This is a genomic window from Paenibacillus xylanexedens (assembly GCF_007676705.1).
GTDB lineage: Bacteria > Bacillota > Bacilli > Paenibacillales > Paenibacillaceae > Paenibacillus > Paenibacillus xylanexedens_C.
Genome location: NZ_VEBF01000001.1, coordinates 748,469 through 863,811, shown reverse-complemented (window position 1 = coordinate 863,811; position 115,343 = coordinate 748,469). Strand labels below are relative to the sequence as shown.

At 46.2% G+C, this 115,343-nt stretch carries 112 protein-coding genes (2 of these 112 running past the window's edge); 100 read left to right on the top strand and 12 right to left on the bottom strand.

The window, feature by feature from the left end:
- Positions 1–438, top strand: the 3' end of a protein-coding gene (locus tag FS628_RS03775; protein WP_145319084.1) for a phosphotransferase. Its footprint begins 621 nt before the window's first position; 438 of the gene's 1,059 nt are visible here — the last part of the coding sequence; the start codon falls outside the window, past its left edge; its stop codon occupies positions 436–438.
- 114 nt (positions 439–552) lie between these two features.
- Here the strand turns inward: FS628_RS03775 and FS628_RS03770 are convergent, their stop codons facing one another.
- From FS628_RS03770 to FS628_RS03760, 3 genes are all read right to left on the bottom strand, one after another.
- Positions 553–1,230 carry a tetratricopeptide repeat protein gene (locus FS628_RS03770; protein ID WP_145319081.1) on the bottom strand — a complete coding sequence of 226 codons (678 nt, stop codon included), beginning with the start codon at positions 1,228–1,230 and terminating at the stop codon, positions 553–555.
- Between the two features lie 14 nt (positions 1,231–1,244).
- Positions 1,245–3,233, bottom strand: a complete 1,989-nt coding sequence (locus tag FS628_RS03765) for an elongation factor G (RefSeq protein WP_145319078.1) — start codon at positions 3,231–3,233, stop codon at positions 1,245–1,247.
- 142 nt (positions 3,234–3,375) lie between these two features.
- Positions 3,376–4,251 carry an AraC family transcriptional regulator gene (locus tag FS628_RS03760; protein WP_186327709.1) on the bottom strand — a complete coding sequence of 292 codons (876 nt, stop codon included), beginning with the start codon at positions 4,249–4,251 and terminating at the stop codon, positions 3,376–3,378.
- Between the two features lie 191 nt (positions 4,252–4,442).
- Between FS628_RS03760 and FS628_RS03755 the strand changes: the two genes are divergently transcribed.
- Together FS628_RS03755 and FS628_RS03750 are read left to right on the top strand one after the other, a co-directional pair.
- Positions 4,443–5,960 (top strand): tagaturonate reductase, encoded by a 1,518-nt coding sequence (locus FS628_RS03755; RefSeq protein ID WP_145319072.1) that lies wholly within the window; start codon positions 4,443–4,445, stop codon positions 5,958–5,960.
- On the top strand, positions 5,957–7,471 hold the full coding sequence (locus FS628_RS03750) for a UxaA family hydrolase (protein WP_186327708.1): 1,515 nt from the start codon (positions 5,957–5,959) through the stop codon (positions 7,469–7,471). The genes FS628_RS03755 and FS628_RS03750 overlap by 4 nt, the downstream gene beginning before the upstream one ends.
- 97 nt (positions 7,472–7,568) lie before the next feature.
- Here FS628_RS03750 and FS628_RS03745 read toward each other — a convergent pair whose 3' ends face one another.
- The 4 genes from FS628_RS03745 to FS628_RS03735 form a co-directional block, all read right to left on the bottom strand.
- Positions 7,569–8,255, bottom strand: coding sequence for an AlkZ-related protein (locus FS628_RS03745; protein ID WP_145319069.1), 687 nt, complete (start codon positions 8,253–8,255; stop codon positions 7,569–7,571).
- Between the two features lie 34 nt (positions 8,256–8,289).
- Positions 8,290–9,246: a helix-turn-helix transcriptional regulator gene (locus tag FS628_RS03740; RefSeq protein WP_145319066.1), complete on the bottom strand. Its 957-nt coding sequence runs from the start codon at positions 9,244–9,246 to the stop codon at positions 8,290–8,292.
- A complete protein-coding gene (locus FS628_RS31885; protein ID WP_222125175.1) occupies positions 9,243–9,392 on the bottom strand; it encodes a hypothetical protein in 150 nt (49 codons plus the stop codon). Before FS628_RS31885 ends, FS628_RS03740 begins: the two co-directional genes overlap by 4 nt.
- Positions 9,393–9,652: 260 nt before the next feature.
- Entirely contained in the window at positions 9,653–11,680 is a 2,028-nt protein-coding gene (locus FS628_RS03735) for a beta-galactosidase (protein ID WP_145319063.1), read from the bottom strand.
- A 128-nt stretch (positions 11,681–11,808) separates the two neighbouring features.
- Between FS628_RS03735 and FS628_RS03730 the strand changes: the two genes are divergently transcribed.
- The 16 genes from FS628_RS03730 to coaD all read left to right on the top strand — a co-directional run bounded on the left by FS628_RS03730 (position 11,809) and on the right by coaD (position 31,747).
- Positions 11,809–12,642, top strand: coding sequence for an AraC family transcriptional regulator (locus tag FS628_RS03730; RefSeq protein WP_145319060.1), 834 nt, complete (start codon positions 11,809–11,811; stop codon positions 12,640–12,642).
- 143 nt (positions 12,643–12,785) lie between these two features.
- Positions 12,786–13,574: an alpha/beta hydrolase gene (locus FS628_RS03725; protein ID WP_145319057.1), complete on the top strand. Its 789-nt coding sequence runs from the start codon at positions 12,786–12,788 to the stop codon at positions 13,572–13,574.
- Between the two features lie 84 nt (positions 13,575–13,658).
- Positions 13,659–14,321 (top strand): SGNH/GDSL hydrolase family protein, encoded by a 663-nt coding sequence (locus FS628_RS03720; protein ID WP_145319054.1) that lies wholly within the window; start codon positions 13,659–13,661, stop codon positions 14,319–14,321.
- Positions 14,322–14,336: 15 nt separating this feature from the next.
- Complete coding sequence (locus tag FS628_RS03715) at positions 14,337–15,218, top strand: SMP-30/gluconolactonase/LRE family protein (RefSeq protein ID WP_145319051.1); 882 nt, start codon at positions 14,337–14,339, stop codon at positions 15,216–15,218.
- 322 nt (positions 15,219–15,540) lie between these two features.
- On the top strand, positions 15,541–18,624 hold the full coding sequence (locus tag FS628_RS03710; protein WP_440131240.1) for a X2-like carbohydrate binding domain-containing protein: 3,084 nt from the start codon (positions 15,541–15,543) through the stop codon (positions 18,622–18,624).
- Between the two features lie 271 nt (positions 18,625–18,895).
- Complete coding sequence (locus FS628_RS03705; RefSeq protein ID WP_145319048.1) at positions 18,896–20,443, top strand: response regulator transcription factor; 1,548 nt, start codon at positions 18,896–18,898, stop codon at positions 20,441–20,443.
- Between the two features lie 18 nt (positions 20,444–20,461).
- Entirely contained in the window at positions 20,462–22,231 is a 1,770-nt protein-coding gene (locus FS628_RS03700; protein WP_145319045.1) for a cache domain-containing sensor histidine kinase, read from the top strand.
- 352 nt (positions 22,232–22,583) lie between these two features.
- Positions 22,584–23,867, top strand: a complete 1,284-nt coding sequence (locus FS628_RS03695) for an extracellular solute-binding protein (RefSeq protein WP_440131261.1) — start codon at positions 22,584–22,586, stop codon at positions 23,865–23,867.
- Positions 23,868–24,008: 141 nt separating this feature from the next.
- The gene (locus FS628_RS03690; RefSeq protein WP_145321360.1) at positions 24,009–24,899 is read left to right on the top strand and encodes a carbohydrate ABC transporter permease; all 891 of its coding nucleotides are present in this window, start codon (positions 24,009–24,011) and stop codon (positions 24,897–24,899) included.
- Positions 24,892–25,722 (top strand): carbohydrate ABC transporter permease, encoded by an 831-nt coding sequence (locus tag FS628_RS03685; RefSeq protein ID WP_145319038.1) that lies wholly within the window; start codon positions 24,892–24,894, stop codon positions 25,720–25,722. The genes FS628_RS03690 and FS628_RS03685 overlap by 8 nt, the downstream gene beginning before the upstream one ends.
- A gap of 145 nt (positions 25,723–25,867) precedes the next feature.
- Positions 25,868–28,915: a glycoside hydrolase family 2 TIM barrel-domain containing protein gene (locus tag FS628_RS03680; protein WP_145319035.1), complete on the top strand. Its 3,048-nt coding sequence runs from the start codon at positions 25,868–25,870 to the stop codon at positions 28,913–28,915.
- Between the two features lie 153 nt (positions 28,916–29,068).
- On the top strand, positions 29,069–29,374 hold the full coding sequence (locus tag FS628_RS03675) for a hypothetical protein (protein WP_145319032.1): 306 nt from the start codon (positions 29,069–29,071) through the stop codon (positions 29,372–29,374).
- Between the two features lie 108 nt (positions 29,375–29,482).
- Positions 29,483–29,764 carry a hypothetical protein gene (locus tag FS628_RS03670; RefSeq protein ID WP_145319029.1) on the top strand — a complete coding sequence of 94 codons (282 nt, stop codon included), beginning with the start codon at positions 29,483–29,485 and terminating at the stop codon, positions 29,762–29,764.
- A 130-nt stretch (positions 29,765–29,894) separates the two neighbouring features.
- A complete protein-coding gene (locus FS628_RS03665; protein WP_145319026.1) occupies positions 29,895–30,329 on the top strand; it encodes a hypothetical protein in 435 nt (144 codons plus the stop codon).
- Between the two features lie 301 nt (positions 30,330–30,630).
- Positions 30,631–31,239: a 16S rRNA (guanine(966)-N(2))-methyltransferase RsmD gene (gene rsmD, locus FS628_RS03655; protein ID WP_036609474.1), complete on the top strand. Its 609-nt coding sequence runs from the start codon at positions 30,631–30,633 to the stop codon at positions 31,237–31,239.
- A 1-nt stretch (position 31,240) separates the two neighbouring features.
- Positions 31,241–31,747, top strand: coding sequence for a pantetheine-phosphate adenylyltransferase (coaD, locus tag FS628_RS03650; protein ID WP_085981453.1), 507 nt, complete (start codon positions 31,241–31,243; stop codon positions 31,745–31,747).
- Here the strand turns inward: coaD and FS628_RS03645 are convergent.
- Complete coding sequence (locus tag FS628_RS03645; protein ID WP_145319023.1) at positions 31,725–33,059, bottom strand: nucleoside recognition domain-containing protein; 1,335 nt, start codon at positions 33,057–33,059, stop codon at positions 31,725–31,727. The genes coaD and FS628_RS03645 overlap by 23 nt on opposite strands.
- A gap of 46 nt (positions 33,060–33,105) precedes the next feature.
- On the opposite strand from FS628_RS03645, the gene FS628_RS31880 reads away from it, so the two are divergent.
- Both FS628_RS31880 and FS628_RS03640 read left to right on the top strand, forming a co-directional pair.
- Complete coding sequence (locus FS628_RS31880; RefSeq protein ID WP_222125174.1) at positions 33,106–33,249, top strand: hypothetical protein; 144 nt, start codon at positions 33,106–33,108, stop codon at positions 33,247–33,249.
- Between the two features lie 132 nt (positions 33,250–33,381).
- Positions 33,382–34,422, top strand: coding sequence for a SepM family pheromone-processing serine protease (locus FS628_RS03640; protein WP_145319020.1), 1,041 nt, complete (start codon positions 33,382–33,384; stop codon positions 34,420–34,422).
- Positions 34,423–34,615: 193 nt separating this feature from the next.
- On the opposite strand, the gene FS628_RS03635 is transcribed toward FS628_RS03640, so the two are convergent.
- Together FS628_RS03635 and hmpA are read right to left on the bottom strand one after the other, a co-directional pair.
- Positions 34,616–35,848, bottom strand: a complete 1,233-nt coding sequence (locus tag FS628_RS03635; RefSeq protein ID WP_145319017.1) for a nucleotidyltransferase — start codon at positions 35,846–35,848, stop codon at positions 34,616–34,618.
- 261 nt (positions 35,849–36,109) lie between these two features.
- Entirely contained in the window at positions 36,110–37,345 is a 1,236-nt protein-coding gene (hmpA, locus tag FS628_RS03630; protein WP_145319014.1) for an NO-inducible flavohemoprotein, read from the bottom strand.
- A 433-nt stretch (positions 37,346–37,778) separates the two neighbouring features.
- On the opposite strand from hmpA, the gene FS628_RS03625 reads away from it, so the two are divergent.
- From FS628_RS03625 to FS628_RS03525, 21 genes are all read left to right on the top strand, one after another.
- Positions 37,779–38,315: a YceD family protein gene (locus FS628_RS03625; protein WP_313958512.1), complete on the top strand. Its 537-nt coding sequence runs from the start codon at positions 37,779–37,781 to the stop codon at positions 38,313–38,315.
- Positions 38,316–38,383: 68 nt separating this feature from the next.
- Complete coding sequence (gene rpmF / locus FS628_RS03620; protein WP_017689233.1) at positions 38,384–38,557, top strand: 50S ribosomal protein L32; 174 nt, start codon at positions 38,384–38,386, stop codon at positions 38,555–38,557.
- 372 nt (positions 38,558–38,929) lie between these two features.
- Positions 38,930–39,478 (top strand): transcription factor FapR, encoded by a 549-nt coding sequence (gene fapR, locus FS628_RS03615; protein WP_062833760.1) that lies wholly within the window; start codon positions 38,930–38,932, stop codon positions 39,476–39,478.
- Positions 39,475–40,470, top strand: coding sequence for a phosphate acyltransferase PlsX (gene plsX, locus FS628_RS03610; protein WP_145319007.1), 996 nt, complete (start codon positions 39,475–39,477; stop codon positions 40,468–40,470). Before fapR ends, plsX begins: the two co-directional genes overlap by 4 nt.
- A gap of 8 nt (positions 40,471–40,478) precedes the next feature.
- Complete coding sequence (locus FS628_RS03605; protein WP_145319004.1) at positions 40,479–41,468, top strand: beta-ketoacyl-ACP synthase III; 990 nt, start codon at positions 40,479–40,481, stop codon at positions 41,466–41,468.
- A 25-nt stretch (positions 41,469–41,493) separates the two neighbouring features.
- Complete coding sequence (gene fabD, locus FS628_RS03600) at positions 41,494–42,426, top strand: ACP S-malonyltransferase (protein ID WP_145319001.1); 933 nt, start codon at positions 41,494–41,496, stop codon at positions 42,424–42,426.
- Positions 42,427–42,463: 37 nt separating this feature from the next.
- A complete protein-coding gene (fabG, locus tag FS628_RS03595) occupies positions 42,464–43,213 on the top strand; it encodes a 3-oxoacyl-[acyl-carrier-protein] reductase (protein WP_017689228.1) in 750 nt (249 codons plus the stop codon).
- A gap of 152 nt (positions 43,214–43,365) precedes the next feature.
- Positions 43,366–43,599, top strand: a complete 234-nt coding sequence (acpP, locus tag FS628_RS03590; RefSeq protein ID WP_024630176.1) for an acyl carrier protein — start codon at positions 43,366–43,368, stop codon at positions 43,597–43,599.
- Positions 43,600–43,779: 180 nt separating this feature from the next.
- The gene (fabF, locus tag FS628_RS03585; RefSeq protein WP_145318998.1) at positions 43,780–45,018 is read left to right on the top strand and encodes a beta-ketoacyl-ACP synthase II; all 1,239 of its coding nucleotides are present in this window, start codon (positions 43,780–43,782) and stop codon (positions 45,016–45,018) included.
- A 13-nt stretch (positions 45,019–45,031) separates the two neighbouring features.
- On the top strand, positions 45,032–45,730 hold the full coding sequence (rnc, locus tag FS628_RS03580; RefSeq protein ID WP_145318996.1) for a ribonuclease III: 699 nt from the start codon (positions 45,032–45,034) through the stop codon (positions 45,728–45,730).
- A gap of 378 nt (positions 45,731–46,108) precedes the next feature.
- A complete protein-coding gene (gene smc / locus FS628_RS03575; RefSeq protein ID WP_145318993.1) occupies positions 46,109–49,678 on the top strand; it encodes a chromosome segregation protein SMC in 3,570 nt (1,189 codons plus the stop codon).
- 106 nt (positions 49,679–49,784) lie between these two features.
- Positions 49,785–50,798: a signal recognition particle-docking protein FtsY gene (ftsY, locus tag FS628_RS03570; protein ID WP_145318990.1), complete on the top strand. Its 1,014-nt coding sequence runs from the start codon at positions 49,785–49,787 to the stop codon at positions 50,796–50,798.
- Between the two features lie 146 nt (positions 50,799–50,944).
- On the top strand, positions 50,945–51,592 hold the full coding sequence (gene trhA, locus FS628_RS03565; protein ID WP_017689222.1) for a PAQR family membrane homeostasis protein TrhA: 648 nt from the start codon (positions 50,945–50,947) through the stop codon (positions 51,590–51,592).
- A 262-nt stretch (positions 51,593–51,854) separates the two neighbouring features.
- The gene (gene ylxM, locus FS628_RS03560) at positions 51,855–52,205 is read left to right on the top strand and encodes a YlxM family DNA-binding protein (protein WP_145318987.1); all 351 of its coding nucleotides are present in this window, start codon (positions 51,855–51,857) and stop codon (positions 52,203–52,205) included.
- Positions 52,206–52,268: 63 nt separating this feature from the next.
- Entirely contained in the window at positions 52,269–53,645 is a 1,377-nt protein-coding gene (gene ffh, locus FS628_RS03555) for a signal recognition particle protein (protein ID WP_062833767.1), read from the top strand.
- A gap of 53 nt (positions 53,646–53,698) precedes the next feature.
- Positions 53,699–53,971, top strand: coding sequence for a 30S ribosomal protein S16 (rpsP, locus tag FS628_RS03550; RefSeq protein ID WP_017689219.1), 273 nt, complete (start codon positions 53,699–53,701; stop codon positions 53,969–53,971).
- 23 nt (positions 53,972–53,994) lie between these two features.
- Positions 53,995–54,225: a KH domain-containing protein gene (locus FS628_RS03545; protein WP_017689218.1), complete on the top strand. Its 231-nt coding sequence runs from the start codon at positions 53,995–53,997 to the stop codon at positions 54,223–54,225.
- A 302-nt stretch (positions 54,226–54,527) separates the two neighbouring features.
- Complete coding sequence (gene rimM / locus FS628_RS03540) at positions 54,528–55,040, top strand: ribosome maturation factor RimM (protein WP_076208924.1); 513 nt, start codon at positions 54,528–54,530, stop codon at positions 55,038–55,040.
- Between the two features lies 1 nt (position 55,041).
- Entirely contained in the window at positions 55,042–55,809 is a 768-nt protein-coding gene (gene trmD / locus FS628_RS03535; RefSeq protein WP_145318984.1) for a tRNA (guanosine(37)-N1)-methyltransferase TrmD, read from the top strand.
- A gap of 186 nt (positions 55,810–55,995) precedes the next feature.
- Entirely contained in the window at positions 55,996–56,370 is a 375-nt protein-coding gene (locus FS628_RS03530) for a VOC family protein (RefSeq protein ID WP_145318981.1), read from the top strand.
- A 156-nt stretch (positions 56,371–56,526) separates the two neighbouring features.
- The gene (locus tag FS628_RS03525) at positions 56,527–57,768 is read left to right on the top strand and encodes a hypothetical protein (RefSeq protein ID WP_145318978.1); all 1,242 of its coding nucleotides are present in this window, start codon (positions 56,527–56,529) and stop codon (positions 57,766–57,768) included.
- Here FS628_RS03525 and FS628_RS03520 read toward each other — a convergent pair.
- On the bottom strand, positions 57,765–58,733 hold the full coding sequence (locus FS628_RS03520; protein WP_145318975.1) for a polysaccharide deacetylase family protein: 969 nt from the start codon (positions 58,731–58,733) through the stop codon (positions 57,765–57,767). The two genes, FS628_RS03525 and FS628_RS03520, sit on opposite strands and share 4 nt — an antisense overlap.
- Positions 58,734–59,046: 313 nt before the next feature.
- Here FS628_RS03520 and rplS point away from each other — a divergent pair, with 313 nt between their 5' ends.
- The 10 genes from rplS (at position 59,047) to FS628_RS03470 (ending at position 67,793) form a co-directional block, all read left to right on the top strand.
- Positions 59,047–59,388, top strand: coding sequence for a 50S ribosomal protein L19 (gene rplS, locus FS628_RS03515; protein ID WP_024630190.1), 342 nt, complete (start codon positions 59,047–59,049; stop codon positions 59,386–59,388).
- Positions 59,389–59,749: 361 nt separating this feature from the next.
- Positions 59,750–60,370: a signal peptidase I gene (gene lepB, locus FS628_RS03510; RefSeq protein ID WP_145318972.1), complete on the top strand. Its 621-nt coding sequence runs from the start codon at positions 59,750–59,752 to the stop codon at positions 60,368–60,370.
- 30 nt (positions 60,371–60,400) lie between these two features.
- Positions 60,401–61,264, top strand: coding sequence for a ribosome biogenesis GTPase YlqF (gene ylqF / locus FS628_RS03505; RefSeq protein WP_062833774.1), 864 nt, complete (start codon positions 60,401–60,403; stop codon positions 61,262–61,264).
- Between the two features lie 460 nt (positions 61,265–61,724).
- Positions 61,725–62,426, top strand: coding sequence for a ribonuclease HII (locus FS628_RS03500; RefSeq protein WP_145318969.1), 702 nt, complete (start codon positions 61,725–61,727; stop codon positions 62,424–62,426).
- A gap of 30 nt (positions 62,427–62,456) precedes the next feature.
- A complete protein-coding gene (locus FS628_RS03495; RefSeq protein WP_145318967.1) occupies positions 62,457–64,514 on the top strand; it encodes a DNA ligase in 2,058 nt (685 codons plus the stop codon).
- Positions 64,511–64,822, top strand: a complete 312-nt coding sequence (locus FS628_RS03490) for an EscU/YscU/HrcU family type III secretion system export apparatus switch protein (protein WP_145318964.1) — start codon at positions 64,511–64,513, stop codon at positions 64,820–64,822. Before FS628_RS03495 ends, FS628_RS03490 begins: the two co-directional genes overlap by 4 nt.
- A complete protein-coding gene (locus tag FS628_RS03485; RefSeq protein WP_145318961.1) occupies positions 64,816–65,214 on the top strand; it encodes a YraN family protein in 399 nt (132 codons plus the stop codon). The genes FS628_RS03490 and FS628_RS03485 overlap by 7 nt, the downstream gene beginning before the upstream one ends.
- A 321-nt stretch (positions 65,215–65,535) precedes the next feature.
- Positions 65,536–65,697, top strand: coding sequence for a paeninodin family lasso peptide (locus FS628_RS31875; RefSeq protein ID WP_145318959.1), 162 nt, complete (start codon positions 65,536–65,538; stop codon positions 65,695–65,697).
- Positions 65,698–65,779: 82 nt separating this feature from the next.
- Positions 65,780–66,955 carry a carboxypeptidase-like regulatory domain-containing protein gene (locus FS628_RS03475; protein ID WP_222125173.1) on the top strand — a complete coding sequence of 392 codons (1,176 nt, stop codon included), beginning with the start codon at positions 65,780–65,782 and terminating at the stop codon, positions 66,953–66,955.
- 286 nt (positions 66,956–67,241) lie between these two features.
- Positions 67,242–67,793, top strand: coding sequence for a nitroreductase family protein (locus FS628_RS03470; RefSeq protein ID WP_145318953.1), 552 nt, complete (start codon positions 67,242–67,244; stop codon positions 67,791–67,793).
- 237 nt (positions 67,794–68,030) lie between these two features.
- Here FS628_RS03470 and FS628_RS03465 read toward each other — a convergent pair whose 3' ends face one another.
- Positions 68,031–69,644 carry a YifB family Mg chelatase-like AAA ATPase gene (locus FS628_RS03465; protein WP_145318950.1) on the bottom strand — a complete coding sequence of 538 codons (1,614 nt, stop codon included), beginning with the start codon at positions 69,642–69,644 and terminating at the stop codon, positions 68,031–68,033.
- A 480-nt stretch (positions 69,645–70,124) separates the two neighbouring features.
- Here FS628_RS03465 and FS628_RS03460 point away from each other — a divergent pair, with 480 nt between their 5' ends.
- The 48 genes from FS628_RS03460 to pyrH all read left to right on the top strand — a co-directional run.
- Entirely contained in the window at positions 70,125–70,580 is a 456-nt protein-coding gene (locus FS628_RS03460; RefSeq protein WP_145318947.1) for a MarR family winged helix-turn-helix transcriptional regulator, read from the top strand.
- A 244-nt stretch (positions 70,581–70,824) separates the two neighbouring features.
- The gene (gene sucC, locus FS628_RS03455) at positions 70,825–71,985 is read left to right on the top strand and encodes an ADP-forming succinate--CoA ligase subunit beta (RefSeq protein ID WP_062833782.1); all 1,161 of its coding nucleotides are present in this window, start codon (positions 70,825–70,827) and stop codon (positions 71,983–71,985) included.
- Positions 71,986–72,048: 63 nt separating this feature from the next.
- A complete protein-coding gene (gene sucD / locus FS628_RS03450) occupies positions 72,049–72,978 on the top strand; it encodes a succinate--CoA ligase subunit alpha (RefSeq protein ID WP_036609382.1) in 930 nt (309 codons plus the stop codon).
- A gap of 243 nt (positions 72,979–73,221) precedes the next feature.
- Positions 73,222–74,352, top strand: coding sequence for a DNA-processing protein DprA (gene dprA, locus FS628_RS03445; RefSeq protein WP_145318944.1), 1,131 nt, complete (start codon positions 73,222–73,224; stop codon positions 74,350–74,352).
- 116 nt (positions 74,353–74,468) lie between these two features.
- Positions 74,469–76,568 (top strand): type I DNA topoisomerase, encoded by a 2,100-nt coding sequence (topA, locus tag FS628_RS03440; protein WP_145318941.1) that lies wholly within the window; start codon positions 74,469–74,471, stop codon positions 76,566–76,568.
- 57 nt (positions 76,569–76,625) lie between these two features.
- Positions 76,626–77,963 (top strand): FADH(2)-oxidizing methylenetetrahydrofolate--tRNA-(uracil(54)-C(5))-methyltransferase TrmFO, encoded by a 1,338-nt coding sequence (gene trmFO, locus FS628_RS03435; protein ID WP_145318937.1) that lies wholly within the window; start codon positions 76,626–76,628, stop codon positions 77,961–77,963.
- A 26-nt stretch (positions 77,964–77,989) separates the two neighbouring features.
- Complete coding sequence (hslV, locus tag FS628_RS03430) at positions 77,990–78,532, top strand: ATP-dependent protease subunit HslV (protein ID WP_062833786.1); 543 nt, start codon at positions 77,990–77,992, stop codon at positions 78,530–78,532.
- 116 nt (positions 78,533–78,648) lie between these two features.
- Positions 78,649–80,049 carry an ATP-dependent protease ATPase subunit HslU gene (hslU, locus tag FS628_RS03425; RefSeq protein ID WP_062833787.1) on the top strand — a complete coding sequence of 467 codons (1,401 nt, stop codon included), beginning with the start codon at positions 78,649–78,651 and terminating at the stop codon, positions 80,047–80,049.
- Positions 80,050–81,035: 986 nt separating this feature from the next.
- Positions 81,036–81,443, top strand: a complete 408-nt coding sequence (flgB, locus tag FS628_RS03420; RefSeq protein ID WP_145318935.1) for a flagellar basal body rod protein FlgB — start codon at positions 81,036–81,038, stop codon at positions 81,441–81,443.
- Between the two features lie 5 nt (positions 81,444–81,448).
- Positions 81,449–81,898: a flagellar basal body rod protein FlgC gene (flgC, locus tag FS628_RS03415; protein ID WP_145318932.1), complete on the top strand. Its 450-nt coding sequence runs from the start codon at positions 81,449–81,451 to the stop codon at positions 81,896–81,898.
- 59 nt (positions 81,899–81,957) lie between these two features.
- Positions 81,958–82,269 (top strand): flagellar hook-basal body complex protein FliE, encoded by a 312-nt coding sequence (gene fliE, locus FS628_RS03410; RefSeq protein ID WP_145318929.1) that lies wholly within the window; start codon positions 81,958–81,960, stop codon positions 82,267–82,269.
- A 136-nt stretch (positions 82,270–82,405) separates the two neighbouring features.
- Positions 82,406–83,989, top strand: a complete 1,584-nt coding sequence (fliF, locus tag FS628_RS03405; RefSeq protein ID WP_145318925.1) for a flagellar basal-body MS-ring/collar protein FliF — start codon at positions 82,406–82,408, stop codon at positions 83,987–83,989.
- An 11-nt stretch (positions 83,990–84,000) separates the two neighbouring features.
- Positions 84,001–85,017 carry a flagellar motor switch protein FliG gene (gene fliG, locus FS628_RS03400; protein ID WP_047842476.1) on the top strand — a complete coding sequence of 339 codons (1,017 nt, stop codon included), beginning with the start codon at positions 84,001–84,003 and terminating at the stop codon, positions 85,015–85,017.
- Positions 85,010–85,873 (top strand): FliH/SctL family protein, encoded by an 864-nt coding sequence (locus FS628_RS03395; RefSeq protein ID WP_145318922.1) that lies wholly within the window; start codon positions 85,010–85,012, stop codon positions 85,871–85,873. The genes fliG and FS628_RS03395 overlap by 8 nt, the downstream gene beginning before the upstream one ends.
- Positions 85,860–87,179: a flagellar protein export ATPase FliI gene (gene fliI / locus FS628_RS03390; protein WP_036609365.1), complete on the top strand. Its 1,320-nt coding sequence runs from the start codon at positions 85,860–85,862 to the stop codon at positions 87,177–87,179. Before FS628_RS03395 ends, fliI begins: the two co-directional genes overlap by 14 nt.
- 11 nt (positions 87,180–87,190) lie before the next feature.
- Positions 87,191–87,643 carry a flagellar export protein FliJ gene (gene fliJ, locus FS628_RS03385; RefSeq protein ID WP_145318919.1) on the top strand — a complete coding sequence of 151 codons (453 nt, stop codon included), beginning with the start codon at positions 87,191–87,193 and terminating at the stop codon, positions 87,641–87,643.
- A 43-nt stretch (positions 87,644–87,686) separates the two neighbouring features.
- A complete protein-coding gene (locus FS628_RS03380; RefSeq protein ID WP_145318916.1) occupies positions 87,687–88,628 on the top strand; it encodes a MotE family protein in 942 nt (313 codons plus the stop codon).
- A 38-nt stretch (positions 88,629–88,666) separates the two neighbouring features.
- Complete coding sequence (locus FS628_RS03375; protein WP_145318913.1) at positions 88,667–90,055, top strand: flagellar hook-length control protein FliK; 1,389 nt, start codon at positions 88,667–88,669, stop codon at positions 90,053–90,055.
- A gap of 19 nt (positions 90,056–90,074) precedes the next feature.
- Complete coding sequence (locus FS628_RS03370) at positions 90,075–90,632, top strand: flagellar hook capping FlgD N-terminal domain-containing protein (RefSeq protein ID WP_145318910.1); 558 nt, start codon at positions 90,075–90,077, stop codon at positions 90,630–90,632.
- A 50-nt stretch (positions 90,633–90,682) separates the two neighbouring features.
- Positions 90,683–91,012, top strand: a complete 330-nt coding sequence (locus FS628_RS03365; protein ID WP_440131260.1) for a TIGR02530 family flagellar biosynthesis protein — start codon at positions 90,683–90,685, stop codon at positions 91,010–91,012.
- 81 nt (positions 91,013–91,093) lie between these two features.
- Positions 91,094–91,909, top strand: a complete 816-nt coding sequence (gene flgG / locus FS628_RS03360; protein WP_145318904.1) for a flagellar basal body rod protein FlgG — start codon at positions 91,094–91,096, stop codon at positions 91,907–91,909.
- A 66-nt stretch (positions 91,910–91,975) separates the two neighbouring features.
- Entirely contained in the window at positions 91,976–92,197 is a 222-nt protein-coding gene (locus FS628_RS03355; RefSeq protein ID WP_024630220.1) for a flagellar FlbD family protein, read from the top strand.
- On the top strand, positions 92,197–92,655 hold the full coding sequence (locus tag FS628_RS03350) for a flagellar basal body-associated FliL family protein (RefSeq protein ID WP_145318901.1): 459 nt from the start codon (positions 92,197–92,199) through the stop codon (positions 92,653–92,655). Before FS628_RS03355 ends, FS628_RS03350 begins: the two co-directional genes overlap by 1 nt.
- A 40-nt stretch (positions 92,656–92,695) precedes the next feature.
- Positions 92,696–93,694, top strand: a complete 999-nt coding sequence (fliM, locus tag FS628_RS03345) for a flagellar motor switch protein FliM (protein ID WP_145318898.1) — start codon at positions 92,696–92,698, stop codon at positions 93,692–93,694.
- Positions 93,684–94,946, top strand: coding sequence for a flagellar motor switch phosphatase FliY (fliY, locus tag FS628_RS03340; RefSeq protein WP_145318895.1), 1,263 nt, complete (start codon positions 93,684–93,686; stop codon positions 94,944–94,946). Before fliM ends, fliY begins: the two co-directional genes overlap by 11 nt.
- 28 nt (positions 94,947–94,974) lie before the next feature.
- Positions 94,975–95,340, top strand: coding sequence for a response regulator (locus FS628_RS03335; protein ID WP_017689175.1), 366 nt, complete (start codon positions 94,975–94,977; stop codon positions 95,338–95,340).
- An 11-nt stretch (positions 95,341–95,351) separates the two neighbouring features.
- The gene (locus FS628_RS03330; protein ID WP_186327763.1) at positions 95,352–95,888 is read left to right on the top strand and encodes a flagellar biosynthetic protein FliO; all 537 of its coding nucleotides are present in this window, start codon (positions 95,352–95,354) and stop codon (positions 95,886–95,888) included.
- The gene (fliP, locus tag FS628_RS03325; RefSeq protein WP_145318890.1) at positions 95,885–96,640 is read left to right on the top strand and encodes a flagellar type III secretion system pore protein FliP; all 756 of its coding nucleotides are present in this window, start codon (positions 95,885–95,887) and stop codon (positions 96,638–96,640) included. The genes FS628_RS03330 and fliP overlap by 4 nt, the downstream gene beginning before the upstream one ends.
- Positions 96,641–96,665: 25 nt before the next feature.
- Positions 96,666–96,935 carry a flagellar biosynthesis protein FliQ gene (gene fliQ / locus FS628_RS03320; protein ID WP_145318887.1) on the top strand — a complete coding sequence of 90 codons (270 nt, stop codon included), beginning with the start codon at positions 96,666–96,668 and terminating at the stop codon, positions 96,933–96,935.
- Between the two features lie 10 nt (positions 96,936–96,945).
- Positions 96,946–97,734: a flagellar biosynthetic protein FliR gene (fliR, locus tag FS628_RS03315; protein ID WP_145318884.1), complete on the top strand. Its 789-nt coding sequence runs from the start codon at positions 96,946–96,948 to the stop codon at positions 97,732–97,734.
- Between the two features lie 23 nt (positions 97,735–97,757).
- Positions 97,758–98,840: a flagellar biosynthesis protein FlhB gene (flhB, locus tag FS628_RS03310; protein ID WP_145318880.1), complete on the top strand. Its 1,083-nt coding sequence runs from the start codon at positions 97,758–97,760 to the stop codon at positions 98,838–98,840.
- 25 nt (positions 98,841–98,865) lie between these two features.
- Positions 98,866–100,899 carry a flagellar biosynthesis protein FlhA gene (gene flhA / locus FS628_RS03305; protein WP_145318877.1) on the top strand — a complete coding sequence of 678 codons (2,034 nt, stop codon included), beginning with the start codon at positions 98,866–98,868 and terminating at the stop codon, positions 100,897–100,899.
- Positions 100,896–102,248, top strand: a complete 1,353-nt coding sequence (gene flhF, locus FS628_RS03300; RefSeq protein WP_145318875.1) for a flagellar biosynthesis protein FlhF — start codon at positions 100,896–100,898, stop codon at positions 102,246–102,248. The genes flhA and flhF overlap by 4 nt, the downstream gene beginning before the upstream one ends.
- Positions 102,245–103,132 carry a MinD/ParA family protein gene (locus tag FS628_RS03295; protein ID WP_145318872.1) on the top strand — a complete coding sequence of 296 codons (888 nt, stop codon included), beginning with the start codon at positions 102,245–102,247 and terminating at the stop codon, positions 103,130–103,132. Before flhF ends, FS628_RS03295 begins: the two co-directional genes overlap by 4 nt.
- Positions 103,133–103,164: 32 nt before the next feature.
- A complete protein-coding gene (gene cheB / locus FS628_RS03290; protein WP_145318870.1) occupies positions 103,165–104,607 on the top strand; it encodes a chemotaxis-specific protein-glutamate methyltransferase CheB in 1,443 nt (480 codons plus the stop codon).
- A 32-nt stretch (positions 104,608–104,639) separates the two neighbouring features.
- Complete coding sequence (locus tag FS628_RS03285; protein ID WP_145318868.1) at positions 104,640–106,703, top strand: chemotaxis protein CheA; 2,064 nt, start codon at positions 104,640–104,642, stop codon at positions 106,701–106,703.
- A 41-nt stretch (positions 106,704–106,744) separates the two neighbouring features.
- Positions 106,745–107,206 (top strand): chemotaxis protein CheW, encoded by a 462-nt coding sequence (locus tag FS628_RS03280; protein ID WP_145318865.1) that lies wholly within the window; start codon positions 106,745–106,747, stop codon positions 107,204–107,206.
- A gap of 10 nt (positions 107,207–107,216) precedes the next feature.
- Entirely contained in the window at positions 107,217–107,837 is a 621-nt protein-coding gene (locus FS628_RS03275; RefSeq protein ID WP_139331862.1) for a chemotaxis protein CheC, read from the top strand.
- Positions 107,830–108,327, top strand: a complete 498-nt coding sequence (locus FS628_RS03270; RefSeq protein WP_145318862.1) for a chemotaxis protein CheD — start codon at positions 107,830–107,832, stop codon at positions 108,325–108,327. The genes FS628_RS03275 and FS628_RS03270 overlap by 8 nt, the downstream gene beginning before the upstream one ends.
- 4 nt (positions 108,328–108,331) lie before the next feature.
- On the top strand, positions 108,332–108,775 hold the full coding sequence (locus tag FS628_RS03265) for a hypothetical protein (RefSeq protein WP_145318860.1): 444 nt from the start codon (positions 108,332–108,334) through the stop codon (positions 108,773–108,775).
- Positions 108,776–108,790: 15 nt separating this feature from the next.
- Positions 108,791–109,579: a FliA/WhiG family RNA polymerase sigma factor gene (locus FS628_RS03260; RefSeq protein WP_145318858.1), complete on the top strand. Its 789-nt coding sequence runs from the start codon at positions 108,791–108,793 to the stop codon at positions 109,577–109,579.
- A gap of 61 nt (positions 109,580–109,640) precedes the next feature.
- Positions 109,641–111,050 carry a DUF342 domain-containing protein gene (locus tag FS628_RS03255; RefSeq protein WP_145318856.1) on the top strand — a complete coding sequence of 470 codons (1,410 nt, stop codon included), beginning with the start codon at positions 109,641–109,643 and terminating at the stop codon, positions 111,048–111,050.
- 52 nt (positions 111,051–111,102) lie between these two features.
- On the top strand, positions 111,103–111,417 hold the full coding sequence (locus tag FS628_RS03250; protein WP_145318855.1) for a hypothetical protein: 315 nt from the start codon (positions 111,103–111,105) through the stop codon (positions 111,415–111,417).
- Between the two features lie 64 nt (positions 111,418–111,481).
- On the top strand, positions 111,482–112,066 hold the full coding sequence (locus FS628_RS03245) for a hypothetical protein (RefSeq protein ID WP_145318853.1): 585 nt from the start codon (positions 111,482–111,484) through the stop codon (positions 112,064–112,066).
- A gap of 3 nt (positions 112,067–112,069) precedes the next feature.
- Positions 112,070–112,696 (top strand): endolytic transglycosylase MltG, encoded by a 627-nt coding sequence (locus FS628_RS03240; RefSeq protein WP_145318851.1) that lies wholly within the window; start codon positions 112,070–112,072, stop codon positions 112,694–112,696.
- 296 nt (positions 112,697–112,992) lie between these two features.
- Complete coding sequence (gene rpsB, locus FS628_RS03235; RefSeq protein WP_017689155.1) at positions 112,993–113,691, top strand: 30S ribosomal protein S2; 699 nt, start codon at positions 112,993–112,995, stop codon at positions 113,689–113,691.
- 115 nt (positions 113,692–113,806) lie between these two features.
- Positions 113,807–114,457, top strand: coding sequence for a translation elongation factor Ts (tsf, locus tag FS628_RS03230; protein WP_062833819.1), 651 nt, complete (start codon positions 113,807–113,809; stop codon positions 114,455–114,457).
- A gap of 231 nt (positions 114,458–114,688) precedes the next feature.
- Positions 114,689–115,343: the 5' portion of a UMP kinase gene (pyrH, locus tag FS628_RS03225; RefSeq protein WP_017689153.1), read on the top strand. It continues 74 nt past the right edge of the window; the window shows 655 of its 729 coding nt (coding positions 1–655); the start codon lies at positions 114,689–114,691; the stop codon falls past the right edge of the window.

Here is a 115,343-nt window from a genome sequence, read left to right as displayed (position 1 = left end):
CTGCGTGGAATGGAACAACTGCCGCATCAACTGGTTCATGGGGATGTGAATGCTTCAAATGTGTTGGCAGATCAGCAGGGTGAAATCTGTGCCATATTGGATTTTGAATTTGCCACATGGGATCTGCGGGTAATGGAATTGGCTGTTCCGATGTCTGATCTTCTGACTATGGACAAGAGTGAAGATTGGATGTGGCAGGCACAAGAGGGCTTGATTAAGGGATTTCGGGAACACGTCAGCCTGGAACCAGAAGAGCTGTTAGCGATACCGCGATTGATTCTGCTACGTAGTCTGGATGTGGTCATGCATTTCATCAGTCGCATGTTCGAGGGTACAGATGAGCCGGAAGTGGCTGTTGATCAGATTGTGAAGCTCAATCAGCGGATCGACTGGATGCGTCTTCATGAAGAACGACTGCGTGAGATATTGGTGTATTAAACGGTTTTCAATGAATAAAGTGCACTGAATTCTGCTCATACAAGGGCAGAATTCAGTGCACTTTTATTGGTTTGAAGAGTTATATATGAATATTACAGCGTATAGCGGATGACATTACAATCCACGCTTGCGGAACCAACTGCGGACAGCCCAGCGGCGCTCCTGGCGTTTCTTGTATTTGGGCAACGAGCGATAAACGTTTAAGGATTGCTCATAAGCCTGCTTAGCATCTGCATTGTTGCCAAGTGAACGATGTACCGAGCCGAGCAGATAATAAGCTTCACTGGATGAAGAATGAATCTCCTGAAACTGATGCACGTAATCCAGCGCTTTGTCCCGATGTGTTTCTTTGAAGGCTCCAGCAAGGGTTAGATATGGGCGTCCGTACTTGACTCTAGGGTTGATATCAAGGGCTTGCAAAATATGGCGTTCGCCTTTTTCGATATTCCCCAAATGCAGCTCAGTCGTCCCCAGTGCCTCCCAATACTCAGCCGATTGTTCGTATGGGCGTTCCAGTTCAAGCAATAAAGCATGTGCCTCACTGTAACGTTTGCGCTCAATCAGCAGGCGAGCCAGCTCCAGCTTGGATGACACTTCATTGGGGCTCATCGCAAGTTGTTGCCGAAGCCGGGAGATGTTACGCATACGCTTGAGGGGTTTCGTGAAGCTTGGGAATACGCCAACGTAACGACGATCCAGGAAATACAATATAACGAGTAAGATCAGAATGGCAATGAACGGATTACCTATAATCCGCCACAGAAGGCCAAAGATAAGAAATTTAATAAGCACAAGGTCAACTCCATTTATGATGTAATCGCGTTTCGTACACTTAAAATATACTTCGATTGATCCAGGGGATAAACCCCTCTCCGTTTGCGAGTATGAGTCACATCCGCAGGACCATCCTGGTATCCGGCAAACGAAGTCGTGAGTACCCCGCGGCCGCTTGTTTCGGAACGCAGCTTCACCGGATAATCCATTGAGGTGGCCAGAGGCATGAGCCCTTCAATAATACAACGTCCACCACCAATGACGGGAGCCTCGAAGGTTGCCCGCATATGTACCAGGTCGCTGAGGGCCTTGCCACCGTATTCCTCCGGGACCGTCAGCCTGAATTGAAGGAGGGGTTCCAACAACGTGGTACCTGTTCTCGCCAATCCATCCATAATTCCCATAGGTGTGGCTACGACAAAATCAAGCGGGTGGGTATGCCAGACATGATGTTCCCCTTCTACCAGCGTGATGCGCAGGTCGGTGACTTCCCAACCGAGCATGCCTTGAGACAAGGCTTCGGGTATCCGTCGTTCGACTTCGTTCTGATAACGTACCAGCAGGTGATCGGCTCTTACGGTCGAGGTATAGATCAGACCGCTTCCGCGAGGCAAAGGTTCGATCCTGAAACGGAGGATGGCCCAGCAGGGCTTTGGCATCGTATAGGCAATGTAACCTTCTCCCGCTACACGAGGGGTCTCCTTGTAGATGGCGGATGGTGGATCGAATACGACATCCAATCCGAAACGACTCAGTAACAAGCTGGATAAAATCTCAAGCTGAATGGTACCCATGACCTTGAGATGCAATTCGCGTTCCTCTGGCAACCATTGCAGGTCGAGCAAGGGATCTTCGTCCGTCAACTCCTGCAATGCTGCCACCAGATCGGGGTAACGTGCCGGGTCTTTCCCATGTACTTGCACCGTCAACAACGGCACAGCCATCTGTGGCAGAGGAGGTACACCCTCGGGACTTCCAATTATATCACCCACATGTGTGTCGCTCAGTCCGTAGAGTGCAGCAATCTCCCCTGCTTGAACGGAACCGGTATCCGACCATTTTCGTCCGTCCATGCGGCGAATCTGAGTCACTTTTTCTTCAAGCTCCCGCGTCGAATTATGAATGGTATCCCGATTGTGCAGGCTACCACCATACATGCGGACATAGGCTGTGCGTCCCATCGTGCGATCACGTTCAATTTTGAACACAACACCGGATACGGGGGAGTCCACAGGCTGTGCAGGTGGAGGCAGAAATGCAAGGACCGCATCCAGCAATGCCGTGACGCCGATTCCTTTGCCGGAAGCACCATAACAGACAGGGAACATCTCACCCTGATGCACATATCGCAGAAATGCTTCATTCAGATCCATTTGGGATAACGGAGTCTCCTGAATGTAGGCTTCCATGACCTCTTCGTCCAGCTCGGCAAGGATCTCGACCAGACCAGGAATGGATGGTGTGCAACCTGACAGAGAATCTGGATTCGGATTCCAGAGGGAGTCAATGCCAAGAAATGAATCTTCATGGATACGGCATGTTTGAATTTCGCATGCGAAAGGGGACAGGGTGGAACGAATCTGCTCCATTACAACTGAGGCAGACGCGCCAATCCGATCCATTTTATTAATATAGATGATGGTAGGGATGCGAAGTGAACGAAGGGCATGCCAGATGGCTTCGCTCTGGGACTGAATTCCCTCCACTGCTGAGAGAATCAGAATAGCGCCATCCATCACACGCAGCGTTCGCTCTACTTCGGAGCTGAAATCAATATGTCCAGGCGTATCAATAAGGTCAATGATGGTATTCTTCCAGATCAGAGAGGTCATCGCCGCCTGAACGGATATGCCACGTTCTTTCTCGATGTCGAGCGAGTCTGTGGCTGTTGTTCCATCATCCACACGTCCGGGACTGCGGACGACACCACTTTCGTATAACATATGCTCGGTTGTGGTGGTTTTCCCTGCATCTACATGGGCGAAGATGCCGATATTCCTGCGATTCAATTCGTTTAACATGGAATGTTAAGCTCCTCTGACAACGGAACGCAATGTTTCCGACAAGTAATAATACAGATTATCATACCACATCTGCCATATAGAAGAATATGTGGATATATATGATTAGGACCGGACACCGATGTTCCAGGCGATTTCTATTTTAACGGGAACTGTTCATGGTTCTGCGGTAGGCTGCAGGCGTAGTGCCGGTTAATTTTTTGAATTGACGATAAAAATGGGGCAGGCTGTCAAATCCGCAAGCATCCGCTACGGCGGCCATTGTCTCATCTCCTTGCACCAGATGCTCTTTCGCCATAATGACCCGTCGCGCTAATGCGTAATCCGTCAGAGTCATCCCTGTGTACCTTTTGAAGGCACGACTAAAATGGGCAGGGGATACCGCGGCATACTGGGCCAGTTCATGCAGAGAGAGTCCATTCCGAAGGTTGTCATCAATATGAGAGATCGTGGAAGAGAGCCATGATGGACCCGAAGCGGACTTCCCTGGACTCGCAGGTCCCGCGGCTTCCAGACGTTCCAGAAAAACGAGCAGCAGTTGCAGTCTTAATAGAGCCGCATGGGCACTCAGATGATGTCCAAGCTGAAATTCTTCCTGAATGTCATCAATAAGCGAGGCCACCTTGGTTTGCTCCTCTTCGTTCAGATGTCTCTTATACACCCGTTGTTTGCGACAACGTTCAAACAGGCTCAGTAAGGAAGAAGCAGCACCTCCGGCGGTCGATGCCAGTAATCCCGGACTGAAGAATATTGCGGAAGATGTGACCGGGTTGCCTGCATCAGGCAAGGCTCGGTGTACCGTGCTACCTGGAATGATAAACAGATCTCCTTCCTGCATATTCTCCAGACCCGTATCAATAAAAATGCTTCCCTGACCTCGATATACATAGATAATTTCATGCCAGTCGTGAAGGTGATCCGGCAATTCGCTCTGGGGGGATTTAGTGTCACTGTACACCAGGCGAAAGGGAATACCGGATTCTGCCTGGATAGTTGTACGAACAGGTGAACGCTCCATAGAGGCTCCTTTCCAAACCAACGTCTTCAACGAGATGTTATACCTAGTCATGAGAGAGTATATTTACCGCAATATAAGCAATTTAATTTCCTTTTATTGATGATACAATGAATTTAAAGCGTTTACAATATAAGGGTGCAAGCCTTCGGGCGGCATTCAGAGTGTACAAATAATCGATGAGGTGAGTGTCCATGTCGGCAAGCACGAAACGTCCCAGGTTGAAGCTGAATCTGCTCGGAAGCGATGGTCAGCGCAAGTGCAAGGAGATTATGGAGCGTCCTGTGAAAGTTTTGCAGATCGGAGAAGGTAATTTCTTGCGGGGGTTTGCAGACTGGATGCTTCATGAGAGTGCCAGACAAGGCAAATTCCATGGAAGTGTAGCTGTTACTCAACCACGACCAGGAGGCAAGGCCAAGCTGGAGCAGATTCGCGATCAGGATGGCTTATATACGATGATTACACGTGGACTGTCTCAAGGAAAGCCGGTTGAGCGGACAGAGTTGATCTCCATTTTCTCACAGTGTATCAATCCATACGAAGAATGGGAGGCTTTTCTGAATTTGGCGGAACTGCCTTCACTTGAGTTTGTCATCTCCAATACAACCGAATCAGGATTGAAATATACGTATGCAGACTATATCGAGGGTGAACCCGTTCAATCATTTCCGGGGAAATTAACGGTTTTCCTGCATCAGCGATACTTGAAATTTGATGGTGACCCATCCAGAGGTTTGATTCATCTGCCATGTGAGTTGCTCGAAGGCAATGGTGATGTACTGCGCAGTTGTGTCCTCCGTCACAGTGAAGATTATGGGTATTCGGATGGCTTCCGTTCATGGATTGAGAATCATAATGACTTTCTGAATAATCTGGTAGATCGAATTGTCACAGGTGCGCCAACCCAGGAGGAAGCCGATTCCCTGACGAATCGCTGGGGGTACGAAGATCAATTGATCAATACGGCAGAGCCATATCATTTCTGGGCCATTCAGGGCGATGAATCACTGGACAAAAAACTGCCACTCAAGCAGGCGGGCCTCAATGTACACTGGGTGAAAGATCTGAAGCCTTTTCAGGTACGCAAGGTTCGGATTCTGAATGGTGCACATACGCTGATGTCTTCTCTTGGTATTCTGCAAGGCAAGCAATATGTGAGAGAAACGATGGAAGATCCACATTTTGGCCCATGGATTAGAGATGCTGTGCACCAGGAGATCGTCCCTGCTCTTGATATGCCTGATCATCATCTGGAACAATATGCGGAAGAAGTATTTGAACGTTTTCTTAACCCGTATATTGATCACAAATTGCAGGATATTGCATTAAATACGATCGGAAAATTCAAAGTTCGTGTGCTGCCTACACTTCTGGCCTACGAGCAAAATCAGGGAAGCTGGCCTGAACGTTTAATCCAGGGATTTGCGGGATTAGTGTGTCTTTATCGTCCTGTAAATACGCTTGAAGGCTACAAGGGACAACGACTGAATGGGGAAGCCGTACTTTTGCGAGATGACCCGGATGTTCTAGCTGCTTTAGCTGCACATTGGGAGGGTTATGATTCACTTCATAGGAATCAGGAGCAACTGAGTAACCGAGTGGCGGCCGTGTTGTCGGATACCCTGATCTGGGGCGAAAATCTGGATGCAAGAGAAGGGCTGCGTGCAGCAGTTGTTCGTGAAATCAGTTTGTTGGAAGGTGAAGGGGAATGAACACAACAAGTACAATCAATGACTGGATTGCCATTCAACCACAGGATGATGTGATTATAGCGCTTCGGGATTATGCCAAAGGAGAACGTATTACATTACCGGACGGTGTTTCCTTTACACTGCTGGATGACGTGCCGAAGGGGCATAAGATTGCTGTGCATACCCTGGCGCCAGGTGATGATGTGATGAAGTATGGTTTCTCCATCGGTATTGCCAAGGAGCAGATCGAGCAGGGAAGCTGGATTCATAGCCACAACCTGAAGACCGGTCTGCACGGATTGCTTGAATATGAGTACCAACCGACAACTCAGGTTCAGACGGACATGCCTCCGGAACATCTGCGTTCATTCGATGGTTATTTGCGGCCTAACGGTGAGGCAGGTATTCGTAACGAGATCTGGATTGTGAATACGGTCGGATGTATCAATAAAGTGTGTGAAGCGTTGGCACGTATGGGACAGTCACAATTTGGAAGTCGGGTAGATGGTGTATATCACTTTCCGCATCCGTTCGGGTGTTCACAGCTTGGCGATGATCTGAAGTACACACAACAGTTACTGGCTTCCTTGGTGGAGCATCCGAATGCAGGAGGCGTGCTGGTCATCGGTCTGGGCTGTGAGAACAATCAGGTTGATGAATTCCGTGAATGTATTGCTCCGGAATACCGAGGCAAAGTACGGTTTCTCAAAGCACAGGAAACGGATGACGAGCTTGAGGAAGGGCTTCGACTGATGGAAGAACTTGTGGAGATCGCTGAACATGAACAACGTCAGCCGCTTCCGCTCAGCAAACTCAAAATTGGCTTGAAATGTGGAGGCTCTGACGGGTTATCCGGCATAACAGCTAATCCGCTGGTTGGTTCCGTTGCGGATATGCTGGTTGCTGCCGGTGGAACGGCCATTCTGACTGAAGTTCCTGAGATGTTTGGTGCAGAGACGATCTTAATGAACCGGGCTGCCAATGAGCAGGTATTTCAAGATTTGGTGGACTTGGTGAATGGCTTCAAGCAATATTTTGTGAACCATGGCCAGAACATTTATGAGAATCCTTCACCTGGGAACAAGGCTGGAGGCATCACGACGCTGGAAGAAAAGTCACTTGGATGTACGCAAAAGGGAGGACGTTCTTCGGTAGTCGACGTTCTGCGTTATGGCAAACGTGTGACTCAAACCGGTCTCAACATTGTGGAAGCACCCGGTAATGATCTGGTGTCTGTTACCGCACTATCTGCGGCCGGTGCACATATAGTACTCTTCACCACAGGACGTGGAACTCCATTTGGAGGCCCGGTGCCTACTGTTAAGATTGCGACCCAATCCGATCTGGCGAATCGCAAAAAACACTGGATTGACTTCAATGCTGGCCAGTTGTTGGAGGGGCGGACGATGGACGAGGTAAAAGTACAGATGTTCAGCCAGCTGATTGATATTGCTTCAGGACGGTCACATACACTCAGTGAGCAGCATGGATTCCGGGAGATTGCCATATTCAAGGATGGCGTGATTCTCTAAATCCAGTATGGATGGAAGTCGTTATCGTGTGGGAATCGTCATATCGTGGAACGCAGCCCATCCCGGTTGCATCTGTAACAACCGGGATGGGCTTTATTTAGATTCCAGGGATGCCAAGTGCTTTCGCGATGCTTGATAACGCGACTGGCGAAGCATGTTGCTGCAGTTGGGTAACCAGCAGTTCACGAGCTTCTGCGACGCTGCCTTCAAATGGCTCAATGCCATGACGTTTCATCCATTGACCAGCAGTCTCATATGCAGAGCTGTTCCAAGCGACTTTACCTTCTGCGAGACCTTCTTTTTCTTTGGTTCCACTAATCACAATGGCTGCGCAGCCCTGAAGGTCCAGAAGACCGCGGTCAAATGTCTTCTTGTCCTCTTTTGCTCCATAACCGGCCTGTGATCGCAAGGCGCGTCCATCGATGCCTTCCTGTTCTTCAATCAAAGAATATAGTTTGGATGCTTCTCGTGATAGTAGACCCGCTTCATACTGTTCCTCAATGCTTCTGGAGTCGGCAAGTAGTCGGTGTACCCAAGGGAAGTATTCGCGCGAGACGAGAAGCGCTTTCTTTTTAACGAACTTTCCATATGCAGCAATGCCCTCTTCAGCCAGGCTTGAACGCCATAACCAGGGATCCAATTCATCATCCTTGTGCCAATGTTCTTTGGGTGTTAATGATGACAGTGAAGGATATTCGGCAAATAGAGGGGCCAGTGGGAGCAATCCAAGAGAATGGATTCGCTGTACTGCTTCTTCGTACGTTACAACAGGTTCATATGTCATGATATAAGCAAGCTCCTTTTAGTGTGTAGTTAGGCTACGACTTGGTTGAAGCAAGGTATTTCTGGCTCACTTCCTCGGCGTGCAGACGAATCTCGTTGCGAAGTTTGAGGGGTTCGATCACTTCGGCTTCACGTCCCAATCGGTAAAAGAATCGTACGGCCCAGTCCCATTCCCCTGGTGGACAAAGGAATGATAATTCCCAGAGATCCGGGGCAATTTCAGTCATCTTTTCACCAATATGCTCGTCCTGTTCAGCTTCAATCATTCCTCGATAACTCAGTTGTGCCTTAACCAGGGTCGGCGGCTGTTCTGGAGATTGCGGCCTGCTCCGCTGTTGCTGTGCCTGTTCGTTCAACTCCTGTGCTTCCTGTGGCTCGATCGCCTTAACATCGATAATTCGGTCGACCCGGAACAGACGTGGTTCACCGTGTTCCACAGAATACGCTTCACAGTACCAGAAGCCGGAGGAAGCATAGACCCGTGTAGGACAGATATGTAGCCATCTCTCACGAGATGCGGAACGATACAGCACACTCAGCCATCCTTGTTCAGGTATGCAGGCTAGCAAGGGGTCGAGGTGATGCAGGATGTAATTGCGGCCTGGGATGTGATGATTCAGTTGTTTGAGCATGGGATCCATTCGGGCCATGATATCATCTGGAATGATAGCCTTAACTTTGTTCATTAGTGTCCAGCGTTTCTCGTGAAAAGGCGTATCTGCGTAGCAGCTCAGGCCCTCAAGAGCAAATATGAGCGTCGCAGCCTCTACCGGGTCCAACTGTAATGGGGGCAATACGTACCCCTCCATAAGTCTGAAGCCGCCCCCCGGCCCGGAAATGGCAATAATGGGTACATTCATCTCGGAGAGGGACTGGATATCCCGGAGAATGGTGCGACGGGAAACTTCAAATTTCTCGCCCAATGAGTGTGCCGTTTCGTGACCATGCTGTAATGCCATAACGATGGCGGCAAGCCGATTTGTTCTGTTCATGTCAGCCACTCCGTTTCGATCTTTGCGCCGCCGGAACGTGATGTCGAAGTTATATTACTATTGTAACAGCCTATAAGTGACATCATGAGTGTCACCAATATTTCAGCGGTATCCTTATTCTGCAATTGATCAGCTGCATGGTTCACACAAGCAAGTTCCGGCGGGCTTCGTTAAAATGTGTTTCTCGTCCAATTCGCTTTGCATACTGATATTTCCTTCTATCAAAAACACGACAGATCATGCCAAAAACCCGTATCCGATGTAGACAGATACGGGAAGTAGCAGCTTTTGGCTTGCAGAAGATGATAAAGGTCTGAAATCTATACCAATATCCTCAATGAAGACAATAACAAGTGTAAAAGAAAATAATATGTGACACTTTGTATCACGGTATATACCGAATAACTTATTTCATTTCGAGCAGTTGTACTCCGCGGGCTTCAATCTCAACACTTCCCGAAAGCTCGCGATCAGTGAGCAGATCATGTGCCTTAGCTGTACCCAGATCATAGGATTGCGTGGAAGCATTATGGTTCATGACGAACAGGTAGGGTTTGCCGTCTTTGGTTCGTGCACTTACTTCAACACCTTCCGGTGTCGCCAGCAGGGACTCTACATTCTTGGCTGCTGCAAGCTGTCCCAGCAAACCATCCAGGAAACGTTCATCCGGGTCGGATGCAACGTACCAGGCTTCACCTTGACCAAAGGTGTTACGTGTCACAACAGGCATGCCTTTATAGAAGTCGTCTCCATATTCTGCGATGACTTCGGCTCCTTCACTGTGCAGCAGGTCACACAGCATGCCGCAGCCATACTCTCCTTGAAGATCGCCGTAGGCTTCTTTGAGGACAATGCGGTTTTTTTGCTCAGGCAGCAGGGCATCAATCTCTTCCACCCAGATTCCGAGCAACTTACGGAGTTCTCCCGGATAACCACCGGTTGTCACGAGATCGTTCTCATTGACAATACCGCTGAAGAAGGTCGTCAGGAATGTTCCACCTGCTGCAACATACTTCTCCAGTTTGGCGGCAAATCCTGGTTTGACCATGTAGAGGACAGGGGCAAGAACGATGTCGTATTTGCTAATATCCGTATCCACACTGACGATATCCACCTGGATGTTACGGCGGAAGAACGCTGCATAGTATTTATGGATCTGATCCACATAGTTGAGGGCAACCGTAGGTCCGCTTGATTTTTCGATGGCCCACCAGTTATCCCAATCGAACACAATCGCTACTTTGGATTCAACAGTAGCACCCAGCGTAGTGTCGCCAAGGATCTGTAACTCCTTGCCCAGCTCAGCAACTTCGCGGAATACACGTGTATTCTCGTGACCGGCATGCTCAATAACTGCACCATGATACTTCTCACAGGCACCGATGGAGCGGCGGAGCTGGAAGAACATGATGGTATCTGCCCCGTGTGCAACAGACTGGTAACTCCATAGACGCATGACGCCAGGACGTTTCAATGAATTATACGGCTGCCAGTTCTGCTGACTTGGTGTCTGTTCCATAAGCATGAACGGTTGACCATCTTTCAGACCACGCATGAGATCATGAGCCATTGCCGTGAAGCTGACGGGTGTGGCGAGACCGGGATAGCTGTCCCAGGAGACAATATCCATGTATTTTGCCCATTTGAAATAGTCCAGTTGCTTGAAGAATCCCATCAGATTGGTTGTAACGACAGAGTCCGGAATATGTTTTTTGATTGCATCGTATTCCAGGCGGTAACAATCCAGCATGCTGTCGGAGTTGAATCGGGAGTAGTCCAGCGAGATTCCCTGGAATGTTGAATTATTGTTACCCCAGTGTTCGCTCAAGTTGCTTGGTAATACAATCTCATCCCAATCGTAGAAGGTATGTCCCCAGAAATTAGTGTTCCATGCTTTGTTGACCTGTTCCAAAGTCTGATAGCGCTCTTTCAGATATACGCGGAACGCTTTCTCACAGTTGTCACAGTAACAGTCACCGCCATATTCATTGGAGATGTGCCATACGAGAACTGCGGGGTGATCCTTGTATCGTTCGGCCAGTTTATCCGCAATTTTCTCGGAGTATTTACGATAGGTCGGGCTGTTGGGACAGGAATTATGCCGCCCACCGAATTTGCGTTTGCGTCCATCGGCATCCACACGAAGCACATCCGGATATTTCTTCGCCATCCAAGCCGGATGAGCAGCGGTGCTCGTTGCAAGGCATATATAGACGCCACTCTCATAAAGACGATTAATCAGCTGGTCGAGTTCCTCAAATTGATAAGTAACTTCATCAGGCTGAATCAGTGCCCATGAAAATACGTTGATTGTCGCGATATCAATGCCTGCCAATTGGAACATGCGCAGGTCTTCAAGGTGGGTTTCGTGATCCCACTGTTCCGGGTTATAATCGCCCCCGTAGAACATTTTGGGTAGTTTGCTGCTAATCAATGTGTTCACCTCTTGTATAAGAATAATCCTATATTATATGATACATATGACTTTTAAAATATAATAAAAGTAATGGCCTATATAAGAATATGGAAGTATATTATGGCTTGAATCCAAGGAGGTATATCGTGTTTATCTCACCCCGACATCAACGATATTTCATGACATCACGTGATCAACCCCTGCCCCTTTATATTGAGAGCCTTGGTTATAACGGCAATCAGGAGAAGGTGTCCAGACCTGTAGGGTACCCGTGTTACCACTGGCTTCAGACTGTGAAAGGAGCCGGGGAATTCAGGTTTGCCGGGTCTACGATTGTACTGGGGGAAGCATCCGGTATTTTGCTGCCACCTAATGAGCCACATGAATATGTGCGGTCCCAGGGGGAGTGGGAGACATTTTACATTACATTTGGGGGTTCGCAGTGTCCGGCAATCATGGAGTCACTTGGACTGGGTGAAGCGGCGTTCCATCAGTGGGAGCCGGGCAGCGCGCTCAACAACTACGGCCAGGAAGTACTGGATTCGTTCAGCAGTGATCAGGATTTGTCGGGACTCGAAGCATCAGCGGATATATACCGATTTCTGATTTTACTCAAAAAACATGGCATGACGGGCAATCGTTCTTCGATCTCACATGCCGTGGAGAGGCTCGCTCCGCTCATTGCATTCATGGAACAGCATTACGCGAATCCCGAGATTGGTCTCCAACATATGGCTGACCTCACGGGGATCTCATCCAGACATCTGAACACTTTATTTAAACAATCCTTTGGTATGACCGCTTATAGTTATTTCATTCTGCTGCGTATTCGCAAAGCCAAGGAAATCATGACCGCAGACCACAGACCTACGATCAGGGAAACAGCGGTCAGGGTAGGGTTTCGAGATGCAAGCCATTTTGTAGCAACCTTTCGCAGGATAGAGGGAGTCACGCCTGAACAATTTCGGAACTTGTACTAACCTGTACCCAATTGAACAAAAAGTGATGCCAGGAAGGTATTGATGCGGTAGGGTCATTGCCGTTATGATGGTATCGATTCCTGAGATTCGAAAACGATTAAACGGATCCGTGTATCCGTTATACTTAGAGAGGATGATTGAAGATGACAACAACGATACCCTTATGGGATCATGCTGCACCTTATGCAGCCCAAGGACATGAAGACGAGATGCCACATTTGATTCCATTTATTCAGCCTGGTTCCGAGAGCGCTGTCATTGTGTGCCCAGGGGGTGGTTATGGATTTTTGGCGGATCATGAAGGTGCTCCAATAGCCGAACTGTTGAATCGTGCGGGAATAAGCGCATTTGTCCTGAAATATCGCGTAGCACCTCATCAGCATCCTGCGCCAATAACAGATGGCCAGCGTGCCATACGTTATGTTCGTGCTCATGCCGAGCAGTATGGCATCAATCCTTCCAAGATTGCGGTACTTGGTTTCTCCGCAGGCGGACATCTTACGGCAACACTGGGAACGCTGTACGACGAGGGGCAGCCGGATCATGAGGATCTGATTGAACGCCAAAGTTCACGCCCGGACCGGGTTATTTTGTGTTATCCGGTCATTACGATGGAGTCTTATGGACATGCCGGTTCCCGTGAAAATTTGCTTGGATCAAATGCGTCTGCCGAGCAGATCAAGGCATTCAGTGCGGAACAACAGGTGAGAGCGGATGCTCCAGAAGCATTCATCTGGCATACCAGCGATGACCAGGCAGTACCTGTGGAGAATAGCTTGCGTTATGCACTTGCATTGGGCGAGCATGGGATTCCCTATGACTTGCACGTTTTTGAGAAAGGTTCACATGGTCTGGGATTGGCTGAGGATAACCACGCGATTCGGGTATGGTCGGATCTGTGTCTCACATGGCTCAAGAATCAAGGCTGGTAATTTTTCTGGCTGGTAGCAAGTGAACGGTCCTGACTAATCGAGTAATCCGTATATTAGCGCTTTGAAGCGAAGGAGAAAATAACGATGAAATTGCAAAAAAACGACAAGCTTTTGTTTATCGGAGATTCAATTACGGATTGTGGTCGGGAACATCCTGTAGGTGAAGGCAGCTCAGGTCTGGGCCATGGTTATGTTGCACAAGTCTATGCACTATTGCGGTCCATCTATCCGGAATTGATGTTGCGTATCCAAAATGTGGGTAATGGTGGAAATACGATCCGTGATCTGAAACAGCGCTGGGATCGTGATGTGCTGGACCTTAAACCGGATTGGCTGACGATCATGATCGGTATTAACGATGTATGGCGTCAGTTTGATAACCCGTTGTCAACAGACTCACATGTGTTTCTTGAAGAATATGAATCCACATTGCGTGAACTGGTAGCATCCGTTCGTCCAAACCTGAAGGGACTGGTATTGATGTCCCCTTATTATCTGGAGGCCAACCCGGAAGACCCTATGCGGGCAACGATGGATATATACGGAGAAGCAGTTCGCAGGGTAGCGAGTGAGTATGATGCAGTGTATGTGGATACACAGGCTGCATTTGCTCCATTTTGGGATCATTTCTATACGTCTGTGCTGACTTATGACCGTGTACATCCAGATGCAACAGGCCATATGGTACTGTCCAAAGCATTTCTGGATGCCATCGGGTTCGAATGGTCAGGCGGCGTCAAATCTTAAAAAGGACGTGATGGCATGAGCAACGTAACCGTAGCAGTACACATCCCGGCATTGCTGGGGGAAGGCCCGAGCTGGGATGCAGAGAACAATCGATTATTGTGGGTAGATATTGAAAGTTTTAAGGTGCATGTGTATGATCCGGCTACAGGGCAGGATCAAGCTTATGATGTCGGTGAACATGTCGGCGCTGTTGTTCCATATCGTGGTGACGAAGTTCTGGTTGCTTTACGCAGTGGATTCCATACATATCACCTGCTTACGGGTGAGCTGCATGCCATTGAGGACCCCGAACAAGATAAGGAAACCAATCGTTTTAATGACGGCAAATGTGATGCACGAGGTCGCTTCTGGGCAGGCACGATGAGCTTGAATAATGAGAGCAAAGCCGGATCTCTGTACTGTTTGGAGCAAGGGCAACCCGTTCGCACAATGGTACAAGGTGTATCCACATCCAACGGCTTGGGCTGGAGTCCGGATCGGCAGACCATGTATTACATTGATACCCCGACACGTTCCATTGACCGGTTTGATTTTGATCTCGCAGCAGGTACGATACAGAATCGGACAAGCGTTATTCACATACCGGAGGAATTCGGTTTTCCGGATGGGATGACAGTCGATGGTGAGGGCATGCTGTGGGTTGCCCATTGGGGTGGAGGAAGAGTCACTCGCTGGAACCCGGATACATCAGAACTGTTGCAACAGATCGAGGTGCCGGCAGATCAGGTCACATCCTGCTGTTTTGGTGGACCGGATCTCGAAGATTTGTACATTACAACAGCACGTACTGGCATTAAGGAAGAACGTCTGAAGGAGACACCGGAGGCTGGCTCGCTTTTTGTCATCAGACCTGGGGTTAAAGGCCAGGAGACTCACGCTTATGGTAGCCTGAAGTAACATATGAAAGTCGAAAGATGCTGTTCTGACAGCATCTTTTTTTGTTGTGTAAAAAAGATCAAACGCTGAAAATATTTTACAAAAATCGGAATTTCGACAGAGGGGTTTGAGGATTGCCAGCGAATGTTATTTATTGAAAGTATTATCCAGATAACCACGAAATAAGAACAATTATGTAAGCGCTTAAATATTGGCTGAAAGGAGGTGAGGCTTCTTGTATAAAGGGATGCATTGATTCGTCTGGCACGCCATCATCAGCACGATGAGACAGCGGGGATAGACCGAAATGCAGTATCGAAGTTGAAGAGGAGGATAAGTTGATATGAGAACGTTTATGGGGAAATTGAGAATAATGAGCCTAACGGTTGCCGTGGTAACGGCTTCGCTGGGAGGTCTTACTGGGACTACGGCAGCGGCACCGAGTGAAGCCTACGAGTGGAAAAACGTGGTGACTGGTGCAGGAGGCGGGTTTGTACCGGGTATTATTTTCAATGAGTCGGAAAAGGATCTGATCTATGCCCGTACGGATATCGGGGGAGCATATCGCTGGAATGCAGCTGACGAGAGCTGGATACCGTTAACGGATTTTGTCGGCTGGGATGACTGGAACAAAAACGGTGTGGACGCACTGGCTACGGACCCAGTTAATCCCGATCGGGTGTACATGGCAGTTGGGACGTATACGAATTCGTGGGACCAAAATAATGGCTCCATCTTGCGCTCTACGGACCGGGGAGATACATGGCAGACCACAACACTCCCGTTCAAAGTTGGCGGCAATATGCCAGGACGTTCAATGGGAGAGCGTCTGACTGTGGACCCGAATGATAACAGCATCCTGTATTTTGGTGCACGAAGCGGCCATGGACTCTGGAAAAGTACCGATTACGGTGTGACATGGAACGAAGTCACAAGCTTCCCGAATCCGGGGAACTATGTACAAGACCCTTCGAATGAATACACAAGTGACATCGTAGGTCTGGCATGGATTACGTTCGACAAAACAACAGGTTCTGCAGGGCAGGCAACCCAGACGATCTATGTGGGAGTTGCTGATAAAGCGCAAAGCGTATATCGCAGTACGAATGGTGGCTTGACCTGGTCAGCTGTCGCTGGTCAACCTACAGGTTATATTCCACATCATGGTGTGCTGGATGCCGATGGCAGTCTTTATATCACGTACAGCGATGGTGTAGGTCCGTACGATGGGGAAAAAGGCGATGTGTGGAAGCTGAACACCTCAACAGGTGTCTGGACTAACATCAGCCCGATTCCAAGCAGCAGCACGGATAATTATTTTGGATATGGCGGGTTGGCTGTCGATGCACAGAATCCAGGTACATTGATGGTTGCGACATTGAATTCCTGGTGGCCGGATGCTACTTTGTTCCGCAGCACCGATGGTGGAGCGACGTGGACACGCATATGGGAATTCGAAGGATATCCGAACCGGAAATTGCGGTATACACAGGATATTTCGGCAGCCCCATGGCTCACCTTTGGTATTACTCCTGCCCCACCCGAACTATCTCCAAAACTGGGTTGGATGATCGGTGACCTGGAGATTGATCCGTTTGATTCGGATCGCATGATGTATGGAACCGGTGCAACCATTTATGGAACGAAGAACCTGACGGACTGGGATGACGATAAAAAAATCAATATTTCAGTGATGGCGAAGGGTGTTGAGGAGATTGCCGTACTGGATCTAATCAGCCCGCCAAGTGGTGCACATTTGTTAAGCGGGGTGGGGGATGTCTCGGGATTCCGTCATAACAATCTGGATCAGGCTCCATCTACCATATTTACGAGCCCGAACTATTCTTCCACAGAAAGCTTGGATTTTGCCGAGTTAAGTCCGAATACGATGGTTCGTGTAGGTAAAGCAGATTATGCTGCTGATCCAAATGCGAAATCCATAGGTTTGTCCAGTGATGGAGGCACAACTTGGTATAAAGCCAATGCAGAGCCTGCCGGCACAACCGGAGGCGGTACTGTAGCCATCTCTGCGAATGGCAATCGACTGGTGTGGAGCACGTCAGACAAAGGTGTACATTATTCAACGGGTGGCAATTCCTGGACAGCAAGTACGGGGATACCTGCACAGGCGAAAGTGATATCCGATCGCGTCAATCCTAATACATTTTATGGGTTTTCGGCAGGGAAAGTCTATGTGAGTGTAAATGGTGGTGCTTCCTTCACGGCATCGCCTGCGACCGGACTTCCGATTGAAGGAAATGCAGATCTGGATGCCGTTCCGGGTGTTGAAGGTGAACTTTGGTTTGCAGGAGGAAGTGAAGAAGAAGGCCCTTACGGATTATGGCATTCCACGGATTCGGGAGCGACATTCACGAAGCTTGCCAATGTAGAGGAAGCAGACAGTATCGGATTTGGTAAAGCTGCTCCTGGACAGAGTGTTGTCGCGTTATACACGGTTGCACAGATCGATGGAACACGTGGATTTTTCCGCTCCGATGACGGCGGGGCCAATTGGGTACGGATCAACGATGATCAGCATCAGTATGCTCGTGTAACAACGATTACGGGTGATCCGCGTCTGTATGGAAGAGTATATCTTGGAACGAATGGTCGCGGAATTCTGTATGCTGACCGTGTGGGAGGTAACAATGGCGGAGGAGATGGAGGGGGTTCAACCCCTGTGACCAACTCGGTGATTACACCGGTATCAGCCGAATTTGATCGCAAAGCTGGAAATCAGGCTGATATTCCCGTCGCGTTAACACTGAACGGGAATACACTTGTATCCATTCGCAACGGGAATGCAACGCTGGTTTCAGGTACAGATTACACGTTAACAGGTAATGAGGTTGTATTGAGTAAAAATTACCTGTCTTCACTGCCGAATGGCGCTGTAGCATTAACTTTTCAATTTAGTGCAGGCAATCCTGCGACCTTGAATCTGCTCATCAAAGATACGACAGCTGCACCTGCTGGAACGATACGCATTGAGATGTTTAATGGCAGCACTTCAGCGACGGGCAGTTCCATTAATCCCAAATTCAAACTGACAAATACGGGGACTACAGCACTAAATCTGTCCGATGTGAAAATCAGATACTATTACACCATTAATGGCGATCAGCCTCAGAGCTTCTTCTCTGACTGGGCGACTGCCGGAAGTGATAATGTAACAGGCACTTTCAGTACACTCAGTCCGGTGCGGACGGGTGCTGACCACGTGCTTGAGATCGGATTCAAATCTTCCGCTGGAACACTGAGTGCAGGGCAGAGTACAGAGATCCAGACCCGGTTCTCCAAGAACAACTGGACCAACTATACACAAACGGATGATTACTCTTTTGCAGGTAACCAGACTTTCTATGCCGAATGGTCCAAAGTGACTGGGTATATAGCCGGAAGTCTTCAATGGGGCATCGAACCTTAGGCCACCGGTCAAACATAATAAATGAATGAAAAGGGAGTTCTGAGTCGCCAAATGATTAAAAGGCGATTCAGGGCTTCTTATTTTGTCGAAATATAGTGTAAACTATAGAGAGTTACCATTGCTTATACGATCGTTTTAGGATATAAAAAGATGTACAATTATTTTAAAATTAATGTAACCGCTAACACTGGGAAGTGTTTATAACCGATATATAATAGTTGGTATAACCTGTACAGATATAGAGGAAAGATTAGACAAGGGGGTCGCGATCATGAACCGGTTGTGCAAGGTGCTGATTGTTGACGATGAGTTTCTGGTAAGACAGGGCATAAAGCACCATATGAACTGGGAAGCCGAAGGATTTATCATTGTGGGTGAAGCTTCTAACGGTGAAGAAGGATTACAGCAGGTGGACCTGTTAAAACCGGATATTGTGATTACCGACATTGTCATGCCTGTCATGGATGGCGAGACTTTTGTCCGCACACTAAAAGCCAGTAATCCACAGATTGAAGTGATTGTTCTTAGCAGCTTCAGTGAATTTGAGTATGTACGTTCGACGCTTCAGCACGGGGCAGCAGATTATATTCTGAAACCCAAGCTGGATACGAATGAATTATTGCAGGTCCTTCAACGAACAGCAGGTAAAATTCAGGAGTTACAGTTCGAGCCGTCGCACGATGGCTGGAGACTAGGTCAACTGATGGAGAAGATGCTGTCCGGATTTACACTGGATGAAGATAGCGATATGCCGATGATTCGAGACACCTTTCCGCATGAATCCTTTCGCTTGCTTGTGTACAAACCCATGAATGCTGAGGGAAATCCACTGAAGCTGGATCAGGAACAGCTCGAAAACAGGCTCCGCAGTGATCTGCCTGAAGTGGAATGTTCAATGGTTCCGGCAGAGGGCGCACTTCCCATCATGCTTCTTAATGTCGATCCTGCGAGAGATGAATGGATGGTTGAACGCATCAGACAGCTGGCTAATGAAAATGCAGCAGGACAGGGCAACCCTGGTTGGGTACTCAGTGACAGCTTTACTTCATTTGAAAAGATGGGCATCGTATACCGTGAACGCCTGATCAAGCTAATGGAATATCGCTTCTATTATAAGGATCGACCCATTCTGGTGTATGGTGAACTTCCGCCGATGCATCCGGCAGGTTACCAGTTCAATGTGAACATGTTTTTGCAGCATGTAAAACGTAATCGGGTCGAAGCGGCAAGAGAGTACTTGCAGGATCACGCGGCAACTCTCGGGCGTGATTATATCGCCGATGTGTTTGAGATCAAATCATTTCTTGGTAACTTGATCTTCAACGTAACGATTACCCTCGCGGATATGGATGTTCAGTCTGCCGGGCTTGAAGAGAGCAAATATACGTATTTTAAAAATGTGGATGGGGCTTCGAGTCTGAGTGAAGTCATGGCTGTGCTTGATCAATTCATGACGGAAGTTCAGGAATGTACCATCGGTACAGGTGGAAAACGAAGTGATCCGAATATGAAGATGCTGCTGGATTATATGCATGAGCATTTTGACCAGCCACTCGGGCTTGCTGAAGTAGCCAAGCACTTTCATTTTAATCCATCGTACTTGTCCAGTTACTTTTCATCTCACAAAAAAGAAGGATTCAATGAATATTTGAATAAAATTCGGATTGAAAAAGCCGAGGAATTGCTTCGGTCCGATGATGTAACGATCTCGGAGATCAGCAGCATGGTAGGGTATTCCGATCATAGTTACTTTTGCAAAGTGTTCAAAAAATTCACCGGATCATCACCAAGCCGATACCGGCGCAAATTCTGGGCATAAAGTCAGAAGGATAAGATCATGAAGAAATGGATGAACAGATTATCTCGTCTCGGATTATTTCCCAAGTTGTTTCTGGTTATGGTTGTCAGTATTGTTCTCGTCTCTGTACTCATCTTGTGGACGACCATTCACATGTCAACCAATCTGTTCACCGAGACGTTCAGTATCACGAACTCGAAGGTACTTAATCAGATCAAAACGAATTTTGAATCGTTTAACGAGGCCATTGCTGCCGTATCCAATAATGTGACTCAGAGTGGAGCCATTCGAGGATTCCTGTCTGAAGGAGATGCGGATTCCCTCACCATGGCCAAATCCTTCTATAATATGCGGGAAACGATGGACCGTGTTCAATCGATAACGGAATCGTATGAAGTAGGGATAACGATTATTGGGATCAATGGGCGGAGTTATTCCACCAATCGTGCTCACCTTGAGATGTCAGTGGATGAATTGAAAGAGGAACCGATCACGGTGGAAGCCGCTGAGACGCCGAGTCGTCTTATCTTTGATGATTACCAAAACGATGCAACGGTCGGAAGCCAGCAGATGATCTCTGCCACGAAAGCACTGACGGATCGAACCCGCAGCCGAATATATGGTACGCTCTATGTCACCATGAGAGAGGATGCGTTCCGTCAGTTCTATGCCAGCTTTACAAGTCGAGGCAATGACGTGGTCATTATGAACGAAAAAGGTGAGATTGTATCTTCGAATCGTGAAGACTGGATTGGGACAACTCAGCTGGAATTGCTGTCCTATGCCCGAGAAATGAACAAAACGTCTCCGAGAAGCATCAATGCTCGTGTGATGGATCAGGATAGCGTTGTTCTATCGGAGTATTTACCGTTCTATCGGTTTTACATTGTCAATGTCGTGGATAAGGATCTGGCGATGGGTCAACTCATCGACATGAAGACGGTTGCCCTGATCTGTGCAGCAATTGTTGTAGGGGCTCTTATTCTGGTATTTCTCATCACCAGCCAGATTACCAAATCCCTGCGCAGACTTGTGAAACAGATGTCCAATATTACGAAAAGTGATCTGGACAACTATATTCCGGTGAGTGGAAGCTACGAGAGCAGGCAGCTGGGCCATGCTTACAATTACATGCTTGATGAACTGCATGATTATGTGGATCAGTTAGTACAGACCCAGCATGAACAACGTAACGCAGAACTTGCAGCTTTACAGAGTCAGATTAATCCTCACTTCTTGTACAACACACTTGCTTCTGTCAAAGTTTTGGTGCAACAAGGTAACAAGGACAGGGCAGCGGAGACCATTAATGCGCTGATCGGATTGCTACAGAATACGATTAGTGATGTGAGTCAGACCGTTACGGTTGAACAAGAAGTCGAGAATTTGAAAAATTATGTCTTCATTAATCACGTCAGATATGGAGGCCGGATTAAAGCAGCATTCTACGTCGCTCCCGATTGTACACATTACCATGTACCGAAGCTGGTTATACAGCCGTTTATCGAGAACGCATTTTTCCATGGATTTATCAAAAAAGAGACGGGCACGATTCATGTCATGGTTTCCAGAGCGGGGGAATCGCTCATCTGTGAGATCATGGACAATGGTGATGGAATTGAAGGGCTTGTAATGGGAGAAACATTGCCTAATCCGAAAAACAATCGTCAACTCTTCAGTGGCATCGGAATTCGCAATGTGCATGACCGCATTGAGCTATTATATGGTTCACCTTACGGTGTCACGATTATGAGCAACGTCGGTGAAGGAACAAGAGTGACCGTAACACTGCCTTTGATCACGAGTTGAGTTGTATACCTAATCCAACGGAATACACCCGAAATTGAGATCCCTCGCTTCTGTGTTTTTGCAGAGACGGGGGATTTTCATGTTTCAAAGGTGAAGTGAGAATACATATTTGTACTATTTCAAGATCAAGAAATTACAAAATCAAAAGAAATTACAAAAAAACAAATTTAATGCAAACGGTTTCTGTAAAGGTTTTCATTGTGGCAATAAGATGACAAATCCGTACAAAATTATTACTAACGAATGGAGATATGGGAATGATAAGATGAATATATCGAAAGCAACCGCTTTCAGAAAACGTAAACAAATTACACACAAAGAGGTTAAAGGGGAGTTGAATGTTTTGAAAAAAATGTGGGTATTGATGCTCGTTACAGTATTGCTGTTGTCTGCATGTTCATCTGGTGGTGGAGGTAATTCCGCTAGTGGTGGCGACGAAAAAACAAACGAAATTACGGTCTGGGCTTGGGACAAAGCTTTTAACGTAGCTGCAATGGAAACAGCAAAAGAAGCATATCAAAAAGCAAATCCTGATGTGAAAATTAACATCATTGAATACGCTCAAGCTGATATCATTCAGAAACTGAACACAGGTCTTAACTCCGGAACTGCCAGCGGTCTTCCAAACGTAGTTCTGATTGAAGACTATCGTTCACAAAGCTTCCTGAATGCATATCCTGATGCGTTCAAAGATCTGTCTTCCAACGTCACGGCTTCCGACTTTGCAGATTACAAACTTGGACCAACAGCATTTGATGGCAAACAATACGGAGTACCATTTGACTCCGGCGTTGCTGGTTTGTACTACAGAACAGATCTGCTGGAGCAAGCTGGCTACAAAGCAGCTGACCTGCAAGACATCACTTGGGATGACTACATCCAAATTGGTAAAGACGTAAAAGCTAAAACAGGTAAAGAGCTTCTTTCTCTTGACCCGAATGACCTTGGTTTGATTCGTATGATGATCCAAACTGCAGGTAAATGGTATTCCGCAGAAGATGGTAAAACACCTGACATTGCTACTAACGCTGCACTGAAAGAAGCTTTCATCACATACAAAGCGATGATGGATGCCAACATTGTTAAATTGCACTCTGACTGGAGTCAATTCGTTGCCAACGCCAATAACGGTAGCGTAGCAACAATTCCTACAGGTAACTGGTTCTCACCATCTGTACGTCAAGAAGCTTCCCAATCCGGTAAATGGGCTGTAGCTCCAATGCCGAAAATGGCTGGTCAACCAAACTCTGTTCACGCATCCAACTTGGGTGGTAGCTCTTGGTATGTTATGAACAACGTTCCTGGTGCAGATCAAGCAGCTGATTTTGTAGCAAAAACATTTGGTTCTGACAAACAATTGTATCAAGATCTGTTGAACAACATCGGCGCAATTGGTACGTACAAACCAGCAGTTGATGGCGAAGCTTATGCGAAAGCAGACGAGTACTTCGGCGGACAAAAAATCTTCACAGACTTTGCGAATTGGACGAAAGAAATTCCAAGCGTAAACTATGGTATCAACACATATGCCATTGAAGATATTCTGGTTGTAGAAATGCAAGCATTCCTGAACGGTAAATCAATCGATGACGTTCTGGCTGATGCACAAAAACAAGCTGAAGCACAATTAAACTAAGATACCCAAGGTAACTTATAGAACCCTAGGAAACATCGGAGCCGTCTCCCATGTCCGGCGCAAGTCGAACCGGATATGGCGAGAGGCTCCGTGGGTTCTACCCATGTTCCATGGAGAGAGAGGAGCCATACTGTGAAAGCCATGAATACAGGAGACAGTCTCCAAAAGAAAAATAATTTGACTGGATGGGCTTTTGTTTTGCTGGCTGTTGTCGGGATTGTTGCATTTTATTTCTACCCGATGATCCAAGCGCTGCTCTTATCGTTCAAGTCTGGTGTAGGAGCCAATCTTGAATTTTCGGGCCTTTCTAACTACAAAAGATTGTTAGTGGATACAACGTTCCGTACAGCATTATCGAATACATTTATCTACTTGATTATTCAAGTGCCTGTAATGATTATTCTTGGTTTGTTTATTTCCGTATTGCTGAATGACAGCACACTACGCTTCCGGAGCTTCTTCCGTACAGCGATTTTCTTGCCTTGTGTAACTTCATTGGTAGCGTACTCTGTTGTATTCAAATATTTGTTCGCACCGGATGGAATGGTGAATCAATTCCTGATGGGCCTGAACATTATTGGCGATCCAATCCAATGGATCACAGACCCGTTCTGGGCTAAAATTACGATCATAATCGCCGTTACTTGGCGTTGGACCGGATATAACATGATTTTCTATCTGTCATCCCTGCAAAACATCGATCAATCGATCTATGAAGCTGCAAGAATTGACGGAGCGAATGCGTTTACACAATTCTTCAAAATCACAGTACCTTTGCTTAAACCGATTATCCTCTTCACGTCCATCACATCAACGATTGGTACATTGCAAATCTTCGATGAGATCATGAATATTACCAAAGGTGGTCCAGGTAATGCGACCATGTCGATTTCACAATACATCTACAACCTTTCGTTCAAATATTCACCGGACTTCGGTTATGCAGCAACAGTGTCGTATTCCATCGTAATCTTGATTATTGTATTGTCCATCATCCAGTTTAAAGTGGCAGGTGATAATAAAAATGGCTAAAGCTAAAGCAAAACGGATTTTCACGTATGTGTTTCTATCCATCGTCGCCTTTGTATCCATTTTCCCTTTCTTCTGGATGCTGGTCAGTTCAACAAATGCATCAGTCGATGTAACCAAGGGTAGACTGCTGCCCGGTTCAGCTTTTATTGATAACTTCAACAAATTGATTGATTCGACAAATCTGGTTCAGGCTCTCGGAAACTCGGCGATTATCTCTGTAATCTCCACTCTCTTGGCACTGTTTATTGGTTCCATGGCAGGTTATGGCTTCGAGGTATATCGCACGAAGTCTCGTGACATTGTGTTTAATATCCTGTTGTTATCCATGATGATCCCGTTTGCAGCGATTATGGTACCCCTGTATCGCATGTTCGCAACAATCTCGGGAGTTGCACCAGTAATCGGAATCAACACGATGGCAGCAGTGATCCTGCCAACCATCGCAACAGCGTTCCTGATCTTTTTCTTCCGTCAGAACACCAAAATGTTCCCGAAAGACTTGCTGGAAGCTGGACGTATTGATGGTTTGAGTGAACTCGGCATCTTCTTGAAGATCTATATGCCAACCATGAAAACAACATATGCAGCGGCAGCAATCATTACATTCATGAGTAGCTGGAACAACTATCTGTGGCCACTCATTGTATTGCAAACACCTGACCAACAAACGATTCCACTGTTGATCTCAAATCTCGGTGCTGGTTATTCTCCGGATTACGGAGTAATCATGACAGCGATCGTTATTGCAACACTACCTACAGCAATCGTTTTCTTCATCATGCAGAAACATTTTGTTGCAGGTATGGTAGGTTCCGTGAAGTAATGAAAACAGCATAATCCGTGCAAAGGACGGGTGCAGGAAAGAAGAGAGGGCGCTGTTATAGCGTACCTCTGTCTTTTTTGTTTATGTAATCCAGAGTACACCTTGAATAAGTCAAACTATAACGTTTTAAAGGGAGAGAGAGCCGATGAAAGCAACAAAGGCAGATATCAACTGGTTGGGGGACGTAAGTGTATTTGAGGTGAACCGTCTTCATGCCTATTCCGATCACCGTTATTACCAAACGATGGATGAGGCTGTAAATTCAGGTCCGATGTCGATGCGTTATGATCTGAATGGTACGTGGAAATTCAACTATGCAATTCGTCCGGACAGCCGTTCTGAATTTTTCTATACATCCGATTTCTCCAGTGAAGGCTGGGATGATATTGAAGTTCCGGGACACATCCAGCTTCAGGGATACGGACAGATTCAATATGTAAATACACAATACCCTTGGGATGGTCTGAACGAAATTCGTCCGCCGGCATTGCCACAGGACAAAAATCCCGTTGGAAGTTACATTCGCACATTCCACCTGCCGACAGGTTGGGAGTCGAATCCGGTATATATTTCTTTCCAAGGTGTAGAGTCTGCATTCTATGTATGGCTTAACGGTCAATTCGTAGGATACGGGGAAGACAGCTTCACCCCATCTGATTTTGACCTGACGCCATTCCTTCAGGATGGAGAGAACAAACTCGCAGTTGAGGTGTATCAACGCAGCACAGGCAGCTGGCTGGAAGACCAGGATTTCTGGCGTTTCTCCGGCATTTTCAGAGATGTATATCTGTATACCGTCCCAACTGCACACGTACGTGATGTTCATGTTCGCACAGATCTAGACAAGTCCTATACCAACGGTACATTGCAACTGGATTTGAAGCTGGAAGGAAAAGCTGTTGCTGGAGCGCGAGTAGAGGCTGAACTTCGTGATCGTGAAGGTAATACCGTTAAAACGTTTGAATCCAAAGTTAACGATGGACAAGTAAGTCTTCGTGAAGATATCGGCACAGTAAACCTGTGGAGCGCAGAGATTCCATACTTGTACCGTCTCTATATTCGTGTATATGATGCTGCGGGTACACTGGTTGAGGTTGTTCCTCAAGCCGTTGGTTTCCGTACATTCGAAATGATCGACAAAGTAATGCACATCAACGGTAAACGGATCGTATTCAAAGGTGTGAATCGTCATGAGTTCAACCCGCGTCGTGGACGCGCGGTTACGAAGGAAGATATGCTGTGGGATGTTCGTACGATCAAACAAAACAACATGAATGCCGTACGTACGTCACACTATCCAAACCAAAGTCTCTGGTATGAGCTGTGTGATGAATATGGATTGTATGTTATTGACGAGATGAACCTGGAGACACACGGATCTTGGCAGAAACTTGGTGCTGTTGAGCCTTCATGGGTTATTCCAGGTGACAAACCGGAATGGCATGATATCGTTATGGACCGCGCCGTATCCATGGTGGAGCGTGACAAAAACCATCCGTCGATTCTGATCTGGTCTTGTGGTAATGAATCACATGGTGGTGAAGTCATCTACAAAGTATCCCAATACTTCAAATCAGCTGATCCAACACGTCTGGTACATTACGAAGGTGTATTCCATGATCGCCGTTTCGATGAAACAAGTGATATGGAGACTCGCATGTATGCCAAACCGGCGGACATTGAGGAATTCCTGAATGCAAATCCGACTAAGCCGTATATCAGCTGTGAGTACATGCATGCCATGGGTAACTCCATTGGCGGTATGCACAAATATACGGAGTTGGAAGACAAATATCCGATGTATCAAGGTGGATTCATCTGGGATTACATCGACCAATCTATTTACAAAAAAGATCGTTACGGTAAAGAGTTCCTCGCTTATGGCGGAGATTTTGGTGATCGTCCATCAGACTATTCCTTCTGTGGTAACGGGATCGTTCATGCTGATCGTAAAGTAACTGCGAAAATGCAGGAGGTCAAATTCCTGTACCAGAACATCAAGCTGTTCCCGGATCGTGAAGGCGTTAAGATCGTGAACGGTAACCTGTTTGCAGATACATCTGCGTTGGAACTGGTTTACAGCTTGGATCGTGAGGGACATGAAGTTCTACGTGGAACATTGGAAGTCAACGTAGATGCACAAAGCGAGACAGTGGTGAAGCTTCCGATCAATGCAGCCTCTTTGGTTGGCGGCGAGTATGCTGTGAACACTGCATTTGTGTTAAAAGAAGCTACACTGTGGGCTGACAAAGGCGAAGAAGTGGCGTTTGGACAGTTTATTTTCACACAGGATCAGGTGAATGATACAGTTGAAGTGGACCTGAACCTTGTAAGTGATGTACAGGTTATTGAAGGTGACGTTAACATCGGTGTACGTGCCGGCAAGACGCATGCGCTGTTCTCCAAACAGTTCGGGACACTGGTTTCCCTTAAATTGTCTGGTCGTGAGACCATTGCCGTACCACCTGCACCGCTCTTCTGGCGTGCAATGACGGATAACGACAAGGGTATGGCGATGGGCTTCGAACTGGGTGCCTGGTATGCAGCGAGCCTGATGCCACGTACTGTGGAGTGGAAAGCAGAACAGAAACCGGACCAATACCGGATCGAGTTCACCTACAAACTCAACATTTCGGAAGATGTACAAGTGAAAGTCGTATATACCGTTCATGCAGATGGAAGTGTTCATGTGCATAACACGTACAAAGGAACAGCTGGATTGCCTAACTTGCCAATTCATGCACTTTCCTTCAGAACATCACCTGACTTCGAAAACGTGGAATGGCTGGCGATGGGTCCTGAAGAAAACTATGCAGACCGTGCATTTGGCGCACGTCTCGGTATCCACGGCAGCAAAGTTGCGGATACGATGGCTCCATATCTGGTACCACAGGAATCGGGCAACCGTACAGGCGTACGTTGGGCCAAATTGACAGACAACGCGGGACGTGGCTTCAAAATTGAAGCATCCGGAACCCCAGTTGAGCTGAATGTCTCACCATATACAGCATTTGAACTGGAGAACGCACAGCATGCGTACGAATTGCCTCCTGTGCACTATACGGTCGTCACTGTAGCGGGTAAACAAATGGGTGTCGGCGGTGATGACAGCTGGGGTGCTCCAGTTCATCCGGAATACCTGATCCCTTCAGACGGCGAACTGACATTCGAATTCGTCATTCGTGGACTGTAATTAAAAGCATATTTGGATTAAAGAACAGAGGTCTTCGCTTGTTGGAGGCCTCTGTTTGGTTATGTCAATGAACAGCTTGGTACGCACTGTATGAAACCGTTCTCGCTCTGCTCTCGTAATGTACGAGATAGGAATCATAAGAGGGGGTTCAAGATGAGTAAAAAAGCAAAGACAGGTATATGGGTGACGGTGTTGGTCTTCTTGGGTATCATTGTTGGATGTTTCATATGGTATTTCAATACGGCTTCGGGTGAACGTGCACTCAAAACGATGAGGTCCAATAACTCGGGCGGTCTGGAGCGGGTCGTTAAAGTGTATAGTGATTCGGGTGAATTGATTCAGACCTACGATGGAAAAATTGACGTGGAAGATACGGAATACGGGAATAAAGTATTATTCGATCTCAATGGGAAACGTGTTGTGATCTATAATGCAACGATTGTTGTCGAGGAGAAGTAAAGCATAAATGCCAGTTCTGAAATGAGCCTGAGTTCGGAATTTGGAATGACACCCTATTGCTTATATGGTAAAATTAAGGAAATGTTATAAGGGCCGGGTGAGATTTTTATGTTGGATATGTACCTCATAATTACTGTTGCAATCTTGGGAATGATTCTGTTCTATAGCTTGATCGCCTATTTTTTAATTCGTTTCATTGCGAGAAAAGCATTCAAGCTTACGTTAACCAAATATGAAGTGACTGAGATTATAACCTGGCTCGCCGTGCTGTTTATTGCCTTTATGATGATTAAGACAGGTTCAATGAATCTTCTCTTGCCGGTTGTTTTACTTCTCATTCCATTGGTCAATTTGCGACTTTCCAATCGGAAACATCGAGAGCTGAATTAGTATGGTCTTGCTAAGTTAAGGTAATGCACAAGAAAGATGAACGTAGGAAAGGTTGACGAAGTTTACATCACTAGTCAACCTTTTTTAGTTTGATTACAAATGTTGATAATGAACGAGGAGGAGTTTAATAATGATCCTGGGCAAATCGACAGATACTTCAGGATTAACGCAGGTTGCCAATCTTGCGGATGAGTTGCAGCCTGTTTTTGATAAAGTAGAAAACAAATATGGAGTAGTTGATATTGAATTGTTCTTCGTTTTCAGGGGCCTTCCTGAAGGATACGAGAGGAAATCGACGGTCAGGCATGTGAAGAAGGAGAATATCATCTATTTTGATCTGGTGGTCAGCGAGGACCGGTATAAGACATTAAGCAAAAGCAAACAACGGTATGCGTTAAGTCATGAGTTTTATGCTTTTTTGAGTGAAAAGATCCAGAAATACAAGATTGATCATCTAAACGTGAATGAATTTATCGCAGATATGGGCATGTGGCTGAGGGAGATCGGATGGTTGCAGACCGAAGAGCAAGCCGAAATAAGTGAATTTGAAGAAAAGTATAACTAACCAAATAAATGAAAACTTAGACAACAAAAAGAAGCCCTCTTTCGAGAGCTTCTTTTTCATGGGAGAGGAGAAACCGGACGAAGAGCTTATGGGGAAACGTAAGTCTTCTCCGCGGTTGTCTACGACACTTGTGATGTCGATAATTATAGAATCGCCCGATTGTTTCCTTTTTATACATATGCGCCAACAATTCGTCAACAATTTTCCAAGGCAAATGAAGACCGAGCATTTTTCAAACTGAACCCGAGTGTGGTACGATAGCCGTATCAATAAACTTACATAGAGAAAAGGTGACTCGTCAGTGAGAGTGGTATCTGGGAGTGCGAAAGGCAGACCGCTGAAGGCTGTTCCTGGCACGGGTACGCGGCCGACCACCGACAAGGTGAAGGAAGCGTTATTTAGCATGGTTGGTCCTTATTTTGAGGGCGGTACAGCATTGGATCTGTTTGCAGGCAGTGGGGGTCTCGGTATTGAGGCGCTGAGCCGCGGCATGGACAAGGCTGTTTTTGTTGATTTGGAATCGAAAAGTATTGAAGTCATCCGCATGAATCTGAAGGCGACCAAGCTGGAAGACCAGGCGGCTGTATACCGTAATGATGCAGGTCGTGCATTGAAGGCACTCGCCAAGCGAGGCACAACGTTCGATCTGGTATTTCTCGACCCGCCATATCGCATGAAGAACGGGCACGAGCTGATGCTGACCATGCACGAACTGGAACTTCTGGAACCTGAAGCTACCATTGTGCTTGAATATGAATCCAAACACGATTACCCTGAGCAATTCGGCCCGTTTGAACAAACGCGCAAGGCTTTGTATGGGGAGACGGCAGTATCCATCTATTATTATGCGCCTGAAGCAGTTGAAGATGGAGAATCCATTACACCGGAAGAGGAGGCTCCTCATGACTGAAATGATACATCGACAGGAACGGATCGCCGTATATCCTGGAAGTTTTGATCCCGTGACGATGGGGCATCTGGATATTATCGCCAGGGCGTCGAAGCAATTTGATCGCGTCATTGTGGCTGTGTTAAACAATATGAGCAAAAATCCGCTGTTTACGGTGGAGGAACGCAAGGAATTGATCACAGAAGTAACCCGTCATCTACCGAATGTCGAGGTGGACAGTTTCCGCGATCTGACGGCCAATTACGTCCGGCAAAAGGAAGCTCAGGTCATCGTCCGCGGTATACGCTCGGTAACTGATTTTGAATATGAGTTGCAGTTGGCATCGACCAACAGCAAGTTGAACCCGGATGCGGAAACGATATTTATGATGACGAACCCGAAATATTCGTATCTAAGTTCCAGCATCGTGAAAGAAATCGCTCATTATCATGGAGATGTAACAGATCTTGTATCACCTGAAGTGGAAGCTGCACTACGTCAGAAAATCAGCGAGAAAACCGGCGGTTAAACCAGAAGGTAAGACCCGATAGACTAATCATGACTGCAAGAAGTAACACTAGACCCATGCATGCAGCAGGAAAAGCGCTCCATATGGTGTTCATTGTATATGTGTTGTCTGGATGATGTATGAGCAGCCAACTGAATGGTGTTGACAGGTCCTGGTCTGCATTCGTCTGTAATGTGGTCCAGGCTTGTGTGCTGTATTGGCTGAACGGCATCCAGAGGAACAGACTGATCAAAAAGGCGATGATCCCATGAGTCAGACGAACTCCGGCAAAGTACAACATGGATTTGCTGTCGGGTCCAGTTGTTTTCAGGACAGCAGAGACTTGCAGATGGGAGCATAGACCGCCCCATCCCAGAACAGCTGCAAGCAGGGGCATCAGCAGGGCAGGTGTAAGTGAAGTTTGGCTCAAATGGTAGGTACCCAAATGTAGCTCGAAAAAGGCCGGCCACAGCGCAGCAGAAGACCCGGGAGTCAGATAAAGGGAGAGTAGTCGGATAAATACGGCGAAACCGATCATGTACCCTCCGGTCATCATCAGAGTCTGCACAGCCTGGGATACGGTGTCACCCAGAAGTTTGCCAAATCCTCTTCCATCACGACGATGAGCCTCCCTGGCTGCAAGTGTCATCTCAGACCATATATTGCGTCGTTTCAACGTAGTGTGGTGAGGGATGGATGAGTGACTTGTGGAACTTGCAGGAATTACAGGCTGAGAATCAATAGAGCTGGTCTCTGCCTGGACGGCGGAGCCATCTGGACCTTTACGCTTTCCCGGTGCAGGCAGGAGACGCACTGCAAGAATGGCAGCAATCCAGCCGCTGATCCAGTGAACGACTAAGAGGAAATATCCGGCAGCAGGCTGGTGAAGAAAAGCAGCACCCACGACCAGGATGATCATCATCGGATTGGCAAAATGAGCTGCTGCTGCAAGGACAACCGCCTGCTTGGCGGTAATTTGTCTATCCTGAAATAAACGGGATACCGCATCCGCTCCTGCGGGAAATCCGCCGGACATGCCAACAGCAATAGCCAGCCCTGCGTTGCCTGGAAGTCTGAACCATCGTTGCATCAACGGTCCGAGTAAGGCGCCAATCGCGTGAGTGAAGCCAAACGCAGTGAGCATTTGGGATAACATGAGGAATGGGAGCATGGCAGGAAAGATGATTTTCCACCATATATCCAGACCTTGAATTGAGGCATCAAACGCTTCTTTGGGGGAAGCGACTACTGCAATGACCAGTGCTAAAGCGCCAGTACTTAGAAGTATCGTTCGTAACGGGCCAGAGTCTCTAACCTCGCTCTGTATTGTCATCGTTTCACCTCATATCAAATAACGCCGATTCGGCATCTGAATCATTATGGACGGCCGAATGACGCCCGAAGGCGGTTCGGCCTTGACCGGACAGGCTATGGTATACAGCGGCCTATCCGGCCTGTACCATTGTATGCACGGTGACCAGAGTGTTAGACTTGGAAATAAACGATTCAATCAGATGAGCTGAGTATTTGCATTACAAAGAGCGTGAAACCTAACCGAAGAATGGAATTATTCAAAAGGTGGTATTGTGATCGCTGGAATAATGTAGAATTCAGGCTCATCTTGTATAGAGATACAAAGAACGGAGGCTCATGCGATGAATCGGATTCGGAAATCTGGCGGATTCAGAGCTTCGATCTTTGTGATCGTGGTGGCTCTGGTCGTCTATGTTGCTGTGTACATGCCAACACCGTATATCATATATATGCCTGGCAGTGCAGACGAAGTAAAACCCATGGTAACTGTTAAAGGCGGAGACCAGGAAGAACGCGGTGTGTTCATGATGACGACCGTATCGGCAACCTATGCCAATGTGTTTTTGCTAGGAACCTCTCTGTTCAATCGGAATGCTCAAGTGGATAAAAAGGAAGACCGGCTGCGCGGCAAAAGCGAAGCGGAATATTCCGCCGAACAAGTATGGTTCATGAGTGACTCGCAATCCTCCGCAATGGAGGCTGCTTATGAGCAGGCTGGTGTGGCGTACTCCATTGTACCTGAACATATCTTTGTATTTGGACTGTCCGAAGATCCGAAACCGGAAGGAGATATTGCACCGGGAGATATTATTCTGGGAGTGAACGGTACTGCTACGCCGGATAATACGGTGCTTTCTGCCCAGTTAAAAGATAAAAAGGTCGGAGATACGGTCGAAATGCAACTGGAACGTGGTGGAGAGACCATTAGCCGGGACGTGAAACTGATTCAGGTAAAAGACAGTAAAACGGGTGAAACCCGCCCGGGACTCGGCGTAATGATTGGTGCGGTTCAGAAGGTGAAAGCTGAAGATCCGGACAAACAGATCTCTTTCACCGATACCCAGGTTGGTGGTCCGTCTGCCGGCTTGATGTTTACGTTGGAGATCTACAACCAGTTAACACCTGGAGATCTGACCAAGGGTCATCGAATTGCGGGTACAGGCACCATTACCAAGGACGGTGTGGTGGGTGCAATTGGTGGTGTAGTGCATAAGATTGTAGCCGCTGACCGAAAAGAAGCGGAGATCTTCTTCGTGCCGAAGGATAATTATAAGGAAGCGGCAGCCAAGGCTGAACAGATTGGCACTAAAATGAAACTTGTGCCTCTGAGCACGGTGGATGATGCGCTGGCTTACCTGAAAACCTTGTCCGTGAAGGAATGAAGAGTATCAAAAGATAGAGAAATAAGGATGTTAATAAGAGAATCCCCTTGTTGCGATATGCCTGAGCGGCACGCAGCAAGGGGATTTTTCATGTATATTTGCGTATGGTATTTCGGCTATCAACGATCCGGTTGATCTTAGAGGTGAGAGGGGAAACCTAAGTGCAAAATGAAGCCCTATGGTCAAAATTGGTTTACAGCCTTACAGGTGACTCATAGTAATCACTGAACATCCTGCGTGTATCACTATGCTCGCAAGCGAGTCCATACGCTACCTGAGCTTGTATATCCAGTTCCAGTTGATTGTGTGTGAACGTCGACGGTTTCAGCACAACAGGCAGTGAGGCTGTCTTCTTCATCTGTTTAAGCAGGCTCTGCCCTTGAGTATTAAATCCGAGGACTCGGAGATATCCGGGGCCAGCAGCCAATTGCTCTGGTGAACACTCGGCTTTGGTGTGATTCAAGAGCAGGTGTGCGAGCATACGCTGGAGCTTCGTGCGTGTGTAACGTTTGGTCTTCAGTGCATTCAGGAGTGCCTCGACTGAAGGCTCGGGGAGCTGAGCGAATGTACGGCTCAGCCGATGCTCCAGGCCTTCCGTGACTTCGGCGATGCGTTCCAGCTCGGAGGCACGGCGGGTGGCCGCAAGGTGCAACAGCGGCTGCGCAAAGCGCTCCCAGTGTATGGGAGCGCGCCCTTCCTGCCATTCGCGATGCAGAATGGCAAGTGTTGCCGCCGGCACGTATGGCGCGGCGGCGTCGGGTCCGTCCGCCATCAGCAGGCGGCGCACGGCTGTTGCACTGGCGATCGCCCCCGGCCCGGGCGTCGCCTCATGATACGCGGCACCGGTACGCGCCGCCGTAAAGGGCTGGATCGCGCTGCCGAGTCGTTGCAGCGCGATCAGGTAGTGCAGCCCAAGCGAATTGTTGGGCTGCTCCAGCAGTGCAGCGGCGTCGTGAGCATCGACGCCGCCAGGCGCCAGCGCTGCCGCCGCGCCTGCGTACGCGGCGGGGTAGCTGGCGCCTTCCCGCAGGCGGCGCGCGATGTCCTCGCGCATCCCTGCGGGCTCCACAGCCAGCACGCGCGCAATGCGCTGCAGGCTGTCCAGGTCGCCGGACTCGCTGCCGAAGCAGAGCGAGTCCACAACGCCGGTGCGGTGCAGCAGCGATACCGCACCGAAGGCGAACCACTCGGCCGGTTGGACCGCGTAGGCCACCGGCAGTTCAAGCACCAGATCGGCGCCTGCGTGCAGCGCCATCTCGGTGCGTGCCCTTTTACCGACGATGGCGGGTTCGCCACGCTGGAGAAAAGGGCCGCTCATGACCGCAACAACGGCGTCTGCCCCGCTTAGCCGCCGAGCTTCCTGCAAATGATAGACATGCCCGTTGTGCAAGGGGTTATATTCAACAATGACGCCTACGGCTTTCATGATTAGACGTACTCCTCTCAAATGAGATGAATGGGTATGTATGCATGATGTTACAGATATATTTTTTCAATGCCAGTTGGGTTGGTAAGTTTACGTCAATATTGTATAACGCACACTCAAAATGCTAAAAACGCTTTTCATTCCATCATAGGCGATGACCTCTATTAGATCAACTCACGGAGTACTGTCAGACCAATGAAAAAAGGCACAAATCCAACATCAGCAGATGTCAGACCGTGCCTTCAAGCATATTCAGAACCCTTAGACACTCTCCGGCGCGGGAGAAAGACTAGCTTTGGGTCCGAAAAATTCATAATGAATGTTGTCCGCTGCAACACCAAGTGCCAGAAGCTCCGTATAAATCGCCCGCATAAACGAAACTGGTCCACACAGATAATAAGTGGAATCCAGTTCATCAATGACTTGGCGAAGCCAAGCCGCATCCATGTAACCTTCCTTATGAAAATGACTGTTCGTACGATCAGAATCCTCAGGTTGTGTATAGCAATAATAAGCTTGAACGCCCTGATTACCTTCGACCAGGCTGTTCACATGATCACGGAAAGCGTGAGATTGACCATTCGGACTTGCATGCAAAAATGTAATTGCACGGTTTTCGTTCAAATGAACCAGCGTATTTAACATACTGATCATTGGCGTTAAGCCAACACCGCCACTAAGCAGCACAACAGGACGTTTATCCTCTGCATTTAGCGTGAAGTCGCCAGCAGGAGCGGATAGTTCCACCTGACTGCCTTCTTCAATGTGATCGTGTAGATACGTCGAGATAACTCCGTCAGGGCGCTCTAATACACCTCGCTCACGCTTAACGGAAATGCGATAGTATGGTTTACCCGGGGCATCTGAAAGGCTATACTGACGAATCTGGGTAAATGACTGTGCCTCTGGCTGAATTTTGATGCTGATGTATTGTCCAGGTTCATAGCTGGCAATAGGCTTACCATCGTCTGGAACGAGATAAAAGGACGTGATGACTTCGCTTTCCTGCACTTTCTTGGCAACTTTGAATGTCCGGAATCCTTCCCAGCCACCTGTTTGGTTTTCCGCTTCTGTATACATGTCCTGTTCGATCCCGATAAAGGCGTCTGCAATGACATTGTAGGCTTCGCCCCACGCCGTGATGATCTCATCGGTAGCCGCGTCTCCAAGAACGTCTTTGATAGCTTGTAACAGATAGGTGCCGACAATCGCATATTGCTCGGGAACGATACCCAGGCTGCGATGTTTATGTGCAACTTGCCGGACGGCAGGCAGGATGGAGGACAGATTATCGATATGAAGGGCGGCAGTGTACACCATATTGGCGAGGGCGGCTTGCTGCCGTCCCTGTTTCTGATTTGCATGATTGAAAATATTCAGCAGTTCCGGATGAGCTGTGAACATCGTTTCGTAGAAGTGGCGTGTGATCGCTTCGCCGTGGACTTCAAGTACGGGGATTGTAGATTTAATGACGGTAATTGTGTGTTCGCTTAACATGAATATTCCCTCCCGATATGATAATGAAATAGTTGATAATAAATCGGTCATAGAGCTGATCGTGCTTCGGTTTATAGCAAGTATAGATAGGGGCCAAGAAGGTCTGTGTGACATAGATCACACTAAACGTTAACGAAATGTGACCGGTGTTTGCAAGGAACTACAACTAAAATGACGACTTGTAGTTTATCTTGAAGTGGGTCTATAATAGACCAGATGGAGTAAATGGCTGTGTGGTCAGTGTTTTTAAAAAGGGTGTAAAGTTAAAAGTGTTGACAAACGTCTTGAAAAATCGGTATAATGATTTTTGTTTGTTAAGTCAATTTCATAATACTTTTAACGATGAAGCGTCAGAATACATACAGTCAGGATTTACTGCTTTACAAAAGAAGGCTTGAACTGTATAACTGTCGTGATACGTTTGATACGAATTATGAAATTGGTTTCGTTTGGAGTGATGGAAATGTTAATGCCATTTCGCAAAGTGGCTACCAGTGATGGTCCGCTGAAGTTTAACGAACAGTGGGATATCAAGGAACTGGTTTCTAACCGACAAGATATCACAGCCGTTACCCCGCTGACTGCGGATTTATCTGCAGAATTCAGAGAAGGTGACGTTGTGGATGTTCATGGCAAGCTGACCGTAGGAGTGGACATGTTGTGCTCCCGTTGTCTCAAGCCGATCAATGAACATTTTCATATTGATTTTCATGAGCAATTCAAGCAGGGAAAACAGCCAGAGGACTTACACGAAGACGATGATACGCTCTATGTGGATGGAGATAGCGTTGATCTGAAGGGTTATGCCGAGGAAGCTTTTCTGCTGGATCTTCCGTTTATACCGCTATGCAGCGATACATGCAAAGGGTTATGCCCCAAGTGTGGCCATGAGCTGAACGAAGGTGACTGCGGTTGTGATAACCAGGTTATCGATCCGCGGCTTGCAGGGCTCAAGGATTTTTTTAAATGAGCATGATTGAAAATCGAACATTGTAACAACTACCTGCAAAGGTTGATTTTGATAAGGAGGTGGGAATAATGGCAGTACCTCAACGGAGAACGTCCAAGACGCGTCGCGACAAACGTCGCACTCACTTTAAATTGGCTGTACCGGGCATGGTGAAATGTGAACAATGTGGCGAACTTAAACTTAGTCACCACGTGTGCAAAGTGTGCGGAACGTACAAAGCAAGAGAGATCATCTCTCAATAATAGTTGGACATTAAGTAGCACTTCATTTCGATGAGGTGCTACTTTTTTTGGATTAGAGGGTGGCTATAGAGTGAGTTGGCAGGCATGAAATCCGTGCTTCACATGGGTGGATTGTTTTTGTTAGGCCAGCCTTTCTTTTTGACACGGGATGAGATATACTATAGTTTAGTACCAGGTTCTAAGATTTGACGTTACATATGAATGAACCATGATCTGTTTGAGAACGACCCTGGTGACCAGGGATGCAACTATAGAAGCAACAGGAAAGAATGGTTGAACTGGCCGGATGGGACGGTTCCGTAAACGATACAGCGGGGGGTGTCAGGCATCGAACGTGTACCGAAGAGACAGAGGCAACAGCAGTTAACCAAAATGATAGAAGAAAACCCGTTTGTGACGGATCAGGAACTTACGCGCCAATTGAAGGTGAGTATTCAGACGATTCGTCTGGACAGGCTGGAACTTGGAATACCCGAACTTCGGGAGCGGATGAAACTGATGGCAGAGCGCTCGTATGATCAGGTACGCTCGCTGCCCCTGCATGAGATCATCGGTGATATTGTAGACTTGCAGCTGGACAAGAGCGGGATTTCTCTGTTTGAGATTAAGGAAGAACACGTGTTTTCAAGAACAGGCATTGCACGTGGACACTATGTCTTTGCACAGGCTAACTCTTTGGCTGTAGCGATCATTAATGACGAGATCGCGTTGACTGCATCAGCAGACATTCGTTTTGTCCGTTCGGTTCATTTGGGAGAGAAATGTATTGCGAAGGCTTATGTGAGATCGATTCCGGGTCAAAAGGGCAAAGCCAAAGTGGAAGTATTCACTTATGTAGGTGAGGAAATGGTGTTTCAAGGCAACTTTGTAATCTACCATTCAGGTGGAGAAGACAGCGGAGAAGGAGGTCATTTGGAATGAAAATCGTCATTGATGCCATGGGAGGCGACAATGCACCTGCATCAACGGTAGAAGGTGCGATTGCCGCAGCCACGGAATGGGCGGATACACAGATCATCCTGATCGGCGATGAAGCCAAGCTGGAACCTCTTTTGAGTCAGTCAGGTGTGAGACCTGCCAATCTGACGGTCCGGCATGCTTCCGAAGTTATTGGTTCGGATGATGAGCCGGTACGAGCGGTGCGTCGCAAGAAGGATGCCTCCATGGTGGTAGCAGGCCGCATGCTAAAAGAGGGCGAAGCGGATGCGATGATCTCTGCAGGCAATACTGGAGCGTTGATGACAGCGGGTTTGCTTGTTGTAGGTCGCATGGAAGGTATTGAACGTCCGGCGCTTGCGCCCATGATTCCAACGATTGATGATGTGGGTGTACTTGCGCTTGATCTCGGAGCGAATATGGATGCCAAACCAGAGCATCTTGCACAATATGCCCTAATGGGCAGTTTGTATCGGCAGAAAGTACAGGGCATAGAATCCCCAAGAGTGGGCTTGCTCAATGTAGGAACAGAGCCAGGTAAGGGAAATGAGTTGACCAAACATGCGTATCCTTTACTGGAACAACTCCCAATTCGATTTGTCGGTAATGTAGAGGCTCGTGATGTGCTGACGGGTGCTTGTGATGTGCTTGTATGTGACGGTTTTGCAGGGAATATACTGCTGAAATCGCTGGAAGGCACAGCAGGTGCCATTTTCGCCTTGCTTAAGGAACAATTCTCGTCTTCCCTCAAAAGTAAACTGGCTGCGGCTGTACTGATGCCTGAGCTGCGTGGATTGAAACGGAAGCTGGATTATACGGAGCATGGCGGAGCACCGCTCCTCGGTTTGAGCAGACTGGTTGTGAAAAGTCATGGATCTGCTGATGGCAATGCCATCAAAAATGCTGTACGCCAAGCTCGGATTGCAGTACAGAACCAGCTGGTAGAGAGCATATCTAAGGAAATTAGCGGGAAGTGAGTGACGACATGAATAATTTGCGCCCAGTAGGGATTATTGGTACAGGGAAATATGTGCCTGAGAAAATTTTGACGAATAGTGACCTGGAGAAAATGGTCGACACCAATGACGAGTGGATCGTCAGTCGTACAGGAATCAAAGAGCGTCATATCGCTGCACCCGATCAGGCCACTTCCGATCTAGCATACGAAGCGGCTATTAAAGCCCTTGAATCTGCAGGAATGACAGGCAGTGATCTTGATCTGATTATCGTTGCAACCATTACCCCGGATTCTTCGTTCCCATCGACAGCCTGTATCTTGCAGGACAAACTGGGTGCAAAAGGTGCGGCGGCATTCGATTTGTCGGCTGCATGTTCCGGATTTGTATACGGTTTGGCGAGTGCTACGAGCTTCATCCAGAGCGGGATGTACAACAATGCACTTGTAATTGGTGCGGACTGCTTGTCTCGTATTACGGATTATACAGACCGTAACACATGTGTCCTCTTTGGTGATGGAGCAGGCGCAGTGGTGGTTGGTGAAGTACCGGAAGGTCGCGGATTCAAAGCATTCGATCTCGGCGCCGAAGGTGCTGGCGGTAGTCTTCTTCAGATGGAAGGCGGCGGTTCCCGTTTGCCTGCTACCGCAGAGACCGTTGAAAATAAAAAGCATTACATCTACATGAATGGTCGTGAAGTATTCAAATTTGCGGTGCGTGTTATGGGAACGGCTACGATTGAGGTATTGCGCAAGGCTGGTATGGAGCGCACAGATGTGGATCTGTTTGTTCCTCACCAAGCGAATATTCGGATTATTCAATCTGCGATGCAACGACTTGAACTTCCTGAAGAGAAAGTTGTTGTTAACGTGGACAAGTATGCAAACACATCGGCAGCTTCGATTCCGCTTGCTCTGGTTGAAGCAGCAGAGGAAGGTCGCATGAAAGCCGGAGATACCGTCCTGATGGTTGGATTCGGTGGCGGTCTGACATGGGGTGCATCCGTACTCGTTTGGTAAAATTGACAGCTGGGAGATGAATGAAATGGGTAAGATAGCATTTGTATTTCCCGGACAGGGATCACAGGCTGTAGGCATGGCCAAGGACGCGTATGAGTCCGTGCCTGCGGCAACCGAGATTTTTCGCACAGCAGATGAAGCGCTGGGTTTCTCGCTGAGCAGCCTAATATTTGAAGGACCGGAGACCGAGTTGAAACAGACATCAAATACACAACCGGCTCTGTTGACAGCAAGTATTGCCTTGCTTGAAGCTTTCAAAGAAAAAGGAATTCAGCCTGACTATACGGCTGGACACAGTCTGGGAGAATACAGTGCACTGGTGGCAGCGGGTGTTCTTTCATTTGCTGACGCAGTGAGCACTGTGCGGGCGCGTGGTCAGTATATGGAACAGGCAGTACCGGGTGGACAAGGAGCGATGGCTGCTGTGTTGGGTGCGGATCGGGAAGCGCTGGGGGTGCTTTGCCGTGACGTATCTGAAAGTGGTCATGCGGTTGAACTTGCCAACATTAATTGTCCGGGACAAATCGTCGTTTCCGGTGTGAAGGAAGGCGTAGCTGCTGTCGCGGAACGAGTGAAAGAAGCGGGCGGCAAACGCGCCATTCTACTTGAAGTGAGTGGACCTTTCCACTCTTCATTGATGAAGGGTGCAGCTGAGAAGCTGGAAGAGAAACTGAAAACCGTCACGTTCTCACCGGCAGCGGTCCCTGTAGTCGCTAATGTGACTGCAAGATCTGCAGAGAATGGACAAGTTCAGGATTTGTTGACAGCTCAGGTCTATTCTCCTGTATTATGGGAAGACAGTGTGACATGGCTTATTGAGCAAGGCGTGGATACGTTCATCGAGATTGGATCTGGCAGTGTCTTGACCGGTTTGATTAAAAAAACAGATAAAACCGTAAAACTGTACAATGTGAACAGTCTTGAAACGCTCGAAGCAACGGCAAGTGCGTTGAAGTGATTAGCAGGGATTAGATTTGGGGAAAGGAGGAATGATTATGTCTAAACCATTAGAAGGTAAAAATGCACTCGTTACCGGGGCTTCCCGGGGCATTGGGCGCAGTATTGCACTGGCACTGGCTGAGGCTGGAGCGAACGTAGCTGTGAATTATGCGGGGAGTCAAGCGGCAGCTGAGGAAGTGGCGGAAGCGATTCGTGCCAAAGGAGTCAAGGCAATTACGCTCCAAGCCAATGTTGGCCTGATGGATGAAGCTGAACAAATGGTCAAAGCTACACTCGAAGCATGGGGCAATGTTGATATTCTGGTGAACAATGCCGGGATTACCCGTGACAATCTGATCATGCGTATGAAAGAGGAAGAATTCGATCAGGTTATTGAAACCAATCTCAAAGGTGTGTTTAACTGCCTTAAGGCGGTTACACGTCCAATGATGAAACAACGGTCGGGAAGAATTATCAATATCTCCTCGGTTGTAGGTGTGCTTGGCAATGCTGGACAAGCAAACTATGTTGCTGCCAAGGCAGGAGTGATTGGTCTAACGAAGGCATCCGCTCGTGAACTGGCTTCCCGCGGAATCACAGTCAACTGTGTTGCACCAGGTTTCATCGAGACGGATATGACAAAAGAGTTGTCTCAGGAGCTGGTGGACGGTATGCTGAGTGGTATTCCGTTGTCCCGTTTGGGTCAGCCGGATGAAATTGCCGGTGTAGTCACTTTCCTGGCTTCACAGGCTTCATCTTATATGACAGGGCAGACGCTGCATGTCGATGGTGGCATGTACATGTAATTCTTCCCAGACTTGAACAATAGTCGGGGAACAGGCGCTGGACGATCCGAAATGCCGGAAAAAGGCCGGGTTCCCCGGCCGGGAGCCGCATATGTCTTCTATGGCATTTTGCCTGCGATTCTCGTATAATACCAAAGAAGGAGGTGAACCGGATGTCCGATGTATTGGAGCGTGTAAAACGCATCGTCGTCGACCGCTTGGGCGCAGACGAAGCTGAAGTTACACTTGAAGCATCTTTCAAAGAAGATTTGGGTGCTGATTCTTTGGATGTAGTGGAATTGGTCATGGAATTGGAAGATGAATTTGATTTGGAAATCTCTGATGAAGATGCAGAAAAAATCACGACCGTAGGTGAAGTTGTAAACTACATACAATCTCATACCTAAAGTCATTTTAGTCCCGCACATGTTTTCGAACAGGCGGGACTTCTCATCATTCATTGGTTTTTCTCATTCCGCAAGCAGCTCTAGTTAAGCAGGTTTTCCGATCTTGGTTGCCTAGATGCCTGTTTGCGGATATTCCCACAAAATACTTGCGTAATGCAGTCGATATAGAGGTGAGTCGGTTTGAAACAAAGAGTAGTAATTACCGGAATGGGCGTAATGACATCGCTCGGAAAAGATTTGGAAACGTTCTGGGGCAGTTTAATGGCAGGAAAGTCCGGAATCTCTCAGATTGAAGCATTCGATGTGAGTGAATATACGACACAGATTGCAGCCGAGATCAAGGATTTCAACCCGGAAGAATACATGGATCGCAAAGATGCTCGTAAAATGGACCGTTTTGTTCAGTTCGCTGTGGCAGCTGGTTTCAAAGCTGTTGAAGACAGTGGTCTCAAAATCAACGAGAACATTGATGCAGAGCGCTTCGGTGTATCCATTGGATCAGGTATTGGTGGATTGGGTACGTGGGAGGACCAACATAATGCATTGCTGCAAAAAGGTCCAAAACGCGTAAGCCCATTCTTCATTCCCATGATGATCTCCAACATGGCTTCAGGCCAAATGTCTATTTCTCTTGGTGCCAAAGGGCCTAACATTAACGTTGTTACCGCTTGTGCAACAGGTACACACTCCATCGGAGATTCCTTCAAGCTGATTGCCAATGGTGATGCAGATGCCATGATCTGTGGTGGTGCGGAAGCAACAATCAGACCAACAGGTCTTGCAGGGTTCTGTGCTATGCGCGCAATGTCTACACGTAATGATGATCCTGCGAAGTCGAGTCGTCCTTTTGATACGGGACGTGATGGTTTTGTTATGGGCGAAGGCGCTGGCGTTCTGATTCTGGAATCCCTGGAGCATGCTCAAAAACGTGGTGCACGTATCTATGGCGAAGTGATCGGTTATGGTCTGACTGGCGATGCACATCATATGACAGAACCAGATCCGGACGGAGCAGCACGTTGCATGAAGATGGCACTTCGCAATGCGGGCATTGAGCCTGAAGAAGTGGATTACATCAATGCACACGGAACTTCGACGCCTGTAGGCGACAGATCTGAAACGCTTGCGATCAAAAAGGCGTTTGGTGATCATGCGTACAAGCTCGCAGTAAGTTCTACTAAATCTATGACGGGCCACATGCTCGGCGCTGCTGGTGGTGTAGAAGCGGTTATCTGCGGATTGTCACTGACACATCAGACACTGGCTCCAACGATCAACCTGGAAAATCAGGATCCTGAATGTGATCTGGATTATGTACCAAATGTTCCACGTCAAACCAAAGTTAATATTGCCATGTCCAATTCATTTGGATTCGGCGGTCACAATGCCACCATTATTCTCAAAAAATTTGAAGCATAAGGGGCTAGTTCGTTTGAGTGAAGATCTGAAGCAGTTACAACACAAACTTCAAATCAAATTTGACAACAGGCAGCTTTTAAAACAAGCGTTTACCCATGCTTCTTATGTAAACGAACACCGGTTCAGTCAGCATCAGGACAACGAGCGTCTGGAGTTTCTGGGCGATGCCGTGCTGGAACTGACTGTATCGGAATACTTGTATCATTTGTATCCTAACCGTCCGGAAGGTGAATTAACTAAGCTGCGGGCATCCATTGTCTGTGAGCCTTCCCTCGTCAAATTTGCTGAAGCGTTGGGTTTTGGGCAGTATGTACTTCTTGGTAAAGGTGAGGAACTGACTGGAGGACGGACACGGCCGGCTCTGCTTGCGGATGTGTTTGAATCTTTCATTGGTGCATTGTATCTGGATCAGGGGCTTGCGCCTGTCCGGACTTTTCTCGACCAGCATGTCTTTCCGTTAATTGTTTTGGGCAGCAAGCTGCAAATGAGCGATTATAAAACGGAACTGCAGGAACTCACTCAGCATCACAATATGGGAGCTTTGGAATACCGTATCGTTGAGGAACGGGGACCTGCCCATGAACGTGAGTTTGTCTCAGAGGTCCATATGGGTCAAGAACGGCTTGGCAGAGGTACAGGGCGTTCCAAAAAGGAAGCGGAACAACAGGCTGCATCTGCAGCACTTGATCGACTGAAACTTCCGGAAGCCTGAGCTTAACCGATAGCGCATAGACAAACGAAGAGCAAAGAGCAGCCCGCGGGTCCGCCCCGGCGGAAGTAATCGGCCGGACTGCTTTTTGCTCTTTTTTTTGTAAAGAGGTTCAGGAGAAGGTGACCTGATCGTTAACTAAATAAGTTGAACCTTATTTTACACAAAACGAAGAGTGCAGAACCAATCTGAAGAAGCAAAGCGTGCGCATTTATCAACGGATTTTCCCCTTGGATAAGGGAATCAAGAAAATCTGGGGATAAGAGCGATCGGAGGATGGTACTGCAATTGGAGTGATCATGTGTAATGACAATTGTTCAATTTATTTAGGCGCTTGAATGCAATACTTGAAATTTGCAAGAGGAGGTGACGAGAAACCCTATGTTTTTAAAACGGATTGAATTGGGTGGATTCAAGTCATTCGCCGACAAAACGGAGATGGAATTCGTTCGTGGCATTACGGCTGTTGTAGGTCCGAACGGAAGTGGAAAGAGTAATATATCGGACGGGATTCGCTGGGTTCTGGGGGAACAAAGTGCCAAGTCGCTGCGTGGTGGCAAGATGGAAGATATCATCTTTGCAGGCAGTGACGCACGGAAGGCCGTCAATTTCGGTGAAGTTTCGTTAACGCTTGATAACGAAGATCATGCGCTTGCATTGGATTTTGGTGAAGTGACGGTGACTCGTCGTGTACATCGCAGTGGAGATAGTGAATATTTTATCAACAAACAATCTTGTCGTTTGAAGGATATAACGGAGTTGTTTATGGATACCGGCATTGGTAAAGAAGCCTACTCGATTATTGGACAGGGTCGAATCGAAGAAATTCTGAGTACCCGTTCAGAGGATCGCAGGGGCATTTTTGAAGAAGCTTCAGGTATCGTTAAATATAAATCCCGCAAACGGGATGCTACGCGCAAACTGGATGAGACAGAACAGAATTTACTGCGTATTCATGATCTCGTGACCGAGCTGGAAGATCAGATTGGTCCCTTAAAGGAACAATCGGAGAAAGCGATCCACTATAAGGAACTTCGTTCACAGCTCAAATCGCAGGAGATCTCGATGTATGTGTATCAGATCGAACAGATTCATGCGTCCTGGAGCAAGGCGAATGAGCGACTGCAATCGCTAAAACAGGAAGAGGTTGGACTCGCAGCGATTGTTTCTACGCATGATGCCAAGCTGGAAAATGATCGGAATGCGCTGCGTATCCTGGAAACAGAGACAGAGCAACTGCAAGCTGCTTTATTACAATTTAGTGAAGCGACGGAGAAAAGCGAAGGGCTTGGGGAGTTGCTCAAGGAGCGCTCACACCATCTGCAAACGAATCAGGAGCAGCTCAAAGTAACGCTTGCCGCCAGTGAAGAGAGACATCGCGAACGGGAAACCGAGTTGCTTGCACTGCGTGAGAAGTTTGGCAAACTTGAGCATGAACTGAGTGATGTGAGAAACCAGCTGTCTCAGGAAGAAGCCAAACTCATAGGTGTCACAGGTGGCATTAGTCAACAGCAAGAAGAAAGCCTCAAAGGCAACTTGCTGGAACTAATGAATCAGATGGCTCAGACACGAAATGAAATTCGTTACGTGGACCAACAAAAAGAAACGTTGGAGCGCAGAATGAATCGTGCGGCTGAGGAATCGGGCAAATGGGAAGATCAGAAAGAGTCACTGGAAAGTCGCAAAGCGGACATTGAGAAAAAAGTTGTTCGTTTGGGCAAAGAAATAAGTGATCTACGTGGTGGTTATATTACGGAAAGCGAACGACTCCAGTCGCTGCAGAAGCTGTTGGAAGAAAGTCGGGGCACAGTCCGTAAATGGGAACAGAAGCGTGAAGCTCAGGTCTCCCGCCGCGATACGATGAAAGAGATGCAGGATGATTTTGACGGATTCATGCTGGGTGTCAAAGAGGTTCTCAAGGCTTCACGCAAAGGCACACTACACGGTGTTCATGGAGCCGTAGCTGAGCTCGTCAAAGTTCCAGAGAAGATCGAACTTGCCGTAGAGACAGCGATGGGTGCATCCTTGCAGCATGTGGTCATGGAAAATGAATCAGTTTCCAGACAGGCGATCGCTTTTCTGAAGCAACGTCAATTAGGGCGTGCAACGTTCCTGCCTCTGGATGTCATTCGTCCACGTGCTGTTGGGGCAGCTGAACGTTCCATGATCGAAGGCATGGAGGGCTTTGTAGGAATTGGTGCTGATCTCGTACAATTCGAATCCAAGTATGCTTCAATCATTGGCAGTTTGCTCGGTAACGTTATTATTGCTGAAACCCTAGAGGTCGCCAATAAAATTGCGGCTCGCTGTCAGTATCGGTTCCGGGTCGTGACACTTGAAGGCGACGTGGTCAATGCGGGTGGTTCCATGACGGGTGGTAGCCAGCATAAGAAAAATGTGAGCCTGCTCAGTCGGAAACGGCAGCTGGACCAGCTCGACCAGGATATTTTGGATACGGAAAATCAGATCGTGAAACTGCATCGCAGTGTAGATGATGTAAAAGTTCAACTGGAACAGTGTCAGGACAAACTGGACGAGCTTCGTCAGTCTGGTGACGATACCCGAAATGCGGAACAACAGGCTTCGATGGAGATGAAGCAGGTAGAGCATGAGCTTCGCCACGTGCTGGAACAGGTTGCTGTTGCCGGACAGGAGAAGAGCGGATTTACCGAAGAGATCAAAGAGTTGGATACGGCTCGCATCGTTGCTGTGAAGAAGTTGGAGCAGCTTGAAGAGGAAGAGAAAGCGACTCATCGTGCCATTCATGCAGCTGAGTTTGCTCGTAAAGCGAATGAATCCGCGAAAGAAGAATTGCAGAGCCAACTCACCGAATTGAAAGTACGGGAAGGCAAGCTCGATCAGGAGCGATTCTCTAATGGGGAACAATTGCGACGTTTGGAGCGGGAAGTGGAGTCGCTGGTAAAAGATCTTCGTCAGAATCGCACGTTGCTGGCTTCGATGGAAGCAGATCTTAAGAAAACGCAGACTGAGAGTGTCAAACAGATTGAAGATCTGAACCAGTACAAGCTGAAAAAAGCGGAGGCTTCCCAGGAGCTGGACTTCAAACGTGCTGCCCGAACTGAGTTATCGAAGAAGCTTGAACTGGCCGAGAGCGAAACGAAGGAACAGCGCACACAATTGAAAGCTGTGGAAGAGCAGATGCGACAAACAGAAATTTCTGTGAACCGGCTGGACGTTGAGCTGGAAAATATACTGCGGAAGCTGACGGATGAATACGAACTGGGCTATGAACTGGCCAAAGAGCGTTATCCTGTGCCGGAAGATGTGGAACAGACACAGGCAGAGGTACAGAAGCTGAAGCGCAGCATATCTGCTCTGGGTGAGGTTAACCTGGGAGCGATTGAAGAGTACCAGCGGGTCAATGAACGTTATGTATTCCTGAGTGAACAGAAGAATGACCTGGTGGAAGCTAAAACAACGTTGTATCAGGTTATTCGGGAAATGGAAGACGAGATGGCGAAGCGATTCAAGATCACGTTTGATGCGATCCGCCGTGAGTTCGGTACCGTGTTTACCAAGTTATTTGGCGGGGGACGTGCTGACCTTGTTCTAATGGACCCTGAACGTTTGCTCGACACGGGGATAGATATTGTGGCTCAGCCACCAGGCAAGAAACTGCAAAACCTGCAACTCTTATCCGGCGGGGAGCGGGCTTTGACAGCGATGGCTTTATTATTTGCTATTCTGCATGTCAAACCTGTACCATTCTGTGTACTGGATGAAGTTGAGGCAGCTTTGGACGAAGCCAACGTGGTACGTTTTGCCCAGTATTTACGTGAGTTTTCCGAACAAACCCAGTTCATCGTCGTTACCCATCGTAAAGGTACAATGGAAGAAGCAGATGTGCTGTACGGTGTTACCATGGAAGAGGGCGGAGTATCCAAGCTCGTTTCGGTTAAACTGGAAGATGAGGAAGCTGTAATTGCCTGATCTGATTCCTCGCTAGACATATGAACTCATTTGTAATCATTTAAATTTGGTTTGGATTGAGCATCTTAGCAAAACGCTCAGATTATGTACACGATGGAGGGGCTTTATGAGTTTTTTTAAGAAGCTTAGAGACAGCATTGCAAGCAAAACGGAGTCGGTGACCAAACAGTTCAAGGATGGATTGGAAAAGACACGTAAAGGGCTTGTGGAAAAAGTGTCGGATCTCGTTATCCGCCGCAAAAAAATCGATGAAGAGTTCTATGAAGAATTGGAAGAGATTCTGATTGGAGCAGACGTTGGCGTTAATACCGTTATGAATCTGATCGAAGATCTGCGCGTTGAAGTGAAAAAACGCAAAATTGAGGACGCGGCTGAACTGCAGCCTGTGTTGTCTGAGAAATTGACGGATCTTCTTCGCGGTGAACAAAATAACGAACTGAAAATGAATCCGGATGGCATTACCGTCATTTTGTTCGTTGGCGTTAACGGTGTTGGTAAAACAACAACGATTGGCAAGCTGGCGCATCGCTTTAAACAACAAGGTAAAAAGGTCATTATGGCAGCCGGAGATACGTTCCGTGCGGGAGCTATTGAACAGCTGGAAGTATGGGGACAACGTGCTTGTGTTGACGTGATCAAGCAACAATCTGGTTCTGATCCAGCGGCTGTTATGTATGATGCGGTGCAGGCAGCGAAGCAACGGGGTGCAGATGTTCTGCTTTGTGATACAGCAGGTCGTCTGCAAAACAAATCGAACCTGATGGACGAGCTTAACAAGATTTATCGTGTCATTCAGCGTGAAATTCCGGATGCTCCGCATGAAGTACTGATGGTACTGGATGCAACAACAGGTCAAAATGCCTTGAATCAGGCCAAACTTTTTGGTGAGAAAAGCGGCGTGACTGGTCTGGTCCTGACGAAACTGGATGGTACAGCCAAAGGGGGAATCGTTGTTGCGATTCGTCAGGAGCTGGACTTGCCTGTGAAGCTCGTAGGACTGGGTGAGAAGATTGATGATCTGCAGCCGTTTGATTCGGAGCAATTTGTGCACGCCTTGTTCGCCGGATTGATCCAGGAACAGCCAGCCGAAAGTGCTGAGGAAGAGGAAGCTAATTCCTAGAACCATTAATAAATAGGATGAATTAATATCGTTACACGTATTGCCAGTGATAGACGTGATAAGTGTCACGTGTAATGTCACTGGCAATACGTGTATAATGGAGGAATAAAGCAGGCAATGCTAAAGGGCTAGAAAGGACGGTTGAAATGGCCAATACCTATACCTATTCCCGCCGTGAAGAAGTCGCCAATGCGGTGACACATGGAATCGGCGCTGCACTCAGTGTAGCTGCACTGGTGATATTGATTGTATTTTCAAGTATGAAAGGCACGGCGTGGCATGTGGTCAGTTTTACGATCTACGGGATCACCATGCTACTGCTCTATACGAGCTCCACACTCGTGCATGCATGGAAAGATGGAAAAGTGAAAGATTTATTTGAGATTTTCGACCATTCTTCCATTTATTTGTTTATAGCCGGATCATATACTCCGCTTTTGTTTATTGCTGTTCGCGGTACACTTGGATGGACCCTGTTCGGTATAATCTGGGGAATCGCATTATTCGGCGTGATCTTTAAGGCGTTTTTTACGAAAAAGTTTCTATTCATGTCCACGATTTTCTATATTGCGATGGGCTGGCTCATCGTTATTGCCTGGCAACCGCTTATGGCTGCCATTCCTACAGGTGGCATTGTGTTGCTGGTTGCTGGAGGCCTGATGTATACACTGGGTACGCTCTTTTATGTATGGCGTGGATTTCCGTACCACCATGCGATTTGGCATCTCTTTGTGCTAGCAGGCAGTATTCTTCATTTCTTTATGGTACTGCTGTACCTGACACCACTTCGCTAGATCATCTTAAACGAATGCATCTCCACTCGCTGAGACGCATTCGTTTTTCTTCTACATAGAGGTGGAACGTAGAGGTACAGATCGGGGGGGGATTGCTATGAAAAAGGGCAGAAATCGCCTGTTTAGTATCGAAATGGGACGTCATCAGAGCTGTTTTTATTGTGACAAGTATTTTTGCTTGACAACCTGATTTGTTTTAGGTATTATTAGGAACGTTGCAAGAGTGTAAAGTGTTTTTCCTTGACGAAGGGAGTGCCCCGTTGTGAGTCAAGAAAACCGGCTTGAGAAGACAAACCGGATTAACTTGCTGTTTGCTTTTTATGAATTGTTACTTACCGAGAAACAGCAGACTTTTCTAAAGTATTACTTTCATGACGATTTTTCACTTGGTGAAATTGCAGCCGAGTTTGAGATCAGCCGCCAGGCGGTATACGAGCATATCAAGCGTGCCGAACAAGTGCTGGAAAATTACGAAAGCAAGCTGGGCTTGCTGGAAAAGCATGAACGGCGTAATCGCAATCTTGAAGATTTGCAAAATGCATTGGAACGCGTAGGCGTCTCCATTGATAACAACAAACAAATACACGATATCGTTGCCCAGCTTAGTGAATGAGAAGTTGGCTGAGCGGAACGTATCGGTCTTGAAAACAGTATTAAAGCTTAAGGAGGTGGGATCATGGCATTTGAAGGATTAACGACCCGATTACAGAATGTGTTCAGCAAGCTGCGCGGCAAAGGCAAGGTGTCTGATGAAGATGTAGCCGAGGCTATGCGCGAGGTACGTCTGGCATTGCTCGAAGCGGATGTAAACTTCAAAGTGGTCAAGGAATTCATCGCCAAGGTGAAAGAGAAGGCTGTCGGCAAAGAAGTGATGGAGAGCTTCACGCCAGGAATGGTCATCATCGACATCGTTAACAAGGAACTCACGGATTTGATGGGTGGAAGCCAGGCGAAACTGGCTAAAGCGAACAAACCGCCTACGGTGCTGATGATGGTTGGTTTGCAGGGTGCTGGTAAGACAACCACATCCGGTAAACTGGCTAAAATGCTGCAAAAGCAAAACAGCAGACCATTGCTTGTCGCAGGCGATATTTATCGTCCGGCAGCGATCAAACAGTTGCAAGTACTTGGCGAGCAGATTAAAGCGCCAGTATTCACACTGGGAGATCAGACAAGCCCTGTGGAGATCGCACGTCAAGGTCTTCAACATGCCAAAGATAACGGTAATGATTATGTCATTATCGATACGGCTGGACGTCTGCATGTCGATGAAGAGCTGATGGAAGAGCTTCGCCAGATTCACAGCGTAGTGAACCCAGATGAAGTACTGCTTGTCGTAGACAGCATGACAGGTCAGGATGCGGTTAACGTAGCAGAACACTTTAACCAGCAACTTAATCTGACCGGGGTTGTCTTGACTAAGCTGGATGGCGATACTCGTGGTGGTGCTGCACTTTCTGTCAAAGCAGTTACGGGTTGCCCAATCAAGTTTGCTTCTCTTGGAGAGAAACTTGACGCTTTGGAGCCATTCCACCCGGAACGTATGGCTTCACGGATCCTCGGTATGGGTGATATGTTATCTCTGATTGAGAAAGCACAATTAAACATTGATACCGATAAAGCCAAGGAAATGGAACGGAAGATGCGTAATGCAGAATTCACGTTTGAAGATTTCCTGGAGCAGATGGATCAAGTGAAAAAGCTGGGACCAATCGATCAGATCATGGATATGATCCCCGGCATGGGCAAGATGAAACAAGCCAAGGATCTGAAGGTTGATGATAAACAGATGGGCCGGATCGAAGCGATTGTTTACTCAATGACGACCGAGGAGAAACGCAACCCGGACATGATCAACCACAGCCGCCGGAAGCGTATTGCTACCGGAAGCGGAACATCTCTGGCTGAAGTAAATCGTCTGATCAAGCAATTTGATGAGATGCGCCGCATGATGAAACAGTTCTCGGATATGATGGGACCTAAAGGCGGTAAAAATAAAGCGATGAAGCAGCTTAAAGGTATGGGTAAAGGAATGAAGTTTCCTTTCCGTTGATTTAAGCGAAGCTGGATCATATACAGATTTCATTGAAGGAGGTGAATTTTCAAATGGCAGTTCGTATTCGTCTGAAACGTATGGGTGCTCACAAAGCTCCTTTCTACCGCGTAGTGGTATCGGATTCCCGTTCCCCACGTGACGGTCGTTTTATCGAGGAGATCGGTTACTACAACCCGGTTGAACAACCGGCTGTTGTTAAGATCGATGAAGATAAAGCATTGGCATGGCTTCAAAACGGTGCACAAGCATCTGACACTGTCCGCAACTTGCTTAGCAAAGCGGGCGTGATGAAGAAGTTCCACGAGTCTAAATTATCTAAATAAAGTGCTGATTCGGAGGGTCATCTATGGAAGAATTAGTAAGCATAATTGCTAAGGCTTTAGTCGATCATCCGGAAGATGTGACGGTTCGGACGGTTGAGAAAGACCGGCTTGTCGTTTATGAGTTAACCGTTCATCCTGACGATGTCGGGAAGGTAATTGGTAAACAAGGGCGAATCGCAAAATCTCTTCGCACGGTCGTCACATCAGCAGCAGTTAAGATGGATAAACGGGTTACCGTTGATATCATATCTTAAAGATATACGAAAGGGGGTTAGGATGCATGTCCTAGCCCCTTTTCGTGCATGCTGAACTTAATAGGTTGGATTAGATATTGAATTAAAATATTTTTGGGTATGAGTGACTTTGGAGCAGTGCAGGGGACGGGATCGATTTTGAAGAAGCGTTAGCGTTCGCCTTTATCACCTCATTTTCACCTTTTAAAGTAAGTTCGAAAAATGAGGGGGTAACAGCGAACGAAAGAACGAACCGTCGCCGGAACGACCGTACGAGAGTCGAAGTATCTGTTTAGTTTGATTTAATTTCGTAGGAGGAACGTATGGCAGAGTTTATGAATGTAGGTAAAATCGTCAATACGCATGGAATTCGCGGTGAGGTGAGAATCATGCCTTTAACTGATTTCCCGGAAGTGCGTTTCGCGAAAAATGCAGAGCTGTTTTTCTTTACACCAGATAATCATCCCGTCATGGTTAACGTGGAATCTTCACGTTTGCATAAAAATATGTATATTCTTCGTCTGAAAGAGTACGGCAATATTAATGAAGTAGAGAAGTTTAAAGGCGGCATGGCCAAAGTGTTAAAAGAGAACCTGGCTGAGCTGGACGAAGGTGAATACTACTTCCATCAAATCGTTGGGTGTTCGGTCATCACCGAAGAGGGTGAAACGCTTGGGACCATCTCTGAAATTTTGACTCCTGGTGCCAATGATGTGTGGGTTGTTAAAACGCCAGCAGGCAAAGAAGTGCTGATTCCCGTTATTGATGATGTAGTACTTGATGTGGACATCGAACAGCAGCAAGTGAAGATTCACCTGATGGAAGGGCTGCTGTAACATGAAAGTGGATGTATTAACATTATTCCCGGAGATGTTTGATGGTGTGTTCGGAGCAAGCATTCTGGGTAAAGCCCAAACGAAGGGTCTCGTATCCCTTGGTGCAACCAACTTCCGAAATTATGCGACGAATAAACACAATACGGTCGATGATGCTCCATACGGCGGAGGCGGAGGCATGGTGCTGAAACCAGATCCTATCTTTGCTGCTGTTGAAGATGTGCTGGAGCAACGCGGAGAAGCCGCGGCAACTATGAAAGCTCCACGTATCATTCTAATGTGTCCGCAAGGTGAGACGTTTACACAGAAAAAAGCAGAAGAACTTGTACAGGAAGATCATCTGATTTTTATATGTGGGCATTATGAAGGTTACGATGAGCGAATTCGCGAATTTCTCGTGACGGATGAACTATCTATTGGTGATTACGTACTCACTGGTGGGGAGTTGCCTGCTATGGTTGCGATCGACAGCATCGTACGTCTTATCCCCGGAGTACTTGGCAATGAGACAAGTGCCGTGACGGATTCCTTCAGCACTGGACTTCTGGAATACCCACACTACACACGTCCACCCGAATTTAGGGGCATGAAAGTACCGGATATGTTGCTGTCAGGACATCATCTGAACATTGAGGCTTGGCGCAGAGAGCAGTCGTTGCTTCGTACGTTAGAGCGTAGACCGGAGATGTTGGAAGCGGCGGACTTGACGGACAAAGAGCGAATTTGGTTAAAAAAGATACGCTCAAACCGTGAAAATAGTACAGAGTAAGAATATGTATCGTTGAACACGTAAATATATCTTTTTAGAGAGTTCGAAAAAGCCAACCTGGATACCAAAGGTTGGCTTTTTTTATGTGTTTTGTAAAGAAAGCTGGATATTCATTGGGTTATTCTATAAAATGGAAGTATATTTTAAAACTAAGTTTCACTAAATGAAACTAAAGGCGGTGTATGAATGACTTACAATATTATTGGTCTTGATCATATTCAGCTCGCAGCACCAGAAGGTTGTGAAGCGGAAGCGCGTCATTTTTTCAATAACGTGTTGGGCTGGACGGAGATTCCTAAACCAGAAGCCCTAAGAAAACGGGGTGGTGTATGGTTTGAGTGTGGCAGACACCAAGTTCATATTGGTGTACAAAAAGATTTTATTCCCGCTACAAAGGCTCATCCGGCATTTCATGTACAACATTTGGATCATTTGCGTGATCATCTGAATCATAACCATATTCATATTGTTGAGGACGAAGCAAGGATAGATGAAGGTGTAAGGCGTTTCTATATAAATGATCCGTTTGGCAATCGTCTTGAGTTTCTAGAATGGCTGTAAATCATACGTCTAAATTGTTTATTTTTGATGTAGACACTTTTTTGCAGCATTGAACATTTTTGCATGAGTTCAGAATAGGGTTGTAAAAAGCAGGGGTTTTCTTTATGGTGAATTCAGCTGTAATGAAATGTTAACGATACGCTGAGGAGGAAGATGATGAGCAATCAGCCTTATGAAATCGCCAGAGTTGATATTAGCGAAGCCGGAGAACGGTGCAAAATGCTTTTGGGGGATCTGAATGGGGACGGCAGACTTGAGATGTTGCTGGTGCAAGCAGATGGGGGCATAGACGATCGGTATGTCCCGCATCAGGTATGCTGCTTGACTGCGTTTGATCTGGAAGGGACATTACTATGGCAGGTGGGAACTTCTGATCCGAACGCAGGAGGTCCGGGCTCAGACTATCCCGCTCAGATCGCAGATTGGGATGGTGACGGCCATAATGAAGTATTGTATGTCATGGACAAACAATTTCTCGTATTGGATGGCGGGACCGGTGAGATTAAAGAAACACGTGATCTGCCGGGTGATGAAGCACATGACTGCATTATCCTCGCCAACCTGACTGGTAATCAGCAAAAAATGGACATTATACTGAAAGACCGCTACAAGACGTTATGGGCATTGGACCATGATTTCAATTTATTATGGAAGCATGAAGGGAATCCAGGACATTTTCCATGGGTATACGATATCGATGGAGATGGTAAGGATGAAGTGATGGCTGGATATGACATGTTGGATCATGATGGGAGGCTGTTATGGTCTTGTCAGAATCTTGATGACCATGCCGACTGTATATGGTTTGGCGACGTTGACGGTGATGGGGAAGTCGAGGTTGTGATTGGTGGCAGTGTCACGGTCATGATGGACCGTTACGGTAATGAGAAATGGCGTTATGAAGATTCGATTGAATCACAGCATATTGCACTGGGGCATTTTTGTACTGGGATGGAAGGTTTGCAGATCGCAGGGTTGGACCGAATTATTCGGGGTGACGAGAATGGTAAGGATGGAATGTTCATGCTGAATAACGCGGGTCAAGAAATATGGAAAGAAAATCGTATGACTCGTGGATGGTTAACGATTATTGAGCCTGTAAATAACTGGGATGAGAGTGGGCTCGATTATATTTTGGCCTATCGCCGAGGTGGAGATGTATTGCCTTCTTTGGTAGATGGAGATATGAAAACGGTTACTGAATTCCCGAAAGAGGGATATGCGGTGCATGCAGACCTCGTTCAGACTGGGTTAGAACAGATCATCATCTATGATGCAAAGGAAGCAGTGATTTATTCCAGTTCTCCAATGACATTATCACTTACCGATGCAAAAAGAGCCAAGCCACAGCTCAAAAGGCTGTATAGCTCGACTCTCTACCCGGGTGGGGAAGTTTAATGTCTGGTATTCACTCGTCTTTCTCCGATGCAGGCGGACCATTCTGCGGACTGAAGCAAGGCCGCCAGGTCAGTGCCTGTTGTAACCGTTAAACGAGGTAGCTTCATGGGATGATCACCTGGATGCACAAATCCGGACTTTACTGTAAAAGCCATGCGATATCCATGTTGCTGTAACTTGTAGATCATCTGTGTACTCGTATAACCAAAAGGATAGGCCAAATAAGGTGTGTCTATTCCGGTTTCCTTCATTTGCTGGATATCATCATCCAGAAGACTAGTGTCCAGACCGACAGGTACGCTGTTCCCACAGCGCATAAATCCCTTGTGATGCAGGTTATAGGTATGGCTGTTGAATTCAAATACGTCGGTTGCTGCCTGCATCTCTGGCTTGGAGATGAAACTGTTGATGGCGGGCTCAAATACCGAAGGTTTATCCTGAATTTTACTGCCTATGACAAACAGGGAGGCGTGAAAATTATATTTCTGAAGCACGGGGTAAGCTAATGTATAATTGTTCTGGTATCCGTCATCAAAGGTAATAACAATGGACTTCAGTGGTAGGGATATCTTCCCGTTAACATATTGTTCAAGCTGATCCAGTGTAATCGTTGTGTAACCTGCCTCATGCAGGTATTTCATATTTTGCTCGAAATCCTCCAGATTAATGATGGATTTATTACTTGCCTCGTGATTGTTGAGCTTGGGTTCTATGTAATGATACATCAGTACGGGAACTTCTGTAGCTGTACCTTGTTCAACCTTGAAGGTAGAACGATCCAACGCAGATTGGCTAGAAAAGTCAGAATGTGACAGCTGGAACGCTTTGCGTTTGACTATATCCCAGGATGTACAGGCTTTGTGTGACATGGCATTACTAGGATGAGTTACGGCATAGGCGTATAGTGTCATGGAGCATATGAGCATGGCGAGTACAGCGAGCGTGATCTTTTTCCAATATTTCATGAGTCTTGGGGTTCTCCTTTACAGTGGTCAATAAGTTATATCATAGACGATAATTCTATACGGGAGGTTACAGTATTTTTTCCTGTATCAGGTTGACTTGCAAAAGAGAGAGCTAAGTTAGTTCGGATCGTAATGAGTTTTAGTATTGCTGATTGAACAATAGGCATTTTGTTTAATTTGTCTTGTGTTTTGATATGCTGCGTGATACAATAAGTCTGTTATGTGGAATACGGCGGTCCTCTATGGATAATGAAGGAGACAAGGTGATCTCTGGAAGAAGTATGAACGCCTGTACGGAAGGAGGGAGTCATAGATGAATATCGTTCAAGCGATTACACAAGAACAACTTCGTAAGGATATTCCGAGTTTTCGTCCTGGTGACACTTTGAAAGTGCACGTTAAGGTAATCGAGGGAACTCGTGAGCGTATCCAATTGTTCGAAGGTGTTGTGATTAAACGCCGTGGTGGTGGAATCAGTGAGACTTTTACAGTTCGTAAAATTTCTTACGGTGTAGGTGTGGAAAGAGCTTTCCCGCTTCATTCCCCAAAAATCGATAGAATCGAAGTGGCTCGCCGTGGTAAAGTGCGTCGTGCGAAGCTTTATTATCTTCGTGAACTACGCGGTAAAGCAGCGAGAATTAAAGAAATTCGTTAATATAACGGATACCGGGAAGGGCTTGGAGACAAGCCCTTTTCGTTTTTGTCCGGGAAAAGTTGAACCGGAGGTACACTTCCGAGTAAAATGGTATGGCAACACATGCGGCGAATAGTCCGGGAGGCTTGTGAAATCAGTTATTGAAGTGCGTGTTCAAAAGACCGGTTTCAGTACCGACTTTTTGAACAACCTCTTGAAGGCATTTGAATTGTGGATTAAATGTACTGTAATGCTTGGTGTAAGATTACATAACTGATGTGAATATTTTGTATCCATCCAATAAGTGATTGGTTGAAACGATACAGAATACTGGATGTGTGTACTGCTATAAACATGTACTGTGAAGAGAGGAAGATCTTGAATGGAACAAGAAGTTCAACATGACCGGGGCAATCCTGTCGAAGAGAAAGACAGTCGATCCAAAAAAGCTAAAAATGAGATTGTTGAATGGCTTAAAGCCATCGTCATCGCATTAGTTCTCGTCATTCTGATTCGGTGGTTGCTCTTCAAACCATTTGTTGTGGACGGACCGTCCATGCAGCCGAACTTTGAAACGGGTGAACGTGTGATCGTCAACGAAATCCTATATGATATCAGAGAACCGAAGCGCGGTGAAGTTATCGTCTTCCACGTACCATCCGAAGGTCGGGATTTCATCAAACGTGTTATTGCTGTAGAAGGTGATACGGTAGAGGTGCAGGATGATACCGTGATGGTTAACGGCAAGAAAGTCGATGAAACGTATATTCAAGGAGCCATTGATGCAGCGGAAGCGAATGGTGGAACATATAACGTGAAGGATTTCCCGAATGAGCAGTTCCCTGATGGCAAAGTGCCAGCAGGTCATGTGTTTGTCATGGGAGACAATCGTCCAAATAGTACCGACAGCCGTATGATTGGTTATGTTTCGTTAAAAGATATTATTGGTCGTGCAGATGTGATTTTCTGGCCGATCGGTGAAATTAAGTGGATTAACCATTAAAATTGAAGTAAATAATGAGGTGAAGACAAGTTGACAATACAATGGTTTCCAGGTCATATGACTCGAGCCAGACGCCAGATTCAGGATAAGTTAAAGCTCATCGACGTGGTCATCGAACTGTTGGATGCCCGTCTGCCTGTCTCCAGCCGTAATCCGATGATTGACGAAATATTGCTGGATAAACCCCGGATGATTTTGTTGAACAAATCGGATTTGGCAGATGCCAAAGTGACGCAAGAATGGATTGAATATTTCAAAAAAGAAGGAATTACTGCTTTTCCTGTAGATGCTTCGACGGGAACCAATGTTAAAGATATTCCGGTACAGGCGAAGCTTCTTCTTAAAGAAAAAATTGACCGTCAAATTGCCAAAGGGATTAATCCTCGTGCGGTTCGCGGGTTGATTGTGGGTATTCCCAATGTAGGTAAATCCACGTTGATTAACCGACTGGCTGGACGGAGTATTGCGTTAACAGGAGATCGTCCTGGTGTGACGAAGGGGCAACAGTGGATCAAGGTAGGCAAAGAAATGGAGCTACTGGATACTCCGGGTATCCTTTGGCCCAAGTTCGAAGATCAGAATGTAGGTTACCGTCTTGCCGTAACAGGTGCGATCAAAGAGGAAATCTTGAATGCAGAGGATATTGCCTTTTTTGGAATCAGTTACTTAATGCGTTACTACTGGGACGCCCTGGAAGAGAGATACGGACTTCAGGAGTTCTCCAAAGATGCAGATGATTCAGACAGTGTTATTGCCATTATGGAACAAGTCGGCCGTGTACGCGGTTGTGTTGTAAGCGGTGGGCGCATTGATCTGGAAAAGGCATCGCGGGCATTTCTGCGAGAGCTGCGAGCAGGTAAAATGGGACGTTTCTCTATGGAAGCCCCCTACTAAAAATGGACTCTACACGATGAAGATATCTATCTTCATCTGTTCATTTCCTATAAACAAGTGCCGAAAGAAGCGGCCGTTACCGGATTACCGGGAACGGTCGTTTTTGCGTATAAAAACTCGGAATTGGAGCCGAATTTGCGTTCAAGACGATAAAAATGGAAGAGGATTGAAGAACAGTACGCTTAATGGAATTGGCTGACCTATATATCAGGTGCGTCAAAATCGTGCTATGATGAATGGTGGTGCAATTTAGATTAGACAAGGTCTGATATATTCAATTTAAACCATCAAATACCGATAAATGAAGACATCACTATCTTTATTGTTGTATACCTCAAGGGAAATATTTGCTGAGAGACACCGATTGTACAGAACAAAGACTGCGGATCTACGTCTATATTATAAAAAAGTTGTAAGTGATACACATGCTGGAGAAGTGTGGGTAGAGGAGATGAGCGTTATGGTTGAACATAATGAAGAGATCGGGTTGAATCTGCTGGATACCCCGGTTGGAACGAAGAAAAAGAAAGAAGCCAGTGAACCTCGAGACTTGTTGCTATACGAGCGAGAGTATTGGGAGAGTGGATTTGAACGCATTGCTGGCATTGATGAGGTAGGACGGGGTTGTTTGTTTGGGGATGTAGTTGCTGCGGCAGTTATTTTGCCGAAGGATCTTATCCTGGAAGGCGTGAATGACTCCAAGAAATTAACGGAGAAAAAACGTGATGCATTATATGATGTCATTATGGAAAAGGCGCTCGCAGTGGGTATCGGGTACGCGGATGCAGAGACGATTGATCGGCTTAACATCAAGCAGGCTGCGAGACTCGCGATGAAACGTGCTGTTGAAGCATTGGGAGAAGTTCCTGATTATATGTTGGTAGATGCCGAGAAGGTCGATGTGAATGTTCCACAACTGTCCATTATTAAAGGTGATGCCAATAGTCAGTCGATTGCAGCAGCTTCTATTATTGCGAAGGTAACGCGAGATCGACTCTGTAAGGAAGAATGGGATACGTTATATCCGGAATATGGTCTGTCGATACATAAGGGATATGCAACAAAAGTTCATCGGGAGCAGATTATGGCGTTGGGAGCAACCCCAATGCATCGGCGCAGTTTTCTGGGCAATCTGCTTGGAGAGCAGCAGTCATTGTTTTAACACGGGTTTGAAGGAAGGAGGGGGAGAGATTTGAATATCGGTTCCATGATAAAGGGGTTAATGGGAGATAGTAAGCCCGGCAATGCCAAGCCGCTTGAATTAAAGGAAGGTCAGGTAGTTCGCGGTTCCGTGGTAAGTGTATCCGATGATGGTGGGGATGCGGTTCTGCAGATTCAAGGTGTGCAGGTGCGCGCCAAATTGGAGACTCCACTCCGTCCGGGTGAGACCACGTTGCTTCAAGTGCAGCCTCCAGGTGAAAATGGCATAACGGTAATGAAACCTATGGCGGGTACACTTGCTGAGCTACCACAAGCTTCGCTGAACAACCTGCTTAAGGATGTAGGATTGCCGGATACGAAAGGGAATCGTGAACTGTTACTTGCTATGCAGCGTAGCGGATTGCCGCTAACGAAGGATAATGTGGCTCTGGTCCAAAATATGATGACAGCCAAACCCACACAGGTACCTGTGGAAGAATGGGTGCAGGCGACAGGAATTGCTTTTCAGCGTGGTCTTCCGGTTACGGCGGAAACGGTAAAAGGATTACATCAGACGGTGTTTGGTCCCCCTCTGCATCAGTTGTTAAGCGGGTTGGCTGATCAGTTGGAAACGATGCTGACACAAACAACAGGTAAACAGGTAATGACTGGAGAACAATCTGCAACGTTGAAGCCATCTGTTATGGCTGGTGTGCCTGTCGTGGTAAATGGAGCACAGGCGGAAGAAGGATTGATTGCATCAAGCAATGGTCGTCAGGTACCTGGAGCGGGAACGCCTGCTTTGTCAGGACAGCAAGGACAAGCAGCGTTGGCAGGAGCTATCTCCATGACTGATGGTGGGGCAGAGGATGCAGGTACTACTGTGAAAGGAAATCTGCAGACCGGCGGAGGCACAGTAAATGCTGAAGCCGGGATGAAGGCCGTTGCGAGTAACGTTGAAACGGCTGGCAAGGGGGCCACAGGTATTCCGTCTGGAACGGGAATACCTGGAGAGAGCCCGCGCGGAACTGACGCGGGCCAAGCTGGGAGCCGCCCGGGTACACCAGGGGCGGCTGCAGAATCTGTGGCTGGCCGCGTAAGTGCGGGCCAGCCTGAAGCAGGCGCGACCGGGCGGACTGACGGCCGCGCTGAAACGCCTGCTGCTGCAGGGACTCCGTCCGCAGCAGGCCAGGCGGCGCCAGCAGCGCCTACGGCAGCGCAGCTGGCGCCCAAGCTGCTGGCGCTGCTGGACGCCCTGCGCAGCGCGTCCACTGCCGCACCGGCACAGCCTGGTGCGGCAGTACAGGCCGCCCCTGCATCGCAGGGCGGCCAGGCGGCTGCGGCTGCCGGAGGCGTGCCGCAGCCGTTGCCAGCCGGCGCTCATGCGCCGCCGGCTGGCGGTAGTGCCGCAGCACCTGCGGGAGCTGCGGCAGTGCCCGCGCCTGTCACCCACGAGGGAGACCCGTGGGTGGGGCGCGTGCTGAAGCTGCTCGGTGCGGAGCACGAGCAGCAGGCCGTTCACGGCGCGGCTGCGCAGCCGCGCGTGGGAGATGCGGCGAGTCCGGCGAATGCGGACACGCTGAAGGGCTTGCTGCTGCAACTTGCCAGCAGCGACGGTGCGCCGGCGGCACTCAAGGATGCCGCCGGACAGGCCGTGCAATATCTGACAGGTCAGCAGTTATTGCTGACGACAGATCGCAGTGCTACATTTGCACAGATGCACTGGTTTATTCCGATCACTGGACCGGACGGGGAAGAAACGGCGTCTGTTCAGATTCAATCACGTCGTGGACCTCGTGGAGAGCTGGATGCGTCCAACTGCCGTCTATGGTTTGATCTGGACATGAAAAATCTTGGGCCTACTCTGGTAGATGTCCATGTGGTTAATAACATTGTCAGTCTGCGTGTATTAAATGATCGCGAAGGAATGGGACCGATCCTGGAGAGCGGACGAGAGGTAATCCATCAGGCATTGGACAAGCTGGGCTATCAACTGCTGACCTTCAAGGCGGAACCGTGGCCTGTGGGGCAGGAACCGGGCGCGGAACGAAAAACGAGGGCCTCGGACTACAGTCCTGAACGATACAAAGGGGTGGACTTGAAGGTATGAAAGACGAGTCGTCACAACCGGACCTGCTCTCCAAAAAGGCAGTTGCCCTAAAATATGTCCCTGGAGAGAGTGAAGCACCTGTTGTTGTAGCCAAGGGGCGTGGCAAAGTGGCAGAAGCCATTTTGGATAAAGCCAGAGAAAATGGCGTGGCTGTTCAGGAGGATGCAGCACTTGTGGAGGTGCTCTCCAAGTTGGATCTGGATGAACAGATTCCAGCAGAACTGTATCAACTAGTCGCAGAGGTTCTAACGTATGTCTATCGTGCAGATCGACTGGCTTCGGGGCGTAAGGAAGATGAGTCATGGTAGAACATAGATCAGGCAAGGGTCCGGGACTGAAGCTCACACGACAGCAGAAAGGTCGATTAGGTGAAGAAGCTGCCTGTCGTTGGCTGCGAGAGAATGATTATCGGATCATTAGACAGAACTGGCGTTGCCGTAGCGGTGAGATTGATATCATTGCTTCCTGCGAGGGCCTGATTGTCTTTGTAGAAGTAAGAAGCAGAAGTGGGGCCGTTCAGTACGGTACACCTCAGGAATCGGTTGATATGCGTAAAATGCAGCAGGTACGTTCAACCGCATCCGTTTATTTGCAAATGAGGGGAGAGATGGAACATCAGATCCGTTTTGATGTAATTGCCGTAATGCTTGATCAAGCGGGAAAAACTGTCTCTGTGAATCATATTGTTAATGCTTTTTAAGAATTACACTCAAAGTTATTGCTGTATTAATTGATACGAAATGTATCTTTTTAATGTGAGTCGGTCAGTTATTTTGAAGTACAAGTTTAATTATGTCTTATCTTCGCATTCGTTTTAGTTTTGAAATTAGTTAATATAGTAAAGCCGTAGTTCCTCTTCATACAGGAACTGCGGCTTTTTTTGATTTAACTATGAAATCACAAAACAGAGGATAGAGCATTGATAATAAAATCATTGTATTTCAGAATTTTTAGATACAAATCGTATCATTTGTAATAAAATAAGAACGTTGAAAAATTTAAAGAGAGGTTGGTGGGATGTATGAAAGATCTTCAGAATACTTCGAACAACACAGTAAAACAAGTATGGGAGTGCCCTCGGATGGAAGTGCTGGATATCAGCGAGACCATGAACGGTGGACAGGGGATTTGGCAATATGTTTGGGACGGAGAATTCTGGAAGCTTGAACTTATGGTCAGTTAATTAAAGAGGCTAAAGAGGAATGTTTGATCAATAAAAATAAATGGTGAGGTGTAGTGAGAAGATGCATATAAGTATCAAATGGATGATTCGACTAAGTGCACTATCTTTATTTTTCATTTTGTATGGAATCATGTATTCCGGAGTTTCTTATGCTGCTGAATCTGACAATGCGGTTAGTGTGTCAGGTAAAGTGATTGATCGTCAAGGATTTCCTGTCAAGGACGCCACGGTTAAGTATTGGCTTGATGACTTTTATGGGAATAAGTCAGAACACAGCGTGGAGACAGATGAGAGTGGGAATTATCATATTATTGAATCCGTTGAGAAAAATACTGAATTTACCTTTTCAGTTGAAGCAGAGGGGTATGTGCCGTATCGACATTACACTTCCTATAGTTTAAGGGGGGGAGAGCAAATACAGGTTGATTTTCGTATTTATGAACCTTCCACGATTGTGGGAACAGTCAAAGATCAGGCGGGCAGACCTGTTCCAGATGCTCGTATAAAAGTATCAACTCTCTTTGATCGTATAGTCAAATCTGATCAGCAAGGTCGATATACGGTTACAGGAATTGATTATGCCTATAATCCGAACACTGCAATATGGGTAGATGCCGATGATTATATGCTATATGAACAGGGTCGCTTGAGTGTCCGTGAGGGAGGAACCTTGAGAGTGGATGTTGTTTTGGCTGAGGCGGCACACGTGCGGGGAAAAGTTGTAGATGAGTCGGGCAATCCAGTAAGTGGGGCTAAAGTTAATGCTGGAGGTTCGGCAACAACAGATGCTCAAGGCAACTATTTTATAAAGCGCGTACCAACAGGGGCCAGAACGATAACGGGGGAAGCAGCAGGATATTTAAAATCGAGCCTGAGCGTTACTCTTGTAAAAGGAGATCGGAATACATTTAATATCGTACTTAAGACGGATGCGGACATTACGCCGCCTGTAACCAAATACAAATTAGTTCCTATAACAGATACAGTTAATGGGAAGCTATACATCAAAGGATTTACATTTAGACTACAGGCAGCAGACGAAGTCAAAGGTTCAGGTGTGAAGACGACACAATATCGAATTAATGGGGGGGCATGGAAGATGTATGAAGGGCCCGTCAAGTTTTATGCCCCTGATGTCAAGGTGGTAGAGTACTATAGTACAGATCTTGCAGGAAATCAGGAGAAGTACAATAAAATGGATTTTGTTAATGGCACATTTGAAGGGAATGGCACGTTTGAAGGGGAGGGTTACGATTGATTACGCGTTGATATGATATGTGAATGTATAACATGAGAATAAAAGACGGCTCTGGCTTGATGATCCCTCGTGGTGAATCAAGATTCAGAGTCGTCTTTTCTGTTCGTAATAACCTTAATGGTAATGATCTCTGCCGCCCCTTTGAATCTCGTGATCAGATGGGTGTATAATCAAGAAGGTAAACTGGAATTTATTTTTTATGTCATAAAGAAATTATATTGAGTGTACTGGGCCGCGAATCAATGTTGCGGTTGCGAATGATTTTATAACCAGGGAGGTACGGCCGATGAGTAAAGCTACGAAAACAACGAATGAAGTCAGAAATGCGATTCAAAATCGTCGCACGGTGAAAAAATTCAAAAAAGAAGCTGTTCCTACACAGCAGATTATAGAGTTGCTGGATACGGCAGTCTGGGCTCCTAACCATAAATTGCGTGAACCATGGAGATTTTTGTTGTTTACCGGGAATGGACGGAAGAAACTGGCTGAGGCTATTGATGCAGAAATGGGAGAAGACAACAAATTCTCAGCCAATATTTTGCAAGTTCCATCCGTTATGCTTGTCGTTCTGGAGGAAGATCCAAGACAGAATATATGGGACGAAGACTTTGCTGCGGTAAGTGCGTTGGTTCAGAACTTTATGCTTGCAGCCTGGAGTGAAGACATAGGAACGTTCTGGGTGACCAAGCCATTCTTGTACGCTCCCAAATTCCGCAAACCGCTTGGAATAGAGGCGGGTGAGAAGATTGTAGGCATGATTTATATGGGATACCCCGATGTTATTCCTTCTGCCAAAGAACGTACACCAGCCAAGGATAAACTCACTCTTTTCGAATAATAAATATGGTAAAATGCAGCTGCACAAGAGCTCTATATGTTTCAGGAAAATCTACGTACAAGTACCTTTCTTCACAGAAGAGAAGGGCTTGTACGTTTTTTTGCCATGTTGGTGTGTCTGTCTGTAGAATCTGCATGAAATATCCTTACATCCTTCTCGACTTTTCATCTGATGTCTACAGGTTTGTGCGTATTTCACTGCCTTTCGGCAACCTGGACTGTTCTTCACCCCTAAGCTTCAAAATAAATTAAGATCCAATTGACGATACTGTATGGCTTCAGCCACATGAGCTGTCACGATTTCACCATCATGATCCAGATCGGCAATCGTCTGTGCCATCTTGATAATGCGATCATGTGCACGCATGCTCAGGTTTAACGTTTGCAGCGTTTGCTCTAACAGCTGCTCTGCCTCTTGAGGGAGTTGAATTGTACGTCGCAAAAGCGTGCCCGAAAGCTGGCTATTCCAACGGACCGAACTTTGAGCATAACGTGCAGCCTGAATCCGATGAGCATGAATGACTTTTCTCTGCATTTCAGCAGAAGAAGGTGAGGGAGCTGATTTGCGCCACTCGCCAGGTGGAGGAACCTCAACCTGAAGATCGATACGATCCAGCAATGGTCCTGAAATTTTGGCTCGGTACGCTGCAACACGAGCGGGACTGCATATGCAGCGCTGCTCCTCTGAATGAGCTGACAGGTACCCGCAGGGACAGGGATTCATAGAACATGCCAGCATGAACTGGGCGGGGAAGGTGAATGCGGCCCGCGCTCGGCTAATCGTCACTGTGCGATCCTCTAATGGCTGTCTTAATACCTCCAGCACTTGGCGCTGGAACTCAGGTAATTCATCCAGAAAGAGTATGCCTCGGTGAGCAAGACTCACTTCACCCGGTTTCGGGATACCACCGCCTCCAATCAGACCAGAGGTAGATATCGTGTGGTGCGGGGAGCGAAAAGGTCTGTCTGCAATCAGGCCTTGTGGCGCTTCTTTCAACTTGCCTGCAGCACTTAATACTTTGGTTACTTCCAGTGCTTCATCTTCTGACAAAGGGGGAAGGATGGTAGGCAAACGTTTGATTAACATCGTTTTGCCCGTACCTGGTGGCCCAACGAGCAATATATTATGCATGCCAGCCGCAGCAATCATAAGCGCGCGTTTAACATGATGCTGCCCGAGAACATCACTGTAGTCATCCGTAAATAATGAATTCTGTCTCACCCTTTTATCCTGCATACTCTGTGTCTTATCTATTGTAGGAGCAGCGAGGTGAGCATAATTTTTTAATACAACCGGCCCAGCATTGGCTGTATTTTTTGGTATTCCAACCGAACTCGTAGATTGATCTGAATTTTCCGGCGCGATATCCTGTAAATGACGAACACCAAATACCTGAATACCTCGAATCAGAGACGCTTCCTCCACGTTATCCAAAGGAAGGAGAACGGACGTGAAGCCTTGTCTCTTGGCCAGGTCCACCATGGATAAAATGCCCGGCACTGATCTGATCGAACCGTCCAATGCCAGCTCGCCAACCACTAATGTCCGTTCGTGGGGAGGAAGTACAAGCTGGCCGCTTGTCATAAGTAATCCAATGGCAATGGCGAGATCAAAGGAAGATCCTTCCTTGCGCAGATCAGCAGGGGCCAGATTGATTGTAATCCGCTGTAAAGGATACTGATATCCACAGTTCTTAATAGCAGCACGAACACGTTCTACAGCCTCACGAATAGCTGAATCCGGTAACCCGATGATAGACGTCTGTGGTAGGCCATTGGATAGATCTGTTTCCACCTCGATTAGAACGCCATCAATTCCATACAAACACGCACTATGCAATTTCCCGTACATAACAAAGAAACACCTCACTCGATTCTTGACTCCGCATAATACGGGCCAGTCTACGAATTAAGGTGCTTCCTCAGCTTCTACTAAGCATTTTATATAAAAGGAATCATGCAGTCAACCTGTCTTTATCGCTGTAGTAATTATAAATGATTCCTGAATTTTTATATTTTAAAAAGAAATCAGTTAAGTAACTTTTGTGAAAATGGCATCGTATAAACTTGCATTATGGTTAAGAGATTTTGATATGTGAAATCGTAAATCTATTCGATGGATCTTTTGATTATTGCTATTGCATCCTGAGTAAGTAGTAATGTCTATCCGTACCAAAATGTATTGTATACAATCTAATTTAACATAATTAAATCGAAAGGTAAAATCATTTGTGCTCAATTATTCTGTTTTTTTTCTATTTTGTGATAATATAGATCTATAGTTCCTGTGTTATAAGGAATAGAATGCACAATAGGCAGGTGAGAAAGACATATGCAGACTGACAGTTTGAAGCTGGATAACCAATTATGCTTTGCCATATATGCTTGTTCACGTGAGATTACGAAGATGTACCAGCCCTATCTGGAGGTGCTCGGCGTAACGTATTCACAGTATCTGGTTCTAATGGTATTGTGGGAACGTGAAGAATGCACGGTTAAGGAGATCGGGGAGGCGTTGTACCTTGATTCGGGAACGTTGACACCACTTCTCAAACGTTTGCAGTCAGCAGGACATATTAATCGCGAACGTTCGGCTCAGGATGAACGAAAAGTATTAATTACACTAACCGACTCCGGTCGTGAGCTGCGAAATAAGGCATTGTCCATACCTGCATCCATCCAGGGAGACGCGTGTTTGAATAGCACCGAGTTTGAAGCTTTGCTGGGTCAGTTCAAAGGATTACTGGAAAAAGTCCACGAAACTAACACTAACGCAGCCAAAAAATAATAATGTAACTTTGCATCGTGGAAACCTTGGCTTTTAGCTGAGGTTTTTTCCATATATACCCAAACATTCACAATATGGGATCATACTCATATCAAAATACTGTCTATTAACCATTAATTTTTTAAGGAAAGCGTTTTAAAAACGTGTTACAATGAATTGGGTTTAAGTGAAAATAGTCAACATTTGTCTTTTGTTAGTCTACCAACCCGCCTTGTTGCAGTCATGTTGATAGGAGGATTCGAGAATGAATATCCATGAATATCAAGGAAAAGAAGTACTGAAACAGTATGGAGTTACCGTTCCAAATGGAAAGGTTGCTTATACAGTCGATGAAGCGGTTGCGGCCGCAGAGGCACTGGGCAGTCCGGTGACTGTAGTTAAAGCGCAAATTCACGCAGGTGGCCGGGGTAAAGCCGGCGGCGTAAAAGTGGCGAAGAGCACGGATGAAGTTCGTGCCTATGCTTCCGAAATTCTCGGTAAAGTATTGGTGACACACCAGACTGGACCAGAAGGTAAAGAAGTGAAACGTCTTCTGATTGAAGAAGGATGCGATATCCGCAAAGAGTATTATGTGGGTGTTGTTGTGGACCGTGCCACAGGCCGTGTAGTTATGATGGCTTCCGAAGAAGGCGGTACTGAGATTGAAGAAGTAGCTGAAGCTACACCTGAGAAAATTTTCAAAGAAATCATTGACCCTGCTATTGGGTTGCAAGTGTTCCAGGCGCGTAAACTGGCTTACAGCATTCAGATCCCTAACGAACTGGTGAACAAAGCTGTTAAGTTCATGCTCGCGTTGTACACAGCTTTTGTCGAAAAAGATTGCTCCATTGCCGAGATCAATCCTCTCGTTGTTACAGGAGATGGAAACGTTATCGCACTGGACGCGAAGTTGAACTTTGACTCCAACGCCCTGTTCCGTCACAAAGACATTTTGGAACTGCGTGACCTGGATGAAGAGGATGAAAAAGAAATCGAAGCTTCCAAATACGACCTCAGCTACATAGCACTTGATGGCAACATCGGCTGTATGGTCAATGGTGCGGGACTTGCGATGGCGACGATGGACATTATCAAATACTACGGTGGAGACCCCGCCAACTTCCTTGACGTAGGGGGCGGTGCAACAACGGAGAAGGTGACTGAAGCATTTAAGATCATTTTGTCTGATGCTAAAGTAGCCGGGATCTTTGTTAACATTTTCGGTGGCATTATGCGCTGTGATGTTATCGCCAACGGTGTTGTTGAAGCAGCGAAGCAGCTTGGTCTGACCAAACCGCTTGTTGTTCGTCTTGAAGGAACTAACGTGGAGCTTGGTAAACGTATTCTGGGTGAATCTGGCCTGAATATCGTTCCTGCTGACTCCATGGCCGATGGTGCACAGAAGATTGTTGCCCTCGTAAAATAAGTTCATTCCTTAGTACCGGAGCTGTCCGGGAACTGAAAAATAACCGTAAGGATGTGAAGCAACGTGAGTATTTTGATCGATAAAAATACAAAAGTCATTACGCAAGGCATTACGGGTTCAACGGGAATGTTCCACACGAAGGGCGCATTGGACTACGGAACCCAGATGGTAGGCGGAGTTACACCGGGTAAAGGCGGAACCAATGTGGATATCACGCTGGAAGACGGTACAGTAGCCAGCCTGCCGGTGTTTAACACTGTGCAGGAAGCGAAGGAAGCTACAGGCGCAACAGCGAGCGTCATTTACGTTCCTCCGGCATTTGCAGCAGATTCCATTATGGAAGCTGTTGATGCAGAGCTGGACCTCGTTATCTGTATTACAGAAGGTATTCCGGTTCTAGACATGATCAAGGTTGACCGTTTCATGGAAGGTAAAAATACCGTCCTGATCGGACCGAACTGTCCAGGTGTCATTACACCAGGTGAATGTAAAATCGGTATCATGCCTGGGTATATCCATATGGCAGGGCATGTGGGCGTTGTTTCGCGTAGTGGTACACTAACGTATGAAGCCGTTCATCAACTGACAACTCGTGGTATTGGACAATCTTCTGCAGTTGGAATCGGGGGAGACCCTGTAAAAGGCTCCGAATTCATTGATATCCTGAAGCGGTTCAATGAAGACCCACAGACTCACGCGGTCATTATGATTGGTGAGATCGGTGGTACTGCTGAAGAGGATGCTGCAGATTGGGTACGTGAGAACATGACCAAACCGGTTGTTGGCTTTATCGGTGGCGTAACAGCGCCTCCAGGCAAACGGATGGGCCATGCTGGCGCTATTATCTCTGGTGGTAAAGGTACAGCCAAAGAGAAAATAGCGAAACTGGAATCATGTGGAATCAAAGTAGCACCAACACCTGCTGAGATGGGTTCGACTTTGGTGAGTGTACTTGAGGAACGCGGTATTTTGAATTTGTGCACGACACATTAATTCTTTTTCGTTATAATAGAAGAAACGGCTCGGAAATGATCTATTTCTGGTAGTCCGACTATTATGGTTACGGAAAAGGTAAGCAACCTTTTGTCCTTGAACAGGGCGAAGGGTTGCTTTTTTGCGTTTTTTTAACGTGAAAAGGCAGAGGAATTGTTCCTCATCTGCGTAAACGCTTGCATTCCGTGATCACATAACACACAATATGAGGGAAGATCTCTTCCGCTCTGGGAGGCATATGGTATGGAAGAAAGATGGATCTTGTTTGGGTTGCATGAGATGGAGGGCATTGGCAAGAAAACAATCTCGAAACTGATTCTGGGACAACATGAATTAACCGATCTATTGAATTATGGGGAAAGCGACTGGGTCGCAGCAGGCTTGCGCAAAGATCAGGCTGCACGTTTGACTAGCCAATTTACTATCGACTGGATTGAGAGTAAAAGAGAACACGTTTACAATCAGGGGATAGAGGTTATTACTTACCTGGATCAGAATTATCCCATATTAATGAAGGAAACCGTTCAGCCTCCCTGGGTAATGTATGCTCGCGGGGATGTTAGTTTGCTACACAATTCGTCTATTGCAATGGTGGGAACTCGTATGCCGACCGTGTATGGGCGCAAAGTTGGAGAAAAGTTGGCAGAACAATTATGCAGTGCAGGACTGACGATCGTAAGTGGGCTTGCCCGAGGTATTGATAGCGTATGTCATGAGGCAGTATTACGTGCCAAAGGAAAAACCATTGCCGTATTCGGAACAGGGATCGATCATATATACCCGCCCGAAAATACTAGCCTTGCCGAGCGAATCGCTGAGACGGGTTTGCTTTTATCGGAATATCCACCCGGTACGCGTGCCCGTCAAGGACTATTTCCGGAACGGAATCGAATTATTGCCGGCCTAACGTTGGGAACATTGGTCGTAGAGGCTGACATTCGCAGTGGTTCACTTATTACAGCAGATGCTGCTCTTGAAGCAGGAAGGGATGTATTTGCCGTCCCTGGACCTATTACATCGCCGAAGAGTCGGGGAGCGCACAACCTTATCCGTCAAGGTGCCAAGTTGGTGACTTGTGTAGCAGACATTTTGGAAGAGTATCGTTTGGACTTGCCAAATGCAGAACAACTTCCTTACAATAGAGGACGTTCGACAGAAACACCTGAACCTTCCCGGCAAGGGATATTCGCTGAGGTGAAGCTCTCTCCAGATGAACAACGCGTGATTTATCTGTTGGAACAGGGAGAACAATCATTGGATCAACTGGTTGAACTGCTTGGTTGGGATTTTGGACATTTGCATTCAGTTCTGTTATCTTTAATCATAAAAAAGCAGATTAGCCAATTACCAGGCACTAAATACGCGAGGGTATGACGATGCTGCAACCTACGCAGTGTGTGGAAATATATAATTAGCAGAAGTTATTAACTATGCATAAGCTTACAGAAACAGTTTCATGACAGTTTCATGACTGAGAGGAGGATGAACCTATGGCGGATGCACTCGTAATCGTGGAGTCGCCCTCAAAGGCGAAGACGATAGGCAAATATTTAGGCAGCAAGTTCATCGTGAAAGCTTCGATGGGACATGTTCGCGATTTGCCAAAGAGTCAGATCGGCGTTGAGGTGGAGAATGATTTTAATCCGAAATATATTACGATCCGCGGCAAAGGTTCAATTTTGAAAGAACTGAAGGATGCACGGAAGAAAGTGAAAAAAGTGTATCTCGCAGCTGACCCGGATCGCGAAGGTGAGGCTATCGCATGGCATTTGGCCCATGCCCTTGAACTGGACGATACGGCAGATTGCCGGGTTGTATTTAATGAAATTACAAAACAGGCGGTCAAAGATGCGTTCAAAACGCCGCGGAAAATCAATATGGATTTGGTTAATGCGCAACAGGCAAGACGTATTCTGGATCGGCTTGTAGGATATAAGATTAGTCCATTATTATGGAAAAAAGTTAAAAAAGGCTTGTCCGCTGGTCGTGTTCAGTCCGTGGCTGTCAAAATCATTTTAGATCGTGAAAATGAAATTGATGATTTTGAGCCGGAAGAATACTGGAGCATTACCGCCAAACTGACAGCTGACGGCAATCCGTTTGAAGCCAAGTTTCATAAATTGAACGGTGCCAAAACAGAGCTGGGCAGTGAAGCGGAAGTGCAAGCCATCCTGAAACAGATCGAAGGTGCAGACTTTACGATCAAGGAAGTCAAAGAGAAGGAACGGAGTCGGAACCCTTCCGCCCCGTTTACGACGAGTTCTTTGCAACAGGAAGCAGCACGTAAATTGAATTTTAGAGCTTCCAAGACGATGTCGGTCGCACAACAGCTGTATGAAGGCGTAGACCTTGGAAAAGAAGGCACAGTCGGTCTCATCACGTATATGCGTACAGACTCCACACGAATTGCGGCATCTGCACAAGAAGAAGCCAAAGAATATATCGTTGGTAAGTATGGTGAGCCATTTGCACCTGAGACTCCACGTAACTATTCCAAAAAAGCAGCTAATGCTCAGGATGCGCATGAAGCGATTCGTCCAACTTCAATACTACGGGATCCTGATTCAATCAAATCATTCATGAGTCGCGATCAGTTCCGGTTATATAAACTGGTATGGGAACGTTTTGTAGCGAGCCAAATGTCTTCGGCTATCCTGGATACGCTCTCTGTGGATATTGCGGCGGGGGACACGATTTTCCGTGCAGCAGGTTCGAAGGTTCGATTCCAAGGTTTCATGAAGGTGTACGTTGAAGGAAACGACGATGGTACAACCGAAGAAGATCGTCTGCTGCCTCCGCTGAAAAGTGGAGATGTGCTTGATAAGCAGGAGATTGAGCCGAAACAGCATTTTACCCAACCGCCACCACGATATACGGAGGCTAGGCTGGTTAAGACACTTGAGGAACTGGGTATAGGGCGTCCGAGTACATATGCGCCAACACTGGAGACTATTCAGAAGCGCGGATATGTTGCAATTGAGGAAAAGAAATTCATGCCGACCGAGCTGGGTGAACTGGTCATCGAACAGATGGAAGAGTTTTTCCCGGAAATCCTGAATGTAGAGTTTACCGCGAACATGGAAGGTGATCTTGACCATGTGGAGGAAGGTTCGGAGGATTGGGTCAAAGTACTCGCAGAATTCTATGAATCTTTTGAGAAACGGCTTGAGTTTGCGGAAGAAGAAATGAAAGAAATCGAGATTGAAGACGAAGTATCGGATGAGATCTGTGAGAAGTGCGGCAAACCGCTTGTTTATAAACTCGGACGTTTTGGCAAGTTTCTTGCGTGCTCTGGCTTTCCTGATTGCCGGAATACCAAACCGATTATCAAGGATATCGGCGTAACTTGTCCGAAGTGTAAGGAAGGTCATGTTGTTGAGCGTCGTAGCAAAAAAGGACGTATTTTCTACGGTTGTGACAAGTATCCTGAATGTGATTTTGTCTCATGGGACAGACCTTCAGCCAAACCATGTCCTAGTTGCGGATCTTTAATGATTGAGAAGCGGAACAAAAAGGGAGCACGATTGCAGTGTACATCATGTGATCATCAGGAGCCGGTGGATGAACCGGATGACGAATCAGCCGATTAGTATATATGTGAATTAATTTTAGTGAGTTATGAAATTGTTTTATGGAGGTAAAAGATTTTGACAAATGAACAACAAGTAACCGTTATTGGTGCCGGGCTGGCAGGGACAGAAGCTGCCTGGCAGATTGCAAGTCGCGGCGTACGCGTGAAATTATACGAGATGAGACCTGTTGTGAAAACACCAGCTCATCATACAGATAAATTTGCTGAACTGGTATGTAGTAACTCATTGCGTGCGAATGGGTTGACGAATGCAGTAGGTGTGTTAAAAGAAGAAATGAGGATGCTCAATTCTCTCGTACTGTCTGCAGCAGACAAGCATGCAGTTCCAGCAGGTGGAGCACTTGCAGTGGACCGGGATGGCTTCTCGGGTGAGATTACGTCTACGTTGCACCAGCATCCACTCATCGAAGTAGTGAATGAAGAACTCACTTCCCTGCCGGAAGATGGCATCGTTGTTGTGGCAACGGGTCCGTTGACTTCACCGGCATTATCTGAGCAAATCAAGGCACTAATGGGTGAAGAATATTTCTACTTCTATGATGCAGCAGCACCGATCATTGAAAAAGATTCAATTGATATGAACAAGGTGTATCTGGCTTCCCGTTATGATAAGGGCGAAGCAGCATATCTGAACTGTCCGATGACAGAAGAAGAGTTTGATGTCTTCTATGAAGCTCTCATTACTGCCGAGGTTGCTCAATTGAAGGAGTTTGAGAAAGAAATCTACTTTGAAGGCTGTATGCCAATCGAAGTGATGATGAAACGTGGGAAACAGACGGCTCTGTTTGGTCCTATGAAACCGGTAGGTCTGGTTAACCCGCATACAGGAGAGTTGCCACATGCTGTTGTACAGCTTAGACAGGACAACGCAGCGGGAACCTTGTATAACCTGGTTGGCTTCCAGACGCATCTGAAATGGGGAGAACAGAAACGAGTCTTTTCCCTTATTCCTGGACTTGAAAATGCAGAGTTCGTTCGTTATGGCGTAATGCACCGTAATACATTTATTAATTCCCCTAAACTGCTTCGTCCGACGTATCAGTTTAAAGAGCGTCCAAACCTGTTCTTTGCAGGTCAGATGACGGGTGTAGAAGGATATGTGGAATCTGCTGCTTCAGGGCTTATTGCTGGCATGAACGCAGCCAAAGCAGCTCTTGGGCAGGAACTGGTGGTATTGCCGGTTGAAACAACCCTTGGCAGTATGGCTCAGTATATTACAACAGCTGACTTCAAACACTTCCAGCCAATGAATGCAAACTTTGGTTTGTTGCCGAAGCTGGAAACGAAAATCCGTAACAAAAAGGAAAAAAATGAAGCTCTTGCACAGCGTGCACTGGATGGTATCACTAGTTTTGCTGCGGCAGAAGGTCTAACTGTTCCGGAACGCGTATAAATTATTCGTGGGAGGAGGCTGATATCATGGATATGTCATTTCATGCTACAACGATCTGTGCTGTTCGTCATAACGGTAAGGCGGCAATTGCTGGAGATGGTCAGGTGACCATGGGCCAGAGCGTCGTGATGAAGAATACAGCCAAGAAAGTAAGACGATTGTACCGTGGACAGGTTGTTGCCGGATTTGCCGGTTCTGTGGCGGATGCCATTACCTTGTTTGAGAAATTCGAAGGCAAGCTGGAGGAGCACCATGGTAACCTGCAGCGTGCTGCTGTAGAGCTTGCCAAGGATTGGCGTCAGGATCGGATCTTGCGCAAGCTTGAGGCGTTGTTGATTGTAATGGACAAAACAGGCATGTTGTTAATCTCAGGTGGCGGCGAAATTATTGAGCCTGATGATGACGTTATCGCTATCGGATCAGGTGGGAACTTTGCCTTATCTGCTGCACGTGCATTGAAACGTCATGCTGTGAATCTTGAAGCGAAGGATATTGCGCGCGAATCGCTTCAGATTGCCTCTGAGCTTTGTGTGTATACCAACAGCAATATTATTGTAGAAGAGTTATAGGCCGAAGAAATCTCCCGTAGTGGAGCATGATTATGTAATCTGCTCCAGGACGTCTAGGGGATTCTTTGTCCTTGTAAGGTAAAATAACTTCAGCATACTGGTAGGAGGGAAGCAATATGAATACTCAAGCGTTAACACCGAGACAGATTGTTGCAGAGCTTGACAAGTATATTGTAGGTCAAAAGAAAGCCAAAAAATCGGTAGCGGTAGCCCTTCGCAATCGCTATCGGCGGAGCCTTTTGCCTGAGCATACGCAGGACGACATTGTACCTAAAAATATCCTGATGATTGGACCTACCGGTGTGGGTAAAACGGAAATCGCCCGTCGCCTTGCTAAACTGGTGGGTGCTCCATTTGTAAAAGTGGAAGCAACCAAATTTACTGAAGTGGGCTATGTTGGCCGTGACGTTGAATCGATGGTGCGTGATCTGATCGAAACATCACTGCGGATGGTAAAGCTGGAGCGGACTGAAAAAGTGAAGGACAAAGCTGAAGAAGCTGCCAATGAGCGAATAGTACATATTTTGGCTCCCTCACAGTCCAAGTCCAAGAATCAGCGGAATCCCTTTGAGATGATCTTTGGTAATAATGGCAACAACGTTCAGGAACAGGATGAGCCAGAACCGGATACCGGGGTTGCCGAACGCCGCCGTAAGATCAAGTTTGATCTGTTGTCCGGCAAGTTGGAGGATGACATCATTGAAATTGATGTGGAGGACACTGCGCCTAACATGATGGACATGTTTGCTGGACAAGGCAATGATCAGATGGGTATGAACATGCAGGAGATGTTTGGCAGCCTCTTACCTCGTCGAACGAAAAAGCGTAAGCTCGCCATCAAAGAAGCGCGCAAAGTGTTGATCCAGGAAGAAGCAGGCAAATTGATCGATATGGATGATGTTACACAAGAGTCCATTCGTCGAGCAGAGCAGACAGGTATCATTTTCATAGATGAAATTGACAAGGTCGCCAGTCAAGGGCGCGGTAGTGGTCCTGATGTATCCCGTGAGGGTGTGCAACGTGACATTCTGCCTATCGTAGAGGGCTCTACAGTAATGACGAAGTATGGTCCTGTCAAAACGGATTATATTCTGTTTATGGCTGCTGGCGCATTCCACGTCGCCAAACCCTCTGATCTGATTCCCGAGCTTCAGGGGCGCTTCCCAATTCGTGTGGAACTAAGTAGTCTTACGCTGGAAGAGTTTGTATCCATTCTGACTGAGCCTCAAAATGCCCTGACCAAGCAGTATGTTGATCTGCTGCGTACCGAAAATATTGAAATCGAGTTCTCGGATGATGCCATTCGTGAAATTGCCAAATTGGCTGAATCTGTCAATCAGAATACAGAAAATATAGGCGCACGTCGATTGCATACGATTCTTGAAAAGCTTTTGGAGGATTTATCCTTTGAGGCACCTGAGCTTACATTGGAACGTATGGTGATTACTCCGGAGTATGTCCGTGAGAAATTGAATGATATTGCACTTGATCGTGATTTGAGTCAGTATATCCTGTAATATAGGCTTGCAATGTAATTGCTAAAGGGTCGTATGAATGAACGATATGCACTGGACCGTAGAGAACACTTACGAGATCGACGAAGGATATTCATTCCTTAGACGAATCGTAAAAGGTTCTCTCTCCGACCAGTGACATATCGTTTATTTTTGTTTCTATCTAAAAGATTTTGATGAGATAACCGATAAAAGATGTGTGGTTGTTGTCTGGATCGACAAAACCTAGGACTTGTGCCGCATGCAAAGTGCGTTAAAACCTATCGGAGTGGTAGTTATTTCTAATTTTTATATCCAGTTATTCCCATTTAAAGAATGTTTCTTATTCCAAGTCTGGGCATCGGTTTAGTTGACAGATTGGTAAATGTTGCGTAAATGCGCAAAAAAAGAATTTGTAGAAAAGTGTGAAGTCACCAATTGTTTTCTGGAGATTAAAATACGTAAACCCTACTTAATTGTTAAGAAAGTGTTGTGTAGAAATGGTGAGAAATCTTAATTTGTGAAAGATAACTTGTCAATTGATTAATATACAGCTTCGTATGTATACCTATCATATAGTCGCTAAACCCTTAATCTAACGGCAAAAAATTCTAACATTATCAACGATGAATATTTCGGAAATATACATAATTACGGGCATTATACAGTCCTGTCGAGACGAGAAAGGTTTTTTTTATTTTAAGAATGTTTAAGAACAATCAGGGAGAGTATTAACATACTTTTGTTTTGGGCCTGAACATTTACGAAAAAATTCATAATTTGCAGAAAATACACAAAAAGCCCTGTCTTTCAGAAAAGATAGGGCTTTTTTCTTATTGTAATATATCCCAATCTCGAAGAAACTTATGTTATACGACAACATCAGAGTTAATTCTACTTAAGTCCTAGAAAACCGTGTAAAGACGAATGTTTTTGTCGAAAAAACATAAGGATTTTCAAGGAAGAAGATTCAATCTTTTTCCATAACTTCTAAAGAGAGGAGGGAGATTGTGAATCTTTTAAACGATATTAGCTTTAAAAGATTGCAAGGTGCACTCGATGCGTCCAACATCAGACAACGAACGATTGCTGACAACATCGCGAACGCCGATACCCCGTATTTCAAGCGCTCAGACGTTTCTTTTGAAGAGATGTTGCAGGGGCAAATGAATGGAGAAATGCCTGTTCTTAGAGGTAAAGTAACTGATGCAAGGCATTTTGTCATAGGTCCTTCCTCTTCCGTACCAACGCCAGTAGTTAATATGGACCAGTCAACGTCCATGAATAACAACGAAAATAATGTCGATATAGACAGAGAAATGAGTCTTCTGGCGGAGAATCAGTTGCGTTACAACGCTTATATCCAACAAGTGAACGAACAAATTAAAATCATGCGTATTGGCGTGGAAGGGAGATAACCTAATTGAACATTAGTAATAGTTTTAGTATCAGTGCATCAGCTCTGACGGCCCAACGGTTGCGGATGGACGTTATATCTTCCAACATTGCCAACGCGGAGACGACGCGCGCGAGCGTAACCAATGGTGAGGCAGTTCCTTACAAACGCAAAATGGTTGTGCTTGAACCGAACAAAACGTCATTTGGTACAATGCTCCAAAATCAAATGCGAGGTGGCAGTTCGGGAGATGGTGTCAGAGTAACTGAGATTCGCGAGGACCAGTCACCCTTGAAGCCTGTCTACGATCCTTCTCATCCGGATGCCAACGCAGAAGGATATGTATTTATGCCTAACGTGGACATTGCGAAAGAAATGGTCGACATGATCTCTGCATCACGTTCCTATGAGGCAAACGTAACAGCATTGAATTCAACCAAAGCAATGATCTCCAAAGCTTTGGAGATTGGAAGATAATCTGCTCTGAAATTAAAAACAAGAAAAATGTAAACGAGAGATGAAGGGGAGGGACATTAATGATTCAGAACAACATGTTTAGCACACAGGGCGTACAACCGCTACAGATGAAGAGTGCAACCGAAAGCAAGCCTTCTACACCAGCCGAAACCATTCAGAGCTTCGGTACATACTTACAGAACGCATTAGGGTCTGTCGCGGCACAGGAGACTCAATCGCATGAAATGTCGAATCAATTTTTGGTCGGCAAAGCGAACGTGGATCAGGTAATGATCGCTTCCGAACAGGCCTTGTTAAGCCTACAACTCACAACTCAAGTCCGAAACAAAGTAGTCGAAGCGTACCAGGAAATTATGCGGACGCAGTTATAAAATAATCTACTTGCGCTCAGGCAATAGCGCTGATCATTACAACAAGCAGCTGCGATGCTGCTCCTGATCGTAGACCTATGGAACGGCTAGGGTTGCGTAAGGACAGACTAAGCAAAGTTTCGGATGGGGTGACAGAGTGAATGAGAGAATCGCCCAGTACAGGGACAAGGGGTCCCAGTATTGGAATAGTTTCAGCAAAAAGCAAAAAATATTATTTATATCCACCTTCCTGTTTCTGATTTTGGCTGCAGTTGTTCTCACGATGCAATTGTCCAAGACCGAATATGAAGTTGCGTTCACGGATTTGAATGCAAGTGATTCAGCAGGCGTTATCAGTTATCTCGATTCATCTAGTATTCCATACAAATTAAGTTCAGATGGCAAGACGATATCTGTACCAAGCACGAGTGTTGCCATTGCAAAAGTGAATGTTGGCTCACAAGGGATTATTCAGAATGGATCACTGGGATATAAGTCATTCGAGGAATCATCATCCCCGATCGGGATGACGGATAAAGAGTTTGATGTAAAGTACAACAATGCTTTAAACGGAGAAGTTGAACAGTTGCTTCAGCGGATGCAAGGGATACAGGACGCTAAAGTGCTGGTCAATATGCCGAAGGATAATATCTTTGCCGGCTTAGAAGAACAGGATAAAGCATCTGCATCAGTAGCTCTCCAGTTTAAACCGGGTTATCACCCAAATCAGGCAGCTGTAGATGGATACTTTAATTTGGTTAAGACCGCAATTCCTAATCTGCCTGTTGAGAACATCACAATAACAAACACGGATGAAGCAGAACTGATACCGACTGCCCGAGGTGGTAGTGGTGGGTTGTCTTCAGAAGTTCAAGAGAACATGGCATTACAGAAAAAGTTTGAAAACGATGTCCGCAATAACGTGAAGCAATTTCTATCTCAGATTGTAGGCGAAGACAAAGTCAATGTTTTGGTGGCCTCCAAGCTTAATTTTGATAAAGAAACACGTAAAGAAAATCTAGTCACACCCGTTGATGTAGAGAACATGAAAGGCATCGAGATTAGCGTGCAGGAGATTCAGAAGAGTTACACCGGCGCAAGCAACCCAACAGGTGGTGTTGCAGGCACGGGGCAAGAGGAAGTTCCAGGTTATCCATCAGCTGATGCAGCAGGGAATTCCACCTCGGAAGAATCATCAAGTACGATAAACTACGATGTTAATCGAATCGCCAAGGATATTATATCTAGTCCCTATACTGTAAAAGATTTAACCATTAACGTGGCAGTTGAACCACCGAATGGAGAAACAGAATTACAGGGACCGGTTCAGGACGCAATTGAGAACATTTTGGTTAACATTGTTCGTGCTTCACTGGCAGACTCAGGCACTGTAATAAGTGACGCCGATCTGACAAAGAAAGTTTCAGTTATGTCACAAGGATTCCAGACTGCCTCCGCAGACAATACGGGTTTCCAGCTTTCCTCAACGATGATGTGGGGCGGAGGAGCACTCATAGCAGCATTGATCGCAGCGGTTGTTATTTTGTTAGTACGCCGTCGCCGCAAACAAAACGAGGTAGAAGAAGAAGAGATTCCTCTTCCAATAGCAACAGAGTTCCCGTCCATTACGCTGGACAGTGTAACGAACGAAAGTCAGGTGCGCAAACAATTGGAGAGTTTGGCCAAGAAAAAGCCAGACGAATTCGTCAATCTGCTGCGTACATGGCTGGCTGACGAATAGAGGTGAGCGCATTGGCGAAGGCAAGCAGTCAAGGTTTGACTGGCAGACAAAAAGCAGCAATATTGTTGATTACATTAGGTCCGGAAGTATCGGCTCAGATTTTCAAACATCTGCGTGACGAAGAGATCGAGCAACTTACGTTGGAGATTGCCAACGTTCGCAAAGTTGATTCTTCTGAAAAGGATATGATCATGGCCGAGTTTCACCAGATCTGTCTGGCGCAGGAATATATCTCTCAGGGCGGTATCAATTACGCCAGAGAAATCCTGGAGAAAGCTCTGGGTTCATCAAAAGCACTTGAAGTCATTAATCGTTTGACAGCTACGCTGCAAGTTAGACCATTTGACTTTGCGCGCAAAGCAGATCCGAATCAAATTTTGAACTTTATTCAGAATGAAAGCCCGCAAACGATTGCCCTGGTTCTGTCTTACCTGCAATTCGAACAGGCAGCAGCGATTCTATCATCCTTGCCACAAGAGAAACAGGCAGATGTCGCTCGCCGGGTGGCTGTTATGGATAGTACTTCGCCGGAAGTCATCTCTCAAGTGGAGCGGGTTCTGGAACAGAAACTATCTTCTACCGTAACGCAGGATTACACGAATGCGGGTGGTATTGAATCGATCGTTCAGATTCTGAACGGAGTCGATCGGGGTACAGAGCGTACCATTTTGGACTCGCTCGAGATTCAGGATCCGGAGCTTGCAGAGGAAATCAAAAAACGCATGTTTGTATTCGAAGACATCGTCAATGTGGATGATCGTTCGATTCAGCGCATTATTCGGGATATCGACAACGCAGATTTACAGCTGGCACTCAAAGTGGCAAGCGAAGAAGTTCGGGATGCCGTGTTCCGGAATATGTCGAAACGGATGTCCGAGACATTCAAAGAAGAGATGGAATTCATGGGACCTGTGCGATTGCGTGATGTTGAGGAAGCTCAGACACGTATCGTAGGAACGATACGCAGATTGGAAGAAGCCGGTGAGATCATTATCGCACGCGGTGGAGGAGATGATATCATTGTCTAATTTGATTAAGTCTTTCCAGTATGTACCGGTTGATGACCGTAAAAGACTTGAGAATCATCATCATTATGGTGGTGCCGAAGAGTCTGAAACGGAATTAAATGGTGAGAGTGCTGAAGGTTCTGAAGCAGAAACGCTTCAAGCACGCGTGGACGAAGAAACACAACGTCTAACCGCAGAGATGCTGGAAGATGCCAAGGAGTTTGCAGAAAAGCAAGTACGTGAAGCTTCGGAAGAAGCAGAGCGCATGCTTCAAGAAGCCCGTGAACAGATCGATAGCTGGTGGCAGGAACAACGACAACAGGATGAACATCTGACCGAAGCACTTCGTTCACAAGGTTTCCAACAGGGTTTTGAAGAAGGCAAAGTACAAGCTGAACTGGATCTCCAGGTGCAGATCGAAAAGATGATGAATGAAGCCCAGGAAGTTCTCCAGGAGGCTTATGTAGCAAAAGATCAGATCATTCAGGAAGCGGAGCCGTTCCTTGTGGATCTCGCTTGTGGGATTGCTGAGAAAGTCATTGATAAGCAACTTACCATTGAACCCGATCATACCTTGGAACTGATTCGACAAAGTTTGTCACGTAAACGGGAGCAGGGTTTGATCACACTTTGTGTGGCCCCTGATCAGTTTGCATTTGTACAGGCAGCTCGCGAAGAATTATCTCTGTCTATTGACTCTCAAGCAGAATTGCAGATTTTGCCCGATTCCACGGTCAAAGATAAAGGATGTGTTATCCGTTCTTCGTTCGGAAGTGTAGATGCAAGAATTGATACACAGCTTGCTGAAATTAAAAAAGAACTGGTCCGCATAGCACTTGAGGATGAGGAGCGAAGAAATCAACATGAAGGTTCTTAGTTCACAGCGATATATGGAACATTTGCGGCAATTTGATCCCGTTCGCATTAACGGCAAAGTTACTCAGGTCATTGGTCTTATGGTTGAGTCAGAAGGGCCGGATGCAAGTATCGGTGACGTATGTTACATCTACCCTGGTAAATCGGCCAAACCTCTACAAGCCGAAGTCGTTGGGTTTCGAGATAACAAAGTGCTGCTTATGCCACTGGGTGAACTTCAATCCATCGGTCCTGGTTGCGATGTAGTAGGTACTGGTAAACCACTCGGAGTTCAGGTAGGCTCCGAATTGCTCGGTAAAGTGCTGGACGGACTTGGGCAGCCGCTAGACGGTTCCCTTCTCCCATCCAGAATGCCGATGTACTCTACCTCCAATACACCGGTTAATCCAATGGATCGTCCGCGTGTACTTGAAACCATGGGTGTTGGTGTAAGAGCTATCGACGGATTGTTGACCGTAGGTAAGGGACAGCGTGTAGGTATTTTTGCCGGTTCTGGTGTTGGTAAGAGTACGTTGATGGGCATGATTGCTCGCAATACAGCAGCAGATGTCAATGTCATCGCGCTGGTGGGTGAACGTGGACGTGAGGTTCGCGACTTTATCGAACGGGATCTGGGTCCAGAAGGATTGGAACGTTCCGTAGTAATTGTAGCAACATCAGATCAGCCTGCCCTGATTCGTATCAAAGGAGCGGTTATCGCAACCACCATTGCAGAGTATTTCCGAGATCGTGGAATGAACGTGATGCTTATGATGGATTCGGTTACTCGATATGCGATGGCTCAAAGGGAAGTCGGTTTGGCTGTAGGTGAACCTCCGGCAATGAGAGGATATACTCCATCGGTATTTGCGAGTTTGCCCAAACTGCTTGAACGGGCAGGCACAGGGCCTACAGGTTCGATTACAGCCTTTTACACCGTTCTGGTTGATGGGGATGACATGAACGAACCGATCGCCGATGCGGTGAGGGGTATATTGGATGGCCACATTGTGTTAAACCGATCCATTGCGAATAAAGGTCATTTTCCGGCAATTGATGTACTAGCCAGTATAAGTCGTGTCATGAAGGATATTGCTCCAGAAGAGCAGCTGGAAGCCGTTAATAATATGAAGCGTTTGATGGCTGTGTACAAAGAGTCGGAGGATTTGATCAATATTGGAGCTTATCAGCGAGGCTCAAATGCAGCGATTGATGAATCAATAGACCAGATTGATAGTATATGGAACTTTACAAAGCAGAAAGTCGACGAGAAAGTCACCTTAAGTGAAGTGCAGGAACGTTTGATTCTTGAATTTGCAAGGAGATGAATGGTTAAGCGATGAAATTTCGATATCATTTCCAGAAAGTTGTTGACCTGAAGAGTAATGAAAAAACACAGGCAGAGTGGATGTTATCCACAGCGATCGGAAAGCTTCAGACGGAGGAAGAGCATCTGATGCAACTTCTGAACGATAGAAATAATCTGGTCGGGATTATCCAATCTGCTACGGAAAATACAGCGTCTGTAAACAGTCTGCAGGAGATGCAGCGTTATGTACATCATCTTGACGAGTGCATTTCACGTAAAAACAATGAAGTTAAACATGCTCAGGTCAATGTGCAACGGAATCAGACGTTTCTGAACGGTAAGATGGTTGATGAAAAAGTATGGCTTGGAGCGAGAGACAAGGCCAAGATCAAATTTCAGCAGGAGATGCTCCTCCGGGAACAGAACGATCTGGACGAGATGGCTACTGTACGCTTCGCTGCCAAAGCCGGACGCGCGAATTGATGTGAGCCGGACGCGAAGTTGTCTCGTGAAGGAGGAATGAACGATGGCTGTTAAAGACGATAGCGACATGGAAAAAGAATCGGGAGGCGGCTGGGAAAAATTTCTCATGATTTCCATTCCGATTGTATTCACCGTAGTATTGCTGGGCGTATTGCTTACGCTTTTTAATGTAGATATTCGTAATAATTTATTTGAATTTGCTAACAAGATTCCGGTAGTTAAGGAATGGGTACCTGATCCTGTGCTGGACCCTGAGAAAGATAAGCTGGAGAAGAGTGAGCAGCAGGTAGAAAGTGCTGAAGCGACAATCGAAAAGCTGAAGTCCCAAGTTACGGCAAAAGAAACAGAACTTAAGGCAGCACAGGAAGCGACAACAACTGAGGCGAAGAAAGCAACAGACCTTCAGAAGAAGTTGGATGATGCGGAGAAAGCTGCTGAAACAGCTACGGCGGCAACGCCGGAAACGGAATCCGATTATCAAAAGCAAATAAAAGATTTAGCTAAAATGTATGCGGACATGAGTCCGAGCAAAGCTGCACCGATTCTGCAAAATATGACGAATGAAGAAATGGTCCTGTTGTTGAATGCCATGCAATCATCTGCTCGGACGAAAGTGCTTGAAAAAATGGACCCGAAAACAGCAGCCGATGTGACCATGATGATGAAGGATGCCAAACCGTCCGGTGATCTGGCACTGGATGCACTGCAGTCCAGATTGAAGAAAGAAACCGAAGCAACATCAACTGCATCAACAACCACGAGCAAGAACCTGGATAAAAACCAGCTTAGCCAAACATTTGCTTCGATGTCTGCTTCAAGTGGTGCCAAGCTACTATTGGAAACGTACAAGTTGAGTCCTGACAAAACTTTGACCATTCTGAATTCGGTAGATGACGCAACACGCTCTCAATTGCTAGAAAATATGTCTTCAGAGGATTCGGTTGAAACTGCAAAAATTTTGAACAGATTAATGGGCAACAAGTAAATCTGTTTCATGTGATATCTGAGAGGAGGTGAAAATAAATGTCGATCGTATATCAAATGACATCAACAGCATCTGCAAAGGCCACAGGGACAGGACAGACAACTGGAGCGCAATCGAAAGGTTCAGCTACAGGAGCCAGTGGTGAATTTCTGCAAACTCTTGCACAATCATTATCTGGAGGAAACGCAGAAGGTGATGGTTCAAGCGCTACTGGAAGTTTAACTGCTAATCCGCTGGTGTTTTCCTTTGCTCCTAGTGAAGACGGGGAAGCGACCTCCATCACGGACATTCTGAATTCATTGTTTTCGGACATGGATTCACTTGACGAGGCATTGGAAAATGATCCATCTTTACTCGCAGGTCTGCAGACCCTGATTCAACAGATGTATGCACAACTAAATGATACTTCAGGTAGTAATGCAGAAGGTTCTGACGAGTCTGCGGATGGAACGGTAAGCGCAAGTGCAGTACCTGCGATTGAATTGTCGCAGCATCCAGCAGCAGTACGCTTTGTTTTGCAGGATATGCTTACACAGTTAGTAACTGCGATGAATCAACCAGAGAGTACTGTTGCGAAGAGCGCTCCCGAATTCAAGCATTTGCTGCAATCTCTACAGAGTCAGCTTCAAGAGGCTGGAATGGATACCACGAGTAACAAGGGATGGACTGAATTGAAGTCCATATTGGATACATTGACTGCGGTTAAGGATCAGGCTGTACAAGTCGCTCCAACTACTTCACTTCAAGCGTCCAAACAGGATTCAGTCACACCTCAAGTTCTTGTTGCGGCAGCAACAAATGCTGGAATTCAGGTGAAAGGTGACACAGATACGACATCTGCTTCAAACACAGGTGGAGAACTGGATCACTCAACCATCATTACGGCAGGAGAACTGTCCTTGCGTACATCAGGTACGACAGCAGGGAAACCGGCTGAACCTGTAATGCAAACATCACAATTTGCCAAAGAAATGACACAGTTTGTTGTTAGCAAGCTGGATATTGTTCAACAAAAAGGTTTTTCCGAGGCAACCATCTCACTTCGTCCGGAGCATTTAGGTAAATTGGATGTACAAATCACCTTGCAGAACGGGCAATTGGTTGCACGGTTTATGACAGAGCATACGATGGCCAAAGACATGCTTGAACAACAAATGATGCAGCTGCGTTCTTCACTTCAAGCTCAGGGGATTCAAGTGGAACGACTTGAGGTTACGCAGAACAGTTCAATCGGATCACAGATGTATCAGGATGGCGGCCGTCAATCGGGAAGTAACTCTCAGCAGCAACGTCGTTCACGTGAACGTGAGGAACAATCAGATGATGCTATAGCTACCGCAGGTATACAGGAAGAATTGCGTAATTGGCGCAGCGAGCAAGTAGAAGGAAACGAAATACAGAGAGATACATTTAGTGCAGAGGCTTAAACAGAAATGAGGTGAGCAAATGGCTACTGAAATTGTTTCAACAAATAATACTTGGCCGAACTATTCCGCAGCTAATAAAGCTACAACAAGTGCTGCAACAAAAGAATTAGGCAAAGACCAGTTTCTAAAAATCCTGATTACCCAGCTGCAGAACCAAGACCCTATGCAGCCGATGGAGGATAAGGAATTTATCGCCCAGATGGCACAGTTCAGCTCAGTGGAACAACTGGTCAATATTTCAACTCAACTTAAAACGTTGAATCAGTCACTTGGTGCTGTATCCGGTATGATTGGCATGGAGGTAAGTTGGCTTTCTTCTAATAAAGAGGACAACGGAACTCTTCGTCAGGGTATTGTGGATTCCATCATTGTAAGAGATAGCGTTCAATACGCGAAAGTGGGCAATGACGAGATTAAGCTGGATGAGATTATTCAGGTGAATTATCCAAAACAAGCAGAAGAGAATCAAACTCCGGTACAGAACGTTCAGGATGTAACCCCTGAATCGAACGAAAGCCAGGAAGCTGAATCAGCTGCTGAAACGGGTGATACGGAAGATAGCGGGAAAACGGTATGAGTGATCGCATAACGGTTGGACAATTATACGCAGGCTCGATTACGCCAAATATGCTTCAAAGACCCAAAACGGGAGAAGCCTCAGCTGCACCCGAAAAACCTTTTGCAAAGGTGCTTGAAGATAATCTTCTGAAATTGAGCAATCATGCTGCCAAACGTTTGGAACAGCGTGGTATTGAACTCAAAACGGAGCAAATGGAACAGATTGGTTCTGCTTTGGACAAAGCTGCTGCCAAAGGAGCCAAAGAGTCTCTGATTTTGATGCAGGATATGGCTTTTATCGTCAATGTCAAAAATCGTACAGTGGTTACAGCTATGGATAGTGAAAGCATGAAGGATAATGTGTTCACGCAGATTGATAGTGCCGTAATCATTTCTTGACCGGTTGGCCCTTCTCGGGAGCCGGAATGCCGCTGACCGACTGATGCGGTAACCAAATGAAGACTGGGAGGATTTTTAAAAATGTTGAAATCAATGTACTCAGGCGTTTCCGGGATGCGGGGTTTTCAAACCAAACTCGACGTAATTGGTAACAATATTGCGAACGTAAACACCGTTGGCTTCAAAGGCAGTCGGGTTATGTTCAAAGATATTATGAGCCAAACTACCGCAGGTGTTACTGCCCCTGGAGATGAAAACGGTGGTGTGAATGCGAAGCAGATTGGACTAGGTGTTTCTGTAGGTTCAATCGATACCTTGCATTTAGCGGGTAGTCCAATGACGACTAACAATCCGACCGACCTGCGACTTAATGGTGATGGATTTTTCCTCGTAACACTTGGTGGTGAGCAGGAAGTACCCTTTTTGACTCGTGCAGGAGATTTTCATGTGGATGCTAACCGTAACCTGGTTACTTCGGATGGTTTGTTCGTTGTTGATGGTGGTGGGGAACCTATCACACTTGACGAAGCTGTCGTGTCATTTACAATCGGTCAGGATGGCTTCATCAATCAGACGATGGATGACGGAACAACTGAAGCTGGTGCTCAATTGGGCATAGGCAAGGTAACAAACCCTGAGGGTCTCGAAAAAATCGGCGGTAACTTGTATCGCATAACAGCCAATGCTAACGCTGATGGCGCATTCGATATTGTAACTGCTAACAGTACTGAGTTTGGAACAGGTGCCGTCATTGCTGGACAACTCGAGATGTCAAACGTGGATTTGACTAGTGAATTTACAGAGATGATCGTAGCTCAACGTGGATTCCAGGCAAACTCCCGGATTATTACAACGTCGGATGAAGTACTTCAGGAAGTTGTTAACCTGAAACGTTAATAGCTGATTAGTGATTTAAAAACGCGGGGGAGCTTGCTCCTCCCACTCTGATCGAGGGGGCTTAGCATGATTTCGGTTACGCGGTTAAATGGTTCTCCCATGTGGTTAAATGCGCTGATGGTTGAAATTGTCGAAGAGACACCGGACACGTATATTACTCTGGTAACTGGAAAGAGACTGATTGTGCTTGAGAAAGCCGATGAAGTTATTTCCAAAATTAAAGATTACAACCGTGAAATCGGGGTTCAGGCAGCCACTATCAAAGTGCAGCAAACGGAGGAATCCTGATGAAAAAGATGATGCCCTGGCTAGCAACGATGTTGTTAGCAATAACACTCATTGTGGTGGTTGTATTTGTATTTATGCAAGGACAGAATTCGAAGAATGACACACATACTGCTGCAGCTTCTGAACCCAAGAAGATGACTGCGGATGAGATTGTAGAAGTTTCCTCAGAGCTTGGTGAAATTAAAACCAATTTGGCTGATACAGACCATGTTGTAGTCGTCAGCTTTTCATTCAAGTTGTCTGACGTAAAAGCCAAGGAAGATTTTGAGAAAATCAAAGAAATTACGGTGAAGCCTATTATCATTCAGACATTTGCGGATACCAAGTCTGAGGAACTCGCTACAGCGAAGGGCAGAGTACAATTTAATGAGAGATTGACCGGACTTATTAATGAAGCTTTACCTGAAGGCAAGTTGAGCAGCACAAGTTTTTCAGCTTTTGTGATGGCGCCAATGTAAATGAACAGAACACGCTGTAGACCTGTAAGGGGGTGAGAACATGGTGGATGTATTATCACAAAATGAGATTGATGCCCTATTAGCAGCCCTTTCTTCTGGTGAAATGGACGCAGAAGAATTGAAGAAGGAAGAAACTCAGAAGAAAATTAGATCGTACGATTTTAAGCGGGCAGTGCGTTTTTCCAAAGACCATATTCGAAGCTTGACTCGTATTCACGAAAACTTTGCACGCTTTCTCACCACTTATTTTTCAGCCCAACTGCGGACGTTCGTTCAAATCAATGTCGTTCAGGTCGAACAGTTGCCTTATGATGAGTTTATCCGTTCTATTCCTAAGATGACGATATTGAACATTTTTGAAGCGGAGCCACTACAGGGACGAATGGTGATGGAAGTCCATCCCAATGTGGGATATGCAATGTTGGATCGCCTGCTTGGTGGAACCGGAAGTGCTCCGACCAAGATCGCATCGATGACGGAGATTGAGACGACCATCATGGAGCGGATATTCAGCCGTGCGTTTGAGAGTTTGCAGGAAGCATGGAAGACCGTGCTGGATATTTCCCCGAGGATGGAAGCGCTGGAGACGAATCCGCAATTTATGCAAATTGTATCTCCCAATGAGACCATTGCTCTGATCTCGCTCAGTACCAAAATTGGTGACACGACAGGCATGATCAATCTATGTATACCGCATGTCGTTCTTGAACCTATTATGTCACGGTTGTCAACTCATCAGTGGTTTGTTTCGGAGAAGAAAACGAGAGCTCCGGAAGAATATGAAGCTCTACGAGAGCGTGTGAACAAAGCCAAATTACCTGTCGTTGCGGAATTGGGAGAATCCAGAATTTCAATTGCTGAATTTTTGGGTCTGTCTGTTGGTGATGTCATTACATTGAACAAACCAGTTGATGAGGGACTTTCCATTAAAGTGGGTGACAAACTGAAGTACATGGGCAGTCCGGGAACAATCAAGGACCGTGTGGCTGTGCAAATAGACGAGATTGTCACCGAAGGAGTTGAAGAATTTGACGAGTAAGGATTATTTATCCCAGGAAGAAATCGATGCTTTGCTGAGGCAATCAGAGTCGATGAACAGTTCAGAGCCAGCAGAGAAAACGGTTGATGATTATTTGACTGAGCTTGAACAGGATGCCTTGGGGGAGATTGGTAACATTACATTTGGTAGCGCGGCAACAGCTTTGTCCACGCTATTGGGCCTAAAAGTAGATATTACAACACCTAAGGTTTCCATCATTAGTCGAACGCAGTTCGAAGAAGCGTTTCCGAAGCCGCATGTTGCCGTTCATGTGAATTACGTGGATGGATTCGAAGGCATTAACTCACTGGTCATCAAGAAGAGAGATGCTCAAGTCATCGCTGATCTGATGTTGGGTGGGGAAGGAAATCCGGTTGATGAAGAACTGAATGAAATCCATATTAGTGCGGTACAGGAAGCGATGAACCAGATGATGGGTTCCTCCGCTACTTCCATGTCCACGATCTTTAATCGTTTTGTGAATATCTCCCCTCCGGGAATCGATATTCTTAATTTGGAGAGTGGCGAGGGTGTAAGTAATCTTCCAGAAGATGAGACCCTGATTCAAGTTTCATTCCGTTTGTTAATCGGAGACCTGATTGATTCCAATCTGATGCAGTTGCTTCCCGTGCATTTTGCCAAAAACATGGTTGATATGCTGATTGGAGGCGCTCAGGAGTCAACTGCCAGCGCACCAGTGGCATCAACACCTGAACCCGCACCAGCAGCTGTACCAGCAACGCCACCACCGGTTGCGGAGCAACCACCCGTTCAGCAACAGGCTCCACAACAGCCTGCTCAGGACTATAACGGATACGGGCAGGCTCCAATGGGGATGCCGCAAGGAATGCCGCCACAGCAGCCGTATGGCATGCCACCGCAGCAACCTTATGGTGCACCTCAACATTACGGTGGAATGCCAAATAGAAATGTTAACGTACAGCCAGTTCAATTCGCCAATTTACAAAATGGAGCGTATGGTCAGGTAGACGAAAACAATTTGAATTTATTGATGGACATTCCCCTTAAAGTCACCGTAGAATTAGGAAGGACCCAGAAGCAAATTAAAGATATATTGGAACTGTCACAGGGATCAATTGTCGAACTGGATAAGTTGGCCGGTGAACCTGTCGATATTTTGGTGAATAACAAACTGATTGCCAAGGGAGAAGTTGTCGTTATTGACGAAAACTTTGGTGTTCGTGTTATAGATATCGTTAGCCAATGGGACCGAATTCAGAAATTACAATAAGCACAATTTAGGGAGGACTTGAATCAAGATGGCAAACCGAATTTTAGTCGTAGACGACGCTGCATTTATGAGAATGATGATCCGGGACATTTTGTCCAAAAATGGTTATGAGGTTGTTGGTGAGGCACAGGATGGCTCACAAGCAATTGAGAAATTTAAAGAGCTTCGTCCGGATCTGATCACAATGGATATTACTATGCCTGAGATGGATGGCATTGCAGCATTGAAAGAAATCAAGAAGATTGATGCTAACGCAAAAGTGATTATGTGCTCTGCGATGGGTCAACAAGCGATGGTAATTGACGCTATTCAAGCAGGGGCCAAAGATTTCATCGTTAAACCTTTCCAATCTGATCGGGTTATCGAAGCAATTAGCAAGACACTGGGCGTTTAAGAGACATGATGATGGCTCAGGGTGATTTTCCAGAAGGAGCTGGCGCGGGAGCCAATTATTATTTACAGCTTGTATGGGTGATTGTTGTCCTGGCCGTCATCCTGGTCCTTATTGTTTATCTGATCCGTTTTTTAAACAAACGGAATCAGCAAATGTTCCGGCACGGCACAATTCGTACTTTGGGCGGGGTTGGACTGGGACAAAACAAGTCGCTGCAAATTATAGAAATTGGTGGAAGTGTATATCTGCTTGGTGTAGGTGAAGACATCCAGTTGATAGATAAGGTTTCGGATCTGGAAGAGGCGCAAAGAATCATTGAATCATTCGAACGAGATGCTGCTGCTCAACAAGGGAATCTCTCGCCTCTCATTACCAAGCTCGCAAAACGCTTCCGTAAAGATGAACCGCCGCGGGAAATGGAACTGGAGGACACAACTTCTTTTCACGAAATGTTTGAATCCAAACTTCGGCAGATGCCTAACCGTAAAGAGAAGATGGAGAAGCTCCTAGATAAAGACAATACTACAGATCGGTCGAGGGATTCATGAAGAAAAAGATTTGGTTAGCGTGTTTTTTGATGGGACTTATCAGTCTGGCATCGGTCACGGTTGCCTTTGCCGAACCCATTCCGAATATTGATATTCAAATCGGAAATGGTGATGGTGGGACACCAAGCACGAGTTCACTGTCCATTATTCTGTTAATTACGGTGCTTAGTATTGCACCGGCAATGCTAGTGCTGATGACCAGTTTTACTCGGATTGTGATTGTGCTAGGTTTTGTACGTACCTCTTTGGGTACACAGCAAATGCCACCCAATCAGGTGTTAGTCGGTTTAGCGCTATTTCTGACACTTTTCATTATGTCGCCCACGTTGTCTTCCATAAATCAGGTAGCGCTTCAGCCCTACCTTCAGGGAGAACTTACACAAACGGAGGCGCTAGAAAAAGCAGCGGATCCCATAAAGAAATTTATGTTTACTCACACGAGAGAAAAGGATCTATTGCTGTTTATGAAATATAATCAGACTGAACAGCCCGAAACCTATCAGGATATTCCAATTACGGTTATGGTACCGGCATATGTAATCAGTGAGTTGAAGACAGCATTCCAGATGGGGTTTATGATTTTCATTCCGTTTCTGGTTATAGATATTGTTGTCGCGAGTACACTCATGGCAATGGGGATGATGATGCTTCCGCCGGTCATGATTTCATTACCTTTCAAAATACTACTTTTTGTCCTTGTGGACGGGTGGTATCTGGTAGTCAAGTCACTGTTGCTGAGTTTTAACACTTGAGCCGGAAAGTTAAAGGAGGACGGTCATGACTTCGGAATTTATTATCGGTCTGGCCGGGAAAGCGGTATACACTTCATTGCTGGCCAGTGCACCTATGCTTATACTAGCTCTGGTTGTAGGACTTGCAATCAGTATTTTTCAAGCAACCACTCAAATTCAGGAACAAACATTAGCTTTTGTACCCAAGATTGTTGCCGTACTTCTGGCATTACTTTTGTTTGGACCTTGGATCTTGAATATATTAGTCGATTTTACGTACAACATCCTCGATAATCTATACAGATACATAGGGTAGGCTTTAGCAGATGGAGACATTGTTGCAAAGTTTCCCTGTCGCTCTGCTTATGTTTTGTCGAATTACATCATTTTTTGTAACCGCACCGGTGTTCTCAGCTCGAAATGTGCCAACTTCAGTTAAGATTGGTATCTCTGCATTTGTAACATTATCTGTCTATCTGATCTATGGAATAGACCAGACGGTGCCGACAGACCTGAGTTATGTTTTGCTGATCATCAGAGAGATTCTAATTGGTTTGATCTTAGGTTTTGTGGCTTATCTATTGATGACGGCTGTACAGACTGCAGGGACTTTTATCGATCTTCAGATTGGGTTTGGTATGGCCAATGTATTTGATCCGATGACAGGAGCCTCAGCGCCACTTACGGGTAACTTGAAATATGCATTTGCCATGCTACTGTTTCTAACGATGAATGGACACCATTATTTGTTGGACGCGATAGTCTACAGTTACCGGTGGGTTCCGTTATCGAATGTATTTTTCCTACGGTTGGCAGACGGAAGCATTGCTGAATTTTTGGTTCGGACATTAGGGCAATCCTTTATGTTAGCTTTCCAGATGTCGGCTCCGATTGTAGTTGCGTTGTTTTTGACGGATGTGGGTTTGGGTTTTTTGGCCAAAACAGCTCCTCAATTTAATGTATTTGCTGTCGGATTACCGCTTAAGTTACTCGTTGGTCTTGCTATTTTGCTTTTGCTGGTTCCCAGTTTCTCCTTTGTATTTAGTCAATTGTTCGAAGCGATATTTAGATCGATGGAAAAATTGCTTGGAACCATTGGACAAAGGCCGGGCTGAGTGAAACGGAGGATAAGATTCGGATGAAACTTCAACTTGACCTCCAGTTGTTTTCAGGGGAGAAGACGGAGAAAGCTACCCCGAAAAAGAGACAGGATGCACGTAAAAAAGGACAGGTTGTCAAAAGTATGGAGATATCCGGTGCTTCGATTCTCCTGTTCTCGTTTTTGATCTTGACAGTTTTCAGTGATTTTTACAAGGAACGTACAGTTCGACTGTTCACGGATATCTTTATCAATCGGCTGAGTATGGATATTAACAGTGAGAATGTAATGACGCTTATGATGCGTTATGGTATTGAAGTGATGTTACTGCTTGCTCCTGTATTGTTGGGAGCGGTAGTAGTTGCCTTGATCGTTAACTACATGCAGGTTGGTTTTCTTCTTGTGGGCGAAGGATTGAAGCCGAAACTGGAAAAGTTGGATCCGATCAAAGGATTCAAAAATATTTTCTCTATGCGTTCATTGGTTGAGTTTGCTAAGTCCATTTTGAAAATGTCCATTATCGGCTATCTTGTTTACAGCACAATTATTAGCTACCAATCTGATATTGCCTCACTGTCTCACTTTTCATTGGATGCTATTTTACACTTTGCTGCTACCATCACGCTAAGTCTAGGTGTTAAAATTGCTGCTGCACTTATCATACTTGCGATACTCGATTACATGTATCAAAAGTATGATAATGAGAAAAAACTCCGAATGTCCAAGCAAGACATTAAGGATGAGTACAAGAAAATGGAAGGTGATCCGCTGATCAAAGGTAAAATTCGGGAACGCCAGCGTCGTATGGCTATGCAGCGTATGATGCAGGAAGTGCCGAATGCGGATGTAATCATCACGAACCCGACCCACTTTGCGGTTGCGTTAAAGTATGAAGGTTCCGAGATGGAGGCTCCGCAGATTATTGCCAAAGGTCAGGATTATGTCGCCTTGCGTATTAAGGAAATTGCCAAAGAAAACGGTGTTATTACGATGGAAAACAAGCCGCTGGCACGGGCATTGTTCCAGAGAGCCGAGATTGGTGACGCTATACCGGCCGATTTGTTTCAAGCGGTAGCTGAAGTGCTGGCTTATGTATATAAACTAAAGGGCAGAACGAAATAAAAGGGGATCGGAGGCCGTACATTCATTGAAGATTAAAGATATAGCTGTCCTTGCGGGTATCATTGGCATTGTGTTGATGATGATTCTTCCGATCCCGACCTGGCTGTTGGACTTGTTGCTGGTCGTCAATATTTCAATTGCACTAATGATACTCCTTGTTGCCATGAACAGCAAAGAAGCGTTACAGTTTTCTATTTTTCCAGCTTTGCTGCTGATCACTACATTGTTCCGATTGGCTCTGAATATTTCGACGACCAAGCTAATCCTTGGTGAAGGGGATGCCGGAGCTGTAGTTGCTACCTTTGGCAGCTGGATTGCTGGAGGACAAATTGCGATTGGATTTATCGTGTTTTTGATCCTCGTTGTCGTTCAGTTTATCGTTATTACAAAGGGGTCTGAGCGCGTAGCTGAAGTTGCTGCCCGATTCACCCTCGATGCGATGCCTGGTAAACAAATGAGTATTGATGCGGATCTGAATGCGGGTCTGATCAACGAGCAACAAGCTCGTGAGCGTCGTTCCAAAATTGAACGTGAAGCCGATTTCTATGGAGCGATGGATGGAGCAAGTAAATTCGTAAAAGGTGACGCAATTGCAAGTATTATCATCCTCCTGATCAATCTCATTGGTGGATTTATTATCGGTATGACTGTGCATGGGATGGCTTTCGCAGATGCAATGTCAACGTACTCTGTATTGACTATCGGAGATGGATTGGTAAGCCAAATCCCTGCTCTCCTTATTTCCACAGCAGCAGGACTGATCGTCACCAGAGCGTCATCAGAAGGAAACCTGGCAGATGATATTACGGGGCAACTGTTTACATATCCAATACTTATTTATATCGTAGCTTTCGTTATTGCCATGCTCGGTTTCTTCACACCAATTCATGTTATTACTACGCTTCCGTTGGCAGGTGTGTTGGCATATGCCGCGTGGCGTATGCAGAATAATCTGAATTTGAAACAAGTAGCGGAAGAACAGTTGGAAGAAGAACAGCAGATTGAAGAGGTTAGAAGTCCTGAAAGTGTAATTAACCTGCTTCAGGTGGACCCTATTGAGTTTGAATTTGGTTATGGTTTAATCCCGCTTGCTGATAATCAGCAGGGTGGGGACTTATTGGATCGGATCATTATGATTCGGAGGCAGTGTGCTCTTGAACTGGGGTTGGTCGTTCCGGTCATACGGATTCGAGATAATATCCAGCTCAGACCCAATGAGTATGTTATCAAAATCAAGGGTAATGTGGTAGGCGGCGGAGAACTGTTGTTGAATCATTACCTTGCCATGAGTCCTGGTTACGAAGAGGAGTCTGTGACGGGGATTGAAACGACAGAGCCAGCGTTTGGACTTCCGGCTCTGTGGATTGATGAAGTAACTAAGGACAGAGCGGAACTTGCAGGATACACAGTCGTGGATCCACCTTCCGTTGTAGCTACACATCTGACAGAACTGATTAAGAAGCATGCGCATGAGTTGCTTGGAAGACAAGAGACGAAAGCACTTGTCGATAATCTCAGAGAAAACTATTCTGCGCTGGTGGATGAACTGATTCCTTCTCTACTCTCCATTGGTGATGTGCAGAAAGTGCTCGCGAAATTATTGCGTGAGAAAGTATCGATCCGTGACATGGTAACCATCTTTGAGACACTGGCTGACTATGGAACGTATACAAAGGACCCTGATGTGTTGACTGAATATGTCAGACAATCCCTCTCACGTCAGATTACTCAGCAGTTCTCACAAAAAGGTGAGACACTTCGCGTGATCACGGTTGGTCCTGGTCTTGAGAAGAAAATTGCTGAAAGTGTGCAACAATCGGATCAAGGAAGCTATCTTGCGCTAGACCCTGTATCTACACAAAGTGTGTATCAGAAGCTAAGTGAACAAGTGAACCGTTTGATTCAATCGGGGCAGCAACCTGTTGTATTAACTTCTCCAACCATTCGGATGTATCTGCGTCAGGTTATTGAACGTACTATGCAGGACATTCCTGTACTTTCCTACAGCGAGTTGGAGCCGAATGTTGAAATTCAAAGTATCGGGGTGGTGAACTTATGAGAGTAAAACAATACGTTGTTGAGACCATGCCCGAAGCTATGCTTCAAATTCGCAAAGACCTGGGAAGTGATGCCGTCATTCTGTCCACCAAAGAGATTAAGGTGGGCGGTGTGATGGGAATGTTCCGCAAAAAACGGATCGAAGTTGTAGCTGCAGTGGATAAAGAAGAAAACAAGCAAACGACGAAGCCAGTACAAAATCACTTTACACCTGTACCTCGTGCATTTGTACCTGAGGCCTATCGGCAAACAGCTCGTTCGTTTGTTGCGGCTTCTGATGAGTCGACTACAACGAATACAGCTGATCAGAATGCTCAGGAAAAATCTGTGGCTGGGCCGTCTATGTTTGAATCGAGTAATACCGGTCCAAACATAGACAGCGGCTCAGGTTCTTCGAGCACTGATCATAAACCGCGACCGCAAGGGGCGGATTTTTCGGGTTCAACAACTGCCACGAAGCAAACGGGCTCAGATCTCCAGCAGGATAAGTTAATGACTGAATTGCAGGATCTTAAACAAATGGTGACCAAGCTTTCCAAGCAAGGTACTTCTGCGGACCCTGTGCCAGAAGCATTGCACGCAATCAGAGAACGTTTGACAGAACAAGATGTTTGGCCTGAAGTATGGGAATCCTGGTTCGATTCCATCCAAGCAAAATGGTCTGAGGATGGATTGAATGAACAGGAAGCAGCACAAGCGGTAAAGCTTGAGGTCATGCACTTTTTGGAACAACGTATCGAAGAAGGTATTCTACCTACCACTCGAATCGTCTACGTAGCTGGACCAACCGGTGTAGGAAAAACCACGACAATTGCGAAATTAGCTGCTGAACAGATGTTCAAAAAACAGCGTAAAGTTGGATTTATTACATCAGATACGTATCGGATCTCGGCAGTAGAACAGCTTAGAACGTATGCATCCATTCTGAATGTACCACTTGAGGTGGTACAATCGCCCGGTGATACACAGCGTGCCATTTCTCGATTAGAGAATTGTGACTTAATCTTTATGGATACTGCAGGTAGAAACTACAGAAATGAATTACTTGTCTCTGAACTGCAAAGTTTGCTTGCTCCTGTAGAGAATAGTGAAACTTTTCTGGTCATGAGTATGACTTCCAAAAGTGCTGATATGGTTCAGATCACAGAACATTTCAGTAAATATGGTCTGGACAAGGTGATTTTCACCAAAATGGATGAGACCGGAAGCTGTGGTCCGTTATTTAACCTGTTGCATCGTTTTCCACTCAAGCTCGCATATGTGGCAAATGGACAGAATGTTCCAGACGATTTGTTGAAACCGGAAGCAGATTCATTGTCTAAACAGTTGCTGGGAGAATGGACACAATGAAGGACCAGGCAGCCTCACTTCGAAGTATGGTCTCCACGCCATTGGAAATGGAAGGCATTGAGCGAGATATTCGATCCTCCAAAATCATCACTGTGGCCAGTGGTAAGGGAGGTGTTGGGAAATCCAATTTTACACTGAACTTTGCATTGGCATTACAGGCTTTGGGGCAAAAGGTACTTGTGTTTGATGCCGATATTGGAATGGCTAACATCGATGTTCTTATGGGTACGTCCTCATCCTATAATCTGTACCACCTGTTATACCGACAAAAGTCCATAAGAGAGATCATACAACTGGGTGCTAGCGGCTTGCCTTACATTGCTGGAGGATCGGGCATGAAAGAGTTGTTCTCGTTGTCTGATCGTGATCTGGAGTTCTTCGCCAGTCAAGTGGAGGATATCGCTCAGGAAATGGATTATGTGATCTTTGACACCGGGGCAGGGCTTTCCAGAGAGAACATGAGATTTATCGGTGCTGCCGACGAATGCCTGATTATTACCACACCTGAACCGACTTCAATAACCGATGCTTATGCTTTAGTCAAAGTTATGCACGGCCAGGAAAATGCTACACCCTTTCGGATGATCGTTAACCGGGTGGAAGACGAACGGGAAGCGGAACGGGTGGCAGATAAAATAGCAGGAGTGGCAAGGCGGTTTTTGCAGACGGATATTCCGCTACTTGGGTATATTTCAGAAGACGCTCAGGTAGTTAAGGCAGTTAAAAGACAAATGCCCTATAGCCTGGCTTATCCATATAGCAGAGCCTCCAAAGATATAGAGAAACTTGCTCTCCGTTATTTGGCTGTACCTGCAACTCCGGAATCCGGAACCTTGACAGGAATCAGGGGATTTATGAAAAAGTGGCTTAAGCGGACAACATGATTTCTGAATAAAGGAAATAGGGGTGACACAACATGGCGGTGTATCAAGTATTGGTTGTTGATGATTCCGCTTTTATGCGTAAAATTGTTACGGATTTAATTCAAGCGGATCCGGAATTTAAGGTCACAGCAACGGCTTCAAACGGTAGAGAAGCGATTCAAAAATCGCTAGAATTGAAACCCGATATTATCACTATGGACGTTGAGATGCCCGAAATGAATGGGTTGGACGCACTAAAATCAATTATGAAGGAATCCTTCGTTCCTGTGATTATGCTATCTGGTATCAATGAACAAGGCATGAAAGAAACCATTATGGCGCTTGAAGCCGGGGCATTTGACTTCATTCGCAAACCATCCATTGTACATGACCAAGATATCGCCCAAGTCGGTAAAGCTTTGGTTGAACGTATGCGTGCTGCGATGAATGAGATCAAACGAAAAGCTGATCGTGTTATATCCATGAAAAATATAGACATGTCGCGAGGGACAGTTGCTCCCCCAACTCAGCCAGTGCAGAAAGAAATGCCGGTCAGGGATCGAACGGAGCCTGTGAAAAAAACGATCGAGCCTATCCAGACAGCTCAACGTGCTATACGAGAGCGGACTGAAGAATTGCAGGCCAAATCAAAGAAACCCATTGCGCCATTATCACCTTCGAAACCAGGTCGCGTAGAGAATAAAATGGAACCTTTGCCGAAGGCAGAGCGTAATTCGGGGACGAATGTAGAAAAAGCAGTGAGGTCAGCTAATCCACTACAGACTCCAAAGGAAATTCGACTACCTAATGCAGCTCGAGTGGCAGCCGATCAAATAGCAGCAACTTCTGCCTCTGCAAAAACCAAGGATTTAGCCAAGTCTAATCCTGTTCCAAAAGGTGCAGGGAGCCCGGAAGGACCATTCAACAAGCTTGTAGCAATAGGTTGTTCTACGGGTGGACCTAGAGCGCTCAAGACATTACTTGAGCAGCTGCCCGCTGATTTGCCAGCACCAGTCATAATTGTGCAGCATATGCCGCCCAATTTCACACGTTCGCTGGCTCAACGATTGAATACGTTCAGTCCACTGCATGTGGTTGAAGCTGAAGAGGGCATGGTCCTGAAGAAAGGGACTGCCTATATAGCACCCGGCGGATTCCATGTGAAAGTTAACAAAACAGCAGACGGGAAGTTTATCCTGAAGCTGACTGAGGATCAACCAGTGAACGGGCATAGACCTTCAGTGGATACGATGTTTGAGTCGCTTCTGCCGTTTACTTCTTTACAAAGGCATCTTGTTTTGCTGACAGGAATGGGAAGTGATGGAGCTCGTATGATGAAGAAATTATACGAAGCTGGAGTTACATCAACCTTTGCCGAGAATGAAGAAACATGTGTTGTATATGGTATGCCGCGTTCTGCTGTAGAGCTGCAATGCGTTCGTCATCTTCTGCCACTGCAGGAGATTGCATCTAAACTTGTTCAAGCAGTGAAATAACGGAGTGTAACTCACGGAGGAGGTGCCTCACAATGGACATGAACCAATATCTATCCATGTTTATTGATGAGTCTAATGATCATCTGCAATCCCTTAACGAAAACATGCTTCAACTTGAAGGCAATCCGGAAGATCTGGGAATAGTTCAGGTTATATTCCGTTCAGCTCATACCCTGAAGGGTATGGCGGCAACAATGGGCTTCGAAGATTTGGCATCACTGACACACAAAATGGAAAATGTGCTTGACCTTGTGCGGAATGAGAAGTTGAAGATGCAAGATTACATTTTTGATACTCTGTTCAAGAGTCTGGATGCCTTGGAAACTATGGTTCAGGATATTACTGAGGGTGGACAAGGTAAAGCGGATGTGTCCTCTATCGTAGCCTCACTTCAAGCAATTGAAAATGGTGAAATTACAAATGGAGATGCCCCTGCAACTGATAAAAACAAGCAAGCTAACGCTTCAATTTCTTCGGCTGTGGAGCTGGATGAATTCCAATATTCAGTGCTTGATCAGTCGATTGCGGAAGGTCACCGTGTATTCTATGTTGATGTGCTTGTTAGTGAGCATAGTCAGTTAAAAGGTGTTCGGGCGTATATGGTCTTTGATATGCTCGAGCGTTCAGGTGAGGTCGTTAAAGCCTACCCATCCGTTCAGGATATTGAGCAGGAGAAGTTTGAGCGCAGTTTCTCGTTGTATTACATAACAACTAAAGAGGCGCACGAACTGGAAGAAGGCATCATGAGTATCTCCGAAATTGAAAGTGCGAAGCTTATTCAACTGGATCAGGAGACTCTTCAGCAGATGGCCAATCAGGTCGCAGCTACAGTTGAAGCACCACCCGCTGTAACTGAAGTTACTTCGCCGGATAAAAATGTTTCATCCAAAGAAGAAGCCAAGTTGGCACCAGCCAAAGCCGCTGTGCCGAAACAAGCCGCTGCACCTTCACGTACCATTCGTGTAGATATTGAGCGCCTCGATGTATTGATGAACCTGTTCAGTGAATTGTTGATTGACCGTTCACGTCTGGAGCAATTGGCCAGCGAGACAGGCAACAATGATTTATCTGATACGGTAGCGCATTTAAGTAGAGTTAGCACAGATTTGCAAAACATTGTATTGAAATTGCGGATGGTTCCGGTAGATACCGTATTTAATCGATTCCCGCGCATGATCCGTGATCTGGCTAAGACACTTGATAAAAAAATTGATCTGGTGATTACTGGTGCTGAGACGGAACTCGATCGTACGGTAATCGATGAGATTGGTGATCCACTCGTGCATTTGCTGCGTAACGCAGTTGACCATGGTGTGGAATCCATTGCAGAGCGTGTAGCTGCAGGAAAACCAGAGATGGGTACAGTAAACCTGCGCGCTTTCCATAGTGGAAATCACGTATTTATCGAGATTGAAGATGATGGTAAGGGCATCTATCGCGACAAGCTTTTGCAAACCGCAATCAAACGTGGGGTTGTAACCGAAGAACAAGGTGCCAAGATGACCGACGATGAAGTGAATCAACTGTTGTTCGCACCTGGTTTTAGTACTGCCGATGTTATCTCTGATATCTCTGGTCGGGGCGTAGGTCTGGATGTAGTAAAATCTAAAATCACATCGCTTGGCGGTAATGTAACGATTCATTCGACTCCAGGTAAGGGTACGAATTTCTCTGTTCAGCTTCCGTTGACTCTTTCCATTATTGCTGCAATGCTTGTTCGACTCGGTTCAGAGAAATACGCTGTTCCATTGTCCTCCATTGTAGAGACAGCAATTGTACAGCGTGGACAGGTTCGTAATATCCATGGCAATAAAATGATCACATTCCGTGAATCGCTTATTCCATACTTGTCCTTGAGCGAAGTTTTCTCTGTACCGGATTTCAACGATGCTGATGAGCAGGAAACCGAAATTGTCGTGATTCGCAAAGGTGACCGTCTTGCAGCGGTAGCTGTTGAGGAATTTATTGGACAGAGTGAGATTGTTCTCAAATCAATGGGAACCTATCTTCCTGCTATTGAAGGAATCTCTGGAGCAACCATTCTCGGAGATGGACAAGTAGCCCTGATTCTTGATCCTAATGCATTTATTAAATAAGCATATAGCTAAGTCTTACATTTAATAGGGAGGTTTTTTACATGGAAGAAGAGTTGAAAGTCATCGTCTTTAAATTGGGTTCCGAAGAGTATGGTATTGAGGTAGACAAGGTTCAGACGATCGAGCGCATGATGCCAATTACCCGTGTTCCCAAAACACTTTCTTTTGTAAAAGGAGTAATTAATCTACGCGGTGTTGTAATTCCGGTCATTGATTTACGCGGTCGTTTCTCCCTTCCGGAATCGGAGTACACGGATCAGACTCGTATTGTTATCGTAGGTGTAGATGACATGCAAGTTGGCTTTATCGTAGATTCTGCCAATGATGTTATTGATATCAAGAGCAGTGCCATCGATAGCCCACCAGAAGTAGTTGGCGGCGTCAAAGCTAGATACCTGCGTGGTGTGGCCAAATTGGAGGATTCACGCTTGCTGATCATGCTCAACTTGAACGAAGTATTAAATAAAAGCGAGATTGTACAGCTGGAAAGTGTTGAGGGCTAGTACCGTGGAGATGTTCAACCGATTTGAGGTATTCCAGATGGATGTGCTCAAAGAGGTCGGTAACATTGGAGCAGGCAACGCCGCAACGGCGTTGTCTCAACTCCTCAACAGACCGATTGACATGGGTGTACCTACAGTACAAATGCTCCCTTTTGAAGAAGTCGCTGAAAAAGTGGGCGGAGATGAACGCATCGTTGTTACCGTATTTCTTCGTGTAGAAGGGGAAGCACCGGGAAATCTTTTCTTTATGATGACACCCGAGGCTGCTAAAATGTTGTTGAATAGACTTGCCGGGTTTGATCTGAAAGAAGGACTCGCTTTCACGGATATGGAGCAATCAGCGCTTTCCGAAATTGGAAATATCTTGGCTGGCTCATATCTTTCTTCTCTGGCAGATTTCACGAAGTTGTCCATGTACCCAACCGTTCCTGGACTTGCCATTGATATGGCAGGTGCCATTTTGAGCTATGGCTTGCTGCAATTTGGCGAGATGGGTGATGATGCATTGTTGATTGACACCTCTTTCTTTGAAGGTGAAGATCAGGTTGAAGGTCAGTTTTTCCTGATTCCGGATCCACCATCATTTGCAAAGATATTTGAATCGCTAGGGGTGCCACTGAGCCATGATTGAGGACAAAAGCGTCGTTAAAGTCGGTATGGCGGATTTAAACATCGCTCATCTTCCTGGTGTAATCCGTACAACTGGCTTGGGCTCGTGTGTGGGATTAACAATGTATGACCCACATTTGAAGCTGGCTGGAATGGCGCATGTTATGCTTCCTACTTCAGAGATTGCCCGAGAAGGGAAACTGAACACAGCCAAATATGCGGATACGGCGTTGCCTGAGCTTTTGGAAAGAATGATAAAACTAGGCGCTTCTCACTCGCGTATTGTTTCTAAAATGGCCGGAGGCTCTCAGATGTTTGCCTTTGCTGGTGCCGGGGATACGATGCGGATTGGCCCAAGAAACGCAGATTCTTGTCGAGAGTGGCTGCAGAAACTCAAAATCCCACTTCTGGCAGAAGATACGGGTGGTAATTACGGACGAACGATTGAAATGGATTGTGAAACTGGACTTTTGACTATTCGGAGTGTCCAAATGGGTGTAAAGGAACTATAAGACTATGATAGGAAACTACCGCATTAATCTTGGAGCAGGCATCGTTGGATTTATTCTTACTTTTTTTGTAGCATTCAGCAGCAATGTGTTGATGACCAGTTTAATTCGCGGATTGATTGGATTCGTAGCCTGGTTTGTCCTTGCATATGGCTTACGCTGGGGATTGGGATTGCTATTGAACCCTCAGGCCGAGGGAAGTGGGTATGGTTATGATTCACCAAGTGCTCAAGATCAAAGAGGTTCACAGGTGGACATCAAACTCGAAGATGATGGACAAGAGCTGAATGACTTGCTCAAGAGTGGACAGAACGCCTCCTCTGGGGATAATATTCCGCCATCTGAGACGAAAGCTCCAACGGGATTCGCCCCTTTGGATCCGCCTAAACTTGTCCGGACCAAGGATCCGGAGGAATTGGCGCAGGCCGTTCGTCACCTGACAGACAAATAAGGAGGGTGAAAGCAATTGAACGAGCGTAAAGCTTCACATTTGAACCATTCAGATCTATGGGAAAAGTGGAAAGAACATGGAGATCTTGAAGCCAAGAAAAATTTGATTGAAAAGTATCTTCATATTGTAAATTATGTGTCAGGTCGCCTGGCTGTCGGTCTGCCCAAAAATGTTCCCAAAGATGACTTGGAGAGTAATGGAGTTATGGGGTTGATTGATGCATTGGAGAAGTTCGACTATGAACGTGGTCTGCAATTTGAAACCTATGCATCATGGAGGGTCCGCGGAGCTATACTTGACGGTCTGCGTCAAGGGGATTGGGTTCCGCGTTCTGTTAGGGAGAAGGCCAAGCGGATTGAGGACGCCTACCAACAGCTGGAACAAAGCTATCTCAGATCCGTTAGTGATGAGGAAATGAGTCAGTATCTGGATGTGTCGACCAAAGATTTTCAACATATGCTTCAGGAAGTGGCAGTCATGTCACTATGCTCGCTGGAAGACCCGATTCGTGAAGAAGAGTCTGAGACACGTCTGTCTTTGATGGTAGATGAAAAAGCCAAAAATCCGGATTATAAAGTGAATGAGTTTTATTTGAAGGAAGCATTGGTGCAAGGGCTTGACAAGTTGACGGTAAAAGAGCGAACAGTCGTTTCACTCTTGTATTACGAAGATCTGTCTCTTAGTGAAATTGCGGAGGTTATGTCTCTTTCTCCGTCTCGTATATCCCAGTTACATTCCAAGGCAATATTACGACTACGCGGCACGTTGGACAAACAGAAAGATTTGTTGATGCGTAAGGATTAATAGAGAAAAGGAATACATTGGAGTTTGGGGAGTGGAAAGTCTAAAAGGAGGAAGAATTGCGGTGACACAGCGGACTGCTTTGGAACAATGTTTAAACATTGTTTTATCGGACGACAAATGCACAGCCTACCTTGAATTTTCCAAAGAGGAAGAAGGCTTTGCCTGCACGATTGATGAACTTGAACAATTTGTGGTCAACAAGGGCATCAAACAAGGTGTTTTGCGAGAAGCATTATTACTTTTGGTGAGTAACCCTGAAATCTATTTGAAAGATAAATATAAGATTGCCGAAGGTGTCGCTCCCATTCAAGGAACAGATGGCTTCATCAAGGTCCTGGTAGGGATGGACGATACAAATGAACGGCGACCGCTCGAATCGGAAGATGGAACTGTCGATTACAAAGAAGTGACCCGGTTAAACAATGTGCGTAGTGGTCAGATCATTGCAGAGCGAATTGCTCCTGTCGATGGCATACCAGGCAGGGCAGTAACAGGTGAGGAAATTCCTTATCGTCCTGGTAAAGAAGCTCGGTTTAAAGTTGGGAAAAACGTAGTGATTAACCCGGATGGATCAGCTATGTATGCAGCGCTGGATGGGCTGGTTACTAAAACAGACGGTAACAAACTAAATGTATTTCCAGTCTATGAGGTTAATGGAGACGTTGACTATAATAATGGTAATATCGACTTTGTAGGCACGGTTGTCATACGAGGTAACGTACTTACCGGATTTAAAGTAAAAGCAGCAGGTGATATTCGTGTCGTCGGAGGTGTCGAAGGAGCGGAACTGGAAGCAGGAGGCTCAATCGAAATTACCGGTGGCATTATTGGTTATAACAAAGGACTGGTACAAGCAGGCCATAATGTTAAATGTACGTTTATTCAAGAAGGCAACGTGGATGCCGGTGAAGATGTTCTGGTTTCCCAAAGCATTATGCATTCCAATATTCGTGCTGGCCATGGTGTCATCTGTGCAGGAACCAAAGGTCTTATCGTTGGAGGCTCAATCCAGGCTGGTCAGAACGTCTCAGCGCGTGTTGTAGGCAACAGTATGTCCACGGTCACAGCTATTGAAGTTGGTGTGCTACCGAGGCTCCGTAACGAACTTAATGATCTGCGCAAGGAAGTCAGAGAGCAGATGGATTCCTTGGACAAAACGAAGAAAGCTTTGACATTGCTGGATCAGTTAGCTGCCGCAGGACAATTAACTCCGGATAAGATGTCGATGCGAATCAAGCTAAGTGCTACGCAGAAATCTGCTCTTCGTGTAAGTGAAGAAACGAAAATGCGCATCTTTGAAATTGAGAAGGCACTTGAAGATACCAGCAAGGCTCGTGTTGATATTCTGAAGATGATTTTTGGAGGCTCTAAAATAGTTATCGGCAGATACACGAAATTTATTAAAGATCCAGTCAGTCGAATTTCATTTTATTATCACGATGGCGATATTACGATGGTTCCATACGTTTAAGTACAGCATTCAGGCACATGAAGAAATCCATTCGAAACCGTGAGGTGAGCGTATGAGTTTCAAAGCAGTGGAGTTGCAGATTGCGGTACCACGAACAAGCGAGGCGGGACGCTATCAAAGTGAAGCCCAGCAAAGACCGATTACGGATCAGAATCTTTTGGCAGAGCAAACGTCTAAGGAAGCAAATGAAGCAAGGCAACGTAGTGAAGCAATGGATGAAACTTCACAAACTTCGGTGCGTGATGGTCATACGAATGATGGAAATCAGCAGAGTGGCTCCGGTGGACAGGAAACGGTTCAAGATCAGGAAAGCGTCAGACCTGCCGAGCACCCTTATAAAGGAAAACACATTGATCTGTCTCTGTAATAGATGATTGGATGGACATGCCGTTTAACGCACCGATGGTTGAATCAGAAGGAGAGAACCGAATTTGTCACCATGGATCATTATTGTCATATTAGGGGCCTGCGCCATTGCCTACGCATATATCATGCCCCGGAAAAACAAGGCGCAGGAGCCAGGGCATCAACTGGTGCAAGAGATGGAATCTACGCTTGAACATTACATGACAGAAATTGAAAATGATAATGACGCTCTCATTCAGCGTGTAGCTGAAATGAAAGGAGAAGCGACAGCAGCCGATCAACGTATGCAATCGCAACTTCAGGAATTACAGCAGCGGTTGGATCAGCTGGAACAGAGCAAAATGAACGAACCCGTTGCATCACCAGTTCAACATCCAGGTAATATGCCGGTACAAGCTTCTGGAGGATTGCAAGCACAAGCGCTCGTGAAAAGTGTGCAAGCAGAGGCAGCCCAGCAGGCGCAAGAGGCAGACCTTCAGAGCAGCAAGACAGAATCAGTTCCTCAACGTGAATCGATTAAAGTTCGATATGCGGAACTTTTTAGTTTACATGCAGAGGGTAAGTCAATGGATGCCATCTCCAAGCAAACAGGCATTCAACGTGGGGAAGTACAATTAATACTGCAACTTGCCGAACGGGAGGAGAGCTGAGTCATGGACAAGCGATCCTTATGGATTGGATTGGGGAGCGGCATGATCATTGGTGCAGTTTTGCTTCAACTGGCAACAGTGGGACAGAATGCACTATCGGATAGTAACCTTGACCCCGAGAAGACCGCCAATATGACCAAAGAACAACTTGAAACAGCCGCGAGAAGTTTGGACATGAAGTTGATAGATTCTGAGGAGGAACTTTACACAGAAGCAGAGTGGGTGGAGAAGAAAAAACAGGAGAGCAGTGAAATGCAGGGAGATACAGCAACCGCGCCTGAGACAGCAACCACTGCAGAAACACCTGCCGAACCTGAGAAGCCAGAAGAGCCTTCTACAAGGGAAAGTGAAGAGCAGAAAGATATAACTGAGCCGAAGACCACTGAACCTGCAACGCCGAGTAATCCGAAAGGCGCGACAGTTTCATTCAAAGTACGTTCAGGCAATAGTCTGGCAATCGTTGCAGGAAACCTGAAAACAGCTGGAATCGTTGATGATGCTCAAGCGTTCATCAAGGCTGGCAAGGCTGAGCGAATCAACACCAAAATTCAAGTAGGTACCTATGCACTAGAAAAAGGTGAAAGTTTCAAATCCATTATCGCAAAAATTACGAAAGAACCGTCAAGCTGAGCGTGCTCGGACAGGACGGTTTTTGTGTATTTAATCGTGTTTTTTGAAAGCTTCATTAATAAATAGTGATGAGTACCAGAACACGGTTGAATTGCTCCGTTAGAAGCAAAAAGTATAAAAGAGATTTTAGTTTCAAAGACTGTTGCATCAGGTAGTCAGTTATGCTATATTAGATAACGGTGTTAAAACACACGCATGTGCTAATTTTGTTGAGGGTGCTTTCCTTATGGAGAGTCTTGGCGAAAAATGATGCCGGCGGAGGACACAATAAAAACCATATTAGGAGGTGTGTGAAGATGGCAGTAATCTCCATGAAGCAGCTTCTCGAAGCTGGGGTACACTTCGGTCACCAAACTCGTCGTTGGAACCCAAAAATGGATCGTTATATCTTCACTGAAAGAAACGGAATTTACATCATCGATTTGCAAAAAACGGTGAAAAAAGTCGAAGAGGCTTACAACTTCGTTAAAGGAATCGCAGGAGAGAATGGTAAAATTCTTTTCGTGGGTACTAAGAAACAAGCTCAAGATTCCGTTAAAGAAGAAGCTGAACGTGCTGGTCAATTCTACATTAACCAACGCTGGCTCGGCGGTACCCTGACTAACTTCCAAACGATTCAAAAACGTATTGATCGTTTGAAACAATTGGAAGCTTGGGAAGAAGACGGTACATTCGCTGTATTGCCTAAAAAAGAAGTAATCTTGCTTCGCAAAGAAAAAGATCGTCTTGAGAAATTCTTGGGCGGTATTAAAAATATGAAAGGCCTGCCAAGCGCCCTGTTCATCATCGATCCACGCAAAGAGCGTATCGCTGTTGCGGAAGCTCGCAAATTGGGTATCCCAATTGTAGGTATCGTTGATACTAACTGCGATCCGGACGAGATCGATTATGTTATCCCGGGTAATGACGACGCGATCCGCGCTGTTAAATTGCTGACAGGTAAAATGGCTGATGCTGTAATCGAAGCTAACCAAGGCGAAGAAACTTCTGCTTAATAGATTCGAACATATGCAATAAACTAAATGAAAAGGGTGGTTGGCAGGTGGATAACCTCTCACTGCCCTTTTTTTAGAGTGTACGTACAATACTTAATTTTGGAGGGAATTTATAATGGCAGTTAATGCGAGTGCGGTAAAAGAACTTCGCGAAAGAACGGGCGCTGGTATGCTCGATTGCAAAAAAGCACTGGAAGAAGCAAACGGTGATGTAACGAAAGCAGCTGAATTGTTGCGTGAGAAAGGTCTTTCTGCAGCAGCAAGCAAAGCGGGCCGTGCAGCAACTGAAGGCGTTGTAGAATCTTACATCCACGCTGGTGGACGTATTGGCGTTCTGGTTGAAGTTAACTGTGAAACAGACTTCGTTGGTAAAACAGATCAATTTAAGGATTTCGTTAAAGATGTAGCTATGCAAATTGCTGCAGCTAACCCTAAATTCGTTACACGCGAAGAAGTTCCTACAGAAGAGCTGGAAAAAGAAAAAGAAATTCTGAAAGCTCAAGCTCTTAACGAAGGCAAACCAGAGAAAATCATTGAAAAAATGGTTGAAGGCCGTATCGGTAAATACTACGAAGAATACTGCCTGATGGAACAAACTTTCGTTAAAGATCCAGACAAAACGATTTCCCAATTGCTGAATGAAAAAATCAGCCAAATCGGTGAAAACATCTCCATCCGTCGTTTCGTTCGTTACGAACTGGGTGAAGGTCTTGAGAAAAAAGTAGACAACTTCGTAGAAGAAGTAATGTCCCAAGTAAACAAATAAGATGGTTTTCTAAACCGGCAAGCAAGATTGATTTTCGAAGATATAAGAATGATAAAACTTCGAAGCGTAAACTCCCTTATATCTCAGGAAAACATTGCCTTACCGGTTGAACGTTTTTCCTAAAAGAGCGGAACACAACTGTGTTCCTTTCTTTTTAAGCAGGAGGCCATGCGCGAGAAGTTTTGTTGGTTGAACACCGAGCGTGTTCAATTCAAAGTGGAGGGTGAATAATTGGAACAGCCAGTATTTAAACGTGTTGTCTTAAAGGTCAGCGGAGAGTCTCTTTCCGGTCAAAACGGCTACGGTATTGATGCAGACACGATCTCGTCGATTGCCCAACAGGTAAAAGAGGTTGTTGCACTTGGTGTACAGGTTGCTATTGTATGTGGCGGCGGAAACATCTGGCGTGGAATAGCTGGTAGCGAAAACGGCATCGATCGTGCAACTGCCGATTATATGGGTATGCTGGCGACGGTAATGAACTCGCTGGCACTGCAGGATGCTTTGGAACAGATTGAAGTACCTACACGTGTACAGACATCTATTGCAATGCAGCAAATTGCAGAGCCTTATATTCGTCGTAGAGCTATTCGTCATCTGGAGAAAGGCCGGGTCGTTATTTTTGCAGCAGGTACAGGTAACCCGTTCTTTTCCACTGATACAACAGCAGCACTACGCGCAGCGGAGATTGAAGCAGAAGTTATCTTGATGGCCAAGAATAAAGTCGATGGTGTATACTCAGCAGATCCGTTTAAGGATAGTACTGCTGTGAAATTTGATCAGTTGACTTATATGGATATTCTTAACAAAGACCTTGGTGTAATGGATTCGACGGCATCCTCGCTTTGTAAGGACAACAACATCCCGTTGATCGTATTTGCCATTA

Bases quoted from the DNA above. Each gene is read 5' to 3' on its own strand.
- smc (WP_145318993.1), top strand. From the start codon at position 46,109: ATGTTTTTAAAACGGATTGAATTGGGTGGATTCAAGTCATTCGCCGAC.
- FS628_RS03470 (WP_145318953.1), top strand. From the start codon at position 67,242: ATGAGTAAAGCTACGAAAACAACGAATGAAGTCAGAAATGCGATTCAA.
- FS628_RS03265 (WP_145318860.1), top strand. From the start codon at position 108,332: ATGATAGGAAACTACCGCATTAATCTTGGAGCAGGCATCGTTGGATTT.
- rplS (WP_024630190.1), top strand. From the start codon at position 59,047: ATGAATATCGTTCAAGCGATTACACAAGAACAACTTCGTAAGGATATT.
- fabG (WP_017689228.1), top strand. From the start codon at position 42,464: ATGTCTAAACCATTAGAAGGTAAAAATGCACTCGTTACCGGGGCTTCC.
- FS628_RS03750 (WP_186327708.1), top strand. From the start codon at position 5,957: ATGAACACAACAAGTACAATCAATGACTGGATTGCCATTCAACCACAG.
- FS628_RS03715 (WP_145319051.1), top strand. From the start codon at position 14,337: ATGAGCAACGTAACCGTAGCAGTACACATCCCGGCATTGCTGGGGGAA.
- acpP (WP_024630176.1), top strand. From the start codon at position 43,366: ATGTCCGATGTATTGGAGCGTGTAAAACGCATCGTCGTCGACCGCTTG.
- FS628_RS03755 (WP_145319072.1), top strand. From the start codon at position 4,443: ATGTCGGCAAGCACGAAACGTCCCAGGTTGAAGCTGAATCTGCTCGGA.
- FS628_RS03685 (WP_145319038.1), top strand. From the start codon at position 24,892: ATGGCTAAAGCTAAAGCAAAACGGATTTTCACGTATGTGTTTCTATCC.
- hslU (WP_062833787.1), top strand. From the start codon at position 78,649: ATGAATACTCAAGCGTTAACACCGAGACAGATTGTTGCAGAGCTTGAC.
- FS628_RS03680 (WP_145319035.1), top strand. From the start codon at position 25,868: ATGAAAGCAACAAAGGCAGATATCAACTGGTTGGGGGACGTAAGTGTA.
- lepB (WP_145318972.1), top strand. From the start codon at position 59,750: ATGGAACAAGAAGTTCAACATGACCGGGGCAATCCTGTCGAAGAGAAA.
- FS628_RS03365 (WP_440131260.1), top strand. From the start codon at position 90,683: ATGCTTCAAAGACCCAAAACGGGAGAAGCCTCAGCTGCACCCGAAAAA.
- FS628_RS03250 (WP_145318855.1), top strand. From the start codon at position 111,103: ATGAGTTTCAAAGCAGTGGAGTTGCAGATTGCGGTACCACGAACAAGC.
- FS628_RS03525 (WP_145318978.1), top strand. From the start codon at position 56,527: ATGAGCAATCAGCCTTATGAAATCGCCAGAGTTGATATTAGCGAAGCC.
- tsf (WP_062833819.1), top strand. From the start codon at position 113,807: ATGGCAGTTAATGCGAGTGCGGTAAAAGAACTTCGCGAAAGAACGGGC.
- FS628_RS03485 (WP_145318961.1), top strand. From the start codon at position 64,816: ATGGTAGAACATAGATCAGGCAAGGGTCCGGGACTGAAGCTCACACGA.
- FS628_RS03380 (WP_145318916.1), top strand. From the start codon at position 87,687: ATGGCTGTTAAAGACGATAGCGACATGGAAAAAGAATCGGGAGGCGGC.
- FS628_RS31880 (WP_222125174.1), top strand. From the start codon at position 33,106: ATGGACGGCCGAATGACGCCCGAAGGCGGTTCGGCCTTGACCGGACAG.
- FS628_RS03625 (WP_313958512.1), top strand. From the start codon at position 37,779: ATGAAATTGGTTTCGTTTGGAGTGATGGAAATGTTAATGCCATTTCGC.
- rpsB (WP_017689155.1), top strand. From the start codon at position 112,993: ATGGCAGTAATCTCCATGAAGCAGCTTCTCGAAGCTGGGGTACACTTC.
- fliM (WP_145318898.1), top strand. From the start codon at position 92,696: ATGGTGGATGTATTATCACAAAATGAGATTGATGCCCTATTAGCAGCC.
- FS628_RS03335 (WP_017689175.1), top strand. From the start codon at position 94,975: ATGGCAAACCGAATTTTAGTCGTAGACGACGCTGCATTTATGAGAATG.
- ffh (WP_062833767.1), top strand. From the start codon at position 52,269: ATGGCATTTGAAGGATTAACGACCCGATTACAGAATGTGTTCAGCAAG.
- FS628_RS03240 (WP_145318851.1), top strand. From the start codon at position 112,070: ATGGACAAGCGATCCTTATGGATTGGATTGGGGAGCGGCATGATCATT.
- FS628_RS03355 (WP_024630220.1), top strand. From the start codon at position 91,976: ATGATTTCGGTTACGCGGTTAAATGGTTCTCCCATGTGGTTAAATGCG.
- FS628_RS03500 (WP_145318969.1), top strand. From the start codon at position 61,725: ATGGTTGAACATAATGAAGAGATCGGGTTGAATCTGCTGGATACCCCG.
- FS628_RS03605 (WP_145319004.1), top strand. From the start codon at position 40,479: ATGAATAATTTGCGCCCAGTAGGGATTATTGGTACAGGGAAATATGTG.
- fabD (WP_145319001.1), top strand. From the start codon at position 41,494: ATGGGTAAGATAGCATTTGTATTTCCCGGACAGGGATCACAGGCTGTA.
- FS628_RS03760 (WP_186327709.1), bottom strand. From the start codon at position 4,251: ATGGAGCGTTCACCTGTTCGTACAACTATCCAGGCAGAATCCGGTATT.
- sucC (WP_062833782.1), top strand. From the start codon at position 70,825: ATGAATATCCATGAATATCAAGGAAAAGAAGTACTGAAACAGTATGGA.
- FS628_RS03475 (WP_222125173.1), top strand. From the start codon at position 65,780: ATGATTCGACTAAGTGCACTATCTTTATTTTTCATTTTGTATGGAATC.
- FS628_RS03545 (WP_017689218.1), top strand. From the start codon at position 53,995: ATGGAAGAATTAGTAAGCATAATTGCTAAGGCTTTAGTCGATCATCCG.
- hmpA (WP_145319014.1), bottom strand. From the start codon at position 37,345: ATGTTAAGCGAACACACAATTACCGTCATTAAATCTACAATCCCCGTA.
- FS628_RS03285 (WP_145318868.1), top strand. From the start codon at position 104,640: ATGGACATGAACCAATATCTATCCATGTTTATTGATGAGTCTAATGAT.
- FS628_RS03675 (WP_145319032.1), top strand. From the start codon at position 29,069: ATGAGTAAAAAAGCAAAGACAGGTATATGGGTGACGGTGTTGGTCTTC.
- FS628_RS03295 (WP_145318872.1), top strand. From the start codon at position 102,245: ATGAAGGACCAGGCAGCCTCACTTCGAAGTATGGTCTCCACGCCATTG.
- hslV (WP_062833786.1), top strand. From the start codon at position 77,990: ATGGATATGTCATTTCATGCTACAACGATCTGTGCTGTTCGTCATAAC.
- rimM (WP_076208924.1), top strand. From the start codon at position 54,528: ATGGCAGAGTTTATGAATGTAGGTAAAATCGTCAATACGCATGGAATT.
- ftsY (WP_145318990.1), top strand. From the start codon at position 49,785: ATGAGTTTTTTTAAGAAGCTTAGAGACAGCATTGCAAGCAAAACGGAG.
- FS628_RS03690 (WP_145321360.1), top strand. From the start codon at position 24,009: ATGAATACAGGAGACAGTCTCCAAAAGAAAAATAATTTGACTGGATGG.
- FS628_RS03490 (WP_145318964.1), top strand. From the start codon at position 64,511: ATGAAAGACGAGTCGTCACAACCGGACCTGCTCTCCAAAAAGGCAGTT.
- plsX (WP_145319007.1), top strand. From the start codon at position 39,475: ATGAAAATCGTCATTGATGCCATGGGAGGCGACAATGCACCTGCATCA.
- flgG (WP_145318904.1), top strand. From the start codon at position 91,094: ATGTTGAAATCAATGTACTCAGGCGTTTCCGGGATGCGGGGTTTTCAA.
- FS628_RS03710 (WP_440131240.1), top strand. From the start codon at position 15,541: ATGAGAACGTTTATGGGGAAATTGAGAATAATGAGCCTAACGGTTGCC.
- FS628_RS03330 (WP_186327763.1), top strand. From the start codon at position 95,352: ATGGCTCAGGGTGATTTTCCAGAAGGAGCTGGCGCGGGAGCCAATTAT.
- fliR (WP_145318884.1), top strand. From the start codon at position 96,946: ATGGAGACATTGTTGCAAAGTTTCCCTGTCGCTCTGCTTATGTTTTGT.
- FS628_RS03635 (WP_145319017.1), bottom strand. From the start codon at position 35,848: ATGAAAGCCGTAGGCGTCATTGTTGAATATAACCCCTTGCACAACGGG.
- FS628_RS03720 (WP_145319054.1), top strand. From the start codon at position 13,659: ATGAAATTGCAAAAAAACGACAAGCTTTTGTTTATCGGAGATTCAATT.
- rpmF (WP_017689233.1), top strand. From the start codon at position 38,384: ATGGCAGTACCTCAACGGAGAACGTCCAAGACGCGTCGCGACAAACGT.
- FS628_RS31875 (WP_145318959.1), top strand. From the start codon at position 65,536: ATGAAAGATCTTCAGAATACTTCGAACAACACAGTAAAACAAGTATGG.
- flhB (WP_145318880.1), top strand. From the start codon at position 97,758: ATGAAACTTCAACTTGACCTCCAGTTGTTTTCAGGGGAGAAGACGGAG.
- FS628_RS03765 (WP_145319078.1), bottom strand. From the start codon at position 3,233: ATGTTAAACGAATTGAATCGCAGGAATATCGGCATCTTCGCCCATGTA.
- FS628_RS03665 (WP_145319026.1), top strand. From the start codon at position 29,895: ATGATCCTGGGCAAATCGACAGATACTTCAGGATTAACGCAGGTTGCC.
- FS628_RS03370 (WP_145318910.1), top strand. From the start codon at position 90,075: ATGGCTACTGAAATTGTTTCAACAAATAATACTTGGCCGAACTATTCC.
- FS628_RS03645 (WP_145319023.1), bottom strand. From the start codon at position 33,059: ATGACAATACAGAGCGAGGTTAGAGACTCTGGCCCGTTACGAACGATA.
- FS628_RS03725 (WP_145319057.1), top strand. From the start codon at position 12,786: ATGACAACAACGATACCCTTATGGGATCATGCTGCACCTTATGCAGCC.
- FS628_RS03530 (WP_145318981.1), top strand. From the start codon at position 55,996: ATGACTTACAATATTATTGGTCTTGATCATATTCAGCTCGCAGCACCA.
- fapR (WP_062833760.1), top strand. From the start codon at position 38,930: ATGATAGAAGAAAACCCGTTTGTGACGGATCAGGAACTTACGCGCCAA.
- FS628_RS03460 (WP_145318947.1), top strand. From the start codon at position 70,125: ATGCAGACTGACAGTTTGAAGCTGGATAACCAATTATGCTTTGCCATA.
- dprA (WP_145318944.1), top strand. From the start codon at position 73,222: ATGGAAGAAAGATGGATCTTGTTTGGGTTGCATGAGATGGAGGGCATT.
- FS628_RS03280 (WP_145318865.1), top strand. From the start codon at position 106,745: ATGGAAGAAGAGTTGAAAGTCATCGTCTTTAAATTGGGTTCCGAAGAG.
- FS628_RS03270 (WP_145318862.1), top strand. From the start codon at position 107,830: ATGATTGAGGACAAAAGCGTCGTTAAAGTCGGTATGGCGGATTTAAAC.
- FS628_RS03350 (WP_145318901.1), top strand. From the start codon at position 92,197: ATGAAAAAGATGATGCCCTGGCTAGCAACGATGTTGTTAGCAATAACA.
- fliJ (WP_145318919.1), top strand. From the start codon at position 87,191: ATGAAATTTCGATATCATTTCCAGAAAGTTGTTGACCTGAAGAGTAAT.
- FS628_RS03705 (WP_145319048.1), top strand. From the start codon at position 18,896: ATGAACCGGTTGTGCAAGGTGCTGATTGTTGACGATGAGTTTCTGGTA.
- rpsP (WP_017689219.1), top strand. From the start codon at position 53,699: ATGGCAGTTCGTATTCGTCTGAAACGTATGGGTGCTCACAAAGCTCCT.
- trmD (WP_145318984.1), top strand. From the start codon at position 55,042: ATGAAAGTGGATGTATTAACATTATTCCCGGAGATGTTTGATGGTGTG.
- FS628_RS03275 (WP_139331862.1), top strand. From the start codon at position 107,217: ATGTTCAACCGATTTGAGGTATTCCAGATGGATGTGCTCAAAGAGGTC.
- FS628_RS03670 (WP_145319029.1), top strand. From the start codon at position 29,483: ATGTTGGATATGTACCTCATAATTACTGTTGCAATCTTGGGAATGATT.
- fliE (WP_145318929.1), top strand. From the start codon at position 81,958: ATGATTCAGAACAACATGTTTAGCACACAGGGCGTACAACCGCTACAG.
- topA (WP_145318941.1), top strand. From the start codon at position 74,469: ATGGCGGATGCACTCGTAATCGTGGAGTCGCCCTCAAAGGCGAAGACG.
- trhA (WP_017689222.1), top strand. From the start codon at position 50,945: ATGGCCAATACCTATACCTATTCCCGCCGTGAAGAAGTCGCCAATGCG.
- cheB (WP_145318870.1), top strand. From the start codon at position 103,165: ATGGCGGTGTATCAAGTATTGGTTGTTGATGATTCCGCTTTTATGCGT.
- FS628_RS03375 (WP_145318913.1), top strand. From the start codon at position 88,667: ATGTCGATCGTATATCAAATGACATCAACAGCATCTGCAAAGGCCACA.
- FS628_RS03695 (WP_440131261.1), top strand. From the start codon at position 22,584: ATGTGGGTATTGATGCTCGTTACAGTATTGCTGTTGTCTGCATGTTCA.
- FS628_RS03465 (WP_145318950.1), bottom strand. From the start codon at position 69,644: ATGTACGGGAAATTGCATAGTGCGTGTTTGTATGGAATTGATGGCGTT.
- FS628_RS03640 (WP_145319020.1), top strand. From the start codon at position 33,382: ATGAATCGGATTCGGAAATCTGGCGGATTCAGAGCTTCGATCTTTGTG.
- FS628_RS03520 (WP_145318975.1), bottom strand. From the start codon at position 58,733: ATGAAATATTGGAAAAAGATCACGCTCGCTGTACTCGCCATGCTCATA.
- FS628_RS03740 (WP_145319066.1), bottom strand. From the start codon at position 9,246: ATGAACAGAACAAATCGGCTTGCCGCCATCGTTATGGCATTACAGCAT.
- flhF (WP_145318875.1), top strand. From the start codon at position 100,896: ATGAGAGTAAAACAATACGTTGTTGAGACCATGCCCGAAGCTATGCTT.
- fliI (WP_036609365.1), top strand. From the start codon at position 85,860: ATGAAGGTTCTTAGTTCACAGCGATATATGGAACATTTGCGGCAATTT.
- FS628_RS03700 (WP_145319045.1), top strand. From the start codon at position 20,462: ATGAAGAAATGGATGAACAGATTATCTCGTCTCGGATTATTTCCCAAG.
- fliP (WP_145318890.1), top strand. From the start codon at position 95,885: ATGAAGAAAAAGATTTGGTTAGCGTGTTTTTTGATGGGACTTATCAGT.
- coaD (WP_085981453.1), top strand. From the start codon at position 31,241: ATGATACATCGACAGGAACGGATCGCCGTATATCCTGGAAGTTTTGAT.
- FS628_RS03745 (WP_145319069.1), bottom strand. From the start codon at position 8,255: ATGACATATGAACCTGTTGTAACGTACGAAGAAGCAGTACAGCGAATC.
- fliQ (WP_145318887.1), top strand. From the start codon at position 96,666: ATGACTTCGGAATTTATTATCGGTCTGGCCGGGAAAGCGGTATACACT.